Origin of the sequence: Rhodococcus sp. JVH1, from assembly GCF_000280725.2 — a bacterium.
Lineage (GTDB): Bacteria > Actinomycetota > Actinomycetes > Mycobacteriales > Mycobacteriaceae > Rhodococcus_F > Rhodococcus_F jostii_A.
In genome coordinates this window covers 6,801,501-6,916,530 of record NZ_CP166289.1, presented here as the reverse complement: position 1 = coordinate 6,916,530, position 115,030 = coordinate 6,801,501, and the positions used below count along the sequence as shown (strand labels likewise).

Annotated in this window: 109 protein-coding genes and 1 riboswitch (1 of these 110 running past the window's edge); of the genes, 45 read left to right on the top strand and 64 right to left on the bottom strand. The window is 68.4% G+C overall.

Features of this window, described 5'->3' with window-relative positions; genetic code table 11:
- Positions 1 to 101: 101 nt before the first annotated feature.
- The 23 genes from JVH1_RS32335 to JVH1_RS32225 all read right to left on the bottom strand — a co-directional run bounded on the left by JVH1_RS32335 (position 102) and on the right by JVH1_RS32225 (position 26,897).
- On the bottom strand, positions 102 to 1,436 hold the full coding sequence (locus JVH1_RS32335) for a DNA polymerase IV (protein ID WP_009473725.1): 1,335 nt from the start codon (positions 1,434 to 1,436) through the stop codon (positions 102 to 104).
- Between the two features lie 46 nt (positions 1,437 to 1,482).
- The gene (ileS, locus tag JVH1_RS32330) at positions 1,483 to 4,617 is read right to left on the bottom strand and encodes an isoleucine--tRNA ligase (protein WP_009473726.1); all 3,135 of its coding nucleotides are present in this window, start codon (positions 4,615 to 4,617) and stop codon (positions 1,483 to 1,485) included.
- Between the two features lie 262 nt (positions 4,618 to 4,879).
- A complete protein-coding gene (locus JVH1_RS32325; RefSeq protein WP_009473728.1) occupies positions 4,880 to 5,131 on the bottom strand; it encodes a hypothetical protein in 252 nt (83 codons plus the stop codon).
- A gap of 49 nt (positions 5,132 to 5,180) precedes the next feature.
- Entirely contained in the window at positions 5,181 to 6,026 is an 846-nt protein-coding gene (locus JVH1_RS32320; RefSeq protein ID WP_009473729.1) for a DivIVA domain-containing protein, read from the bottom strand.
- Between the two features lie 102 nt (positions 6,027 to 6,128).
- Entirely contained in the window at positions 6,129 to 6,431 is a 303-nt protein-coding gene (locus tag JVH1_RS32315; protein ID WP_005247609.1) for a YggT family protein, read from the bottom strand.
- Positions 6,432 to 6,564: 133 nt separating this feature from the next.
- The gene (locus tag JVH1_RS32310; RefSeq protein WP_009473731.1) at positions 6,565 to 7,242 is read right to left on the bottom strand and encodes a cell division protein SepF; all 678 of its coding nucleotides are present in this window, start codon (positions 7,240 to 7,242) and stop codon (positions 6,565 to 6,567) included.
- An 85-nt stretch (positions 7,243 to 7,327) separates the two neighbouring features.
- Positions 7,328 to 8,053 carry a YggS family pyridoxal phosphate-dependent enzyme gene (locus tag JVH1_RS32305; RefSeq protein WP_043778131.1) on the bottom strand — a complete coding sequence of 242 codons (726 nt, stop codon included), beginning with the start codon at positions 8,051 to 8,053 and terminating at the stop codon, positions 7,328 to 7,330.
- A 46-nt stretch (positions 8,054 to 8,099) separates the two neighbouring features.
- Positions 8,100 to 8,843: a peptidoglycan editing factor PgeF gene (gene pgeF, locus JVH1_RS32300; protein WP_009473733.1), complete on the bottom strand. Its 744-nt coding sequence runs from the start codon at positions 8,841 to 8,843 to the stop codon at positions 8,100 to 8,102.
- Positions 8,840 to 10,039 carry a cell division protein FtsZ gene (ftsZ, locus tag JVH1_RS32295; RefSeq protein ID WP_009473734.1) on the bottom strand — a complete coding sequence of 400 codons (1,200 nt, stop codon included), beginning with the start codon at positions 10,037 to 10,039 and terminating at the stop codon, positions 8,840 to 8,842. Before ftsZ ends, pgeF begins: the two co-directional genes overlap by 4 nt.
- 217 nt (positions 10,040 to 10,256) lie before the next feature.
- Entirely contained in the window at positions 10,257 to 11,144 is an 888-nt protein-coding gene (locus JVH1_RS32290) for a cell division protein FtsQ/DivIB (protein ID WP_009473735.1), read from the bottom strand.
- Positions 11,141 to 12,652, bottom strand: a complete 1,512-nt coding sequence (murC, locus tag JVH1_RS32285) for a UDP-N-acetylmuramate--L-alanine ligase (protein ID WP_009473736.1) — start codon at positions 12,650 to 12,652, stop codon at positions 11,141 to 11,143. Before murC ends, JVH1_RS32290 begins: the two co-directional genes overlap by 4 nt.
- Complete coding sequence (gene murG / locus JVH1_RS32280; RefSeq protein WP_009473737.1) at positions 12,649 to 13,797, bottom strand: undecaprenyldiphospho-muramoylpentapeptide beta-N-acetylglucosaminyltransferase; 1,149 nt, start codon at positions 13,795 to 13,797, stop codon at positions 12,649 to 12,651. Before murG ends, murC begins: the two co-directional genes overlap by 4 nt.
- Positions 13,794 to 15,329, bottom strand: a complete 1,536-nt coding sequence (ftsW, locus tag JVH1_RS32275; RefSeq protein WP_009473738.1) for a putative lipid II flippase FtsW — start codon at positions 15,327 to 15,329, stop codon at positions 13,794 to 13,796. The genes murG and ftsW overlap by 4 nt, the downstream gene beginning before the upstream one ends.
- Entirely contained in the window at positions 15,326 to 16,825 is a 1,500-nt protein-coding gene (gene murD / locus JVH1_RS32270) for a UDP-N-acetylmuramoyl-L-alanine--D-glutamate ligase (RefSeq protein WP_009473739.1), read from the bottom strand. Before murD ends, ftsW begins: the two co-directional genes overlap by 4 nt.
- A 4-nt stretch (positions 16,826 to 16,829) precedes the next feature.
- Positions 16,830 to 17,909: a phospho-N-acetylmuramoyl-pentapeptide-transferase gene (gene mraY / locus JVH1_RS32265; protein ID WP_005247625.1), complete on the bottom strand. Its 1,080-nt coding sequence runs from the start codon at positions 17,907 to 17,909 to the stop codon at positions 16,830 to 16,832.
- Entirely contained in the window at positions 17,906 to 19,420 is a 1,515-nt protein-coding gene (gene murF, locus JVH1_RS32260) for a UDP-N-acetylmuramoyl-tripeptide--D-alanyl-D-alanine ligase (protein ID WP_009473740.1), read from the bottom strand. The genes mraY and murF overlap by 4 nt, the downstream gene beginning before the upstream one ends.
- The gene (locus JVH1_RS32255) at positions 19,417 to 21,030 is read right to left on the bottom strand and encodes a UDP-N-acetylmuramoyl-L-alanyl-D-glutamate--2,6-diaminopimelate ligase (protein ID WP_009473741.1); all 1,614 of its coding nucleotides are present in this window, start codon (positions 21,028 to 21,030) and stop codon (positions 19,417 to 19,419) included. Before JVH1_RS32255 ends, murF begins: the two co-directional genes overlap by 4 nt.
- Positions 21,031 to 21,199: 169 nt before the next feature.
- A complete protein-coding gene (locus JVH1_RS32250) occupies positions 21,200 to 23,050 on the bottom strand; it encodes a penicillin-binding protein 2 (RefSeq protein ID WP_043778136.1) in 1,851 nt (616 codons plus the stop codon).
- The gene (locus JVH1_RS32245) at positions 23,047 to 23,724 is read right to left on the bottom strand and encodes a hypothetical protein (protein ID WP_009473743.1); all 678 of its coding nucleotides are present in this window, start codon (positions 23,722 to 23,724) and stop codon (positions 23,047 to 23,049) included. Before JVH1_RS32245 ends, JVH1_RS32250 begins: the two co-directional genes overlap by 4 nt.
- The gene (gene rsmH, locus JVH1_RS32240; protein WP_009473744.1) at positions 23,721 to 24,737 is read right to left on the bottom strand and encodes a 16S rRNA (cytosine(1402)-N(4))-methyltransferase RsmH; all 1,017 of its coding nucleotides are present in this window, start codon (positions 24,735 to 24,737) and stop codon (positions 23,721 to 23,723) included. Before rsmH ends, JVH1_RS32245 begins: the two co-directional genes overlap by 4 nt.
- A gap of 196 nt (positions 24,738 to 24,933) precedes the next feature.
- Positions 24,934 to 25,365, bottom strand: coding sequence for a division/cell wall cluster transcriptional repressor MraZ (mraZ, locus tag JVH1_RS32235; protein WP_005247637.1), 432 nt, complete (start codon positions 25,363 to 25,365; stop codon positions 24,934 to 24,936).
- Between the two features lie 490 nt (positions 25,366 to 25,855).
- Positions 25,856 to 26,284: a DUF3040 domain-containing protein gene (locus JVH1_RS32230; RefSeq protein WP_009473745.1), complete on the bottom strand. Its 429-nt coding sequence runs from the start codon at positions 26,282 to 26,284 to the stop codon at positions 25,856 to 25,858.
- A 232-nt stretch (positions 26,285 to 26,516) separates the two neighbouring features.
- Positions 26,517 to 26,897, bottom strand: a complete 381-nt coding sequence (locus tag JVH1_RS32225; protein WP_009473746.1) for an SAV_6107 family HEPN domain-containing protein — start codon at positions 26,895 to 26,897, stop codon at positions 26,517 to 26,519.
- A gap of 253 nt (positions 26,898 to 27,150) precedes the next feature.
- Between JVH1_RS32225 and JVH1_RS32220 the strand changes: the two genes are divergently transcribed.
- Genes JVH1_RS32220 through JVH1_RS32200 form a run of 5 tightly spaced genes read left to right on the top strand, consistent with a single transcriptional unit; the run spans position 27,151 to position 32,044 of the window.
- On the top strand, positions 27,151 to 27,762 hold the full coding sequence (locus tag JVH1_RS32220) for a GNAT family N-acetyltransferase (RefSeq protein ID WP_009473747.1): 612 nt from the start codon (positions 27,151 to 27,153) through the stop codon (positions 27,760 to 27,762).
- The gene (locus tag JVH1_RS32215; protein ID WP_009473748.1) at positions 27,759 to 29,333 is read left to right on the top strand and encodes an NAD(P)/FAD-dependent oxidoreductase; all 1,575 of its coding nucleotides are present in this window, start codon (positions 27,759 to 27,761) and stop codon (positions 29,331 to 29,333) included. Before JVH1_RS32220 ends, JVH1_RS32215 begins: the two co-directional genes overlap by 4 nt.
- Entirely contained in the window at positions 29,330 to 30,142 is an 813-nt protein-coding gene (locus JVH1_RS32210) for a carotenoid biosynthesis protein (RefSeq protein ID WP_009473749.1), read from the top strand. The genes JVH1_RS32215 and JVH1_RS32210 overlap by 4 nt, the downstream gene beginning before the upstream one ends.
- A 31-nt stretch (positions 30,143 to 30,173) precedes the next feature.
- Positions 30,174 to 30,887, top strand: a complete 714-nt coding sequence (locus tag JVH1_RS32205) for a hypothetical protein (protein WP_043778139.1) — start codon at positions 30,174 to 30,176, stop codon at positions 30,885 to 30,887.
- On the top strand, positions 30,884 to 32,044 hold the full coding sequence (locus JVH1_RS32200) for a glycosyltransferase family 2 protein (protein ID WP_009473751.1): 1,161 nt from the start codon (positions 30,884 to 30,886) through the stop codon (positions 32,042 to 32,044). The genes JVH1_RS32205 and JVH1_RS32200 overlap by 4 nt, the downstream gene beginning before the upstream one ends.
- Here JVH1_RS32200 and metF read toward each other — a convergent pair.
- Positions 32,037 to 33,044: a methylenetetrahydrofolate reductase [NAD(P)H] gene (gene metF, locus JVH1_RS32195; RefSeq protein ID WP_009473752.1), complete on the bottom strand. Its 1,008-nt coding sequence runs from the start codon at positions 33,042 to 33,044 to the stop codon at positions 32,037 to 32,039. The two genes, JVH1_RS32200 and metF, sit on opposite strands and share 8 nt — an antisense overlap.
- Positions 33,045 to 33,191: 147 nt before the next feature.
- Between metF and JVH1_RS32190 the strand changes: the two genes are divergently transcribed.
- The 4 genes from JVH1_RS32190 to JVH1_RS32175 all read left to right on the top strand — a co-directional run bounded on the left by JVH1_RS32190 (position 33,192) and on the right by JVH1_RS32175 (position 38,591).
- Positions 33,192 to 34,289: a polyprenyl synthetase family protein gene (locus JVH1_RS32190; RefSeq protein WP_237735112.1), complete on the top strand. Its 1,098-nt coding sequence runs from the start codon at positions 33,192 to 33,194 to the stop codon at positions 34,287 to 34,289.
- A gap of 10 nt (positions 34,290 to 34,299) precedes the next feature.
- Positions 34,300 to 35,925: a phytoene desaturase family protein gene (crtI, locus tag JVH1_RS32185; RefSeq protein WP_009473754.1), complete on the top strand. Its 1,626-nt coding sequence runs from the start codon at positions 34,300 to 34,302 to the stop codon at positions 35,923 to 35,925.
- 112 nt (positions 35,926 to 36,037) lie between these two features.
- Positions 36,038 to 37,642, top strand: a complete 1,605-nt coding sequence (locus JVH1_RS32180; RefSeq protein WP_009473755.1) for an alpha-(1->6)-mannopyranosyltransferase A — start codon at positions 36,038 to 36,040, stop codon at positions 37,640 to 37,642.
- A 7-nt stretch (positions 37,643 to 37,649) separates the two neighbouring features.
- Positions 37,650 to 38,591, top strand: a complete 942-nt coding sequence (locus tag JVH1_RS32175; RefSeq protein ID WP_009473756.1) for a phytoene/squalene synthase family protein — start codon at positions 37,650 to 37,652, stop codon at positions 38,589 to 38,591.
- 7 nt (positions 38,592 to 38,598) lie between these two features.
- Here the strand turns inward: JVH1_RS32175 and JVH1_RS32170 are convergent, their stop codons facing one another.
- Positions 38,599 to 38,967, bottom strand: a complete 369-nt coding sequence (locus tag JVH1_RS32170; RefSeq protein WP_043778143.1) for an Rv2175c family DNA-binding protein — start codon at positions 38,965 to 38,967, stop codon at positions 38,599 to 38,601.
- Positions 38,968 to 39,077: 110 nt separating this feature from the next.
- Here JVH1_RS32170 and pknB point away from each other — a divergent pair, with 110 nt between their 5' ends.
- Positions 39,078 to 41,081, top strand: a complete 2,004-nt coding sequence (pknB, locus tag JVH1_RS32165) for a Stk1 family PASTA domain-containing Ser/Thr kinase (RefSeq protein ID WP_009473758.1) — start codon at positions 39,078 to 39,080, stop codon at positions 41,079 to 41,081.
- 47 nt (positions 41,082 to 41,128) lie between these two features.
- On the opposite strand, the gene JVH1_RS32160 is transcribed toward pknB, so the two are convergent.
- Both JVH1_RS32160 and JVH1_RS32155 read right to left on the bottom strand, forming a co-directional pair.
- Complete coding sequence (locus JVH1_RS32160; RefSeq protein ID WP_005247669.1) at positions 41,129 to 42,514, bottom strand: class II 3-deoxy-7-phosphoheptulonate synthase; 1,386 nt, start codon at positions 42,512 to 42,514, stop codon at positions 41,129 to 41,131.
- Between the two features lie 42 nt (positions 42,515 to 42,556).
- Positions 42,557 to 43,048 (bottom strand): polyadenylate-specific 3'-exoribonuclease AS, encoded by a 492-nt coding sequence (locus tag JVH1_RS32155; protein WP_009473759.1) that lies wholly within the window; start codon positions 43,046 to 43,048, stop codon positions 42,557 to 42,559.
- A gap of 67 nt (positions 43,049 to 43,115) precedes the next feature.
- Between JVH1_RS32155 and JVH1_RS32150 the strand changes: the two genes are divergently transcribed.
- Positions 43,116 to 44,438: a glycosyltransferase 87 family protein gene (locus JVH1_RS32150; protein ID WP_009473760.1), complete on the top strand. Its 1,323-nt coding sequence runs from the start codon at positions 43,116 to 43,118 to the stop codon at positions 44,436 to 44,438.
- A 13-nt stretch (positions 44,439 to 44,451) separates the two neighbouring features.
- Here JVH1_RS32150 and JVH1_RS32145 read toward each other — a convergent pair whose 3' ends face one another.
- From JVH1_RS32145 to JVH1_RS32120, 6 genes are all read right to left on the bottom strand, one after another.
- A complete protein-coding gene (locus tag JVH1_RS32145) occupies positions 44,452 to 45,210 on the bottom strand; it encodes a 1-acyl-sn-glycerol-3-phosphate acyltransferase (protein WP_005260161.1) in 759 nt (252 codons plus the stop codon).
- Positions 45,211 to 45,340: 130 nt separating this feature from the next.
- Entirely contained in the window at positions 45,341 to 46,354 is a 1,014-nt protein-coding gene (locus JVH1_RS32140) for an ROK family protein (protein WP_009473761.1), read from the bottom strand.
- A 52-nt stretch (positions 46,355 to 46,406) separates the two neighbouring features.
- Positions 46,407 to 46,808 carry a hypothetical protein gene (locus JVH1_RS32135; protein ID WP_009473762.1) on the bottom strand — a complete coding sequence of 134 codons (402 nt, stop codon included), beginning with the start codon at positions 46,806 to 46,808 and terminating at the stop codon, positions 46,407 to 46,409.
- On the bottom strand, positions 46,805 to 48,046 hold the full coding sequence (locus JVH1_RS32130; protein WP_081437412.1) for an ArsA family ATPase: 1,242 nt from the start codon (positions 48,044 to 48,046) through the stop codon (positions 46,805 to 46,807). Before JVH1_RS32130 ends, JVH1_RS32135 begins: the two co-directional genes overlap by 4 nt.
- Positions 48,043 to 48,480 carry an SRPBCC family protein gene (locus JVH1_RS32125; RefSeq protein WP_009473765.1) on the bottom strand — a complete coding sequence of 146 codons (438 nt, stop codon included), beginning with the start codon at positions 48,478 to 48,480 and terminating at the stop codon, positions 48,043 to 48,045. The genes JVH1_RS32130 and JVH1_RS32125 overlap by 4 nt, the downstream gene beginning before the upstream one ends.
- A gap of 152 nt (positions 48,481 to 48,632) precedes the next feature.
- Positions 48,633 to 49,007: a hypothetical protein gene (locus tag JVH1_RS32120; RefSeq protein WP_005260151.1), complete on the bottom strand. Its 375-nt coding sequence runs from the start codon at positions 49,005 to 49,007 to the stop codon at positions 48,633 to 48,635.
- 167 nt (positions 49,008 to 49,174) lie between these two features.
- Between JVH1_RS32120 and JVH1_RS32115 the strand changes: the two genes are divergently transcribed.
- Entirely contained in the window at positions 49,175 to 50,986 is a 1,812-nt protein-coding gene (locus JVH1_RS32115) for a long-chain fatty acid--CoA ligase (RefSeq protein WP_009473766.1), read from the top strand.
- Between the two features lie 58 nt (positions 50,987 to 51,044).
- Here the strand turns inward: JVH1_RS32115 and JVH1_RS32110 are convergent, their stop codons facing one another.
- The 4 genes from JVH1_RS32110 to JVH1_RS32095 form a co-directional block, all read right to left on the bottom strand.
- Positions 51,045 to 52,172: a glycosyltransferase family 4 protein gene (locus tag JVH1_RS32110; RefSeq protein ID WP_009473767.1), complete on the bottom strand. Its 1,128-nt coding sequence runs from the start codon at positions 52,170 to 52,172 to the stop codon at positions 51,045 to 51,047.
- 43 nt (positions 52,173 to 52,215) lie between these two features.
- The gene (locus tag JVH1_RS32105) at positions 52,216 to 53,577 is read right to left on the bottom strand and encodes a hypothetical protein (protein ID WP_009473768.1); all 1,362 of its coding nucleotides are present in this window, start codon (positions 53,575 to 53,577) and stop codon (positions 52,216 to 52,218) included.
- A 49-nt stretch (positions 53,578 to 53,626) separates the two neighbouring features.
- Positions 53,627 to 54,679, bottom strand: a complete 1,053-nt coding sequence (locus JVH1_RS32100) for a C40 family peptidase (protein WP_009473769.1) — start codon at positions 54,677 to 54,679, stop codon at positions 53,627 to 53,629.
- 380 nt (positions 54,680 to 55,059) lie between these two features.
- Entirely contained in the window at positions 55,060 to 55,605 is a 546-nt protein-coding gene (locus JVH1_RS32095) for an NlpC/P60 family protein (RefSeq protein ID WP_043778150.1), read from the bottom strand.
- A 14-nt stretch (positions 55,606 to 55,619) separates the two neighbouring features.
- A riboswitch (cyclic di-AMP (ydaO/yuaA leader) is annotated at positions 55,620 to 55,784 on the bottom strand.
- 464 nt (positions 55,785 to 56,248) lie between these two features.
- Between JVH1_RS32095 and JVH1_RS32090 the strand changes: the two genes are divergently transcribed.
- Positions 56,249 to 58,015, top strand: a complete 1,767-nt coding sequence (locus JVH1_RS32090) for a DEDD exonuclease domain-containing protein (RefSeq protein WP_009473773.1) — start codon at positions 56,249 to 56,251, stop codon at positions 58,013 to 58,015.
- A complete protein-coding gene (locus JVH1_RS32085) occupies positions 58,012 to 58,287 on the top strand; it encodes an Lrp/AsnC family transcriptional regulator (protein WP_005247708.1) in 276 nt (91 codons plus the stop codon). Before JVH1_RS32090 ends, JVH1_RS32085 begins: the two co-directional genes overlap by 4 nt.
- Before the next feature lie 9 nt (positions 58,288 to 58,296).
- On the opposite strand, the gene trpD is transcribed toward JVH1_RS32085, so the two are convergent.
- Together trpD and JVH1_RS32075 are read right to left on the bottom strand one after the other, a co-directional pair.
- Positions 58,297 to 59,385, bottom strand: a complete 1,089-nt coding sequence (gene trpD / locus JVH1_RS32080) for an anthranilate phosphoribosyltransferase (protein ID WP_011594250.1) — start codon at positions 59,383 to 59,385, stop codon at positions 58,297 to 58,299.
- A gap of 43 nt (positions 59,386 to 59,428) precedes the next feature.
- The gene (locus JVH1_RS32075) at positions 59,429 to 59,899 is read right to left on the bottom strand and encodes a ribonuclease E inhibitor RraB (protein ID WP_011594251.1); all 471 of its coding nucleotides are present in this window, start codon (positions 59,897 to 59,899) and stop codon (positions 59,429 to 59,431) included.
- Positions 59,900 to 60,026: 127 nt separating this feature from the next.
- Here JVH1_RS32075 and JVH1_RS32070 point away from each other — a divergent pair, with 127 nt between their 5' ends.
- The 4 genes from JVH1_RS32070 to JVH1_RS32055 all read left to right on the top strand — a co-directional run bounded on the left by JVH1_RS32070 (position 60,027) and on the right by JVH1_RS32055 (position 64,372).
- The gene (locus JVH1_RS32070) at positions 60,027 to 60,638 is read left to right on the top strand and encodes a heme-copper oxidase subunit III (RefSeq protein WP_005260123.1); all 612 of its coding nucleotides are present in this window, start codon (positions 60,027 to 60,029) and stop codon (positions 60,636 to 60,638) included.
- Positions 60,639 to 60,702: 64 nt separating this feature from the next.
- Positions 60,703 to 61,554, top strand: a complete 852-nt coding sequence (locus JVH1_RS32065) for a cytochrome c (RefSeq protein WP_081437413.1) — start codon at positions 60,703 to 60,705, stop codon at positions 61,552 to 61,554.
- Positions 61,551 to 62,693 carry a ubiquinol-cytochrome c reductase iron-sulfur subunit gene (locus tag JVH1_RS32060; protein WP_009473777.1) on the top strand — a complete coding sequence of 381 codons (1,143 nt, stop codon included), beginning with the start codon at positions 61,551 to 61,553 and terminating at the stop codon, positions 62,691 to 62,693. The genes JVH1_RS32065 and JVH1_RS32060 overlap by 4 nt, the downstream gene beginning before the upstream one ends.
- Positions 62,694 to 62,722: 29 nt before the next feature.
- Entirely contained in the window at positions 62,723 to 64,372 is a 1,650-nt protein-coding gene (locus JVH1_RS32055) for a cytochrome bc complex cytochrome b subunit (protein WP_050787461.1), read from the top strand.
- Here JVH1_RS32055 and JVH1_RS32050 read toward each other — a convergent pair.
- On the bottom strand, positions 64,369 to 65,325 hold the full coding sequence (locus JVH1_RS32050; protein WP_009473779.1) for a DMT family transporter: 957 nt from the start codon (positions 65,323 to 65,325) through the stop codon (positions 64,369 to 64,371). The genes JVH1_RS32055 and JVH1_RS32050 overlap by 4 nt on opposite strands.
- Before the next feature lie 69 nt (positions 65,326 to 65,394).
- Here JVH1_RS32050 and JVH1_RS32045 point away from each other — a divergent pair, with 69 nt between their 5' ends.
- The gene (locus JVH1_RS32045) at positions 65,395 to 65,997 is read left to right on the top strand and encodes a TetR/AcrR family transcriptional regulator (RefSeq protein WP_011594254.1); all 603 of its coding nucleotides are present in this window, start codon (positions 65,395 to 65,397) and stop codon (positions 65,995 to 65,997) included.
- A gap of 68 nt (positions 65,998 to 66,065) precedes the next feature.
- On the opposite strand, the gene JVH1_RS32040 is transcribed toward JVH1_RS32045, so the two are convergent.
- A complete protein-coding gene (locus JVH1_RS32040; protein WP_009473781.1) occupies positions 66,066 to 66,482 on the bottom strand; it encodes a cytochrome c oxidase subunit 4 in 417 nt (138 codons plus the stop codon).
- 41 nt (positions 66,483 to 66,523) lie between these two features.
- Positions 66,524 to 67,591, bottom strand: a complete 1,068-nt coding sequence (locus tag JVH1_RS32035) for a cytochrome c oxidase subunit II (protein WP_016880030.1) — start codon at positions 67,589 to 67,591, stop codon at positions 66,524 to 66,526.
- Between the two features lie 261 nt (positions 67,592 to 67,852).
- Here JVH1_RS32035 and asnB point away from each other — a divergent pair, with 261 nt between their 5' ends.
- On the top strand, positions 67,853 to 69,778 hold the full coding sequence (asnB, locus tag JVH1_RS32030) for an asparagine synthase (glutamine-hydrolyzing) (protein WP_009473783.1): 1,926 nt from the start codon (positions 67,853 to 67,855) through the stop codon (positions 69,776 to 69,778).
- 71 nt (positions 69,779 to 69,849) lie between these two features.
- On the opposite strand, the gene JVH1_RS32025 is transcribed toward asnB, so the two are convergent.
- The 3 genes from JVH1_RS32025 to JVH1_RS32015 all read right to left on the bottom strand — a co-directional run bounded on the left by JVH1_RS32025 (position 69,850) and on the right by JVH1_RS32015 (position 72,569).
- Entirely contained in the window at positions 69,850 to 70,824 is a 975-nt protein-coding gene (locus JVH1_RS32025) for a carbohydrate kinase family protein (protein WP_009473784.1), read from the bottom strand.
- A gap of 179 nt (positions 70,825 to 71,003) precedes the next feature.
- Positions 71,004 to 71,354 carry an iron-sulfur cluster assembly accessory protein gene (locus tag JVH1_RS32020; RefSeq protein WP_005247725.1) on the bottom strand — a complete coding sequence of 117 codons (351 nt, stop codon included), beginning with the start codon at positions 71,352 to 71,354 and terminating at the stop codon, positions 71,004 to 71,006.
- A gap of 141 nt (positions 71,355 to 71,495) precedes the next feature.
- Positions 71,496 to 72,569, bottom strand: a complete 1,074-nt coding sequence (locus JVH1_RS32015; protein ID WP_043778154.1) for a glycerate kinase — start codon at positions 72,567 to 72,569, stop codon at positions 71,496 to 71,498.
- An 88-nt stretch (positions 72,570 to 72,657) separates the two neighbouring features.
- Between JVH1_RS32015 and JVH1_RS32010 the strand changes: the two genes are divergently transcribed.
- The gene (locus tag JVH1_RS32010; protein WP_009473786.1) at positions 72,658 to 73,314 is read left to right on the top strand and encodes a DUF3043 domain-containing protein; all 657 of its coding nucleotides are present in this window, start codon (positions 72,658 to 72,660) and stop codon (positions 73,312 to 73,314) included.
- A gap of 3 nt (positions 73,315 to 73,317) precedes the next feature.
- Here JVH1_RS32010 and JVH1_RS32005 read toward each other — a convergent pair whose 3' ends face one another.
- Positions 73,318 to 73,533, bottom strand: coding sequence for a hypothetical protein (locus JVH1_RS32005; RefSeq protein ID WP_009473787.1), 216 nt, complete (start codon positions 73,531 to 73,533; stop codon positions 73,318 to 73,320).
- 100 nt (positions 73,534 to 73,633) lie between these two features.
- On the opposite strand from JVH1_RS32005, the gene cobU reads away from it, so the two are divergent.
- The 3 genes from cobU to JVH1_RS31990 are packed head-to-tail and all read left to right on the top strand — an operon-like array spanning position 73,634 to position 76,130.
- Positions 73,634 to 74,272, top strand: coding sequence for a bifunctional adenosylcobinamide kinase/adenosylcobinamide-phosphate guanylyltransferase (gene cobU / locus JVH1_RS32000; RefSeq protein ID WP_009473788.1), 639 nt, complete (start codon positions 73,634 to 73,636; stop codon positions 74,270 to 74,272).
- Entirely contained in the window at positions 74,269 to 75,387 is a 1,119-nt protein-coding gene (cobT, locus tag JVH1_RS31995; RefSeq protein WP_009473789.1) for a nicotinate-nucleotide--dimethylbenzimidazole phosphoribosyltransferase, read from the top strand. The genes cobU and cobT overlap by 4 nt, the downstream gene beginning before the upstream one ends.
- Before the next feature lie 2 nt (positions 75,388 to 75,389).
- The gene (locus JVH1_RS31990; protein ID WP_043778157.1) at positions 75,390 to 76,130 is read left to right on the top strand and encodes an adenosylcobinamide-GDP ribazoletransferase; all 741 of its coding nucleotides are present in this window, start codon (positions 75,390 to 75,392) and stop codon (positions 76,128 to 76,130) included.
- A 19-nt stretch (positions 76,131 to 76,149) separates the two neighbouring features.
- Here JVH1_RS31990 and JVH1_RS31985 read toward each other — a convergent pair whose 3' ends face one another.
- Positions 76,150 to 77,253, bottom strand: coding sequence for a branched-chain amino acid aminotransferase (locus tag JVH1_RS31985; RefSeq protein ID WP_043778205.1), 1,104 nt, complete (start codon positions 77,251 to 77,253; stop codon positions 76,150 to 76,152).
- Positions 77,254 to 77,316: 63 nt separating this feature from the next.
- The gene (gene gcvT, locus JVH1_RS31980; protein ID WP_009473792.1) at positions 77,317 to 78,417 is read right to left on the bottom strand and encodes a glycine cleavage system aminomethyltransferase GcvT; all 1,101 of its coding nucleotides are present in this window, start codon (positions 78,415 to 78,417) and stop codon (positions 77,317 to 77,319) included.
- A 121-nt stretch (positions 78,418 to 78,538) separates the two neighbouring features.
- Here gcvT and JVH1_RS31975 point away from each other — a divergent pair, with 121 nt between their 5' ends.
- Positions 78,539 to 80,056: a leucyl aminopeptidase gene (locus JVH1_RS31975; RefSeq protein WP_009473793.1), complete on the top strand. Its 1,518-nt coding sequence runs from the start codon at positions 78,539 to 78,541 to the stop codon at positions 80,054 to 80,056.
- 66 nt (positions 80,057 to 80,122) lie between these two features.
- Here the strand turns inward: JVH1_RS31975 and JVH1_RS31970 are convergent, their stop codons facing one another.
- Entirely contained in the window at positions 80,123 to 80,461 is a 339-nt protein-coding gene (locus tag JVH1_RS31970; protein WP_009473794.1) for a hypothetical protein, read from the bottom strand.
- A 329-nt stretch (positions 80,462 to 80,790) separates the two neighbouring features.
- Between JVH1_RS31970 and sucB the strand changes: the two genes are divergently transcribed.
- From sucB to JVH1_RS31945, 5 genes are all read left to right on the top strand, one after another.
- Positions 80,791 to 82,524: a 2-oxoglutarate dehydrogenase, E2 component, dihydrolipoamide succinyltransferase gene (sucB, locus tag JVH1_RS31965; protein ID WP_043778206.1), complete on the top strand. Its 1,734-nt coding sequence runs from the start codon at positions 80,791 to 80,793 to the stop codon at positions 82,522 to 82,524.
- A gap of 92 nt (positions 82,525 to 82,616) precedes the next feature.
- Positions 82,617 to 83,507, top strand: coding sequence for a TIGR01777 family oxidoreductase (locus tag JVH1_RS31960; protein ID WP_009473796.1), 891 nt, complete (start codon positions 82,617 to 82,619; stop codon positions 83,505 to 83,507).
- 49 nt (positions 83,508 to 83,556) lie between these two features.
- On the top strand, positions 83,557 to 84,333 hold the full coding sequence (gene lipB, locus JVH1_RS31955; RefSeq protein ID WP_009473797.1) for a lipoyl(octanoyl) transferase LipB: 777 nt from the start codon (positions 83,557 to 83,559) through the stop codon (positions 84,331 to 84,333).
- A 52-nt stretch (positions 84,334 to 84,385) separates the two neighbouring features.
- Entirely contained in the window at positions 84,386 to 85,396 is a 1,011-nt protein-coding gene (gene lipA / locus JVH1_RS31950) for a lipoyl synthase (protein ID WP_005561159.1), read from the top strand.
- A 73-nt stretch (positions 85,397 to 85,469) separates the two neighbouring features.
- Complete coding sequence (locus JVH1_RS31945; RefSeq protein WP_005247752.1) at positions 85,470 to 86,228, top strand: DUF4191 domain-containing protein; 759 nt, start codon at positions 85,470 to 85,472, stop codon at positions 86,226 to 86,228.
- 65 nt (positions 86,229 to 86,293) lie between these two features.
- On the opposite strand, the gene JVH1_RS31940 is transcribed toward JVH1_RS31945, so the two are convergent.
- Positions 86,294 to 86,770 (bottom strand): RDD family protein, encoded by a 477-nt coding sequence (locus tag JVH1_RS31940; protein ID WP_009473799.1) that lies wholly within the window; start codon positions 86,768 to 86,770, stop codon positions 86,294 to 86,296.
- Positions 86,771 to 86,981: 211 nt separating this feature from the next.
- Between JVH1_RS31940 and glnA (JVH1_RS31935) the strand changes: the two genes are divergently transcribed.
- On the top strand, positions 86,982 to 88,418 hold the full coding sequence (glnA, locus tag JVH1_RS31935; RefSeq protein ID WP_009473800.1) for a type I glutamate--ammonia ligase: 1,437 nt from the start codon (positions 86,982 to 86,984) through the stop codon (positions 88,416 to 88,418).
- 115 nt (positions 88,419 to 88,533) lie between these two features.
- Here the strand turns inward: glnA (JVH1_RS31935) and JVH1_RS31930 are convergent, their stop codons facing one another.
- Positions 88,534 to 89,220 carry a DNA alkylation repair protein gene (locus JVH1_RS31930; protein ID WP_009473801.1) on the bottom strand — a complete coding sequence of 229 codons (687 nt, stop codon included), beginning with the start codon at positions 89,218 to 89,220 and terminating at the stop codon, positions 88,534 to 88,536.
- Between the two features lie 232 nt (positions 89,221 to 89,452).
- Here JVH1_RS31930 and JVH1_RS31925 point away from each other — a divergent pair, with 232 nt between their 5' ends.
- From JVH1_RS31925 to JVH1_RS31900, 6 genes are all read left to right on the top strand, one after another.
- The gene (locus JVH1_RS31925) at positions 89,453 to 90,706 is read left to right on the top strand and encodes a multidrug effflux MFS transporter (RefSeq protein WP_009473802.1); all 1,254 of its coding nucleotides are present in this window, start codon (positions 89,453 to 89,455) and stop codon (positions 90,704 to 90,706) included.
- A gap of 6 nt (positions 90,707 to 90,712) precedes the next feature.
- Entirely contained in the window at positions 90,713 to 91,693 is a 981-nt protein-coding gene (locus JVH1_RS31920; RefSeq protein WP_009473803.1) for an antibiotic biosynthesis monooxygenase, read from the top strand.
- A gap of 97 nt (positions 91,694 to 91,790) precedes the next feature.
- Positions 91,791 to 92,441: an ABC transporter permease gene (locus JVH1_RS31915; protein ID WP_029537312.1), complete on the top strand. Its 651-nt coding sequence runs from the start codon at positions 91,791 to 91,793 to the stop codon at positions 92,439 to 92,441.
- Positions 92,434 to 93,660, top strand: a complete 1,227-nt coding sequence (locus tag JVH1_RS31910) for an ABC transporter ATP-binding protein (protein WP_009473805.1) — start codon at positions 92,434 to 92,436, stop codon at positions 93,658 to 93,660. The genes JVH1_RS31915 and JVH1_RS31910 overlap by 8 nt, the downstream gene beginning before the upstream one ends.
- On the top strand, positions 93,657 to 94,430 hold the full coding sequence (locus JVH1_RS31905) for an ABC transporter permease (protein ID WP_043778163.1): 774 nt from the start codon (positions 93,657 to 93,659) through the stop codon (positions 94,428 to 94,430). Before JVH1_RS31910 ends, JVH1_RS31905 begins: the two co-directional genes overlap by 4 nt.
- On the top strand, positions 94,430 to 95,413 hold the full coding sequence (locus tag JVH1_RS31900) for a glycine betaine ABC transporter substrate-binding protein (RefSeq protein ID WP_009473807.1): 984 nt from the start codon (positions 94,430 to 94,432) through the stop codon (positions 95,411 to 95,413). Before JVH1_RS31905 ends, JVH1_RS31900 begins: the two co-directional genes overlap by 1 nt.
- A gap of 3 nt (positions 95,414 to 95,416) precedes the next feature.
- Here the strand turns inward: JVH1_RS31900 and JVH1_RS31895 are convergent, their stop codons facing one another.
- The 4 genes from JVH1_RS31895 to JVH1_RS31880 all read right to left on the bottom strand — a co-directional run bounded on the left by JVH1_RS31895 (position 95,417) and on the right by JVH1_RS31880 (position 102,427).
- Positions 95,417 to 96,382: an endonuclease/exonuclease/phosphatase family protein gene (locus tag JVH1_RS31895; protein WP_009473808.1), complete on the bottom strand. Its 966-nt coding sequence runs from the start codon at positions 96,380 to 96,382 to the stop codon at positions 95,417 to 95,419.
- Positions 96,379 to 99,393, bottom strand: a complete 3,015-nt coding sequence (locus tag JVH1_RS31890) for a bifunctional [glutamine synthetase] adenylyltransferase/[glutamine synthetase]-adenylyl-L-tyrosine phosphorylase (RefSeq protein WP_043778219.1) — start codon at positions 99,391 to 99,393, stop codon at positions 96,379 to 96,381. The genes JVH1_RS31895 and JVH1_RS31890 overlap by 4 nt, the downstream gene beginning before the upstream one ends.
- 8 nt (positions 99,394 to 99,401) lie before the next feature.
- Positions 99,402 to 100,742 carry a type I glutamate--ammonia ligase gene (gene glnA / locus JVH1_RS31885; protein ID WP_005247775.1) on the bottom strand — a complete coding sequence of 447 codons (1,341 nt, stop codon included), beginning with the start codon at positions 100,740 to 100,742 and terminating at the stop codon, positions 99,402 to 99,404.
- 116 nt (positions 100,743 to 100,858) lie between these two features.
- Positions 100,859 to 102,427, bottom strand: a complete 1,569-nt coding sequence (locus JVH1_RS31880) for an alpha/beta hydrolase (RefSeq protein WP_009473812.1) — start codon at positions 102,425 to 102,427, stop codon at positions 100,859 to 100,861.
- 183 nt (positions 102,428 to 102,610) lie between these two features.
- Between JVH1_RS31880 and panB the strand changes: the two genes are divergently transcribed.
- From panB to pip, 3 genes are read left to right on the top strand one after another with little or no spacing between them, the layout of a single operon-like run.
- Positions 102,611 to 103,480, top strand: coding sequence for a 3-methyl-2-oxobutanoate hydroxymethyltransferase (panB, locus tag JVH1_RS31875; RefSeq protein ID WP_009473813.1), 870 nt, complete (start codon positions 102,611 to 102,613; stop codon positions 103,478 to 103,480).
- A 39-nt stretch (positions 103,481 to 103,519) separates the two neighbouring features.
- The gene (locus JVH1_RS31870) at positions 103,520 to 103,981 is read left to right on the top strand and encodes a hypothetical protein (RefSeq protein WP_009473814.1); all 462 of its coding nucleotides are present in this window, start codon (positions 103,520 to 103,522) and stop codon (positions 103,979 to 103,981) included.
- 7 nt (positions 103,982 to 103,988) lie between these two features.
- Entirely contained in the window at positions 103,989 to 104,954 is a 966-nt protein-coding gene (gene pip / locus JVH1_RS31865) for a prolyl aminopeptidase (RefSeq protein ID WP_009473815.1), read from the top strand.
- Positions 104,955 to 104,958: 4 nt separating this feature from the next.
- On the opposite strand, the gene JVH1_RS31860 is transcribed toward pip, so the two are convergent.
- Both JVH1_RS31860 and JVH1_RS31855 read right to left on the bottom strand, forming a co-directional pair.
- Complete coding sequence (locus JVH1_RS31860; protein ID WP_043778222.1) at positions 104,959 to 106,359, bottom strand: RNB domain-containing ribonuclease; 1,401 nt, start codon at positions 106,357 to 106,359, stop codon at positions 104,959 to 104,961.
- Positions 106,360 to 106,389: 30 nt separating this feature from the next.
- Complete coding sequence (locus tag JVH1_RS31855) at positions 106,390 to 106,575, bottom strand: hypothetical protein (protein WP_009473817.1); 186 nt, start codon at positions 106,573 to 106,575, stop codon at positions 106,390 to 106,392.
- Positions 106,576 to 106,978: 403 nt separating this feature from the next.
- On the opposite strand from JVH1_RS31855, the gene JVH1_RS31850 reads away from it, so the two are divergent.
- From JVH1_RS31850 to JVH1_RS31840, 3 genes are read left to right on the top strand one after another with little or no spacing between them, the layout of a single operon-like run.
- Positions 106,979 to 107,425, top strand: coding sequence for a MaoC family dehydratase N-terminal domain-containing protein (locus JVH1_RS31850; protein ID WP_043778165.1), 447 nt, complete (start codon positions 106,979 to 106,981; stop codon positions 107,423 to 107,425).
- Positions 107,422 to 107,841, top strand: a complete 420-nt coding sequence (locus tag JVH1_RS31845; RefSeq protein WP_043778167.1) for a MaoC/PaaZ C-terminal domain-containing protein — start codon at positions 107,422 to 107,424, stop codon at positions 107,839 to 107,841. The genes JVH1_RS31850 and JVH1_RS31845 overlap by 4 nt, the downstream gene beginning before the upstream one ends.
- 22 nt (positions 107,842 to 107,863) lie before the next feature.
- Positions 107,864 to 108,487: a LysE family translocator gene (locus JVH1_RS31840; protein WP_009473821.1), complete on the top strand. Its 624-nt coding sequence runs from the start codon at positions 107,864 to 107,866 to the stop codon at positions 108,485 to 108,487.
- 8 nt (positions 108,488 to 108,495) lie between these two features.
- Here the strand turns inward: JVH1_RS31840 and JVH1_RS31835 are convergent, their stop codons facing one another.
- From JVH1_RS31835 to JVH1_RS31805, 7 genes are all read right to left on the bottom strand, one after another.
- Positions 108,496 to 109,299: an alpha/beta fold hydrolase gene (locus tag JVH1_RS31835; RefSeq protein ID WP_009473822.1), complete on the bottom strand. Its 804-nt coding sequence runs from the start codon at positions 109,297 to 109,299 to the stop codon at positions 108,496 to 108,498.
- A gap of 290 nt (positions 109,300 to 109,589) precedes the next feature.
- Entirely contained in the window at positions 109,590 to 110,756 is a 1,167-nt protein-coding gene (locus JVH1_RS31830; protein ID WP_043778169.1) for a site-specific integrase, read from the bottom strand.
- A 296-nt stretch (positions 110,757 to 111,052) separates the two neighbouring features.
- Positions 111,053 to 111,484 carry a hypothetical protein gene (locus JVH1_RS31825; protein WP_009473824.1) on the bottom strand — a complete coding sequence of 144 codons (432 nt, stop codon included), beginning with the start codon at positions 111,482 to 111,484 and terminating at the stop codon, positions 111,053 to 111,055.
- Positions 111,485 to 111,648: 164 nt separating this feature from the next.
- Positions 111,649 to 112,167 carry a hypothetical protein gene (locus tag JVH1_RS31820; protein WP_157173941.1) on the bottom strand — a complete coding sequence of 173 codons (519 nt, stop codon included), beginning with the start codon at positions 112,165 to 112,167 and terminating at the stop codon, positions 111,649 to 111,651.
- Complete coding sequence (locus JVH1_RS31815) at positions 112,167 to 112,721, bottom strand: helix-turn-helix transcriptional regulator (protein ID WP_051033655.1); 555 nt, start codon at positions 112,719 to 112,721, stop codon at positions 112,167 to 112,169. Before JVH1_RS31815 ends, JVH1_RS31820 begins: the two co-directional genes overlap by 1 nt.
- A gap of 26 nt (positions 112,722 to 112,747) precedes the next feature.
- Positions 112,748 to 113,281, bottom strand: a complete 534-nt coding sequence (locus JVH1_RS31810; protein ID WP_157173942.1) for a hypothetical protein — start codon at positions 113,279 to 113,281, stop codon at positions 112,748 to 112,750.
- On the bottom strand, positions 113,278 to 114,015 hold the full coding sequence (locus JVH1_RS31805) for a helix-turn-helix transcriptional regulator (RefSeq protein WP_043778173.1): 738 nt from the start codon (positions 114,013 to 114,015) through the stop codon (positions 113,278 to 113,280). The genes JVH1_RS31810 and JVH1_RS31805 overlap by 4 nt, the downstream gene beginning before the upstream one ends.
- Before the next feature lie 281 nt (positions 114,016 to 114,296).
- On the opposite strand from JVH1_RS31805, the gene JVH1_RS31800 reads away from it, so the two are divergent.
- Positions 114,297 to 114,563: a helix-turn-helix transcriptional regulator gene (locus JVH1_RS31800; RefSeq protein ID WP_009473827.1), complete on the top strand. Its 267-nt coding sequence runs from the start codon at positions 114,297 to 114,299 to the stop codon at positions 114,561 to 114,563.
- A 56-nt stretch (positions 114,564 to 114,619) separates the two neighbouring features.
- A protein-coding gene (locus JVH1_RS31795; protein ID WP_157173943.1) for a phage antirepressor KilAC domain-containing protein crosses the window boundary here: on the top strand, positions 114,620 to 115,030 show its 5' portion. It continues 345 nt past the right edge of the window; the window shows 411 of its 756 coding nt (coding positions 1–411); its start codon is at positions 114,620 to 114,622; the stop codon falls past the right edge of the window.

Sequence of the window (115,030 nt, the reverse complement as noted above, 5' to 3'; positions counted from 1 at the left end):
ATCGCTACCCGGGCCAACATTACCCAAGGGTAAGCATCAGCGCCCGAGGCTACCTTCTCGTGGAGCCGGTCTCCACTCCTTCGTCCGGGCGGTGGGTCCGGTCACTCGAGCGAGCCTTCCACATCGGCCCGTTCGAGTTGCGCGTCGTCCTCCTTGAAGGTCCGCGCCTTCCCCGGACCCGTTGTGCGCGTTTCGAATCGGACTGTCACGACACCGTGGCCCGCCCCCTGGACCCAGCCGTGACCGAAGTCCGGGTGCGTCACGTCGAGACCGGGATGCCACCGGGTGTCGATCGCCCGGGCGGGTGCCGGAACGGGCGCGGAGAGGCCGTCGTCGGCGCCCGCCACCGTGATCTTCGACTCCTGATAACCCGGGACGTCCAGGTCCAGTTCGGGGAACAGCGAGCCCTGGCGGACCGTCGACAGTCCGGCGAATCCCACCCCGACCAGACGCACCGGCCCGAGTTCCAGCGGATCGATCACCTGGCGCTGCGCCGCCGCGACGAGGATCTGACGGTCGAGGGTCGCGTAGGGCAGCGTCACCGAGCGCGTCACGACGCTCATGTCCGCCTTCTTCAGCTTCAGCACCACCGTCCGCGCCGCCCGGCCGTCCTTCTGCAGACGCCCGAACGCGGACGCCGCGCTCGACTCGACGGCACCGCGCAACTCCGCCATCGTGACGATGTCGGTGGCGAAAGTCGTCTCCGCACTGACCTGTTTGGACTCGGCGCGTTCGGCGACCGGCCGATTGTCGATGCCCTGCGCCAACCGGTGCAGGCCCGGTCCGACCGTGGTGCCCAGAATGGACGCCACCTCCGATTCCGGGGTCCGCGCGAAACCGCCGATGGTCTCGATGCCGAGCCGCTTCAGCTTCTCCTCCGCGACCGGGCCGATGCCCCACAGCTTCCGCACCGGAAGCTCGTCCAGCACCGCATGCTGCTCGTCCGGCGGAATCACCGTGATCCCGTTGGGTTTGGCCAGACCGGACGCGATCTTGGCCACCTGCTTGCCCGACCCGGCACCGATGGACGCGACCAGTCCCGTCTCCTCGAGCACCAACGCGCGCAGTCCCTCGCAATAGCGTTGCACCGTGCCCGCATCCGCCCCGGCCAGCTCGATGGGTTCGCCGAACGCCTCGTCCATCGACAGTTGCTCGAGCACCGGCATCGGGCCGCGGAGCGCGTCGAACACGGACTTGCTCAACATGCCGTAGAGGCGACCCCGCGGCGGCAGCACCACCGCACCGGGACCCACCAGCCTGCGGGCCTGATGCATCGGCATGGCCGAACGCGCGCCGAACACCCGCGCCTCGTAGCTGGCGCCGGCGACGACGCCGCGCCCGCCGAGCCCACCGACGAGAACCGGGCGGCCGCGGAGCGTCGGCCGGGTGAGCTGCTCGACCGACGCGAAGAACGCGTCCATGTCGAGGTGCAGCACCCACCGACGACTCACCTGGTGCAAAATACCCGCCCGGTACGACAGGTCACGCCTTCGCGATCGCCGCCCGCACACCCTCACCGAGCTCGACGGCGTCGCCCGGCGCCTCGGCCAGTTCCAGTTCGACGGCGAGGATCTCGCCCGCGATCAGCTCGCGGTGCGCGAGCGCCCAGTCCCGCCGCTCTTCGGGCACGTCGAGGACGACGGTGATCCGATCGGACACCTCGAGCCCGGCGGCGCGCCGCGCGTCCTGCAACTCGCGGATCCGGTCCTTCGCCCAGCCCTCGGCTTCCAGTTCCTCGGTAACCGCCGAGTCCAGGACGACCAGACCGGCCCCGTCGGGCAGGGCTGCCGTCGACTCCGGTTCGGCGGCCACGAGCCGCTGCGTGTATTCCTCCGGCAGCAACTCGATCCCCGCCGCGACGACGACGCCGTCCGAATTCTCCGACCAGTCACCGGCCTTCACGGCCTTGATGACGGTCTGCACGTCCTTGCCGAGGCGCGGTCCCGCGGCGCGCGCGTTGACGACGAGCTCGAACCGGCCGTGCACGTCCACGTCGGTGGTGAGGTCGACCTTCTTGACGTTGACCTCGTCGGCGATGAGACCCAGGTACGGGCGCAGGCGCTCCGCGTCGTCGGACGCGACCGTCACCTCGGGCAGCGGCAGCCGCACCCGGAGGTTCTGCGCCTTGCGCAGTCCCAGCACCGTCGAGCACACCGACCGCACCTCGTCCATCGCCGACACCAACTCCGCATCCGCCGGCAGCTGACCGTGGGCCGGCCAGTCCGCAAGATGCACGGACCGTCCGCCGGTCAGTCCCCGCCAGATGACCTCGCTGATCAGGGGCAGCAACGGAGCGGCGAGCCGGGTGACCACCTCGAGCACCGTGTGGAGGGTGTCGACGGCGTCCTTGTCCTCGTCCCAGAAGCGCGAACGCGACCGCCGCACATACCAGTTCGTCAGCGCGTCGCAGAACGTGCGCAGTTCGTCACACGCCCCGGCGATGTCGTTCGTCTCGAGCGCGCCGGTGATGGCGTCCCGGGTTCCGGCCAGCTTCGCGAGGATGTACCGGTCCAGGACGTTCGTCGAATCCGTGCGCCACTCACCGGACGTCGGCGCGTACAGCTGCAGGAAACTCCACGCGTTCCACAGCGGCAGCAGCGCCTGCCGGACACCCTCGCGGATGCCCTGTTCGGTGACGACGAGGTTCCCGCCGCGCAGGATCGGCGAGGACATGAGGAACCAGCGCATGGCGTCCGAGCCGTCCCGCTCGAACACCTCCTTCACGTCCGGGTAGTTGCCCTTGGACTTGCTCATCTTCAGTCCGTCTTCACCCAGGACGATGCCGTGAGCCGCAACGGTCTTGAAGGCGGGACGATCGAACAGCGCCGTCGCCAGCACGTGCAGCGTGTAGAACCAGCCGCGGGTCTGCCCGTTGTACTCGACGATGAAATCGCCCGGGAAGTGGCCGTCGAACCACTCACGGTTCTCGAACGGGTAGTGCACCTGCGCGTACGGCATCGAGCCGGACTCGAACCAGCAGTCGAGGACCTCGGGGACACGCCGCATCATCGACTTCCCGGTCGGGTCGTCCGGGTTCGGGCGCACCAGGTCGTCGATCATCGGCCGATGCAGATCCGTCGGCCGCACCCCGAAGTCGCGCTCGAGTTCGTCGAGCGAGCCGTACACGTCCGTGCGCGGGTACGCCGGGTCGTCGGACACCCACACCGGAATCGGGCTGCCCCAGTACCGGTTGCGGCTGATGTTCCAGTCGCGGGCGCCCTCGAGCCACTTGCCGAACTGTCCGTCGCGGATGTGCTCGGGCACCCACGTGATGTCCTGGTTCAGCTCGACCATGCGGTCGCGGAACTTGGTGACCGCGACGAACCACGACGGAACCGCCATGTAGATCAGCGGCTGCCCGCTGCGCCAGCTGTGCGGGTACGAGTGCTCGATCGTCTCGTGCCGCAGCAACTTTCCAGCAGCCTTGAGGTCCTTGATGATCACCGGGTTCGCGTCGAACACCTGGAGACCCTCGTACGGCGGCACCATCGCCGTGAACTTGCCGCCCGGATCGAGCGGCTGCACGATCTCGATCCCGTTCGCCGTGCAGTACTCCATGTCCTCTTCACCGAAAGCCGGTGCGAGGTGGACGATTCCGGTACCGGACTCGGTGGTGACGTAGTCGGCGGAGATGACGCGGTGCGCGTTCTCGTGACCGACGAAGAAGTCGAACGGCGGGTCGTAGCGGAGCCCGACGAGGTCCGCACCCTTGTGCTCGGACAGCACCTCGGGCGCCTCGCCGAGTTCGCGGGCATAGTGCCCCAGCCGATCCTTGGCGAGCACGTAGCGTTTGCCGTCGGCGCCCGTCACCTGGACGTAGTCGATGTCCGGGTGCACTGCGACCGCGAGGTTGGACGGCAGCGTCCACGGCGTGGTGGTCCAGATGATCGCGTTGGCGCCGTCGAGCGGGCCCTCGCCGTGCAGCGGCATGTCGACCGTGACGGCGGGGTCCTGGCGCATCTTGTACGCGTCGTCGAGCCGGGTCTCCTGGTTCGACAGCGGCGTCTGCTCGTACCAGCTGTACGGCAGCACACGGAAACCCTGGTAGATCAGGCCCTTGTCGAACAGTTCCTTGAACGCCCACATGACCGACTCCATGAAGTCGAGGTCCAGGGTCTTGTAGTCGTTGTCGAAGTCGACCCACCGCGCCTGACGGGTGACGTAGTCGCGCCACTCGTCCGTGTAGCGCAGCACGGAAGACTTGCAGTACTCGTTGAACTTCTCGAGACCCATGACGTCGATCTCGGACTTGTCCTTGATGCCGAGCTGCTTCTCCGCCTCGAGTTCGGCGGGCAGTCCGTGGCAGTCCCAGCCGAATCGGCGCTCGACCTTGTTGCCGCGCATGGTCTGGAACCGCGGGATCAGATCCTTGACGTACCCCGTCAGGAGGTGGCCGTAGTGCGGGAGACCGTTCGCGAACGGCGGACCGTCGTAGAACACGAATTCGGGGGCGTCGTCACGCTGGGCGACCGACGCCCGGAAGGTGTCGTCCTCGTCCCAGCCGGCCAGCACACGCTGCTCGATCTGAGGGAACCGGACACCCGCATCCTGCGAGACGCCGTAGTCGACCTTGGGGTAGGACTCGTTGCTGCTGGTCACGCTGCTGGTGTCGGTCACCGCGATCTCCTCGTGCCTGACGTACTCGGCACGGGGACGACGGAGACGCCTCCTGCGTCACCACCGCGGTACCACCCCGCTTGCACCCCGGAGGGCGCCTCTCGGTGCCGGGCTGTGACGGGCCCACCCGTTCGGTTCTACTGAGCCGGCGTGCCGGCCGTTCTTCCGAAAGGCTCCCCGGTGATGGCCGGATCGTCGCCCCGTAACTCGATTAATGAATTGTTCGCTGAATGCAGTCTAGCCGCCACCGGGATACGGCAGCTCAGTCGCCCTCGTCGGATCCGGGCTTCGTGTCCGCGTCCCGTGCGGGACCGCGGTCAGCGCGAACACCGCTCGCGGGTTGCCCCGGAACGGCCGCCGCCTTCTTGCCTGCGAGGGCGCTGACGAGCAGCAGGACCGCTCCGGCGACGCATACCACGATGCATCCCCAGGCCCACACGACCGAACCGGTCATGAGAGCCACCACCAGGAGAGCGAACCCCACCGCTGCAAGAGCGAGTGTCACGACCAGCACGGCTCAACCTCTATCCGGGCCGCTGGCTGGGCAACTACCGCGCGCTCAGTCAGCTATTGCCCTTGGCGTAGGACTGGCTGTAATTGGACTGCGATCCACCCTGCGCGAACGAATCCTGACCGCCGTCCACCGGAACCGCGGATCCCCGCTGCTCCAGCTCCTCGAGCTGCGACTCCAGGTACGACTTCAGGCGCACACGGTATTCGCGCTCGAACGTCTTGAGCTGCTCGATACGACCCTCGAGCACGGAACGCTGCTGGTTGATCGTCGCCATGATCTCGGTGTGCTTCTTCTCCGCGTCCGCCTGCAGCGCGTCGGCCTTCTCCTTGGCCTGTCGCAGCTGGGTCTCGGAACGGGTCTGAGCGTCCGTGATCAGTGCTTCCGACTTCTGGCGGGCGTCCGCGATCATCGTCTCGGAACGGGTCCGTGCATCGCTGACCAGCTGCTCCGAGTTGGTGCGCGCGTTGCCGAGCAGCTGCTCGGACTCCGTCTTCGCGTCACTCGTGAGACGGTCCGCCATCTCCTGGGCGAGACCCAGAACCTTGGCGGCCTGCATGTGAGCGTCGGCGCCCTGCGCGGGAGCGGCCGCGGCCGCAGCGGCGGGAGCCGGTGCCGGCGCGGGAGCCTTGGGCTGCTCGACGACACGAGCCGGCTCCGCCTTCGGAGCGGGAGCCGGTGCTGCGGACCCGGAGCGTGGAGCCTTCTTCGCATCGGCGAGCTCCTTGTCGAGCTCCCCTACTCGCTGCCGAAGGTCGGCGTTCTCCTCGATCAGGCGCGACAACTCTTGCTCGACGAGGTCGAGAAACGCATCGACTTCGTCTTCGTTGTAGCCCCGCTTACCGATCGGTGGCTTGCTGAACGCGACATTGTGCACATCAGCGGGAGTCAGCGGCATGGAAGGATCCCTTCACGCGTCATTTGGCGGTCTAGCAAGCATTCAGTTACAGCGCAGTCTACGTAACGGTGAATCAAGACTGGATCAATGGGGTCCATTCTGTCACACCAGACCCGTAGCACGCGCTTGTCCCTGAACGATCGACATCAGGATGAAGACGATGAACAGCAAGACCATGATGGATAGATCCAACCGCACCCCACCGAGATTGATCGGGGGGATCAACCGCCGTAGCAGTTTGACCGGTGGATCGGTGACCGTAAAAATCGCCTCGAGAATGACGACCACGACGCCGGTTGGTCGCCAGTCTCGTGCGAAGGTCCGTACGAACTCGACAATGATTCTGCCGATGAGTAGCAGCCAAAAGACAAACAGTATCAAGTAGATCACCGAGAACAAGGCCACACCTTCACTCTGCCTGAGAATGTCCGGCCGATCAAAACGAGCCGCGTGGCCAGGGCTTTCTCCGCCACAGCCGCCGCGGCCCGCGTCGTTACGGACGTTCGGATCCCGATGGTCGTTTCCCCCGCTCCCCGGTTTACTTCTGGCTGTAGAAGCCGGTTTCCGCGATGCGGCGACGCTCCTCGGCGGACACGTCGATGTCTGCGGGTGAGAGCAAGAACACCTTCGTGGCCACCTTGTCGAAGGACCCGCGCAGCGCGAAGGCCAGTCCGGCGGCGAAATCGACGAGGCGCTTGGCGTCGGCGTTGCTCATTTCGACGAGGTCCATGATGACGGGGGTGCCGTCACGGAACCGCTCGCCGATCGTGCGGGCCTCCCCGTAGTCGCGGGGGCGCAGCGTGGTGATCTTGGACAGCGGCCCACCTTCGTCGAAGAGGGGTCCGCGACGACTCTCCACCCGCTCGGACCGCGTGTCGACGGCCAGCGCGCCACGGGTGCTGCCGCGCACCGCACCGCTCGCGCTGGGACGGGCCGACCGGACGGCCACGGGTTCGACCCGGGACGAGTGCCGGGGGCCGTCGTACCGGTCGAAGTCGTCGTCGATGTCGTCCCGGCGGCCGGGAGCGTAGGCGGCCTTACTGAAGGCCGGCTCGGCGAAGTCACGGTCGTCGCGGTCGAGGTACGGATCACGTCCACTGTCGCGGGCCGGTCGAGCAGGCCTGCGCGCAGGTTCCGGCTCGTCCAGGTACTCGTCCTCGTAGTCGTCGAGGGGAACCATGCCGAAGTAAGCCTTGAACTTGTGCAGACTGCTCATTGATCGACCTTCCTTGGCGCGGCGGACAGGATCCAACTGCGACCGGTCGCAGCGGTGTGGACGGGTTGGCGATCACCTGGGCGATCTATTTCGAGGTTATAGGCCTCGAACCCAACAGCGCGGTTCCGACACGCACGCACGTCGACCCGTGTCGGACAGCGTGCTCGAGATCATTCGTCATGCCCGCTGAGAGGTCCGTCGCATCCGGATGGTCGCGCCTGAGCCGCGCGTGAATCTTCTGCAATTCCTCGAACGCGGCGTCCGGATCGGCATCGATCGGCGGAACCGCCATCAACCCGCGATATTCGAGTCCCGGCGACGACTGCACCTGCGCGGCAAGGCGTTCGAGGTCTGCGATCGCGGCACCGCCGCGCTGCGGATCGCCGTCCAGACTGACCTGCAGCAGCACCCGCAGCGGCTCGGGCCGCTCCCCCGCCTCGAGCGCCGTCGTGGCCGCGCGGCCGAGTGCGCCGACGAGCCGCTCGCTGTCCACCGAATGGATGGCGTACGCCCAGTGCGCGACGGCCTTCGCCTTGTTGCGCTGGAGGTGTCCGATCATGTGCCACCGCACCGACGAATCCGTCACCACGGTGCGGAACTCCGCAATCTTGGCCGTGGCCTCCTGCTCCCGCGACTCCCCGAATTCGCGGCACCCGAGGTCGTACAGGATCCGCGCGTCGGATTCCGGGAAGAACTTGGTGACGGGCAGCAGCGACACGTCCGCGGGGTCGCGACCGGCGACCCGGCACGCCGCGTCGAGCCGTGCGCGCACGGTGCCGAGCGCAGCCTCGATCTCCCCGACCCTGCTCATCGTTTCCACTCCCACACCGAATCCTCACCGCCGTCGGCGGTCGTCGTCACACGCTGTCTTGCCCAGTATCCATCCAGATGACCGCCGCGAGCCGACCGGTCGGGGCCTCCCGGCGATGACTGAACAGTGTCCGGTCCTCGATGGTGCAGCGCGGATCCTCCGCCACCCCCGCGACACCCGCATCGAGCAGTTGCTTCCGCAGGCCGGCCCGCAGGTCGAGGCCGGGGGTTCCCTTGACGGTGCGGGTGGCGCTGCCGGGAAGGAACTTCTCGACGTCGGCCTGCATCGCCGCGGGGACCTCGTACTGTCGGCCGCTCGCCGCCGGACCCAGGAATGCGCCGATCCGGCCGATCCGCGCACCCTGCTCGACCATGACGTCGAGCACCCGCGGAACGATGCCGATGCGGGCGCCGATCCGGCCGGCATGGACGGCGGCGATCACCCCGGCCTCGTCGTCGGACAGCAGCACCGGGACGCAGTCGGCGCTGAGGGTCGCGAGTGCGAGCCCCGGAACCGTCGTCACCAGTGCGTCCGTGGCGGGCACCGGCACGTCGGTGGGCCCGTCGACCACGGTCACGTTCCGACTGTGGATCTGCTCCATCCAGATCAGGTGGTCGAAGGCCACGCCGATGTTGTCTGCCAGTCGACGCCGGTTCGCCTCCACCGCGGCCGGATCGTCGCCGACGTGATCACCGAGGTTGAACGTGTCGTACGGCGCGACGGAGTGCCCTCCGGCACGGGTGGTGACGACCCGGCGAACCCTGAAATCGGGGGCGGACGGTGAACTCAACGACGCATGAAGGAGGGCACGTCGACTTCGTCTTCACCCTCCTCGTCGGACACCGGCACCGCGCGGGACTGACCGTTTCCCGGAAGCGGCGGCAGACTGCTCGGGCTCTGGTGGGAGCTGATCGTCTCGCGGGTCACCGACATCGGCTCGCTGTGCTGCTGGTCGGCCGACTGTCCGACCTCGCCCGCGCGCCCGGCACCGATGGCGCTGCGACCGGCAGCGCCCGACTCGACCGGCCGGCGCGCTGGGGCGCCGCCGTCGAACCCGGCGGCGATGACGGTGACCCGCACCTCGTCGCCGAGCGAATCGTCGATGACGGTGCCGAAGATGATGTTCGCGTCGATGTGGGCAGCCTCCTGCACCAGCGACGCCGCCTCGTTGATCTCGAACAGGCCGAGGTCGCTGCCGCCGGCGATCGAGAGCAGCACGCCGCGCGCACCCTCCATCGACGCCTCGAGCAGCGGAGAGTTGATCGCTGATTCCGCGGCCTTGATGGCCCGGCCCTCGCCGCGCGAGGATCCGATGCCCATCAGCGCGCTACCGGCGCCGGACATGACGCCCTTGACGTCGGCGAAGTCGACGTTGATCAGACCGGGGGTGGTGATGAGGTCGGTGATGCCCTGGACACCGTTGAGCAGCACCTCGTCGGCGCTGCGGAACGCGTCCATGAGGCTGACGGCGGCGTCGCCGAGCTGCAGGAGGCGGTCGTTCGGGATCACGATGAGGGTGTCGCACGATTCGCGCAGCGACTGGATGCCGGTGTCGGCCTGGCCGCCGCGGCGCTTGCCCTCGAAGGAGAAGGGCCGGGTGACGACACCGACCGTGAGGGCTCCGAGCTTGCGCGCGATACTCGCGACGACCGGTGCGCCACCGGTACCCGTGCCGCCGCCCTCGCCTGCGGTCACGAACACCATGTCGGCGCCCTTGAGGACTTCCTCGATCTCGTCCTTGTGGTCTTCTGCGGCCTTGCGGCCGACTTCGGGATCCGCGCCGGCGCCGAGCCCGCGGGTGAGTTCCCGGCCGACGTCCAGCTTGACGTCGGCGTCACTCATCAGCAGCGCTTGCGCGTCGGTGTTGACGGCAATGAACTCGACTCCCTTGAGTCCCTGCTCGATCATCCGGTTGACTGCGTTCACGCCGCCGCCGCCGATGCCGACGACCTTTATTACGGCGAGGTAGTTGTGCGGGGGCGTCATCGGCTCTCGCCTTCCATGAGTGTGTATCACGCTTTCGTACAGATCAGTCCAGCCTGAACCCTCAACCTCAACCATAGGGTTACGGTTATGTCAAGTGCTGCCCGACTAGAGCGAAACGCTATGCACCGGCATAGGGATACGCCATTAGGCGCGCCGAGACGCGCCGAGTTATTTGACGAACTCGCCCGCAACTCTTTCGCATCCGGGTCACGCCCCCTCACCGCACCGTCGGCAGGTCGGGGCTCGACACGTCGTACGTCTGCCCGGGCTGGGTGAGCAGCGGCAGGGTGACCGCAGCCTTGCGCTCGGACTTCTCCGTACCGCCCCACACCACGATCCGACCGTCGAGCAGCGTCACCGAGATATCCGAAATCGACTTCGCGGCAACCTGTCCCACCTGACCGCGCAACTGAGGCGGCATCGACTCCAGCACCTCGATCGCCGCCTCCGTCGACGGGTCGCCCCACCCCGGCGACCCAGTCACCAGACGCGGCACCCCGGGCGGCGGCGGTGCGATCTCGTAGTCCACGGCCTCCGCGTCGAGCAGATGGGTGCCGCCGGGGCTGTCGACGAACACGACGGGCACCCGCTCGGTTACCGTGACCCGGATGGTGGACGGGTACACCCGCTGGACGCGCGCGGACGCCACCTTCGGGATCGCGGCCACCCGCTGAGCCGCGCCCTCCGTGTCGACACGCAGCAACGGCTGCCCCTGCGGCACCGCCAGCACCTGGCGAATCTGCTCCTCGGAGATCGACGCCGCCCCCGCGACATCAGTCTTCCGCACCGACAGCAGCGGCGTGAACCAGGCGACGAGACCGAGCGCCACGACCACGACGACACCGACGGCGCCCATCACCGCCGGCCTCCGGTACCACGGCCGCCGCGGTGTCTCCGCCACCGCGGACTTCCGTGCCGCCGAAGCCGATTCGCGGGTGCGTCTCGTTCCGGGGTCGGTGACCGTCGAGGTGCGCCGACGCGAGGACGTCCGATCGCTCGCCGTCGCGCGGGCACCGGCCGCAGCCCCCGGCCGCGGACTGCGCTGGACGTCGCGGCGGACAGGGCGGTCCGGCCGCTCGGACCGGCCCCGACGCTCCCGCGTCATCGCGACGGGTGGTGGTGCGGAGCCGCACGCAGAGCGTCGAGGATCTGGTTGCCGAGCATCGTCACGTCACCGGCACCCATGGTGATCACCACGTCCCCGGGGGATGCGAGTGCCGCGACCTGCCGCGGTGCCTGCGACAGGTCGGGCTGGTAGTGCACCGGCTTCGACACCGACAGCGCGACCAGGGCGCCGCTGACGCCCGGGAGAGGTTCTTCCCGCGCGCCGTACACGTCGAGGACCACGACCTCGTCGGCGAGATCCAGGGCGTGCCCGAACTCTTCCGCGAATGTTGCTGTGCGGGAATACAGGTGGGGCTGGAACACCACGATGACCTTCCCGCTGCGCACCGAGTCCTCGGACTCGCGGCGGTCGGCCTCGTGGGGCTGGCGCACCAGATCGGCGGCGGCGCCGAGCACGGCACGCACCTCCGTCGGGTGATGCGCATAGTCGTCGAACACGCGGACCCCGTGCTCGCGGCCGGTGAACTGGAACCGGCGGTGCACTCCCCCGAATCCGGCGATGCCTTCGAGGATCTCGTCCACGTCGGCGCCTGCCTCCCGGGCGGCGAGGAGAGCGGCCAGCGCGTTGAGCGCCATGTGCCTGCCGGGCACACCCATGCGGACCGTCCTCGGCGACTGCTCCCCGGCCAGCTGGAATTGCAGTACTCCGCCGACGTCCCTGGCCTCGAAACTCAGCAGTCGCGCGCCGACCTCGACGCCGTCGACCGAAGCGAAGGCCCCGTCCGCGTCCTCGGCGCTGCCGTATCCCAGCACCCGCACACCGGGCAGCCCTCGCGCCGCCACCCGCTGCGCGAGCGCCGCGGACCCCGGATCGTCGAGACAGGCGACGAGCAGACCGCCAGGCGACAGACGGGCCGCGAAATCGTCGAACACCTGGATGTACGCCTCGGTGCTGCCGAAGTAGTCGAGGTGGTCGGCTTCGACGTTGGTGACGACGACGACGTCCGGTTCGTACTGGAGCAGCGAACCGTCGCTCTCGTCGGCCTCCGCGACGAACACGTCGCCGCTGCCGTGGTGCGCGTTGGTTCCGGCCTCGTTGAGTTCGCCGCCGACCGCGAACGACGGATCGAAACCGCAGTGTTGCAGCGCCACTACCAGCATCGACGTGGTCGACGTCTTGCCGTGGGTGCCGGACACCAGCAGGGTGCGGTGCCCCTGCATCAGCGATGCCAGCACCGCGGGTCGCAGGATCACTGGAATCCCGCGCCGGGCCGCCTCCACCAGTTCCGGGTTGTCCTTCGGGATGGCGGCGTGGGTGGTGACCACGACGGTCGGGCCGCCGGGCAGCAGGTCGAGCGCGCCGGCGTCGTGGCCGATGCGGACCTGCGCGCCGCGGGCACGCAGGGCGAGGACGCCGCGGCTCTCCTTGGCGTCCGATCCGGACACCTGCCCTCCCCTGGCCAGCAGGATCCGCGCAATTCCGGACATTCCGGCGCCGCCGATCCCGACCATGTGGACTCGTTCCAACTCCGCGGGCAGGTCGGTCATCGGGTTCCCCTTGTCAGCGCGGCCACGTCGAGCACGATGCGCGCAACCTCGGTGGCTGCGCTGCGGTGACCTGCGCCGGCCGCGCGTCGTCCCATGTCCTCCAGCTGTGCGGGGTCGCGCAGCAGAGGGATCACGGTCTCCGCGACGAATCCGGCGGACAGGTCTCCGTCGGCGACAATCATTCCACCTCCGGCGGCGACCACCGGTCGCGCGTTCAGTTCCTGCTCCCCGTTGCCGTGGGGCAGCGGCACGTATACCGCGGGAAGTCCCACCGCCGACACCTCCGCCACCGTCATCGCACCCGACCGGCAGATCACCGCGTCCGCAGCCGAATACGCGAGGTCCATCCGCGACAGGTAGGGAACGGCCACGTACGGCGGGCCGCCCGGTGTCGCGGGAACGTCGAGGGTGTTCTTCGGTCCGTGTGCGTGCAGAACGGCCACACCGGCCGCGGCGAGCGACTCCGCCGCGCCCGAGACGGCCTCGTTGAGCGACCGCGCCCCTTGCGAGCCGCCGAAGACGAGCAGCACCGGACCGTCGGCGGGGAGCCCGAAGTGTGCGCGCGCCTCCGCGCGCAGAGCCGCCCGGTCGAGAGCGGTGATCGACGCCCGGACCGGGATCCCGAGGATCTCCGCATCCGAGCGGCCGCGAGCGGAGACTCCGGAACCGGCGACCGCGGCCAGCACCCGGGCGGCGCGGCGGGCACCGATCTTGTTCGCGATCCCGGCGCTGGCGTTCGCCTCGTGCACCACGATCGGAATGCGGCGCCTGCGGCGGAGCAGTCCGGGCCCGGCCGCCAGATATGCGGGCAGCGCGACGTACCCGCCGAACCCGACGACGACGTCGGCGCCGGTCGCGTCGAGCACCTCGCGGGTGCGGCGCACCGACGCGCGCACCCGGCCGGGAAGCCACAGCAGGTCGAGGGTGGGTTTACGGGGCAGCGGCACCGGTGGAATGAGCTCGAGCGGGTAGCCCCGCTCGGGAACCAGGGTGGTTTCGAGGCCGCGCGCGGTGCCGAGAGCGGTCACCACCGCGGTGTCGTCGATCGCCTTGATCGCATCGGCCACTGCCAGAGCCGGTTCGATGTGCCCGGCGGTACCACCACCGGCCACGATCACCGACAGGGTGGACTTGTCGCCGTTCACCTACGAAATCCTCGCTCTCCTGCTCGGCCACCCGAGCTTCGCTGTTGACGTGCACCTCGTTCGGGGGTGCGGCCCTTGACGCGTTCGGGGCGGCCCTTCTCGTATGTGACGCTGCGGGTGCGCGGGGCCATCTCGCGACCGGCCCGTCGGCGGGCTTCGGCGCGGCGCACCGCCTCGGCGCGTGCCGCGTCGGCCCGCACCGGCGAATACGCCTCCGGCTTGCGGAGGCGCAGAAGGCGACCGAACGGGCCGTCCTGCCCGGAGTGCAGCGCCGCGACCGCCTCCGGTTCGTGCCGCGCCGCGTTGGCGACGAGGCCGAACATGAACAGTGTGGTGGCCGTCGACGTTCCGCCGGCCGATACCAGCGGCAACTGCAGGCCGGTGACGGGCAGCAGCCCGATCACGTACCCCACGTTGATGAATGCCTGTCCGGTGATCCACACCGTCGCCGTTCCGGTGAGCAGGCGCAGGAACGGGTCGGCGGATCGGGCCGCGATGCGCAGGCCCGTGTACACGAACAGTCCGAACAAACCGAGGACGGCGGCGCCGCCGAGGTATCCGAGCTCTTCGCCGATGATCGCGAAGATGAAGTCGTTGTGGGCGTTCGGCAGGTAGCTCCACTTCGCGCGGCTCTGCCCCAGCCCTCGCCCGAGGATCCCGCCGTCCGCGAGCGAATACATCGCCTGCCGCGACTGGTACCCGATGCCCTGCGGGTCGGAACCGGGATTGAGGAACTCGCGCACGCGAGCGGAGCGGTAGCCCGCGGTGAGCGCGAGGATCACGATTCCGCCGAAACCGGTGCCGAGGATGGCGACGAACAGTTTCAGCGGCAGGCCCGCGAACCACAGCAGCGCCATCAGGATGATGGCCAGCGAGACCGTCGTGCCGAGGTCGGGCTGCAGGATGATCAGGACGAACGCGACGAGCGCGGCCGGCACCAGCGGAACGAGCATGTCCCGGATACTGGAGATGTCGCTGCGCCGCGACGCCAGGATGTGCGCACCCCACACGGCCAGCGCGATCTTGGTGAGCTCGGCGGGCTGCAACGAGAATCCCGCGACGACGAACCAGCCGCGGGTGCCCTGGGACACGGTGCCGATACCCGGTATGAGGACCAGGACCAGCAGGATGATCGTGACCGCGAAGGCCGGGAACGACAGGGCGCGCATCACCCGGACCGGGATCTGCAGCGCCGCGTAGAACAGGCAAAGCCCGAGAGCCGCGAACAGCGCCTGCCGGGTGAAGAGGGTGTACGCCGAACCGTCGGAGGCGTAGGCCTCGACGCTCGAGGACGACAGCACCATCACCAGGCCGAGGACCGTCAGCAGAAACGCGATGGTGACCACGAGGTGGAACGACGCCAGAGGCCTCGACAGCCAGGCCCCGATCCGGGTGCGCGGGCCGCGCGGAGGCGCCGTGCGGGTACGGGGACCGGACGGTGCACGCTTCGCCACACCGGGGGCGGCCGCCGTGCGAGCCGGGGACCGCTGTCCCTCGGGGGCGCGTCGGGTGCGGGCTCCGGCGGAGGTCATCGCAGCGTCCTGGAGATGTCCGACGCGTCGAGCCTGCCTACGGCGTCCGTGAAGCTGTCCCCCCGGTGGCCGTAACTGGCGAACATGTCGAGCGACGCCGCCGCGGGCGCCAGGACGACGGAATCCCCTGCCGTTGCCAGCGCCGCCGCCTCACGCACGACGACACCCATCACGGCGTCGCTGTCGGTGTCCGCCGGCAGCACCACCCGGTGCGTCGCGGTCTGCGGGACTGCACTCACACCTGCATCGTCTCCCGTTTCGACAGTGACCACGGGAACCTCGGGGGCGTGTCGCGCAAGGGACTCTGCAATCTGCATCGCATCGCGGCCCAGCAGGACGGCGCCGGCGAGGCGACTAGCCACCTCCCGGACGAGGTCGTCGACCCGCGCCCCCTTCAGCAGACCACCGGCGATCCACACCACCCGCTCGTGGGCGAGGATCGACGGGCGGGCGGCGTGCGGATTGGTGGCCTTGGAGTCGTCGACGAACGTCACGCCCCCGACCTCGGCGACGAGTGCCGCGCGGTGCGGGCCCACGACGTGGGCGGCCAGACCTGCGGCGACGGCGTCCGGCGGAACTCCGATCGCCCGGGCCAGAGCCGCCGCGGCCAGGGCGTCCATCAGTCCGGCAGGCCCGGGCGGGGTGATCCCCTCGGCCGGGGCCAGCCGCTCGCCGTCCGCGAACGCGCGGTCGACGAGATACCCGTCCTCGACACCCAGTTCGCCCGGCGCCGGCACACCCAACCGGAAACCCAGGGTCCGGACTGCGGGGGACGAGGAGAACAGGGAGGACGCAACCTCGTCGTCGAGCCCCAGCACCGCGACCTCACCGGTCAGGGCGCGGGCCTTCGCATCGATGTACGGCTGCATCCCGCCGTGCCAGTCCAGATGATCTTCGGCGATGTTGAGGATCGCACCTGCGGTCGGCCGGACCGACGGCGCCCAGTGCAGCTGGAACGACGAGAGTTCGACCGCCAGCGCCTCCGCCCGTGGCTCGGTCTGCCGCAGGGCGTCGAGGACCGGAATCCCGATGTTGCCGCAGGCCAGACTCGGCAGCTCGGCCGCCTCGAGGATGGACTGCAGCATGGAGGTCGTCGTGGTCTTGCCGTTGGTGCCGGTGACCACCAGCCACCGCCGCGGCGGGCCGTAGAGCCCGGCCCGGTCCACGTGCCACGAGAACTCGATGTCACCCCAAATCGGTACCCCGTCCCCGGCGGCGAGCGAGAGCAGCGGCGCGTCCGGGCGGAACCCCGGGCTCGTCACGACCAGCGCGAACTCGGCGACCCGGTCCCGCTCGGCGAGCAGATCGTCGATCGGGACGGTCGCGGCGCCGAGCCGCGCGCACTCGGCGAGAGCGTCGACGTTCGCGTCGGTCACGGTGACGAGCGCACCGAGGTCACGAAGAGGTTCGATGGTGGCCCGGCCGGAGACACCCGCACCGGCGACGAGGACGCTGCGACCCCGCAACCAGTCGAGCCCGCCGTGTTCCTCTGCCACGTCGTCAGCCCCCGATCGCTGCCAGGTACTCGCTGTAGAACAGCGCGAGCCCGATCGCGGAGGCGATGGCGGCCAGCAACCAGAACCGGATGATCACCGTGGTTTCCGCCCACCCTGCAAGTTCGAAGTGGTGGTGGAACGGAGCCATCCGGAACACTCGTCTTCGGCTCGACCGGAACACGGCGACCTGGATCACGACCGATGCCGCCTCTGCGACGAACAGCGCGCCGATCACGACCATCAGCAGTTCGGTGCGCGTCGTGATCGACAGTCCGGCGAGCATGCCGCCGAGTGCCAGCGAACCGGTGTCACCCATGAAGATCTTGGCGGGCGCCGCGTTCCACCACAGGAATCCGATGCACGCACCCGCACCGGCCGCGCAGATCAGGGCCAGGTCGAGCGGATCGCGGACGTCGTAGCAGCCCTTGCCGGGGCTCGTCTCGCACGCGTTGCGGTACTGCCAGAACGTGATGATCACGTAAGCGCCGAGGACCAGGCTCATCGACCCGGCAGCGAGACCGTCGAGGCCGTCGGTCAGATTGACCGCGTTCGACCAAGCGCTCACCAGGAGGTAGCAGAACGCGACGAACACGACGGAGCCCATCGTGACCGTCGCGATGTCACGCACGTACGACAGGTGCTCGCTGCCCGGTGTGAGGTCGTTCGCGCCCCGGAACTGCAGCGCGAGAATGCCGAACGCCACTGCCGCGATGAGCTGTCCGACCAGCTTCGCCGTCTTGTTCAGTCCGAGGTTGCGCTGCTTGCGGATCTTGATGAAGTCGTCGAGGAAGCCGACCCCGCCGAGCGCCGTCGTGAGACCGAGAACCAGCAGTCCCGATGCCGACGGCCCGTCCGCGTTGTAGCCGATGCCGATCAGGTGCGAACCCCAGTAGCCGGCCCACAGTCCGGCGAGAATGGCGACGCCGCCCATCGTCGGGGTGCCGCGCTTCGACTGGTGACTCGCCGGACCTTCGACACGGATCTCCTGGCCGAACCCCTGACGGGAGAAAGCCTTGATGAGAACGGGGGTCAGCAGAATCGAGACGGCGAGCGCGATGCCCGCCGCGAAGAGGATCTGTCTCACCGCGTAGCCTCCGAACCCTTCTGTCCCGTGCTTCCCGCCAACACCGTGTCCGCGACCTCCCACAATCCGATGGACTGCGACGCCTTGACCAGCACCAGGTCACCCGGTGCCAGTTCCGCTTCGAGCAAGGCGACCGCACCGGCGATGTCGGGGACGAGGATCGACTCCTCACCCCACGAACCCTCCATGACCGCACCCTGATGCATGGCGCGGGCGGGCCTGCCGGTTCCCACGATGATCAGCCTGCTCACGTCCAGCCGGACCGCGAATCTGCCGATGGCGTCGTGTTCGACCACTGATTCTGGACCCAGCTCGGCCATTTCTCCGAGCACCGCCCAACTCCGGCGCGCCGCACCCCGGCCCGACCGGGCCATCGACACCAGCGCCTTCAGGGCCGCCCGCATCGAGTCGGGGTTGGCGTTGTACGAATCGTTGACGACGGTCACACCGTCCGGCCGGTCGCGGACGTCCATCCGGCGCGCCGAGACCGCGGCGGCACCGGAAAGGGCCTGCGCGATCTGCTCGAGGTCCGCCCCGCATTCGAGTGCCACCGCCGCGGCGGCGAGCGCGTTGCCGACCTGGTGTTCACCGTGCACGGCGAGCTCGACGGCGACACTCCCGGTCGGCGCCGTGAGAGTGAAACGCGCCCTTGCCTTCTCGTCGAGCACGATGTCGGTGGCCCGCACGTGCGCGGACTCCGACCGGCCGACGAGGACCACCCGGGCCGATGTGCGCGGCGCCATGGCTGCCACCAGCGGATCGTCGGCGTTGAGGATCGCGACACCACCCTCGTCCGCCGAGGGCAGCGACTCCGCGAGTTCGCCCTTGGCAGCGGCGATCGCGTCGCGGGAACCGAATTCGCCGAGGTGCGCCGTACCCACGTTGAGGACGACCCCGATCTTCGGGGGTGCGATGTTCGCGAGGGAGGCGATGTGCCCGCGGCCGCGGGCCGACATCTCCAGAACCAGGAATCCCGTGTCCGCGTCCGCACGTAGTGCGGTCCACGGGTGGCCGAGTTCGTTGTTGAACGATCCGGGTGGCGCGACGACAGGACCGAGGGGGCGCAGGACGGCGGCGAGCAGATCCTTGGTCGACGTCTTTCCCGCCGATCCGGTGACGCCGACGACGGTGAGCCCCTTCGCGGTGAGGCCGTCGACGGAGGCGCGCGCGAGCTTCGCGAGGGCTGCGAGCACGGCGGCGCCCGATCCGTCGGTGTCGTGTTCGAGTGCCATCGCCTTGCTCGGGACGTCGCTCGGCGTCGGGGTGACGACGATCGCGGGGACGCCGACCGGGCGCGCGGCCAGGACGGCGACCGCACCGGCCTCGACCGCCGAGGCCGCGTGATCGTGGCCGTCCACGTGGGCGCCGGGCAGGGCGAGGAACAGCCCGCCGGCGGTGACCTCCCGCGAGTCGAACTCGACCGTTCCCGTCACCTCGGCCGACGGATCGGCGACGTCGTGCAGTTCGCCGCCCACGATCTCGGCGATGCGAGCGAGTGTCATCGGGATCATCGCGTTCCTCCGACCTGTCGCTCGATCGCGTCGCCCAGTACGTCGCGGTCGTCAAATGGGTACTTCACCCCGTGTATCTCCTGACCGATCTCGTGTCCCTTGCCTGCGACCAGAACCACGTCGCCTGCCTGCGCCCAGCCGACGGCGTCGGCGATCGCCTTCGCTCGGTCCGCTACTTCCCACACCTGTCCCCGCTCGGATTCGGGCACTCCGAGAGCGCCCTCGCGGACCGCGGCCCTGATCTTCGCCGGGTCCTCGCTGCGGGGGTTGTCGTCCGTGATGATCAGCAGGTCGGCACCACGCGCGGCCGCGGCACCCATCAGCGGCCGCTTGCCTGCGTCGCGATCGCCGCCCGCACCCACGACAACGGCGACGCGACCGCGTACCTGCTCGCGCAGCGTCGCGATCACCGCCTCGACCGCTGCGGGTTTGTGGGCGTAGTCGACGACGGCGAGGAAGTCCTGTCCCCGGTCGATCCGCTGCACCCGGCCCGGCACGTCGACGCCGGCGATGCCCTCGACGGCGTCGCGCGGATCGACACCCAGCGCCGCGCACAGCGCGACGGCGAGCGAAGCGTTGGCGACGTTGTACTGCCCCGGCAGACGGAGCTCCACGTCGAGTGTCGTGCCCTCGGCCGTGGTGAGCGCGAAGGTCTGCGAGCCCGAGGGCGACACCGTCGCCGGGCCTGCCGTCCACACCGCGCCCTCGCTGTCCGGTGTGGTCGCGACTGTCGTCACGATCGAATGCGCACCGCGGGCGACGTCGGCCATCCGCTGTCCCCACACGTCGTCGATGCAGATGACGGCGTGCTGGGCGTGCACGGACGAATCGGCCGCGAAGAGCCGCGCCTTCGCGGCGAAGTAGTCCTCGAAGTCGCGGTGGAAGTCCAGGTGGTCCTGGGAGAGGTTCGTGAACGCGCCCACATCGAAGCGGACTCCGTCGACGCGGCCGAGCGACAGCGCGTGGCTGGACACCTCCATCACGACGGTGTCGATCCCCTGCTCGAGCATCACGGCGAACAGGGCGTGGAGCTGCGGCGCCTCGGGGGTCGTCAGTGCGCTCGGCACCCGGCGGCCACTCATCCGGGTCTCGATGGTGCCCACGAGACCGGTCGTCCGCCCCGCGGCGGTGAGCGCGGCTTCGACGAGATACGAGGTCGTCGTCTTACCCGATGTCCCGGTGATACCGATGACCTGCATCTTCTCGGAGGGCCGGCCGTAGATGGTTGCCGACAGCTCACCGAGGACGCCGCGTGGGTCGTCGTGGACGAGCACCGGCATGTCCGAGCCCAGTGCGGACACCAGCGCGAATCCGGCCTCGTCGGTGAGGATCGCGGTCGCGCCCCGTGCGAGAGCGTCGGCGGCGAATTCCGCGCCGTGCGCGCGGGCCCCGGGAAGGGCCGCGAACAGATCGCCCTCGACGATCCCCTGGGCGCGGAGATCCACCCCGGTGACGATGACGTGCTCGGCGGTTCCCGTGGGTGCCTCGACCCTCGCTCCGGCGAGCGCTGCCAGAGCGCTCACCGTGGTACGGACCGGCTGGGCGGGGCGAAGACTGTCTGTGACCTTCACCTCCACTGACGCCGACTGCGGGCGGGACGGAACAGGCACCGGGCTCCTCTCGGATGTCGACTCTCACTGACAACGGCTTAGTGCACGGATCAATACAGCGTGCTACCTCGGCAGTTCCCTGCGTCCACGGGAAAGTCCGTGTCCACTGAACGGCCGACGTGTCAGATTACCGCGAGTGCTCTCGGAACCCGATTCGGCCGACCTTCGCTCAATCGGCCTGCAGCACCAGCCTGCGTCCGGGGTCCGGGGACATCGGCACGCTGTCGCGCTGCAGCATCCAGGACGCGATGTTGTGGAACAGCGGCGCGGCGGACTGGCCGCCGGAACCGTCCGCGCTGCGTGTCGGCGCGTTGAGCATGATTCCGACGACGTACCTCGGGTTGTCGGCCGGGGCGATCCCGGCGAACGTGATCCAGTAGTTCGAGTTCGAGTAGCACTTGCAGGCGGGATCGACCTGCTGGGCGGTGCCCGTCTTACCGCTGATCTGATACCCGTCGACGGCGGCCTGCACCCCGGTACCCCGCTGGTTGCCCGTGTCGTTCTGGGTGACGGACCGGAACATGTCGCGGACGGTGGACGCGGTCTGCGGGCTGACCACCGTCACCTCGTCGGGCGCGTCGGTCTCAGTCCGGTTCCCGGCCGCGTCGACGGTCGCCTTGACGATGCGAGGCGGGATGCGAACGCCGTCGTTGGCGATCGCCTGGTACATGCCGGTCATCTGCAGCAGCGTCATCGACAGGCCCTGACCGATCGGCAGGTTCGCGAACGTGCCCCCCGACCACTGGTCGCGGCTGGGGACGCTGCCCGCGCTCTCACCGGGTAGTCCGACGTCGGTGCGCTGGCCGAGACCGAACCTGGACAGCATGTCCGCGTAGCGGTCCTCCCCCACCCGCTGGGCGAGCATCAGGGTGCCCACGTTCGACGACTTCCCGAACACGCCCGTGGCCGTGTACGGGGCGACCCCGTGGTCCCACGCGTCCTTCACCGACACACCCGACATCTGAATGTTGCCGGGAACCTCGAGAACTTCGTCCGGTGTGGTCAGGCCGTACTCGATCGCGGCAGCCGCGGTGACGATCTTGTTGACGGAGCCCGGTTCGAACGGCGTGCTCACCGACAGGTTGCCCATCTCCACGGTCCGTGGATTGTTGCCCACCCCGATCGCCGGGTTGAACGTGCTGTCGTTCGACATCGCGAGCACCTCACCGGTGTGGGAGTCGAGCACGACCGCCGACGCGTCCTTCGCACCGGACTTGTCCTTGGCCATCTGCACCTGCTGCTGAACGTAGTACTGCAGGTCGGAGTCGATGGTGAGCTCGACGCTCGACCCGTCCACCGCCGGCTGCTTGTCACGCCAGCTGCCGGGAATCACCGCGCCGTCGGAGCCCCGGTCGTAGGTCTGGGAGCCGTCGGTGCCTGCGAGGGTGGAGTCGAGGGAGTCCTCGAGACCGAGCAGTCCGTGACCGTCCCAGCCGGTGGCGCCGACGAGGTTGGCGGCTAGGGATCCGCCTGGGTACTCGCGGATGTCCTGGCGTTCGAGTCCGACCTCCGGGAACTTGTCGCTGATCTGCGCCGCGATGTTGGGGTCGACGCTGCGCGCGAGATAGACGAACGTGTCGTCGCCGTGCAGTTTCTCCTTCAGATCCTTCTCGGGTGCGGCGTCGCCGAGCCGGTCGTGGATCTCCTTCGCAATCGCGTCGAGACGGGAGTCGACGTCGGGGGCGGTGTCGCTCTTGGCCTTCGCCTCCTCGAGTTCCTTCCGCACCCGTGCGGGCTGGAACGTCAGGGCCTTCGCTTCCATCGTGAATGCGATGGGGTTGGAGTTGCGGTCGGTGATCGACCCGCGCAGCGCGGGATCCACCTCGGTGGTGGTGCGTTGGTTCGCCGCTTCCGCGGACAGTTGTGGTGCGTCGATGACCTGGATCCACAGAAGCTGCACTGCGGCGAGGCCGAGCGCCAAGAACATCACCAGGCGTCCGTACCGTTGCCTGAACGGAAAGGACGCCGAACCGGCGCCCTTGGGGCGCCGGGGACGACTTCTCGGTGCGCTTCGATTCACCGGCGACCGCCGGACGGTGGAGCAGTCGTCGGAGCGGTGGTCGAGGGGATCACAGGAACCAATTGTTCACCCTGAGCTTGGATCTCCGTGCCATTGCCGGGCTGCGGCGTGGCGCGCGGCGCCTGCGTCGTCGTCCCGCGGTTGGGGGCGGTCGCGACGGCGTTGCCCCGCTGGGTGGGCGGGACGGCGACGTCGAGCGGCGGCACGGGTGCACCCGACGCCGGGGCCGGCTTTCCGACGACCTCGACGCTGCCGTCGGGGTGGACGACGAGGCGAGCGGGATCATTGGCGGGCACCATGCCGAGCTTGGCCGCTTCCTCCGCCAGTTTCGGGGCAGAGTTGGCGGTCTCGACGTCACGCTGCAGCGCCGCCTTCTCCTCCGCGAGCGACTGGTTGTGAGCGCGGGCGGCGCTCAGCTGGTACGAGTCCTCGGCGGAGCGGGTGGTCAGCAGCAGTGTCATGGCCAGACCCATGGCGAGCAGAACGAGGATCGTCGCCACGAACGGGATGCGGGCGGTGAGCGTACCGGCGCGGTTCTTGCCGGAGACGGCGATCGCGGATCCACTGTGCACGGCCGCGCGCTGGGTGCGCTTCTTGTACGCCCGCTCAGCCGCGCCCGTCCGGTTGGCCCCCCGCGCGGGCCGCATTTCGGTGGAACTCACCTGAACCGTCATGCCGCCGACCTCCTGGCAATTCTTTCTGCAGCGCGCAAACGCACCGGGGCTGATCGTGGGTTCTCTTCGACTTCCTGTTCGGACGCCCGCTCCGCCCCTCGTGTGAGGATCCGGAACTCCGGTCCCATCCCCGGTAGTTCGACAGGAAGCCCCTCGGGGCTCTTCGACTTCGACCTGGGAGTGATTTCCTGCTTGACGACCCGGTCTTCGAGGGATTGGTACGACATGAACACGACGCGTCCCCCGACGGTCAACGCGTCGAGTGCAGCCGGGACCGCGGCGCGCAGTGAATCGAGCTCGCCGTTGACCTCCACTCGAAGGGCCTGGAACGTCCGCTTGGCGGGATGTCCCCCGGTACGGCGGGTCGCCGCAGGAATGGAGCGGTACAACAGTTCGACCAGTGCTGCGCTGGTGGTGAACGGCTCCTTCGCGCGCTGCCGGACGATCTCCGACGCGATCTTGCCCGCGAAGCGCTCCTCGCCGTACGTGCTGAGGATGCGAGCGAGATCTCCGTGGCTGTACGTGTTGAGGACCTCGGCCGCGGTGATGCCGGTGGTCGGGTCCATCCGCATGTCGAGGGGCGCGTCGATCGAATACGCGAACCCCCGATCCGATTCGTCGAGCTGCATCGAGGAGACGCCGAGGTCGAAGAGGATCCCGTGCACGGACTCCTGCGCGGGCAGCCCCGCTTGGTCGAGCGCGTCCTCGATGCCGTCGTAGCGGGTGTGCACGAACGTGATGCGATCGGCGAAGGGCGCGAGCCGGCCGCCGGCGATCTCGAGCGCGTGCGGATCACGGTCGAGGGCGATGAGCCTCAGCTGGGGGTAGGTCCGCAGGAAGTGCTCGGAGTGTCCGCCGAGACCGAGGGTCGCGTCGATCATGACGGCTCCCCCGCCCTGCGGGTCGTTCACGGTGAGGGCGGGGCCCAGCAGTTCGTCGGCGCGGTGAAGCAGAACCGGAATGTGACCGAAACCATCGGTGGGCGAGGAATCTTCCCCCTCGTGATCCACCATGATCCCTCCGGCTCCTGCTCTGTGGTGCGGGTGAAGTGCCCGATGCCGGGGTTCACTGCTCGAACTTCTCTTGTCGGCCAGTTGCCGTGGCGAATGCTTCGAGGTCCCTGCCCGAAATGAAAACCTGGCGCTGGGGAAGTGCGTCAGGGTTCCGTCGGACAGAGGCCTCGCGGCATTCGCGGGGACGCTGCCACGCTCAGACGATCTCGCCGAGCGCGACTCCTGTTGCCTGCGAGTAGTTCTCCTCGTTCGCCTCGACGTAGGTCTGCCAGGCTTGCGCATCCCAGATTTCGAGGAAATCGACCGAACCGATCACTACGCAGTCCTTGGAGAGACCCGCGTAACGACGGTGATCTGCCGAGAGGGTGATGCGCCCCTGGGCATCTGCGTGCTGCTCGTCGGTACCTGCCGCCAGCCCACGAACGAAGGCTCGCGCCTCCGGATCGCTTCTCGACGCGGCCGCGGCCTTGCGTGCGAGTGCCGTGAACTCTTCCCGGGGATACACCGCGAGGCTGTGATCCTGACCCTTGGTGACCATCAACCCTCCCGCCAGCGCATCCCGGAACTTTGCGGGCAACGTGAGCCGCCCCTTGTCGTCGAGCTTCGGCGTGTAGGTACCGAGAAACACTCGACACCTCCCACCGCGTTCATATCGAACGCCGTATGCCCGGGCGGTTCACCTTCGCTCCCCGCTGCGCACCACAGTACCCCACTTTCCCCCACTCACAAGGTGGATAACGGCGTGTTGTTCACAAATTTGCCCGATACTTGCTGGTCAACGCTCATTGCGGATGGTGGGGGAAAATTCCCGACGTGATCACCGACACGAGCAGAGCCGATCAGGCTCGGCCCCACAACGGCGCAGGATGGCGCAAAAGCCCAGGTGAAAGCGCACCGCGAGAGGGCGGCACCCCTGCCTCGCGGTTCATCGCGGAGCGGAGGGGGGAAAGTGGGGAAACAGGGTGGGTGAGGGTGGGGAATCGTGGGCGGGACGGTTCACTGGCCCCACCGGATCGACCCCCGCCTACGCACCCGGCGATCCTGGACCGAGCCCCGACACAGCAGTGGCGGCGTGGCATCACATGCCACGCCGCCACTGGGCTGCTGAGCGGGTAGTACTACTCCTGCTCGAATCTCTTCTTGAAGCGGTCTTCCATTCGCGACGAGAATCCGCCACTCTTGCGCCCGCTTCGGGGCTTACCGCGATCGGCACGGCCGGTCTCACCTTGCGTGGTCGAGCCACCACGTGAGGACTGTCCGGACTTGCTCTTACCTCCACCCCACAGGAGGAGGACTCCGGCGCCGAACATGACGATGAAGCCGATCAGGCTGATGACGGGAAAACCGCCAGGCTTGATCGGAAGGGCGACGCCGGCGATGAGCAGGACCAGCCCCAGAACGAACAGGGCCACCGCCTGCAATCGACGACGACTCGATGCCGCACGCATGCGACCGCCTCGCACAGTGGAGGCGAACTTGGGATCCTCGGCGTAGAGAGCGCTCTCGATCTGGTCGAGCATGCGCTGCTCGTGCTCGGAGAGTGGCACGGTACCTCCCCCGGCACTGGGTGTTGGCCACCGCCTCACGGTGCGAGACGGTGGGTAACCGACTTTGGCGGCTACCTAGATTTAATAATACGAGCAGTTCGATCCCCGTACCACCTACTCCACGTACGAGTTCCCCACCAACCTTACGGACTCCCACACCGAACCCCGTCCGGGGCACCGCAATGTCGCGGACGCCTCACCGTTTTCCCGCCGTTTCCGGGCCCGCCGCCGACTAGGACGCCCGCAGATCGAGACCTGCGCCACGTCCGATGTGATCTTCGACGGCCTGGAGAAAGCGTCCGACCTCGACGAAGAACTCGTCGGCCTCGAGATCGGTGAGGGTTCGCGACATTCCCGCCTCGATCGCGGCACGGGTGGCCGAGTGCCCGGCGAAGTAGTCGGCCCAGTTCACGAATTCGGGCGCCGCGTCGGCCATGAGAACCCAGGCGTTACGCGTTCGTGTCCGTCTGCGCCCCGCCGCAGGCCCCTCGACGGCGGCCAGCACTGCGCCCGCCCCGCGGAGCGCGGCCAGATACGCGCTGTGGAATCGATCCGCCGGCCCACCGGCACCCACCGATTGGGCGAGGAGCGCGTCGGCGCGATCGAGCAGCACCGAACCCCGCCTGGAGCCCGGGTGGCGTACGTCACCCGGTCGGCGTGAGTTCCCAGAGGTCGGTCCCGTGACCGGGTTCGTCATCACTTCGCCTCCAAAACCCCGGTGCAACCACCCCGCCGGGCGTAGTCAGGTCGTGAGTTCGGGGGCCGGCGATGCTCGCTTCCCTCGAGCATCGCCGGATCCCCGCTATCGAACATCTGTTCGACCTATTCAATATAGCTGGACCCACCGACACGTCGTCAAGAGAAAGGTGAGACCGGTCGACACGAACGCTGACCAGACTCCGCTCGTGGTCGAACTCTCGGCCACCGAGTTCCGCGACCGCCTGCACGAGGCGCTGTCGATCTACGTCGCCGCCATGGGCTATCCCCACGGCACCGAATACCACCGGGCGCCGATGTGGAACGAGCACCTGCAGCGATCGGGGTGGCGGGGCGTCGGCGCGCTCGTCCCGGCCGGTGACGGATCCACCGACAACGCGGCCGCCCGCCTCGTCGCCGTCGCCTACGGCTACCGCGGGGCGCCCGAACAGTGGTGGCACCAGCAGGTCCGTTCGGGTCTGCGCCACACGGGGTGGACCCGGGACCAGATCGACGTGATCCTCGGCAACTACTTCGAACTCACCGAACTCCACGTCCACCCGGACGCCCAGGGACACCGGCTCGGCGAGACCCTGCTCCTCCGCCTCCTCGAACGCAGGCCCGAACGCGGGGTGCTGCTCTCCACCCCCGAAGTGGCGGACGAGGACAACCGCGCCTGGCGGCTGTATCGCCGCCTCGGCTTCAGAGATGTCCTGCGCCACTTCCGATTCGCCGGGGACAACCGGCCGTTCGCGGTGCTGGGACGCGGGCTTCCCCTGTGATCGACGCGGTGGTGGTGGGGTCGGGACACAACGCCCTCGTGTCGGCGTGTTACCTCGCGCGATCCGGGTGGTCGGTCGAGGTGATCGAACGCGACACCGTGCTCGGCGGCGCGGTGTCCACGGTGGAACGCTTCCCCGGGTACAAGGTCGACCGCGGGTCGTCCGCGCACATCATGGTCCGTCACACGGGGATCGTCGAGGAACTCGATCTCGGCGCGCACGGACTGCGGTACCTCGACTGCGATCCGTGGGCGTTCGCCCCCGCCCCGGCGGGTTCGGATCGGCCGGGCATCGTGTTCCGCCGCAGCCTGGATGCGACGTGCCGGTCCATCGAGGAGTCGTGCGGCGCCGCGGATGCCGACGCGTACCGCCGGTTCGTGGCGGTGTGGGGTCCGCGCAGCGCACGGGTCATGCGCGCGTTCTCGAATCCGCCGACCGGGCCCGCGCTGCTCTCGTCGTTCTGGGGGCTCGACACGGGCGGCGGCGGTAGCGACCTCTCCCGGCAGTTCCTCGGTTCCGGCGACGCGCTGCTCGACGAGTACTTCGACGACGAGCGTCTCAAGGCGGCCCTCGCATGGTTCGGCGCCCAGTCCGGTCCGCCGATGTCGGAGCCGGGGACGGCGCCGATGGTCGGATTCGCGGCGTTGATGCACACCATTCCGCCCGGCCGTGCCGTCGGCGGCAGCGGAGCCCTGACCGCGGCCCTCGCCGCGAGGCTGCGGGCCGACTCCGGGACCGTCTCGCTCGGCGACGCGGCGGTCTCGTTGAGCCGCGACGGCGACTCCTGGACGACGCGGACGGCGTCCGGCCGGGAGATCCGCTCACGGGCGGTGATCGCGGGCTGTCACGTGCTGACCACGCTCGGCCTGCTCGAGCACGGCGGATACGACGCACAGACCCTCGACCGGTGGCGTCGCCGGATCCGCGTCGGCCCGGGGATCGGGATGGTGGTGCGGCTGGCCACCGACGCCCTCCCCGCCTATCCGAGTGCGCCCGACGCCTCGGTCACCCACGGGCTCCAGCTGCTGGTCTCGGATCGCGCGCACCTGCGGCTCGCGCACGGCGCGGCCCTCGCCGGGGAACTCCCGCCGCGGCCCGCGGTGCTGGGAATGAGCTTCAGTGGCCTCGACCCCACCATCGCACCCGAGGGCAGGCACCAGGTGACCTTGTGGTCGCAGTGGCAGCCGTACCGGCTGAGCGGCGGCCGGCGCTGGAGCGACCTCGCCGGACCGGAGGCCGATCGGATCGTCGCCGAGATCGACGCGCTGGCTCCCGGTTTCGGTGAGTCCGTCCTCGACCGGCACGTGCAGTCGCCGCAGGACCTCGAAGACGAGATGGGGTTGCTCGGCGGCAACGTCATGCACGTGGAGATGTCGCTGGACCAGATGATGATGTGGCGTCCCCTCCCCGAACTGTCCGGGCACCGGGTGCCGGGTGCCGACCGCCTGTACCTCACCGGCGCCTCCACCCACCCGGGCGGCGGGGTGTCCGGGGCGAGCGGTCGCAGCGCCGCACGCATCGCGCTCCACGACGACCGGCGGGGCCTGGGACGCCTGCGACGCCGGCGATGACCTCCCGCCTGCCCCTGATCCTCGCGTGCGCGGCGGTCGCGGCGCAGATCGTCTACCCGCTGGTGCACGGCGGGATCCGCGACGTGGTCACCGTGCTCGTCGTCGCGCTGCTGGCCGCGGCGTCCGTCACCCATGCGGCGGTGACCCGGGGTGCCCGCTGGACGGTGGGACTGGTGGTCGTCACCGCGGGGCTCGGTCTGTGCTCCGAGGTCGTGGGCACGGCCACCGGCTTCCCCTACGGCTGCTACGACTACAGCATCGACCGTCTCGGGCCGGCACTCGCGGGGGTGCCTCTGGTGGTGCCGTTCGCGTGGACGGCCGGGTTCTATCCGGTGTGGTGCGTGGCGTCCGTACTCGCGCGGGGTCCGCGTCGACGGCTGACGCGGATCGCGCTGACGACGATCGGTGTGGTCGGCTGGGACCTGTACCTCGACCCGCAGATGGTCGCGGACGGGCAGTGGCACTGGTGTGTCACCGATGCCGGCCTGCCCGGTATCGAGCACATTCCGTTGACCAACTACGCCGGGTGGTTCGTCGTCGCGGCCGTGATGGCCGTCGCCGTGGACCGCATCGACCGTCGACTGGACGCCGGGCACCGGCACCGTGACGGTGTCCCGATCGGGTTGTTCCTGTGGACGTGGCTCGGTTCGGCGCTGGCCCATTCGGTGTTCCTGGGTGCTCCCGAGTTGCGGTATTCGGCGATCTACGGGTGGTTGGCGATGGGAATCCTGGGAGTTCCGCTGCTCGTGTCGCTGCTTCGGCCGCGCGTCCGGCGACCCGGGACCCACGACACGCACCCTCACACCTGACACCGATCCACTCCCCTGGCACGATACGACTGTGCAGCCGCCCCCAGTTCCGACCTCGACCCGCTCGCGGAGGGCTTTGTCCCTCGCGGCCCTCGGCCTCCTCCTCGTGCCCCTCCTCGCGGGATGCCTGCGGGTTCAGGTGTCGATGGGGGTGTCCGCCGACGACCGGGTCTCCGGCCAGATCGTGGCCGCCGCCGTGCCGGCGAACGATCAGGACAAGGGCCCGCAACTCACTCCGCCCGACTCGCTGTCGGGCAAGGTGCGCGTCCAGGAGTACAAGAAGGACGGGTACGTCGGCAGCCAGGCGTTCTTCAGCGACCTGACGTTCGGCGACGTGCAGCAGCTCGGCACCATGTCGGAGCAGGCCAACGGAAGTTTCCAGATCTCGCTCCAGCGGACCGGCGACCTCGTGACCCTCGACGGGAAGGCCGATCTCAGTTCGGTCCCCGCGCAGGGCACGGACGTGCAGTTCACGATTGCCTTCCCGGCGCGCGTCGCCACCACCAACGGCACCCGTGAGGGCGACTCGATCGTGTCGTGGAAACTTCCCGCCGGCGACACCTCGACGATCCGCGCCGAGGTGCGTTACTCGGACCCGAGCACCCGTAGCTTCGCGGGCTGGGCGGGCATCATGGCCGGTGTGACGCTGGGCGTCGCCGTGATCGTCGGTGCGCTGGCCTGGTTGGCCCGCAACAGGGATCCGGTGATCGGCAGCGGTCGCGCACGGGACCACTCGGAGGTGTGACCTCTCGCCCGATCGAGCGGGTCGTCCGGGTCGGCTCCCTGATCTCGGTTCTCGGTCTCGCCACCAGCGTCGCCAACCTGGGCCGCGCCCCGCGGCTCCCGGCGGCGGCCCGCCCGGTCACCGAACCCGTCACCGTCTGCATTCCGGCCCGGGACGAGCGTGACCGGCTGCCGGACCTGATCGGCGACCTGCGCGAACAGCGAGGGGTCGACGATCTGCGGGTGTTCGTCTACGACGACGGCTCCACGGACGGGACCGCCGAGGTCGCGGACGCCGCGAGCGGCGCGGACCCCCGCTTCTCCGTGATGCGGGGAACCGCGGAACCGCCGCCGGGCTGGGTGGGCAAACCCGCGGCCTGCCACCGGGTGAGTGAGCACGCCTTCGCCCGGGGCCGCGGTGACGGGGGGATACTCGTGTTCCTCGACGCCGATGTGCGGTTGCGTCCGGGCGCCCTGAACGCCGCGTGCGCCGCGCTGCGCGAGTCCGGGGCCGCGCTGGTCTGCCCGTGGCCGTTCCAGCAGGCGGGGTCGGTGACCGAGGGGCTGGTGCAGCCGCTGCTCGCGTGGTCGTGGGCGGCGACGCTGCCGATCCGCGTGGCCGACCGGTCGCGGCGCCCGTCGACGGCGGTGGCCTGCGGGCAGTTCATGGTGTTCGATTCCGCCGCGTACCGCAGGGTCGGAGGTCACCGGGCCGTCGTGGACAGCGTGACGGAAGACCTCGACATCGCGCGACTGCTCCGCACTCGGGGTCACGCGACCACACTGGTCGTGGCCGGCCGGTCGGCGTCGTGCCGGATGTACGAGGAGGCGGGCGCGCTGCGCCGCGGTTACGACCGCTGGCTGTGGACGGCATTCGGCTCCCGCCTCGGCGCCGCGGCGGTCCTCGGTGCGGCGAATGTGGCGTTCGTCGCGCCGCCGGTCGCGTTCGCGGCCGGACGGGGACGCGTGCGCCGGTGGGGGGCAGTGGGGTATCTCGCGGCCACGACGTCCCGGCTGTGCGCCCGGGCACTCGAACGCGGTGACCGCCTCACCGCCGCCGACGTCGCAGGCGCGGTCGCGCACCCGCTGTCCGTCGCCGCGGTGACGGCACTGACGGTGTCGTCACATCGCAGTCACCGCCGCGGGCGCACCCGGTGGAAGGGGCGGAGCCTCAGCTGACCCGCGCCGGGGTGACCGGGGCGGGATCCGCCACACCCGAACCGACCTTGTCGCCGAGCCTGGCAAGCACCTCGCTCGTGGCGCGCGCGAAGTTGAGGGTGATGAAGTGCAGGCCGGGTGCCCCCTCCGCGATGAGGCGTTCGCTCATCTCGGTGGCGACGTCGATGCCGATCTCGCGCACGGCGGCGCGGTTCTCCTCGGGACCGTCCCCGGCGGCCGTGGCGAGACGCTTCTCGAGGTGCGCCGGGAGACGCGATCCCGACAGTTCGAGCACGCGGCGGACCGACCGCAGCGACGTGATCGGCATGATCTCGGGGATGATCGGCTTGGCGCCCTGTTCGGGGTCGTACGCCGACACCCGGTCGCGCAGTCGCAGGTAGTCGTCGACGTCGAAGAACATCTGGGTGATCGAGTACTCGGCACCTGCCCGCAACTTCGACACCAGGTACCGGGTGTCGTGCGCGAGATCGGGTGCCCGGTAGTGGCCTTCCGGGAACGAGGCGACGCCGACATGGAAGTCGCCGAGGTCGCGGACGAGCCGCACGAGGTCCTCGGCGTACTCGACGCCGTCCGGATGCTTCTCCCACTCGCCCAGCGGGTCACCGGGCGGGTCGCCGCGCAGGACCAGGATGTTGCTGATTCCGCGGTCGGCGTAGGCACCGACCATCGACCGCAGTTCGTCGACACTGTGCGACACGGCCGTGAGGTGCGCGACCGGCAGGAGGGTGGTCTCCTCGGCGAGCTGACCGGTGACGCGGACCGTGCGGTCGCGCGTCGACCCGCCCGCGCCGTAGGTCATGGACACGAAGGCCGGACCCATCCGCTCGAACTCCCGGACGGCACGCCACAGACGAGCCTCGGCGGCCTCGTCACGCGGCGGCGAGAACTCGACGGAAAAGGGGACCCGGCCGTCGCTGGACGACCGGATCCGGTCGACGATGGACGGAGTGCGGGTTACCCAACCTTCGCTGGCCCGCCCCCTGACGGAATCGAATGTCACCCGTCCAGCATAGGTAGTGCCCGGGGCATTGCACCCACTGCGTCTGCGCGGGCGGCGGGAGCCGGGAATCCGGCCACCCGGGAGGGCGCCCACTATGGTGGTGTCGACGCCTGTCGCCGGTCTCGGCGCGCACGCGAGAATTCGATCCTGGAGGCAACACTGTCCGTTGGAACGCGCCCCGTCGCCCTCGCGGCCGAGGTCGAAAATGCGCTTCGCGACTTCTTCACCAGCCGGCAGGACCTCGTCGACTCCGTGGGTGGTGGTTACCGCGAGGCCGTGACCACGCTCGAAGACTTCGTCCTGCGCGGAGGCAAGCGGGTCCGCCCGGCCTTCGCGTGGACCGGTTGGGTCGGGGCGGGTGGCGACGCTCGTGGCCCCGACGCCGGACCCGTGCTCCGCGCCTGCTCCGCGCTGGAACTGGTTCAGGCCTGCGCGCTGGTCCACGACGACATCATCGACGCGTCCACGACGCGTCGCGGGTTCCCGACCGTCCACGTCGAGTTCGCGGAACAGCACCGCGCCGGGGCGTGGAGCGGTGATTCCGCTCACTTCGGCGAGGGCGTCGCGATCCTCCTCGGCGATCTCGCGCTGGCCTGGGCCGACGACATGATCCGCGAATCCGGAATCACCCCGGACGCGTCGGCCCGCATCTCCCCCGTCTGGTCCGCGATGCGCACCGAGGTGCTCGGCGGGCAGTTCCTCGACATCAGCAACGAGGCCCGGGCGGACGAGTCGATCGTCGCCGCCATGAAGGTGAATCGGTACAAGACGGCCGCGTACACCATCGAGCGGCCCCTACACCTCGGTGCGGCGCTCGCAGGCGCCGACGACACCCTGGTCTCGGCGTACCGCCGATTCGGCACCGACATCGGTATCGCCTTCCAGCTCCGCGACGACCTGCTCGGCGTGTTCGGCGATCCGGCCGTGACCGGGAAGCCCTCCGGCGACGACCTGCGGGCGGGCAAGCGCACCGTCCTGTTCGCGATGTCGCTGCAGCGCGCCGACGCCGAAGACCCCGCGGCGGCCGCGCTCCTCCGCGAGGGCATCGGCACCGATCTGTCAGATTCGGACGTGGACACCCTCCGGACCACGATCACGTCCCTCGGCGCGGTCGCGGACGTGGAGAAGCAGATCGAGGAACTCGTCGGGAACGCGCTGTCGACGCTGGCGGCGAGCACCGCCACTACCGAGGCGAAGCAGCAGCTCACCGAGATGGCCGTCGCCGCGACGCGCCGCGACTACTGAGGGTCCGGGGATGGCCCGCGCGCTCCGGACGGTTCCCGGCCGCACCGATCACGTCGTGGTCGTCGGCGCGGGTCTAGCCGGTCTCTCGGCCGCTCTGCACCTCGCCGGATCGGGCAGGCGTGTCACCGTCCTCGAACGGGACTCGTCGCCGGGCGGCCGGGTCGGCACCTACCGTGGTCCCGGCTACGACATCGACAACGGTGCCACCGTCCTCACGATGCCCGAACTGGTCGGCGAGGCCCTCGCCGCCGTCGGCGCGGATTTCGCGTCCACCCGGCCGCCGCTTGTCCTGGAACGGCTGGCGCCGGCGTATCACGCACGGTTCGCCGACGGGTCCTCACTCGACGTGCACTCCGATCCCGACGCGATGGTCGCCGAGGTCAGCCGGGTGTGCGGGCCGGAGGAGTCGGCGAGGTATCTGCGGCTGCGGCGCTGGCTCGGCCGGATCTTCGACGCCGAGTACCACCGGTTCATGGATGCGAACTTCGACTCGCCGCTGGATCTCGTCTCATCCCCGGCGGCCGCGCGGGATCTGCTGACGCTCACCGCCCTGGGCGGGTTCGGCAGGCTCGGCGCCCGCGTCGACCGTACGATCACCGATCCGAGACTCCGCCGGATCTTCACGTTCCAGGCCCTGTACGCGGGGGTCGCGCCCGCCGACGCCCTCGCGGTGTACGGCGCGATCGCCCACATGGACACCTCGCTCGGCGTCTACTTCCCGCGCGGCGGGATGCGCTCGATCGCGCTCGCCCTCGCCGACGCCCTCTCCACAGCGGGCGGCGAGATCCGGTTCGACACCGAGGTCGCGGCACTCGAGCGAAGCGGCGACCGCGTCGGCACCGTCGTCACGGCGGCGGGTGACCGCGTCGACTGCGACGCGCTGGTCCTCACCCCGGACACCGCCGTCGTCGACGCACTGCTCCGCCCGGTGACACGCCGGACCCCCCGGCGGGTGCGGGTGTCGCCGTCCGCCGTGGTCCTGCACGGGACCGTCCCCACCGCGGTCGCCTCCCAGTGGGCCGCCCAACGACACCACACCATCGATTTCGGTCACGCGTGGAAGCGGACGTTCGCGGAGATCACCGCCCGCGCGGGGCGCGGACGGCTGATGACGGACCCGTCGCTGCTGATCACCCGGCCCGCCCTGTCGGATCCGGGCCTCGCCCTGGACCGCGCTGGGATTCCCTCGGAACCGCTGTCGGTGCTCGCGCCCTGCCCGAACCTGCACAGCGCACCGCTGGAGTGGTCGTCGCTGACCGGCCCGTACGTGAACGAACTGCTGCGCGAACTCGAGACGCGCGGGTACCGCGGGATCGCGGAGCATTTCACGATCGACCGCGTCGACACCCCCCTCACCTGGCTCGGCAAGGGCATGGCGGCGGGCAGCCCCTTCGCGGCGGCGCACGTGTTCCGGCAGACCGGGCCGTTCCGGCGCCCCAACCTGGTCAGGGGCCTGGACAACGTCGTGCTCGCCGGTTCCGGCACCGTCCCGGGTGTCGGAGTTCCGACCGTCCTGCTGTCGGGGAAGCTGGCGGCCGCCCGCATCACCGGGCCCACCGCAGCTCGAAGCGCGGAAAGACACACCGGAGCACGAAGTGCGGAAAGAGACACGGAAGCATCAAGTGCGGGAGGATAGGGCGAGGCGTGGCGGGAACTGGTACCGACAGCAATTAAACTGGGTCCTCGACCATGCGATGCGCACGCCGACGACCGCAACCGAACTCACCTCGGGGGAGGAATCTGCACTCATGACGTCCTCTGCCCGGCAGGCGACCGTCGCCGCTGCGACGACCACGCCGCAGCGGTCGTGGCCCCAGACCACGGCCGGCTTCCTCCGCAGCCCGGAGGGGCACGCCGCCATCCTCGGGTTCGCGGGCGCCGTGATGATCACGTTCGGTGGATTCGGTGCGGGCAGCGTCCGCCGCGAGGACCCACTCCTCGAGGCGATGCACCTGTCGTGGCTCCGGTTCGGTCACGGTCAGATCCTGTCGACGGTCATCGTCTGGGTGGGTGTGGTCGCGATGATCACGGCCTGGGTGCGGTTGGGTCGTGCCACGCTCGGCGGCGACGTCACCCTCCGGCAATTGCGGATGATCGTCCCGGTGTGGACGGCGCCGCTGCTCCTCGCAGTGCCGATGTTCAGCCGCGACGCCTACTCCTACCTGGCGCAGGGTGCGCTCCTGCGTGACGGGTTCGACCCGTACGCCGTCGGGCCGGTGGTCAACCCGGGAGTCCTCCTCGACAACGTCAGCAACGTGTGGACCACCACCACCGCGCCGTACGGTCCGCTATTCCTGCTCCTCAGTCAGGGGATCACGGCGCTGACCGGCGACAACGTGATCGCCGGGACGATGCTCCTGCGCGTGACGATGCTGCCCGGACTCGCGCTGATGGTGTGGGGGGTTCCGCGCCTCGCGCGGCACCTCGGCGGTAATCCGGCGATCGCCCTGTGGCTCGCCGTGCTCAATCCGCTGGTCCTGGTCCACCTCATCGGCGGGGTTCACAACGAGCTGTTGATGGTCGGCCTGATGATCGCCGGCATCGCGCTCGTCCTCGAACGTCGCCATCTCGCCGGGATCGCCCTCGTCGCGGTCGCGGTCGCGATCAAGGCGACCGCAGGCGCCGCGCTGCCCTTCATGGTGTGGATCTGGATGCTCCACGAGAAGGAGAAGGCCGAGGCGGAGGGGCGCACACCCGCGTCGCCGCTCGCGTCGTTCGCGAAGACCGCGGGCGCGGGGTTCGCCGTGTTCGTGGCCATCTTCGCGGCCGCGTCCGCCGTCGCCGGTGTCGGGCTCGGCTGGATGACCGCGCTGTCCGGTTCGAACAAGATCATCAACTGGTTGTCGCTGCCGACGATCCTCGCCCACATCGTGACCGTCGGAACGTCGTGGTTTGCGGAGCTGCGGCTGGGTGAGGTGCTGGCGATCACCCGCCCGATCTGCGCAGTGGCCCTGGTCGCGATCGTGCTGACGGCCTGGTGGCGCTACCGGACGACCGAGCGTGACGCGATTCTCGGAATCCTCATCGTCCTGGTCGCGATCGTGATCCTGTCGCCCGCGGCGCTGCCCTGGTACTACTCGTGGCCGATCGCCATCGCGGCCGGCTTCGCGTTGTCGACCCGGACCCTGATGATCCTCGTCGGGTTGTCCACCTGGTTGATGCTGGTCTTCCAGCCCGACGGCTCGATCGGCCTGTACACATTCCCGCACGTCGTGCTCGCGACGTTCGCTGCGGTCGTCGCGGCCGTGTCGCTCCGCACGGTCGACCCGCTGCGGCTGCGCACACCCCGGCCCGTCGAGGACGAGCGCACCGCCGACCTCGCAGGTGCTGCGACGGCGCCGCGCGTCGAATGACCGGTCGATGACCGACCTGGCCGGCAGTTACCGGTACTGCGGCGCGGTGACGGCGGAGCACGGACGCACCTATCATCTCGCGACCCGGCTCCTTCCCGAGCGCCGCCGGGCCGCCGTGCATTCCCTCTACGGGTTCGCGCGCACGGTCGACGACATCGTGGACGTCGATCCCGGCCGGACGGCCGGCGACTGCGCCGCCGAACTCGATCGGATCGACGCGGCTCTGCGACTCGGCTTCACCGACCGGACCGCGGTCGGTCCGGATGCGTGTTCACGGGAGATGCGGCGGGTCCTTCCCGCGTTCCTCGACACCGTCGCGTCGTTCGACATCCCCCACGACTACTTCTTCGCGTTCCTGCAGTCCATGCGGATGGATGTTCCGGGGACTGTCGAGCATCGGTCCGAGTACGGCACCATGACCGAGCTCCGGACATACATGTACGGATCGGCCGTCGTGATCGGGTTGCAGATGCTGCCCGTCCTCGGAACCATCGGGCCCGTCGCCGATGCGGAACCGCACGCTGCGGCTCTCGGTGAGGCGTTCCAGCTGACCAATTTCCTTCGCGACGTGGGCGAGGACCTGGATCGGGGCCGGGTCTATCTCCCGGCCGACGAATTGGCCGCGTTCGGTGTCGACACCGAACTTCTCGCGCACAGTCGCCGCAGCGGCACGACGGACCAGCGGATCGTGCGGGCCCTCGCCCACCTGATCTCGGTCACCCGGTCGGTGTACCGGGACGCGGAACCGGGCATCGCGATGCTGGACCGGCGGGTGCAACCGGGTATCAGGACCGCGTTCGTGCTGTATTCCCGCATCCTCGACGAGATCGAGCGAGGCGGTTACCGGGTGCTCGACCGGCGCGCCACCGTGTCCCGGAGAAACCGGTGGGCGACGGCGCTGCCTCAGTTCGCCCGGCTCGCGGTGCCTGCCCGTGGCCGAGTGCGGTGACCGGCGGTCAGAATCCCATCGCCTGAGCGCGGCGGATCACTTCGCGGGCGAGGTCGCCGTGCAGTGCCTGGACGGGCGTGCCGGGGAGGCTGTCGTCCTCGCGGAACAGCCACTGCAGGATCTCCTCGTCCTCGAATCCGCCGTCGTGGAGCACGGCGACGAGACCGGGCAGCCATTTGACGATCTCGCCGGTCTCGTCGAAGAAGAGTTCGGGAACACCGAGGACGCCGTCGCGTCGGACGGCGATCAACTGCTGATCGCGCAGAAGCTGCTGCACGCGGGTGACGGTCACACCGAGGTTCTTCGCGACGTCCACCAACTGGAGGAGCGAGACGGAAGGGTCCAGGACATCGTCACAGTAAGGGATGGCACTCACTTCCCTAACGTTATCTGGTCGCTTCCGGCGTGGCGCTACCGGTCGGTGTCGCTGGCTACGATTGAGGAGCGCGTGGCCGGGCTGCGCGCTCTGACGGGGGAACGGACACTGTGCACGATGGAGGTCAACGTTTGATCGGCGAGCTGCTCGACCGGCGCTATCGGGTGGATGCCACGATCGCGCGTGGCGGCATGTCCACCGTCTACAGGGGGCTCGACACGCGTCTCGACCGTCCGGTGGCCATCAAGGTGATGGATCCGCAGTTCGCGGCCGATCCGGCGTTCGTCACCCGGTTCGAGTTCGAGGCCCGCTCGGTCGCGCGACTCAAGCACCCCTCCTTGGTCGCGGTGTACGACCAGGGACACGACCGCGAGCACGCGTTCCTGGTGATGGAACTCGTCGACGGCGGGACGCTCCGCGAACTCCTGCGGGAACGCGGGCCGATGCCGCCGCACGCGGTGGCCGCGGTCGCGGGCCCGGTTCTCGACGCGCTCGCCGTCGCCCACCGGGCCGGTCTCGTACACCGCGACGTCAAACCCGAGAACATCCTGATCTCCGACGGCGGTGAGGTGAAGATCGCCGATTTCGGTCTGGTGCGGGCCGCCGCCGCCTCGACCACCACGTCGAACAGTGTGATTCTGGGCACGGCGGCGTACCTGTCGCCGGAGCAGGTGACATCCGGGATCGCGGACACTCGCAGCGACGTCTACTCCACCGGTGTCCTGCTGTTCGAACTTCTCACCGGGCGGACACCGTTCACCGGGGACACGTCGTTGTCCGTCGCGTATCAGCGGATCAATCAGGACGTTCCGCGGCCGGGTTCGTTCATCGCAGGTGTCCCGCCCGAGTTCGACGAACTCGTCGCGGAGGCCACCCATCGGGAGCCGTCGCACCGCTTCGCCAACGCCGAGCAGATGGGCTCGGCCCTGCGCAGCATCGCGGCGGCGCTCGACCTGCCCGCGTACCGGGTGCCCGCCCCGCGACGCTCGGCGCAGCACCTCAGCGCCGCGGCCGCCGCGAGCGCGCCGCCGGGACCCGTCGCACCACCCACGGTGCACCTTCCCCCCGCCCCGCCGTTGTCGCCGCCCAGCCCGCTGCCGGCGCAGCCCGGTGTCCAGCACACGCGGGTCGTCACCACGCAGACTCCGCGCCCGCCGATCGACGAACCGTCGTTCGCGGTGGAGGACGAACCCGACGACGGCTACCACTACCCCGACTTCGCCGCCGAACGGCAGCGGTCGCGCCGGACGACGATCGTGTGGCTGCTCGTGATCCTGATGCTCGCCCTCGCGGTGGGTTTCGGTGGCTGGTGGATGGGTTCGGGACGTTTCACCGCGGTCCCGACCACCGACGGTCTCGATCGCGGTGCGGCGGTGACGGCGATCGAAGCGGCCGGACTGTCGACGGAGATCCGCGGGCAGTACTCGGACACGGCTGCGCTCGACACGGTGCTGGGTACCGATCCCACCGGCGGCTCGCGGATCTCTCGCGACGGCACGGTGGCACTGCTCGTCTCCCTCGGGAGGCCGACGGTCCCGCCGCTGCCCGCGGGCGGTGAGCGCGCCGGAATCGAACAGGAACTGCGGAACCGCACATTCACCCCGGTCGACGGTGGTCAGGCGTTCAGCGCGAAGGTCCCGATCGGGGCGGTGGCCGCACTCGACCCGGCACCGGGTACCGAGCTCGCGACCGGGTCTACGGTCAAGCTGATCGTCAGCAAAGGTGCACCGCCGGTGGACGTTCCCGATGTGAAGGGCATGTCGGAGGCCGAGGCGCGCGCCTCACTCGAGGCGGTGGGGATCGTCGTGCAGGACGTGACCACCGACTTCGACCGGAACGTCGCCGCCGGAGACGCGATCGCCACCAGCCCGAAGGCGGGCGCCCGCGTCAATGCGGGCACCAGCGTCACGTTGAGTGTGTCGAACGCGGTGCGAATTCCGTCGATGCTGGGCCGGACGGTCGGATCCGCGCGGGACGAACTGAGCCGTCTCGGACTCGAGGTGAAGGTGCGTCAGGTGACCGACACGGACAGGTCGTTCGTCATCAGCCAGAACCCCGGCGGCGGCGATCTCGTGAAGCCCGGGAGCACTGTCACCCTGGTCTCACTGCCCTGACCCCGCAGGTGCAGGGCAGTGAGTCCCCCTGAATGTACGCCCTGCGGTCAGCCGCGGAGCATCTCCGCGACGAGGAACGCCAGTTCCAGCGACTGCTGGGTGTTGAGGCGGGGGTCGCACGCCGTCTCGTAGCGGCCGGACAGGTCGAGGTCGGAGATGTCCTGCGCGCCGCCGAGGCATTCGGTGACGTTCTCACCGGTGAGCTCGACGTGGATGCCGCCCGGGTAGGTGCCGAGCCCGTTGTGGACCTCGAAGAATCCCTGGACCTCGTCGACGATGCGGTCGAAGTGGCGGGTCTTGTATCCGGTGGACGCCTCGTGGGTGTTGCCGTGCATCGGGTCGCACTGCCAGATCACCTGGTGACCGGTGGCCTGGACCTTCTCGATGATGGGCGGCAGCAGGTCGCGGACCTTGTTGTTACCCATCCGCGAGATCAGGGTGAGGCGACCCGGCTTGTTGGTGGGGTCGAGCCGCTCGACGTATTCGACTGCCATCTCCGGTGTGGTGCTGGGCCCGATCTTCAGGCCGATCGGGTTCGACACGAGTTCGGCGAATGCGATGTGCGCCCCGTCGAGCTGGCGGGTGCGGTCGCCGATCCACAGGAAGTGGGCGGACAGGTCGTACAGCTTGGCGTGGTCGTCGTCGTTGTCGAGGCGCAGCATCGCGCGCTCGTAGTCGAGGACGAGCGCCTCGTGGCTGGCGAAGATCTGCGCGTGGTGCAGGCTGGGATCGGTGACGCCGCAGGCGTTCATGAACTGCAGACCGCGGTCGATCTCCGCGGCGAGTGCCTCGTACCGGGCCCCGGCCGGCGACGACGCCACGAACTCGCGGTTCCAGTCGTGCACCTTGTGCAGGTCGGCCATGCCCGCGCCGGTGAGCGCGCGGACCAGGTTCATCGCGGCGCTGGCGTTCGCGTACGCCCGCACGAGCCGCGACGGGTCGTGGGCGCGCACGGCCTCGTCGGCGACGAGGGAGTTGATCATGTCGCCGCGGTACGACTGCAGGCCCAGGGCGTCGACGTTCGACGACCGCGGCTTGGCGTACTGACCGGCGATACGGGCCACCTTGACGACGGGCAGGCTCGCTCCGTACGTCAGGACGACGGCCATCTGCAGCAGGGTGCGGATGTTGCCCTTGATGTGCGGCTCAGTGTTGTCGGCGAACGTCTCGGCGCAGTCACCGCCCTGGAGGAGGAACGCCTCGCCGCGCGCGACCTGAGCCAGCTTCTCCTGCAGGGCCACGACCTCGCTGGCCACCGTGATCGGGGGCACGCTCTCGAGGACGGTCCGCATCGCGGCGGCCTGCCCCTCGGGCCATTGCGGCTGCTGAGCAGCGGGCTTGGCCAGCGCTGCATCGAGACGCTCACGCATCTCGGTGGGCAGCGGCGGGAGTTCGGGCAAGCGGTCGATCGGCACGTCGACAGTCCAGTTCACCCATACAGGATATTCGCTCGACCGGAGCGATGGCGAGTCAGGTCACCGGAGCGAGCGCGCCGCCTGAACTGCCTCGAACTTCGCCAGGTTGTGCCGGGCGTCGGCGAGGGCGTCGTGCGCGTCACCCGGTGCAGGTGGGAGCGCCGGACTGCCGTGCTCCTCCCAGTACTGGCGGAGTTCCCGCGTGTACCGGGGCAGCGACTGCGGCAGCTCCGTCATGTCCCCCCACAGCTGGCAGAGGGCGACGTGGTCGTAGGCGGCCACCCACGCCCACAGTTCTGGGACGATGCCGCGGCGGGGAATCAGGAACGCGTAGAGGTCGTCGCGAATGCGGGCGCGGCTCTTCCAGAGGGGCGACGACGGCTGCGGCAGCTTCGGCAGCACGTTCCTGCGCACCCACTTGCCCGCACGGTCGGGATCGAACTCGGTGGACACCGCGTAGAATTCACGTCCGTCCTCTGCGACCACCCCGATCGACACCAGGTCGATCGTGCGACCATCCTCGATGAACTCGCAGTCGTAGAAGTAACGCACGCCCGCAAACTATGCCTCACCCGTTGGCGTCATCCGGATCCACCCCTACCTCGTGAAGGAGGCCTCGGTGCGCTCAACCTCCGACGGTCGACAGTCCGCCACCCCTGTCGCGGACCCGCTCGACTCCCCGCGGGTGCCTCCGCATCTCCGCGTCGGTGGTCTCGTCGTCCGGGTCCTCGTCCTCGCCGGGCTCGCGGTCGGATTCGCCTACAACCTGCTCGGACTGCCCGGCCTGCGGGACTTCGGCAGCTACTACCGGCTGGATCTCGACGTCTACCGCCTGGGCGGTTCGGTGTTCCTGCACGGCCCGACCCTGTACGGATCGATGCCTGCCACCCAGATGGGCAACTTCCTGCCGTTCACGTACCCGCCGCTCGCCGCCGTCGTCTTCAGTCCGCTGTCGACGGTGTCGCTGTCGACGGCCGGGACCGTCGTGACGGTGTTGTCGCTGATCGCACTGTTCGGCGTCCTCGTCGTCACGCTCGACTCGCTGGGCATCGCACCCCGCACCACGCTGGTGTGGACGGCCCTCGGCGCGCTCGCGGTGTCGATGGCCCTCGAACCCGTTTCCTCGACCCTGGACTACGGGCAGATCAACATCCTGCTGATGCTGCTGGTGGCGGCGGACTGCCTGCCGAAGAAGACGCCGTGGCCGCGCGGCGTGCTGATCGGCCTCGCGGCGGCGGTGAAGCTGACACCTGCCGTGTTCATCCTGTACTTCCTGGTGCGCAAGGACTTTCGCTCGGCCGTCGTGACCGCGGTCAGTTTCCTCGCCTTCAGCGCCGTGGGCGCGATCGCGACGTGGAACGACTCCGTCACCTACTGGACGCACACCCTCTTCGATTCCGATCGGATCGGCACCCCGGCATATCCCGCGAACCAGAGCATCACCGGTGTGCTGGCCCGGCTCGGCCTGAGCGACTCGGTGCGCACCCCGATCTGGCTGCTGCTGAGCGTCTTGGTGCTCGCACTCGTGATTCTCGCGATGGTGCGGGCGCTGCGGTCCGGCGAGACCGCGCTCGCGCTGGGACTCAACGCCGTCCTCGGACTGCTCGTCTCCCCCGTGTCCTGGTCGCACCACTGGGTGTGGTCGGTGCCGGTGATCCTCGTGCTCGGGGTCCTCGCCTACCGTCGCCGGAGTGTCACCCTGGCGGTCACGGCCGTGGTGGGCGTCGTCGTCGTGAGGCTCGCCGCGCACTGGAAACTCGGGGTGGGACGGTGGAGCGGAACCCACTGGAATCTGTGGGATCAGTTTCTGGCGTCGTCGTACGTGTGGTGGGGACTGGCCGTGGTGCTGGTCACGATGTTCGCGTTCCGCACCCGCCGCTCACAGTCCGACGAGGACGATCGTTCGGAGACCTCCGACGATCTCACCGTCCCCGTCGGCTGAGAGGTCGCGGCGGTCAGCTCGCCCGCGTGTCCGGCAGTCTCGTGACGGTGGTGGCGTCGCTCGCAGGCGCCACATCGGCCACCGAGGCGTCGGCGGCGGGCGCCTTCTTCTTCAGCGTTGCCGCGTAGATGTCGACGTACTCCTGACCCGACAGCTTCATCAGCTTGTACATGACCTCGTCGGTGACGGCGCGCTCGACGAACCGGTTGCCGCCCATGCCCTCGAAACGGGAGAAGTCGATGGGCTCACCGACACGGATGGTGACCTTCGAGGGACGCCACACCCGGGAGCCGATCGGGTTGACCTTCTCCGTACCGATCATCGCGACCGGGATGACCTTCACACCGGACTCCAGAGCCATGCGAGCCAGGCCCGTCTTGCCCTTGTAGAGGCGGCCGTCGGGCGACCGGGTGCCCTCCGGGTAGATCCCGAGCAGCTTGCCCTGCGAGAGGACGCGCAGCCCGGCGTTCAATGCATCCTGCGCGGCGTCGGCGCCCGTCCGGTCGATCGGCACCTGACCGACCACCGAGAAGAACCAGCGCTGGAAGGCGCCCTTGAGTCCCGTCCCGGTGAAATACTCGCTCTTGGCGAGAAAAGTGATCCTCCGCGGCACACGCAATGGCAGGAAGAACGAATCCAGCACGGCCTGATGGTTACTCGCCAAGATGGCCCCACCCTCCGCCGGAATGTTCTCCGTACCCTCCACGGTCGGCCTACCCAGCCCCCAGAGAACCGGCCCCAAAAACACGTACTTGAAGAGCCAGTACCACATGGCGTCCCTCCCGTTCACAACCCAAGCTTCGTTCGGGTCGACTCTACTTCGGGTGGGTGAGGGTCGCTACACACGGCCGGGAGGCCCGCACAGCATCACACTCTGCGGGTTTACAGCAGTAGGCCGGACGTCAACCCACCCGATCGGGCAGGACGGCCCGGGCGAGTTCCGCCGCTCCGATCATGCCCGCCGCCTCCCCCAGCTGAGTCGGCCGGATGCGGGCCAGCGGCCGGTGCCCGGCCCCCGTCGTCAGCGCCGCGTAGTGCCCACGGGCCTCGTCGATGAACAGCGGTGAGGAACTCGCGACGCCACCGGCGATCACGACGAGATCCGGGTCGTACACGTCCCCGATGAGTGCCAGGCCGACGCCGAGCCACCGGGCGAACTCCCGCATGGTCTCCAGTGCCAGCGGATCGCCGTCCTGTGCCGCGCCCGCGATCCGCCTGCCCGTCAGCGCACCCGGATCGACCGCCACGTCCCGCGCGAGGACCGTCGACGTCGCCGGATCCGCGGCCAGAAGTTCGATCGCCGTGTCGACGAGGGCCGTCCCGCTGCAGTACCGCTCCCAGCAGCCGTGCTTGCCGCACGCGCACGGCCGTCCGTCCGGGACCACCTGGATGTGGCCGAGTTCGGGTGCGACGCCGTGGCTGCCGCGGTACAGCCGACCGTCTGCGAGAAGCGCCGCCCCGATGCCCGTGCCGATGGCGAGCATCACCACGTTCCGGCCGCCTGCTGCCGCCCCGAACCGGTGCTCGGCCCACGCCGCCGCGTTCACGTCGTGCTCGAGGATCACCGGCAGACCGAGACGCTGCCCGAGGTCCCGGCCGACCGGTGCACCCACCCACGGCAGATGCGGCGCGAACCGCACCGTCGTGCGGTCGGGGGTGATGAACCCGGCGACCGCCAGCCCCACCGCGGCGACGTCGTGCCGTGCGGACAGCTCCCGGACCGCCCGGTCCAGGCCGTTCTCGAGTGCCTTCGCCGACGCCGGGGTCGGCGACTGGAGCGAGTCGAGCACCTCACCGGCCGAGTCGACCACCGACGCACGGATGCTCGTTCCACCCACGTCGATGCCGATGGTCAGCGCCGCGCTGCCGCCACGTTCGCTGCCCGTACCTGTGCTCATGGAGATGATTGTGCCCATGCCGGATCGCCGACGTGCACGAGTCCGGCGATCCGGCCCGCGCGGGGCACGCTCAATGTTTGATGGTGACCGTGATCGGTTCGAACGCCGAGCCGCCGTCCGCTTCGGACGTTCCGCCGCCGGGGCCGGGTTCCGGAGCGTCGGGACCGCCGGGCCCCGGGGTGTCGTGAACGGCGTGCTCGTCGAGGACCTGCCGCAGCACCGCGATCAGCACGGACGCCTGGCCCGCGAGCAGGGTCACGAGATCGTGCTGCTCGCCGCGGATCAGCGCCGCGAGCGCGCACACCGGGCACCACGTGCATCCCGACCACTGCCCGGTTCCGGGGATCGCGTCCTCGGCGCCGGCCTGGGCGTGCGGCGCCGCCGCGCGCTGGAGAAGCGGCTCGAGACGGTCCAGGGCGGTCTCGGCGAGTGCCCGCAGCTCAGCCACCAACTGTGCGTGGTCGTCGTTCATACCGGCCACACCTGCGGGTCGGGCGTGAAGCGCACGACCAGATCACTTCCGTCGAGTTCTGCCCCCGCGACGACGCACCGGCGCAGGACCGAGGCGAGGCGGACCCGGCGGCGCACCCCTTCAGCTCCCACGACCAAGTCGTCCTCCACTCGACCCAACGTGAGGGTCGACGGGTTCACGAGCGGCAGATACATCCGCATCGTGTACACAGAATCCACACCGGCCCCCGATTCCAGCCCCACCCGCACCGCAGGTGGGTTCTTCCCCAGCACCGCAACCGCGTCCGTGTCGTCGGCATACAACTCCCGGGCGATTCCGCCGAGATCGGCCCACCCTACCGGCTCCGTAACCGACCGGGTCACCGAGAGGATCACGGTGGCGCCCGCGGAGGCGGTCAGCTCGGCGAGGACCCGTTGCTGCAGGGCTCGCCGCCTGATCAACCATGCCACACCGGGATCGTCGTGTCCTGCCGGCGAATCGAAGTGCGGCAGAAGGTTGTTCACGAGGATGGCATCGACGCGCAGGCCGGACAGTGCGGCCACCGCCACGGTGCGCCGGGTCTCGGTCAGCACCACCCGCTCCGGTGTCGTCACCAGTCGCACAGTGGTTTTCGCCCGGTTCGCGAGCATCTCCCGGACCTCGCCGACCGTGGCGACGACCTGCTCGATCAGCGTCACCAGCATCACGAGGCGGGGATCGGAACCCAGGAGCGCGGCGATGCGGCGATGCTGCGGCCACACCCGCTCGATGTACTCGAGAGCCGTCGCGGGCGCGGCGAGCGTCCGCAGGCAGTCCGCGGTGGGCGGGCAGTCGACCACGACGGCGTCGTACTCGCCCTCGGTGGCGAACCGGACGACTTCACGCAGGCCGAGCACGTCCTGCACGCCGGGAAGCCCGGTCAGCTCCTCCGGCTCGAGCGCAGACAGCTGGGCACCGTGGTCGTGCGTTCCTGCGGCCGCGAGAACCGCTGTCAGACTCCGGAATCTGTCCTCGAGCAACGTGAGGGTGTCGAGTTCCAGGACATCGAGGGTGTCGGTCACGGGCACGAGGTCCCGGGCGGCGGCGATCCCGATGACGTCGGCGAGAGAGTGCGCCTGGTCGAGCGAGACGAGCAGAGTCCGGTGTCCGGCCTCTGCGGCCGCCTGTGCCGTCGCGGCCGCGAGCGTCGTCTTCCCGACGCCCCCCTTCCCGACGAAGAACTGGACCCGCGCAGGTCCGGCACGACCCTCGCTGCTCAGCCTTCCACCCGTTTCTTGAGTTCCTTGAGGGCGGTGTCGGTGATCGCCTTCTCCGCCTTGCGCTTGAACAGGCCGATCATCGGGATGGTGAGGTCGACGGTGAGCTCGTACGTGACGGTGGTGCCGCCGCCCGGTTCGTCCTCCAGAACGTACGAACCGAACTGCGACTTCTGGATCTCACCGGACTCGAGTTCCCAGCTGACCGATTTGCCGTCGGGCGCCCAGTCGTAGCGGAGTACGTACGTGTCCTTGACCATGCCGGCGTCGAGCACGAACCGCACCCGGTCGGCCCGGCCGCCCTTGCCGGGTTCCATGACCTCGACGGACTTCGCGGCGGTCACCCACGCCGGGTACGCGTCGAAGTCGGCGATCACATCCATCACCCGGGCGGGCGGCGCCTCGATACTGATCGACCTCTTGGTCCTCTCGGGCATGGAGTGAACGCTTCCTTTCGCCTGGCCGACCCGCTCGTCGATCGCGGGGCCACGCCGTTACCGGTTTCGTATGTCTGTGTTGTGCCCGACTATCACACACGATCTCGGCGCTCTGACACAATGCCGACCCTGCCGCGGCGGGCGGATCCGCCTCAGGACGGCGGTTCTCCCGCAGCGCGACCTGCCTCGAGTTCCTTCTTCACTTCGAAGGACATCACTTTTCCCTCGACGCGCCTGCGACGGTTCAGCGCGGCCAGATCGGGGGTGCCCTCGCTGCGGGCCGGTTCGGCGTGAAGGAAGTAGTGGACGATCGCTCCGTCCAGCACCGGCTCGAGCCACACTTCCATGGTTCCGGTGAGCGGTCCGGCCACCGTCCACCGGATGCCCTTCTCGGCCCGGTCCTCGCGGACGGCGAGGGTGAGATCGGGCCACCACCGGCGCCAGCGGGCTGGCGGCGCGATCGCCGCCGCGACCTGCTGCGGTGGGGCCGCGATGAACGTCTGGTCTGCGACCTGAATGCTGCTCACGGCGACTAGCTTCACATACCGCCGTGGGCGGTGGCCGCGGGGTCCGCGGCACCTCGCGGACAGGGCTCTGACCACCCTTCTTCGGCCAGGAAGCAGACCGGGCCGGGGAAGGTCTAAAGTTGGGACCGCAATCCTACTCGTCAGTATTTTCAGTGTCGGAGGTTTTCGTGCCCGAGTTCAGCGCGCCACAGTCGTTCACGATCGCGGAGGACGCGTCCGCGGTCGACTCGGTGTTCGCCCACGCCGCGGCCGACCCGACGCTGGTCGTGTACAAGCGCAAGATCGGCGGACGCTGGACCGACGTCACGGCCGCCGAATTCGCGGCTCAGGTCACCGCGGTCGCGAAGGGCCTCATCGCCCTCGGCGTCCAGCAGGGCGACCGGGTGGCACTGATGTCGGCCACCCGGTACGAGTGGCCCCTCGTCGACTTCGCGATCTGGGCGGCGGGCGGCGTCACCGTCCCGATCTACGAGACGTCCTCCGCCGAGCAGGTCCGGTGGATCCTCGAGGACTCCGCCGCGATCGATCTCGTCGTCGAGAACGCGACGCACGCGGCCACCGTGAAGGCCGTCGCCGCCGAGGCGACCGCGCTCCGCGGCGTCTACCAGATCGAGGCGTCCGACGGCGGCCGTGGCGTCGTCGAGGAACTGACCGAACTGGGCGCCGACGTTCCCGACGCCGAAGTCCGGGCCCGCGTCGCCGCGCTGAAGTCGAGCGATCCGGCCACCCTCATCTACACCTCCGGCACCACCGGCAGGCCCAAGGGCTGCCAGCTCACCCATTCCAACCTCATCGCCGAGTCCAAGGGCATCCTCGATTCCAGCCTCGGCACCCTGCTGAAGACGCCCGGCGTCAGTACCCTCATGTTCCTGCCGATGGCGCACGTGCTGGCGCGCGCCGTCAGCATCGCGTCGTTCGACGCCGGCGCCGCACTCGGACACACCAGCGACATCCCGAACCTCGTCCCCACGTTCGGCGAGTTCCGCCCCGACTTCATCCTGTCGGTGCCGCGGGTGTTCGAGAAGGTGTACAACAGCGCCCGCGCCAAGGCCCACGGCGAGGGCAAGGGCAAGATCTTCGACGCCGCCGCCGAAACCGCCATCGCCTGGAGCGAGGCTCAGGACAAGGGCGGGCCGGGACTGGTCCTCAAGGCCAAGCACGCACTGTTCGACAAGCTGGTGTTCTCGAAGCTGCGGGCCGCGCTCGGCGGCAAGTGCCAGCTGGCGATCTCGGGCGGCGCACCGCTCGGCGCCCGCCTCGGCCACTTCTTCCGCGGCATCGGCATCACGATCTACGAGGGCTACGGCCTCACCGAGACGTCCGCGGCGTTCGCGGTCAACACGATCGGCGAGCAGAAGGTCGGCTCGGTCGGCAAGCCGTTGGCGGGCAATTCCGTTCGCATCGCCGACGACGGCGAGATCCTGCTGTCGGGGCCGGTCGTCTTCAGCGGCTACTGGCGCAACGAGAGCGCGACCGCCGACGCGATCGAGCACGGCTGGTTCCACACCGGCGACCTCGGATCGGTCGACAAGGACGGGTACATCACGATCACCGGCCGCAAGAAGGAGATCATCGTCACAGCGGGCGGCAAGAACGTCTCCCCCGCCCAGCTCGAGGATCACCTGCGTGCGCACCCGCTGATCAGCCAGGCCATCGTCGTCGGAGATCAGCAGCCGTTCATCGGCGCGCTCATCACCATCGACGCCGACGCACTGCCCGCGTGGAACGAGCGCACCGGCAAGCCCGCAGGGACGACGGTCGCGGACCTGCTGACCGACGCCGACCTCACAGCCGAGATCGACGAGGCCGTCGCGGAGGCCAACAAGCTCGTGTCGCACGCGGAGGCCATCAAGAAGTTCCGGGTCCTGCCCGTCGACTTCACGGAGGAGACCGGCGAGCTCACGCCGACGATGAAGCTCAAGCGCAACGTGGTGCACGACAGCTTCGCCGACGACATCGCGGCCATCTACGCCAAGTAATGCCTTCGGCTCGTGAGTACTTGTCAACCGCCCGCGGTTGACAAGTACTCACGGGCGGTCACGCAAGTAATGCCTGCAGCTTGGCGGCGAGCACGTCCCATCGCCACTCCGCCTTGACCCATTCGCGGCCGGCCGCACCCATCGCGGCTGCGCGGTCGCGATCCGACAGCACCGAGATCACCGATCGCGCCACCTCGGCCACCGACGTGCCGTCCACGACCATCCCGGTTTCGTTCTGCCGCACCGTTTCCGGGGCGCCACCGGACTGTCCGGCGATGACCGGCACACCGGTCGCCGACGCCTCGAGGAAGACGATGCCGAGGCCCTCGACGTCGAGTCCCGCGCCTCTCGTGCGGCACGGCATCGCGAAGACGTCGGCGATCGTGTGGTGCGCCGCCAGCTCCGCGGACGGCACCGTGCCCGTGAACACGACGTGGTCCTCCACCCCGACCGAGCGCGCGAGCGAGCGCAGACGGTCCTCGTAGGGGCCGCCGCCGACGATCACGAGCACGGCGCCGTCGATGTGCTCGCGGATGCCCGGGAGCGCCTTGATGAGGATGTCCTGGCCCTTGCGCGGCACGAGACGGGACAGGCACAGGACCGTCGGCCGCTCCCCCAGCCCGTAGCGGGCCCGCAGTTCGGCCCGCGCCCCGCCGTCCGGGGTGAACAGGTCGGTGTCGACTCCGGGCGGCAGATGCTCGAGCGCGGCACTCGCGCCGAACGCGGACGCGAATCGTCCCCTCGTGTACCGGCTGACGTACGTGACGACGTCGGTCCGGTCGCCGATCCGTCCGAGAGCCTGGCGGGCGGCGGGGAGCATCGACCAGCCGACCTCGTGCCCGTGGGTGCTCGCGACCACCCGTTCCGCCCCGGCGCGGCGCAGCGTCGAACTCAGCAGCGCGAGCGGGGCCGCTGCGCCGAACCAGACGCCCGTGCAGTCGTGTTCGGCGAGCAACTTGGCGGCACGGCGGGCGACGAACGGCGTGGGCACCATCAAGGTGGTGGGGTGCCGGACGACCTGAAACGGTTGCCGCGCATCGAACTTGATGTGCGAGTCGCCGCGCCAGCGCGGAGCATAGACGACGAGGTCGTCTGCGGGCAGGTGCTTGGCGAAGGTGTGCAGGTACGACTGAATTCCACCGGGTCGCGGCGGAAAATCGTTCGTCACCAACAGGGTTCGGCGCATGTGATCACCGTAGGCGGTGGACCGTGCGTAGGCCGACGCAGGGTCACCCCAGGTGAGCGCCCACCCAGTCGGTCCAGCGGCCGCGGAATTGATCGGCGTCGACGCCGAGGACGTCGGACAGCCGTCCGTCGACCGCCTCCGGGTCTCCCTCCCCCACGGCCAGCGTCCGGTACAGCTCCGTGAGCCTCGATTCGCCGTACTGCTCCGCGACGAAGGCGTTGATCGACCACGCCGTCTCGTAGGCGACCGAGCCGCGTTCGCCGTATCCGGAGAAGTCGGTGTCCTCGGGGAACTCGGTCGGCGGACCCTCGGCGCCCACCTGCGCGGTCAGCGCCGGCGCGATCTGCCGTTCGGCTTCGCCGGTACCCCGGTATGCCGCGTACTCCGCGTAGCCCTCCAGCACCCACATCGGTGAGCGGTCCACCGTCTCGGCGCGCGCCGCCACGTGGATCAGCTCGTGCCGCAGGATCGCCCGCCGGGTGACCTCGGTCAGCCGGTCCGCGGATGCGGGGCTGAACACGATCCGCTGTCCGGTGACCGTGGCGGCATCGGGGTCGACGGCGTCCGAGATGGCGACGGCGGCGATGTCGCGTCCGTCGTGATTCGGGCCGACGAGCGCCGTGAACTCGTCCTGCGATCCCGCGACCCACACGAGCGCGCGGCCCGCCCAGTTCGAACCCCACAGCTGAGTGGCGTTGACGACGGCGGCGGGAAGTTCGTCCGCCAGCCGGTCGACCATGGTGGCGTTCTCGGGATGTCCGAGCACCACCGACGTCCGCCCGTCACCGGTGTCGACGCGGCGCGACACGACGGGTCCGAAATCCCACGGTCCACGCCAGGTCCGCCGGTCGCCGTCCACGGTGGCGCTGTCGCTGACCAGTGCCCAGCGCTCGCCGCGCCGGGCGACGACGAGAGCCACCGGCTTTCGGGTGGGACTCTCGTCCGCGATCGCGTAGCGGAGCTGCACGGCGGGGGCCCACACCTCGTCGGCCCCGAGCGCGTCGACGAGACTCGACGGCACCGCCGTCTCGGCGCCCTCGGCGATCTCGTAGCCCCAGTCCGAGAATTCCACCCCGGCAACGTTGCCCGCCCGCCGCGTCTCGGCGGCCAGGAATCCCGGTGCCGCCGCCTGATCCATCAGACCGGACAGCCGGGCCGCGTCGTTCGTCCGCACGGCCGACGCCCACGTGTCGAGGAGCGTCTGGACGGCTGCCGCACGCGCCTCGGCGTCGGCTTGCGCGGTGCCGACGGCCCCGTCGGCGTCCCGCTCGGTCCGGGAGAACCCCGTCAGTGCGAGTACGACGACGACGGCGAGGACGAGTCCGGCCAGTGCGGCCAGCTCCCACGGGCGCGCCTGACGGCGCGAGGTCGGATCCGTTACGGGAGACGGGTCTGAAGCGGGCACGCCGGTGAGTGTATGAGCACACCCGGCCGCCGCTGTCGGACGGTCGCCGTCAGTAGCGGCGCGCCCCGTAGAAGGGGAACTTCGCCATCGACTCGATCTTCACCGGAACACCGAACGTCGAGGCGTGGAGAATGTTGCCGTTGCCGGCATAGAGGCCGACGTGGGACGCGTCGTTGTAGAAGAGGACGACGTCGCCGGGCTGCAGGGCGTCGCGGGACACCGGGGTGCCGCCGCTGGCCTGCGCCTGACTAGACCTGGGCAGCGTCTTGCCGATCTGCTTGTACGCCCACACGACGAGTCCCGAGCAGTCGAATTCGTCCGGACCGGTGGCACCCCACACGTAGGGGTCGCCGATACGGGTCATGCCTGCCTGCAGCGCGCTCGTGCCCGAGCCGGGGGTGAGATGCGCGAGGATCGCGTTCGGGTCGAAGCCGGGCGGGAACGGCGTCCCCGCCAGCTGGTCGCGTTCGGCGCCGGTGAGATCCCCGAATGCCTTGATCACGTCGGCGATCTGCGCCTGCAGGTCGCTCTGCTTGCGTTGTAGATCGTCGCTCACCGCTTTCGCTTGCTCGGTCGCGGAGCGTGCGGCATCCGCGGACTTCTTCGACGCCTCGGCGGCCTTCGTGGCTTCCGATGTGGCGGACTGGAACTGCGCGACCTGATTGCGGGTGTCGTTGGAGATGGCGTCCAGAGCGGACATCTGGTCCAGGAGCTGCTGCGGCGAATCGCTCACCATTACGGCGAAGAGGCGATTGGTCCGTGCGCCCTGGTAGTTGGCGGTGGCGAGCTTGTTCACGACGGGCTGGAAGACGGCGACGCGCGCGTTGGCGGCGTCGAGCACACCCTGGTCCGCCGCGAGCTCGGCGTCGGCGTCGCGTTGCGCCGACTGCTTGGCCTCGAGATCGATCTGCGCGTTGTGGAGTGCCTCCGACGTCTGCTCGGACTGCCGGGACAGGTCACCGAGCTTTGTCAGCGCGTCGGTCGGGTTGGTGGTGACCGGGTCTGCACCCGCCTGGATCGCGGGCAGCGACACGAGCGCCACCGACAGCACGCCGGCGGTCAGCACGCTGCCCAGGGAGCGCTTCATCTTGTGTGAGGCCACGGAAATGCAGTTCTCCGATCGTCGCTCTCCACCAGCCGGGTCGGGTGTCCGATGCCGCGGCTCAGGGATTTCCTCGGCCGATGCGACCGTGGAGTGCCGAAGAGGTGGTGACCCGCGTTGCCGCCCGATTGGCGCGACAAGACTTCGCAAGGTCTCGGATAGGTTACGGAATGGCATACGTTTGTGTCCACCTGTGTCACGAACGGGGTGGCGGGGACCACCCGACGGGTGAACGACACGCTGTCTGCCTGGGGCGCAACGACATCGAGGGTGGGTTCGATCGTGATTCGAACCCACCCTCGGTGGTCGTGCGAGATCCTACGAAGCTACCCCGTGCATCCCCGCGCTCGACTCGGTGGATGCCTCGCGTCGCGTGTGGATCAGTAGCGGCGTGCGCCGTCGAAAGGCATGGACGCGATGGGCGCCAGCTTGACGGGCTGCCCCTCGGTGGAGGCGTGGATCACGTTGCCGTTGCCGGCGTAGATGCCCGAGTGCGATCCGCCGTAGAAGGAGACCACGTCGCCGGGGCGGAGATCGGACTGCGACACGGGAGTGCCTGCCGCCGCCTGCGCGTAGCTGGTGCGCGGCAGGTTCAGTCCGGCCTGCTTGAACGCCCACTGCACCAGACCGGAGCAGTCGAACGAGTTGGGGCCGGCGGCGCCGTAGACGTACGGCGAGCCGAGCTTGGTCTGTGCGGCCTGAACGGCCTTGTCACCTGCGCTGCTGGCCGGCGCCGGGGGCGCGGGCAGGTTCGGGACACCGGGGATCTGCGGGATGACGACACCCGGGATCTCGAAGGTTCCGACTCCGGGGATGGTGACGGGATCTGCGGCCGCGGGGGCCGCGGTAGCGGTGAGCGCTCCGACTGCGAGCGCGCCGGCGACGACTGCCCGTCGCACATTCCGCTTGGAAACTTGTGACGCCACGAAAGGGGTACTCCGTTTCTTCCATTCATCCGCCGACCGAGTTAGCTGACGGGTTCGGGCTGGGAAGATCAGCCCTACCCACCGGTGCGTGAGGACGTCCCGGCGGGATTCACCCCAGTAGAAACTTGGGTTCCCGGTACGGCCGCTCTCGCGAGTGACCGATTAGGCGGTGACTAGCGATGCTGCCCCGGTGTTGGGGCTGCGAGACTCCGCTAGGTCTCAGGAAGGTTACGAAATGGAATACCCGATGTCGACCGGGACACGCGGAAAGTGTCCGTTTGGGCCGATTCGGGCTTCGCGGGCGCGCGATACCCACATTCGGTAACGACTGGATAACAGGCGGTTGGTTTCCGGTCCCTTTTCGATAGCGGGAGTGTGCATTTCGCGGAGCCTGACGAACTCCCCGATTTCTTCTCGACCAGCGTTCCTGCTGTTCAGCGGGGTGCCGCGGACCGCACCCGCCGCACGCGCCGGACCTGCCGGCACCGGTCCCCGCCCCGTCCGGACCCCTCCTTCGCGGTCGCGCGCCCGACCCTCGCACCGCCCGCGACCGTCACCCGAGGCGGGCAGTGTGATCCTCGTCTCTCCGGGCTCTTCGGGCCGCCGGGCGGTTCTGTCGGTGCCCGTCCATACGCTCTGAGCCGTGAGCGTCCCCGGTGTACCCGAACAGCTGAGATTCGACGAGCTCGACACCCCACTGCGGGACACCACGTTCGTGGTGGTCGATCTCGAGACCACCGGAGCGCGGCCGGGCGAGGACGCCATCACCGAGATCGGCGCCGTGAAGATCCGCGGTGGCGAGGTGATCGCCGAAATGGCCACCCTCGTCGACCCGGGACGGTCCATTCCCCCGCACATCGTGGAGATCACCGGCATCACCACCGCCATGGTGATCGACGCCCCGCGGATCGAGCGAGTGCTGCCGGCGTTCCTGGAGTTCGCACGCGGGGCGGTGCTCGTCGCGCACAACGCCCCGTTCGACACAGGCTTCCTCAAGGCCGCCGCGTCCGCGACCGACACCCCCTGGCCCAAGTTCACCGTGCTCTGCACCGTCAAACTGGCCCGGCGCGTCCTCAGCCGCGACGAAGCGCCGTCGGTCAAGCTGTCGTCGCTGGCCCGGCTGTTCGACGTCGGGACCACTCCGACCCACCGCGCACTCGACGACGCCCGTGCCACCGTCGACGTCCTGCACGCCCTCATCGCGAGGGTCGGCAATCAGGGAGTGCACAGTCTCACCGAGCTCGTCGACTACCTTCCCGACGTCTCCTCGCACCAGCGGGCGAAACGCTCGCTCGCCGGCCATCTCCCCCATGCCCCCGGCGTCTACCTCTTCCGCGGACCGTCCGACGAGGTCCTGTACGTCGGCACAGCCACCGATCTGCGCCGGCGGGTGCGCAACTACTTCACCGGCTCCGAGACGCGCGGCCGGATGAAGGAGATGGTGGCGCTGACCACCCGGATCGACCACGTCGAGTGCGCGCACGCACTCGAGGCCGGTGTGCGCGAGCTCCGGCTGCTGGCAGCGCACACGCCTCCGTACAACCGGAGATCCAAGTACCCGAAACGCGGCTGGTGGATCACGCTCACCGTGGAGGCCTTCCCCCGGTTGTCGGTGGTGCGTACCCCGACCGCCGACTCGCTCGGTCCGTTCCGGTCGCGCTCGACCGCCGTCGACGTCGCCGACGTCCTCGCCGAGTACTGCATTCTCCGCACCTGCACGAGCCGCATCCCGAAGGGAAGGGAGCACGGTCCGCAGTGCCCACCCCGCGAGCTCGCAGGCTGCCCGGCGTCCGTCCACGACCGTGCCACGGAGGACGCCTACCGTCCCGGACCGGAACTCTTCCGGCAGTTCCTGCGCGGCCTGGACGACGCGCCGCTGCACCGCATGCGCGCACGGGTGGAGGAGCTGGCCGCAGGCGAGTTGTTCGAGAACGCCGCACGCCTGCGTGATCGCACCGCCGAGGTCGTGCTCGCGTTGCGGAGGATGCAGCGCCTGGCCGCCCTCACCGCGCTCGATCAGCTCGTGGCCGCTCGCCCGGCCGCGACCGGCGGCTGGGAGTTCGCGGTGATCCGTTCCGGGCGGCTCGCGTCCGCGGGCTGCGCGCGGCGCGGAATCCACCCGATGCCGGTGGTCGATGCGCTCGTCCTCACCGCCGAAACCGTCGTTCCCGACGTAACTCCGCTCCGCGGCGCGTCCCCCGAGGAGGCCGGACTGCTGGCGCGCTGGCTCGACCAGGAGGACACCCGCATCGTCAGCGCCTCCGCGGGCTGGTGCGAGCCCGCACGGGGCGCCGGATCCTGGTCCGAGTGGTGCGCACTCGCGCGAGCGGGGAGCGCGTCGACACGGGACGCCGAGAGCCGACCACCCGCACCGGGTTCCGCCGACCACCGCTTAGGCTGGCGATCATGATCAACGCCATCGTCCTGATCCACGCCGAAGCCCACCGCATCCCGGAGACCGCTCAGGCCGTCGCCGACATCGAGGGCGTCGACAAGGTCTATTCCTGCGCAGGCGACGTCGACCTGATCGCGATCGTGCGGGTCCGGGACCACGCGAAGATCGCGGAGGTCGTCACCGAGGGAATCAACAAGGTGGACGGCGTCTCCCGGACGGCGACGCACATCGCGTTCCAGTCCTACTCCAGCGCCGACGTGGAAGCGGGCTTCTCGATCGGCGAGTAGCTCCGCCGGCTATTTGCTGGTGGCCAGTCCCGACGTGAGTTCGGCCCACCGCGCGAGCAGCGTCGCGGCCGCTCCGCTGTCGATCGACTGCGCCGCCGTCGAGAGTCCGTCCGACAGCGCGTCTTCGAGCGTGCGGCCGCCGAGTCCCCGGAACGCGGCGATCGCCGCCGCGGCGTTGAGGAGGACCGCGTCGCGTACGGGTCCGGTCTCACCGGCGAAAAGTCGCCGCGCCACCGCCGCGTTCACCTCGGCATCGCCGCCGCGCAGTTCGTCGAGCGACACCCGCGCGATCCCGATGTCCCTGGGGTCGAGCTGACGGGTGGTCACCGCCCCGTCCGCCACGATGTGCACGGTCGACGTGGTCGACGTCGTCAACTCGTCCAGGCCGTCGTCACCGCGCACCACGAGCGCCGAGTTGCCGCGCTGCGCGAGCACACCGGCCACCACCGAGATCAGGCCCGGGAACGCGCAGCCGATGAGGCCGGCCCGCGGACGCGCCGGATTGGTGAGCGGTCCGAGCACGTTGAAGACGGTCGGGATGCCGATCTCCTTGCGCGGCGCGCCCGCGAACCGCAGGGCGGGATGGAACACCGGCGCGAAGCAGAAACCGATGCCGACCTCCCGGACGCAGCGGGCCACCTCGTCGGGGCCGAGATTGATCTTCACCCCGAGTGCCTCGAGAACGTCCGCCCCGCCGCTCTTGGACGACGCCGCCCGGTTTCCGTGCTTGACGACGCGAATGCCGGACGCCGCGACCACGAGTGACGCCATCGTGGAGATGTTCACGGTGTTGGATCGGTCACCACCGGTGCCGACGATGTCGACGACGTCGTCGTCGACGGGGACCTTGCGCGCGTGCCCGAGCATCGAGTCCGCCAGTCCGCGCAACTCCTCCGGTGTCTCGCCCTTCATCTTCAGGGCCACACCGAACGCCGCGATCTGCGCGGACGTGGCGTTGTCGGACATGATCTCGTCCATCGCCCATTTCGCCTCGTCCACCGACAGGTCACGTCCGTCGGTGAGCGTGCCGAGGACCGACGGCCACGTGCGTGCCGGCCGCACACCGTCGTTCGTCCCCTGAGCAGTCGGGCTCTGCATCGTCGTGTCCCCTTGCACTAGTGGCGGATCCGGTCCTGGCAGCCTAGTCACCGGGCGGATCGGACTCGCGCGCCGGTTGCGTCGCGTCCCAGCCGTCGACCGAGCCACCGAGCCGCTGCGCCAGCCCGGCCATTCTCGACCGTTCCTGAGAACAGTGCAGCGCATCGAGGATCTGGACTCGCTGCAGCACGAGTCCGACCGTCGCACCGTCCTCGGCCGGGGATGCCGGACCGTCCGCATCCTGCGGTCGGTAACCGTCCTGCGCGGCGATCGACACGGCGTCGGCGACGGACGACGCGGGCAGCCGCAGATGGTGCCGCAGCACCGCTTCCGCGTCGGCGTCCCACCGCGGATCCTCGGCGGCGGCGCGGTCGAGCGCGGTCGAGCACGCCTCCACGTCGTCGAAGCTCGAGGCGACGACCACGAGGTCGGGTCGATCCTGATCGAGAGGGGCCGGTTGCCGACTGCCGAACAGCCTCCGCAGCCACCCCGTACTGTTGTCACGAGAGCGCATGGCTCCACCCTTTCACGGTCCGCCACCAGGGCTGTCAGCAGGGAGAATCGGACAAGCGGGGCGCGTTGACGCGCCGAGGGTGGACCCGGGTAGTCGTCTCTTACGACGAAGCGTCATACTTCTGTCTGTGACGAGCGCAGTAGGGACTTCAGGATCAGCAATCACCCAACGCGTGCACTCGCTGAACCGACCTAACATGGTCAGCGTTGGCACCATCGTGTGGTTGTCAAGTGAGCTCATGTTCTTCGCAGGGCTCTTCGCCATGTATTTCGTGGCGCGAGCACAGGCGAATGGGAACTGGCCGCCGGAGCCGACCGAGCTGAATCTGTTCCTCGCCGTACCGGTGACGCTGGTGCTGATCGCCTCGTCGTTCACCTGCCAGATGGGTGTGTTCGCGGCCGAGCGCGGCGACGTCTTCGGCCTCCGCCGGTGGTACCTCCTGACGCTGGCGATGGGCACCTTCTTCGTCCTCGGCCAGGCGTACGAGTACATCCACCTCGTCGAGCACGGCACCTCGATCTCCAGCAGCGTGTACGGCTCGGTGTTCTACATGACCACCGGCTTCCACGGCATGCACGTGATCGGCGGCCTCATCGCGTTCGTCTTCCTGATCGCACGTACCAAGGTCAGCAAGTTCACGCCCGCCCAGGCCACCGCCGCCATCGTCGTCTCGTACTACTGGCACTTCGTCGACATCGTGTGGATCGGCCTGTTCGCCACGATCTATTTCATCCGTTGATCAGCTGAACGCCCCAGGCAGCCCCCTGACGTCCAGTCCGTCCCGACATACCAAAGGGATACAGATGAGTTCATCCCCCCCTCCCGCATCCGATACCACAGCGTCTGCCTCGAAGGCACGCCGCCAGCGGAAGCTCCGCAGGCGCGTCACGGGCGCCCTGGTCCTGATGATGGGACTGGTCAGCGCCGGTTTCCTCGCGTCCGCGTTGACGCCGACCCCGCAGGTGGCCACCGCCACCGACGATCAGGCAGCACTGATCCGCGAGGGCAAGCAGTTGTACGACACCTCGTGCATCACATGCCACGGCGCGAACCTGCAGGGTGTGCAGGATCGCGGACCGAGCCTGATCGGTGTCGGCGAGGCAGCCGTGTACTTCCAGGTGTCGTCGGGACGCATGCCGGCCTCGCGTAACGAGGCCCAGGTCGAGCGCAAGCCCGTCAAGTTCGACGCCGAGCAGACGGACGCCATCGGCGCGTACGTCCAGGCCAACGGCGGCGGCCCCACGGTCATTCGTGACGAGAACGGCGAGGTCGCCCAGTCGTCGCTGCGCGGCGGCGACATCGGACGCGGCAGCGAACTGTTCCGCCTCAACTGCGCGTCCTGCCACAACTTCACCGGGCGCGGCGGTGCGCTCTCGTCCGGTAAGTACGCGCCGGTCCTCGACCCGGCCAGCGAGCAGCAGATCTACACCGCGATGGTTACCGGCCCGCAGAACATGCCCAAGTTCTCGGACCGTCAGCTGACCCTCGAGGAGAAGAAGGACATCATCGCCTACATCAAGTCTTCAGGCGAGACGAAGCAGCCCGGCGGCTACGGACTCGGCGGCATCGGTCCCGCCTCCGAGGGCTTGGCCATGTGGGTCATCGGAATCATCGCTGTCGTCGGTGCAGCACTGTGGATCGGAGCAAGGTCATGAGCGACGCTGGCCAGCCGGGCGGCGCCACGCCAAAGAAGTACACGGATGCAGAACTCGAGAACCTGAGCCGCGACGAACTGGTCGAGCTCGGCACCAACCTCGACCACGTCGACGTCGCGTTCCGCCGCAACCGCTGGGCGGTTCCGGGGACGAAGGCCGAGAAGCGCGCAGAGCGGTCGGTCGCCTTCTGGTTCGCTCTCTCCGGCATCTCGGCGATCGCGTTCATCGCGATCTACCTTTTCTGGCCCTGGGAATACGCAGGCGCCGGCGAGGAGCACTACTCGGCCTACAGCCTGTACACGCCGCTGATCGGCCTCACCATGGGTCTCGCCATCCTCGGCCTCGGTGTCGGAGCGGTGCAGTTCACCAAGAAGTTCATCCCCGAAGAGGTGTCCATCCAGGACCGCCACGACGGTGGATCGTCCGAGGTCGACCGCAAGACGATCGTCGCGGAACTCGGCGACTCGTTCGACACGTCGACGCTGGGACGCCGCAAGCTCCTCAAGCGCACCCTCATCTTCGGCGGCGGTGCCCTCGGCATCATGTCCGTAATGCCCCTCGGTGGTCTGATCAAGAACCCGTGGGCCAAGCGCGACGACTCCCCGCTGTGGGTCTCGGGATGGACCCCCCGCTACGAAGGCGAAACCATCTACCTGCGCCGCGACACCGGTCGCCCCGAGGACGTCGTCCTCGTCCGCCCGGAAGACCTGGACGCCGGCGCGATGGAAACGGTGTTCCCGTTCCGCGAGTCCGACCGCGGCGACCACGACGCACTGCTCGAGGCGCTGCGCGGCATCCGCAACGCGACCATGCTCATCCGCCTCCGCACGGAGGACACGGCGCGGGTCACCAAGCGCAAGGGCCAGGAGAGCTTCAACTACGGCGACTACTTCGCCTTCTCGAAGATCTGCACCCACCTCGGCTGCCCCACCTCCCTGTACGAACAGCAGACCAACCGAATCCTCTGCCCGTGCCACCAGTCGCAGTTCGATGCGCTGACCTACGGAAAGCCGATTTTCGGTCCGGCCGCTCGTGCACTTCCGCAGTTGCCTATTACAGTGAACGAAGAGGGTTTCCTAGTCACAACGGGTGACTACATCGAAGCTCTCGGCCCGGCATTTTGGGAGCGTCGACCGTGACCGACAACAAACCGTCCAAACTGAGCGCGATGGCCACCGGCCAGGCCGAAGCGATGGACTCGCGCTACCACCTCGCAGCGGGAATGCGGCGGCAGATCAACAAGGTCTTCCCCACCCACTGGTCGTTCCTGCTCGGCGAGATCGCGCTGTACAGCTTCGTCATCCTGCTGATCTCCGGTGTCTACCTGACCCTGTTCTTCGATCCGTCGATGGCGCACGTCGTCTACAACGGTGCGTACGAGCCGCTGCGCGGCGTCACGATGTCCCGCGCGTACGAGACCACGCTGAACATCTCGTTCGAGGTCCGCGGCGGTCTGTTCGTCCGTCAGATCCACCACTGGGCCGCGCTGATGTTCGCGGCGTCGATCGTCGTGCACCTGATGCGCATCTTCTTCACCGGCGCCTTCCGGCGTCCGCGTGAGGCCAACTGGGTCATCGGCTGCCTGCTGCTGATCCTGGCGATGTTCGAGGGATTCTTCGGCTACACGATCCCCGACGACCTGCTGTCCGGCACGGGCCTGCGCGCCGCGTTCTCCGGCATCACGCTGAGCATCCCGATCGCAGGCACCTGGATGCACTGGCTGATCTTCGGCGGCGACTTCCCCGGCGACCTGATCATCCCCCGCCTGTACGTCGCGCACGTCCTGCTGTTCCCGGGCATCATCCTCGCCCTGATCGCCGGTCACCTCGCGCTCGTCTGGTACCAGAAGCACACGCAGTTCCCCGGCCCCGGCCGCACGGAGAACAACGTCGTGGGTGTGCGCATCCTCCCGGTGTTCGCCGTCAAGTCGGGTGCGTTCTTCGCGATCACGTTCGGTGTGCTCGCCGTGATGGGTGGCGTGCTGCAGATCAACCCGGTCTGGACCATCGGCCCCTACAACCCGTCGCAGGTGTCGGCAGGTTCGCAGCCCGACATCTACATGATGTGGACGGACGGCCTGGCCCGCCTGTGGCCGGCGTGGGACATTTACCTGTTCGACCGCTACACCATTCCGTCGGTGTTCGCCGTCGCGTTGATCATGGGTCTGGTGTTCACGGTGCTGATCGCCTACCCGTGGATCGAGAAGCGTCTGACCAAGGACGACGCTCACCACAACCTGCTGCAGCGTCCGCGTGACGTTCCGGTGCGTACCGCGATCGGTGCGATGGCGATTGCGTTCTACGCCGTCCTGACGATCTCCTGCATCAACGACATCATCGCGTACCACCTGAGCATCTCGCTGAACGCGATGACGTGGATCGGCCGCATCGGCATGGTGTTGCTGCCTCCGATCGCCTTCTTCGTGGCCTACCGGTTCTGCCTGGGTCTCCAGCGCAGCGACCGTGAGGTTCTCGAGCACGGCATCGAGACCGGCATCATCAAGCGGATGCCGAACGGTCAGTACATCGAGATCCACCAGCCGCTCGGCCCGGTCGACGACCACGGTCACCCGATCCCGCTCGAGTACCAGGGTGCGACCGTCCCGAAGAAGATGAACAAGCTCGGTTCCGCCGGCAAGCCCGGTTCCGGCAGCCTCGTCACGGCCGACCCGGTCGAGGAGAGCCTGGCGCTCGAGCACGCCCTGCACCACGGCGAGCACGAGCAGCTCACGATGCTGCGGGAGTACCAGGACCGCGCCCACGGCAACGGTTCGTCGGCATCCGGCAACGGATCGTCCGGCAACGGCGAGGCCCACTAGCCTCGCCTCCGCACTCGAGCAGAGCCCCGAACCACTTCCGGTTCGGGGCTCTGCTCGTCTGTGGGCGTCGTGCCCGGTCCCCTCCCCCGCGGTTGCGCGCGGAACACGAGCGCGACCGCCCCGAGTCCCAGGAGAAGACCGAGCGCGGTGAGGATCCCGAACGGCTCGCCGAACATCACGGCCCCCCAGATCGCCGTCACCGGTGCCATCAGGAACATCAGGGCATTGACCCGGGTGACGCCGCTCCGTCGCAGCACGAGCCAGAACAGGCCGTAGCCGCCGAACGTGGACAGGGCGATCAGCCAGGCCACCGACCACCAGAACGCCGCCGTCGGCGGCGGCGACACCTGTCCGGCGCACGCGGCGAGGGCGGTGAAGAGCACGGCGCTGGTCGCGCAGTGCACGGTCATGGACACGACGGGGTCGCTGTCGGTCGGTGAGCGACTCTCCAGGAAGGTCGCGGCCACCAGCGACAGCATCCCGGCGAAGGGCACGAGGTACGCCCACCAGGACACGCCGGACGCAGCGGTGGCGTCGCCTGCGGTGACGATCACGACCCCCGCCAGTCCGAGCAGCAGCCCCCACCATTGCTTGGGCGCGACGTACTGACCCAGCAGCGGGCCGGCCAGCACGGCGACGACCAGGGGCTGGGTGCCGTCGATCAGTGCCGTGGTGCCGGTCGAGACGCCGAGCCCGATCGCCTGGTAGACGGTCAGCAGATATCCGGTCTGCGACAGCGCGCCGACCGTCACCTGACGACCGAGTGCACGGGACCCGAGTCCCCGCCACCGTGCTCGTCCGAACAGCGCGGCCGCCAGGGCGAGTGCGATGGCGAGTGGCAGGAACCGCCAGGTCAGTACGGTCAGAGGGGCCGCGTCCCCGGCACCGAGTTTGGCCCCGATGAAGCCGGAGCTCCAGCACAGGACGAACATCACGGCGAGAAGCGCATTCACGTCTGACCACCACCTAAGTAAACAGATCGGTATACCTCCCTAACCTATACCGATCTGTATACTTTTGTCATGGAATCTGTGCCGTCACCGCGACGCGTCGTGCTCACACCGGGAGCGAGGCGGGCGCTGGACGCGGCCGGCCGCCTCTTCTACGAGCGGGGAATCCACGCGGTCGGCGTGGATCTCATCGCCGCCGAGGCCGGTGTCACTAAGAAGACGCTCTACGACCGTTTCGGTTCGAAGGAACAGATCGTGGTCGAGTACCTCGCCGACCGGGACGAGCGGTGGCGGGCGTTTCTCGCCGGCCACCTCGACACCGCCGGTGACTCCCCCGGACGGCGCCTGACCGCGATCTTCGACGCATCCCGGGAGTGGACCGCGGAGAACAGCGCGAAGGGGTGCAGCATGGTCAACGCGCACGCGGAGATCAGCGACCCGGCACATCCGGCGTACGCGGTCATCGTCGGCCAGAAGCGGTGGATGCTCGACCTGTTCACCGGCGTGTGCCGGGACGCGTCGGTGCGCGACCCGGAGACACTCGCACGCACTGTCATGCTGCTCCACGAAGGGGCACTGGTCTCACATGGGTTGCAGGTGTTCCCCGAGGCGGTGCGACTCGCATCCGATCAGGCGTCGGCACTCCTCGCCGCGGCGGCCGGCCCGGCCCGTTAGGGACGACAAAGCGGAGGCGCCGAATCCCGGTGGGATTCGGCGCCTCCGCTGTTCGAATATGGGTGGAACTAGTGCTTCTCGGGCCCGACGTAGTACTCGAAGACGAGACCCGCTGCGGCCGCGAGCACGGCAACCACGGCGACCACGATCATCCACGGCTGGAAGAACGCCATCGCGACTGCGACGAAGGCAGCAGAAGCGGCAAGCAGGATCGGCCAGTAGCTACCGGGGCTGAAGAAGCCCAGGTCGCCTGCACCATCGGCGATCTCCGCGTCCTCGTAGTCCTCGGGACGGGTGTCGAGGCGACGGGCGACGAACCGGAAGTACGTTCCGATGATCAGCGTCAGTCCCGCCGACAGGCAGATGCCCGTCAGACCCGCCCACTCGATACCGGTTCGTGAAACGGCGGTGAAGACGCCGTAGACGATCGCGACGAGAATGAAGAATACCGTCAGGATCTCGAAGAGCTTGGCTTCGATCTTCATATCAGCACTTGTCCTTGGTCAGTGAGGTATCAGCAGCAGGTTCAGTTACCTTCGACACCGCTCGCCTGCTTGTAGCCGCGATCGGTGGTGAAGGGAGACGTCGACGTCGCAACCGGGGACTCGCCGATGGCCTGCAGAGCCTCCGCCGTGGTCAGATCCCGGCCGCCTTCGCTCGCCGGCTTGCGCAGCTCGATGTACTGCGCGAACTTGTCGGGGCTCACGGCGCGAACCTCGAAGTTCATCATCGCGTGGAACGTGCCGCACATCTCGGCGCAGCGCCCGACGAAGGCACCTTCCTTCTCGATCTCACTGATCTGGAAGACGTTGTCGGAGTGGTTCTCCTTCGGGTTCGGGTTCACGTCGCGCTTGAACAGGAACTCCGGCACCCAGAAGGCGTGGATGACGTCGGCCGAGGCCAGTTCGAACTGGATCCGCTTGCCGGTCGGCAGAACGAGGATCGGGATCTCGTTGCTCGAGCCGATCGTCTCGATCTTGTCGTAGTGCAGGTAGGACAGGTCCTGGGGGGTCTTGCCGTGGATCGGACCGGGCTGGGCGTGCTCACCCTCGGCCTCCGCCTCGGACGCCGGTGCGGACTCGACCGCAGCCTGCGCTTCCTGATCGACGCCGTCATACTTGCCGCCACCCTCGCCGAGGTCGATGGAGCGGTAGCCGAACTTCCAGTTCCACTGGTACGCAGTGACATCCACCACCACGTTGGGGTTGTCCTCCTTCTCGAGGACATGGTTCTGCACGATCACCGTGAAGTAGAACAGCACGGCGATGATGACGAACGGAACCGCGGTGTACGCCAGCTCGAGCGGCACGTTGTATGCCGTCTGCCGCGGGAACTCGGGTGAGTCCTTCTTCTTACGGTGGAAGATCACCGCCCAGAAGGTGAGTCCCCACACCAGCACACCCATGACGAGGGCGGCGATGACCGACCAGGTCCACAGTTCACGCATGCGGTGCGCCTGCGGGGTTACGCCCGAAGGCCACCCGAAACGAAGCACCTCGTTGTCGATTGAACAACCCGACAGCAGCAAGGCAGCAATGCCCAAAGATACTGCCAACCCTGCCCGCCGAAGGATCCGACCTTGCGCCACGTTCACGCCTTCCTGATCGCCGCAAATTCCACTAGGGCACACCCGATGGGAAGGCCCAATTACTACGCAGCGTAGACCAAAGGCGGCGGCTCTCCATCCTCGGGTCGGGCGACGTGTCGCTGCCGGTGCCGCTGTTCGAGCCGGGGCACCGTCACCGGCGGCCCGAACCGGCCGCTCCGGGAATCTACGGCATACTTTCCGGCAGAGATCCCTGACCACTCCACCTCGTGGAGCCTTCCAAGATTCTGAATTGAGGTACCGGACGCTGTGTGCGGACTGCTCGGGCTACTGACCTCTGGAGAAACCAGCGACAACGCCGTCTCACAGGTCGACCAGGCGATGCACTGCCTGCGGCACCGTGGGCCGGACGAGCACGGGACCTGGCACGACGACCATCTGGTCTTCGGGTTCAATCGGCTGTCGATCATCGACATCGAACACTCCCACCAGCCGTTGCGGTGGGGTCCGGCGGAGAATCCGGAACGCTACGCGCTCACCTTCAACGGCGAGATCTACAACTACCTCGAGGTTCGCGCCGAACTCGCCGAGCAGTTCGGTGCGCAGTTCGTCACAGAGGGCGACAGCGAGTCCATCGTCGGCGCGTTCCACTACTGGGGCGAAGACGCCGTCCGTCGTCTGCGCGGCATGTTCGCGTTTGCGATCTGGGACACGGAGACGCGGGAGCTGTTCATCGCGCGCGATCCGTTCGGGATAAAGCCGCTCTTCCTGGCCACGGGCACCGGCGGCACCGCGTTCGGTAGCGAGAAGAAGAGCCTGCTGGAGCTGGCGAGCCTGATCGGTATCGGCACCGAACTCGATCCGCGGGCCGTCGAGCACTACACCGTCCTGCAGTACGTGCCGGAGCCGGAAACCCTCCACAAGCAGATCCGCCGCCTCGAGTCCGGTTGCTTCGCCCGCGTGCGCCCGGGCGAAGAACCCGTGATCACCCGCTATTTCGCGCCCACCTTCCCGGTGCGTCCGTTCGCCGCGGGCACCGACCAGGCCCGATACCGCGAGATCGCCGAGGCACTCGAGGATTCGGTCGCCAAGCACATGCGCGCCGACGTCACGGTCGGGTCCTTCCTGTCGGGTGGCATCGACTCGACGGCCATCGCGGCGCTCGCGATGCGCCACAACCCGAACCTGATCACGTTCACCACCGGTTTCGAGCGCGAGGGCTACTCCGAGGTCGACGTCGCAGCCGAATCCGCCGAAGCGATCGGCGCGCGCCACGTGGTGAAGGTGGTGAGCCCGTCCGAGTTCGCCGCCGCCATCCCCGAGATCGTGTGGTACCTCGACGACCCGGTCGCCGATCCCGCGCTGGTTCCGCTGTGGTTCGTGGCCAAGGAAGCGCGCAAGCACGTCAAGGTCGTGCTGTCCGGTGAGGGCGCCGACGAGCTGTTCGGCGGGTACACCATCTACCGCGAGCCGATTTCGCTGAAGCCGTTCGAGTACCTGCCCAAGGGACTGCGGCGGGCCGCAGGGAAGCTGTCCGAGCGCATCCCCGAGGGCACGCGGGGAAAGAGCCTGCTCAACCGCGGTTCACTGACCCTGGAAGAGCGGTACTACGGCAACGCGCGCAGCTTCAACGACGCACAGCTGCGCGCCGTCCTGCGCGACTTCCGGCCGGAGTGGACGCACCGCGACGTCACCGACCCGATCTACGCGCAGTCGCAGGGGTGGGATCCGGTGGCCCGGATGCAGCACCTGGACCTGTTCACGTGGTTGCGCGGCGACATCCTCGTCAAGGCCGACAAGATGACGATGGCGAACTCGCTCGAACTGCGGGTGCCGTTCCTCGATCCCGAGGTCTTCAAGGTGGCGTCGCAGGTGCCGTTGGATCAGAAGATCACCAAGAGCACCACCAAGTACGCGCTGCGTCAGGCGCTGGAGGGCATCGTCCCGGGGCACGTGCTCCATCGGGCGAAGCTGGGCTTCCCGGTGCCGCTGCGGCACTGGCTGCGCGGCACGGAATTGTTCGATTGGGCACACGAGCAGATCGCGGCGTCGGGCACCGATCACCTGCTCGACAAGGCCGCGATCACGAAGATGCTGAACGACCACCGGGACGGGGTGTCCGACCACAGCCGTCGCCTGTGGACCGTGCTGATCTTCATGGTCTGGCACGGCATCTTCGTCGAGAACCGCATCGTTCCGGAGATCGCCGAGCCGGCGTACCCGGTCTCGCTGTAGGCGCTTCGCGCCCGTGAGTGGTTGAGGAGTCCAGGGACTCGTCAACCACTCACGGGCGGCGGAGCCGCCTGTTACGGCAGGAGGGCAGCGATCTCGTCGGCCGCGGTGGAGCCGTAGGCGTCCGCGAGGCGCTTGACGGCCTCGTCGCGGTCGAACGTCCATTCCTGGGTTCCGACGGTCTCCAGCACGAGCACGGCCACCAGCGACCCCAGCTGTGCGGAGCGCTCGAAACTCAGGCCCGCGCTGTGCGCGAGGAGGAATCCGGCCCGGAATCCGTCACCGACACCGGTCGGGTCGACCTTCGCCTTCTCGGGGACGACGGCGACCCGGGTCCAGTTGCCCTCGGAGTCGACGATCTCGACGCCCTTGGAACCGAGCGTCGTGACGCGGACGCCGACCTGAGCGCGGATCTCCTCCTCGGACAGTCCGGTCTTCTGCTGTAGCAGTCCCCATTCGTACTCGTTCGTGAACAGGTACTTCGCGCCGCGGATCAGCGCCGACGCCTCCTCGCCGTTCAATCGGGCGAGTTGCTGCGACGGGTCGGCGGCGAACGGGATGCCCTGCCGGCGGCATTCCTCGGTGTGGCGGATCATCGCCTCGGGGTCGTTGGCGCCGATGAGGACCAGTTCGAGCGGTTCGGCGTCCTGCCCGATCCCCGACAGCTGGATCTCGCGGGCCTCACTCATCGCACCGGGGTAGAACGACGCGATCTGCGCCATGTCCTCGTCGGTGGTGCACACGAAACGCGCGGTGTGCGCGGTGGTCGAGATCCGGACGGCGGTGCAGTCGACACCGTTGCTCTCGAGCCACCGGCGGTAGTCCGCGAAGTCGGCTCCGACAGCCCCGACCAGCAGCGGAGATCCACCGAGCACGCCCATGGCGTAGGCGATGTTGCCGCCCACTCCCCCGCGCCGGACTACGAGGTCGTCGACCAGGAAGCTCAACGAGATGTGGCTGAGCTGATCGGCGAGCAGTTGCTCGGCGAACCGGCCCGGAAACCGCATCAGGTGGTCGGTGGCGATGGAACCGGTTACCGCAATTGTCACGGGCGGATGCCTTTCGATGAGTTCGGACGGGATTTCTCACCGTACCCCGGAGTACCACCATGATCGGTCGGCAGCACGGGACCCGGGTACGTGGAGATCGGGCACGAAAAAAAGTCTGACGCGGCAGCCGGTCGGCGCCGCGTCAGACTTGTCGATTCAGTTGTACTTCGGCCCGGGACTCAGTTGAAGGAGTCGCCGCAGGCGCACGAACCGGTCGCGTTGGGGTTGTCGATGGTGAAACCCTGCTTCTCGATGGTGTCGACGAAGTCGATCGAGGCACCCTCGACGTACGGCGCGCTCATCCGGTCCACCGCGAGGGCGACGCCGCCGAAGTCCACGATCAGGTCGCCGTCCAGGTTCCGGTCGTCGAAGAACAGCTGGTAACGCAGTCCTGCGCAGCCGCCGGGTTGCACGGCGATACGCAGTGCGAGGTCGTCACGACCTTCCTGATCGAGCAGCGCCTTCGCCTTGGCGGACGCGGCTTCGGTCATCTTGACGCCGTGGACGGCGGTCTCGTTCTGCACAGTCATGGGCTCTCCCTGTAGTTCGTAACAAACCCGTGAACGCTTCAACGGTACTCCGCGCCCGACTTATTCCCGGGTTCCATTCCCTGCGGCAGCCTCCGCAGATCGATCCACGTCCATGGTATCCGACGCCACGGATTCGGGTTACTACCCTGCGGCCACACCTTCCCAACCCCGGGCCGCGGCCGCGGCGAGGTCTCTCAGCTGCGCGTATGCGTCCGACATCGCGAGTTCGACCGATCCCGCGTGATCGACCAGGGACAGTGCGTCGTCGATGCCCGCGCTGTCGAGGTCCGCGGCGTCGAGGAGTACCTGCCCGGCCAGGACGAGCGTCGCAATCGACCGCCGGCGGGCGGCAGCGGCGAGCGCGATCACGAGTTTCCCGCGCAGCGACTGCTGGTCGAGGCGGCCTTCCCCGGTGATCACGAGCTGGGCGGAGGCGAGTTGGCGGTCCTGCCGGGTGCGCTGAGCGACCACGTGAGCACCGGATTCGCGGGTCGCGCCGAGGGCGAGCAGCGCGGCGCCGATGCCACCGGCGGCGCCGGCTCCGGCCTCGGCGGCGACCTCCCGGGCCGTCACCCGCTGCAGTTGCCCCGCCCACGCGGCGTTCCTGTCCTCCAGGAAGGCGACGGTGTCGGGGTCGGCACCCTTCTGCGGTCCGAACACGCGGGCGGCGCCGTGCTCGCCGAGCAGCGGGTGCTCGACGTCGGACGCGGCGACCAGTTCCACCGAACGTAGGCGGGCGACGGCGGCGTCCGCGCTCCCGAAGCCCTGCGCGAGGGCTTCGACGACGCCACGGCCGCCGTCGGTGCAGCTGCTGCCGCCGAGGCCGACGACGATTCTGCGCGCTCCGGCGCCGAGGGCCGCCACGACGAGTTGGCCGACGCCTCGGCTGTGCGCGTCGCGGGCGGTGCGGGGCGTCGGCGGTCCGCCCAGCAGTCCGAGTCCGCAGGCCTGGGCGGATTCGAGGTAGGCGTCGGTGCCGTCGAGGAGCCAGCGGGCGGTGACGTCGGCGCCGAGCGGCCCTTCCACGACCGCGGTCCGGACGGTGCCGCCTGCTGCGGCGATCACGTCCACGAATCCGGGGCCGCCGTCGGACTGCGGCGCCTCGATCAGCTGGTCGTCCGGGCGCACGGCCGACCATCCCGCCGCGATCGCAGCGGTCGCCTCGACGGCGGTCAGCGTTTCACCGAAGGAGTCCGGTGCGATCATCACTCGCATCGGCGAAGTGTATGGCGACGGGCGCGACCCGGCATTTCGATGTGAGGGCGGTTTTCCTCCCGGTGGCGTCTTCCCATACTCTGGAAGGGTGAAATTGCTACGCCGCGGTGATTCGGACAATTCAGACAAGCGGGACGTCGAGGTCGCCGAGTCGTCCACGGCCCCGGAGGCGGAGTCCGCCGAACAGGCAGGCAAGGGCCGCCCTACCCCCAAGCGACGCGACGCCGAGGCGAGGCGTCGCGGACCGGTCGCGCCCGCACCCCTGACGGCGAAAGAGGCACGCGCCCGTAAGAAGGCCACCCGCGGCAGCAAGGAAGAGCGCAAGGTCGCCGCGGCGGAGCGACGCGCCACCGCCGCCGAGCGACGCGCCCGCATGCTCGCCGGCGAGGACAAGTACCTCCTCCCCCGCGACAAGGGCCCGGTCCGCGCGTACGTCCGCGACATCGTGGACGCCCGGCGCAACCTGGTCGGCCTGTTCATGCCGCTGGCCCTGGTTCTCATCATGGCCATGTTCGTCAGCCCGGCGCTGCAGGCCATCGTGACGCTCGCCATGCTCATCATGATGATGTTCATGGCCATCGAGGGCGTCTGGCTGGGCCGCAAGATCAACAATCAGGTGCGGGAGCGTTTCCCGGACACCCCCGACGGCGGTTTCAAGCTCGGGTGGTACGCGTTCGTGCGTGCGTCGCAGATCCGCAAGCTGCGGGCCCCCAAGCCACGGGTGCGCCCCGGCGACGCCATCTGACGGTCAGTTGTGCGGCGCGCGGTGCGTCTCGGCGAGCAGCCGCCCCAGTTCGGCGTCGCGGTCGTACGACAGGTCGGTCATGGGATCGGCCGGTCGGAAGAAGTTGTCGCGGTAGCTTTTCCGCAGTCGCGGCGGGAGTGATCCCAGGTGCCGACCTGCATACGTCACGGCCGCATGCAGCACGAGGAGAAGTGCAACGAGGACGAGGAATTCGGTCATGGCTGAAATTTTCCGCCCATTCACTTCCCGCCAACAGTGGCGGAATTGACGTTCTTCGTCAAAATACTGCCACTCCGGTCGGTTGGTAGCGTTTCCCACCGTGCCCACCGCCGATTCCCCGGACCATCCGAACCCGACGTCGCGAACACTGGTGCTCGGCGGTGCACGCTCCGGAAAATCCGCTCACGCCGAGGAACTGACCCAGGCCCTGGCCGGTGCGGGCCGGGTGCGCTACGTCGCCACCAGCCACCGCGACCCCTACGACCACGACTGGGAACACCGCATCGCTCAGCACCGCGATCGGCGCCCCGCCAGCTGGCTCACCGTGGAAACCGCGCACCGGCTCGACCTCGCCGGCCAGCTGCGTTCCCCCACCGAGGCTTCGGCCACCCTCGTCGACGATCTCGGCACCTGGCTCACCGTCGAACTCGACGGCGCCGCAGCCTGGGACTCGCCGCGGGGCACCATCACCCCACGCACCGACGAACTCGTCGCGAGCGTCCGCGACTACCGCGGCGCACTCGTGCTGGTGACTCCCGAGGTGGGTCTCGGGGTCATCCCCGAGACCCGGTCCGGTCGCCTGTTCCGCGACGAGATCGGCGCCCTCAACGCGCGACTCGCCCAGGTCTGCGATCGTGTCGTCCTCGTCGTCGCCGGGCTGACCATGATCTTGAAAGATGATCCCGCACGCGAGTCGTGCGGGGCAGAAGTGTCCACTCGAACGAGAGGCCAAGCGTGACCAGCGAGTCCGTGAGCACCGACCCCGGTCGGTTCGAACCCGTCACCCCACCCGACGAAGGGGTGCGCGCACAGGCCGAAGCCCGTCAGTTGCAGCTCACCAAACCGGCCGGCTCGCTCGGACGCCTCGAGACGCTCGCGTGCTGGGCAGCGGCCTGCCAGGGAGTCTGCCCGCCCGTCCCCTTCGCGCGGGCGCGGGTGGTGGTGTTCGCCGGTGACCACGGGGTGGCCCGGACCGGCGTCTCGGCGTATCCGCCCGAGGTGACGGCCCAGATGGTCGCCAACTTCGTCGGCGGCGGGGCAGCCGTCAACGCCCTCGCGAACCGGGCGGGCGCAAGCGTGCGCGTCGTCGACCTGTCCGTGGACGGCGACACGGATCCGTCGGTGTCCGCGTTCAAGATTCGCCGCTCGTCGGGGGCGATCGACCGCGAGGACGCGCTCACCCACGAGCAGACACTGCAGGCCATCGAGGCCGGACGTTCCATCGCCGACTCCGAAATCGATTCCGGTGCAGACCTGTTGATCGCCGGCGACATGGGAATCGGCAACACCACACCGGCCACCGTTCTCATCGCCGCGCTGACGGACACCGAACCGGTGGCGGCGGTCGGCCGGGGCACCGGTGTCGACGACGCCGGCTGGATCCGGAAGACCGCAGCGATTCGCGACGCGATGCGCCGCGCCCGGCCGGTGGTCCGGGACACGGTGGCGCTCCTGCGGACGGTGTCGGGCGCCGACCTCGCCGCGATGGCCGGCTTCCTCGCCCAGGCCTCCGCCCGCAAGACCCCGGCGATTCTCGACGGCGTCGTCGTGACCGCGGCCGCCATGGTCGCGGAGGAACTCGCGCACGGCGCCCGCGCGTGGTGGCTTGCCGGTCACCGTTCCACGGAACCGGCGCACACGATCGCGCTGAAGCATCTGCAACTCGACCCCCTCCTCGAACTGGACATGCGGCTCGGTGAGGGGTCCGGCGCCGTCGCCGCGCTGCCGATCCTGCAGGGCGCCGTCGCGACGCTCGCGGAGATGGCGACGTTCGCGGAGGCCGGCGTCAGCACCCGCGGCGCCGAGGACGGCGACGGCACCGAGACCGGCTCCGCCGCCGATACCGCGGGCTGACCGTGTCGGGGGTGCTGCTCGCGTTCTCCTGGCTGACGGTCCTCCCCCTGCGCGGACCGGATTCAGTGGACCGCGTGTCGGGTCGCCGCGCGATCCGGGCGGCGCCGGTGACGGGGATCGCGCTGGGAGTCCTGGCCGCGGGGCTGCTGTGGGCACTCGTGTCCGCCGGTCTCGACCCCGCCCTCGCCGGCCTGATGACGGTGGGTGCCCACGCCCTCGCCACCCGGGGCATGCACATCGACGGTCTGTCCGACACCGTCGACGGGCTCGGCTGTTACGGGCCTCCGGAGCGGGCGCGGGCCGTGATGCACAGCGGCGGCGCGGGCCCGTTCGGGGTGTGCGCCCTGGTGATCTGCCTGGGCGCTCAGGGACTGGCGTTCGGATCTCTCGCCGCCGCAGGACAATTCGCGTGCGCCGCCGTCGCCGTGGCGGCCGGGCGGGTGGCGGTCGTCCTCGCCTGCCGGCGCGGAATTCCCGCGTCGTCGACGGAAGGCTTCGGCGCACTGGTCGCCGAAACCCAGTCCCCGTGGACCGGTATCGCCTGGACCGTTCCGCTCCTCGCGGCGGCCGCGTGGTGCACCTTGCCGTGGTGGCAGGGACCGGTCGTCGTAGTGGTCGCGCTGACGCTCACCGCGTTGCTGGTGGCCCACTGCGTCCGGCGATTCGCCGGCCTGAACGGCGACGTACTCGGCGCCGCGCTCGAGATCACCGTCACCGTCGCGGCGATCGGTCTCACCTTCTGAGCGACCGCCGGAACCGAGCTCAGCGCAGTTTGGTCATCCACCCGTGTGTGTCGGCGAACGTTCCCCGCTGAATGCCGGTCAAAGTGTCGCGCAGGGCCATGGTGACCTCGCCGGGCTCGCCGTCGGCGATCGTGAACTCACCCTCGGCCGACTTGACCCGGCCGACGGGCGTGATGACCGCCGCCGTACCGCACGCGAACACCTCGGTGATCTCGCCCGACTTGGTCTTGGTGCGCCATTCGTCGGTGCTGATCCGACGCTCCTCCACCGCGAAACCGGCGTCGGTCGCGAGGGTCAGCAGCGAGTTGCGGGTGATACCCGGCAGCAGCGAACCGGACAGGGACGGCGTCACGAGCCGGGCGTCGGAACCGGAGCCGAACACGAAGAAGAGGTTCATGCCGCCCATCTCCTCCACGTACGACCGCTCGATCGCGTCGAGCCACACCACCTGGTCGCAACCCTCGTCGGCGGCCTGCGCCTGCGCGAGAAGCGACGCCGCGTAGTTGCCCGCGAACTTGGCGGCGCCGGTGCCACCGGGCGCGGCGCGCACGTACTCCGTCGACAGCCACACGCTGACCGGCTTCACTCCACGCGGGAAGTAGGCGCCGGCGGGCGAGGCGATCAGCAGGTAGCGGTACTCGTCTGCCGGACGCACCCCGAGACCGGCCTCGGTGGAGAACATGAACGGGCGGAGGTACAGCGCGTCCTCGCCGCCGGCGGCGGGCACCCATTCGTGGTCCAGCTCGAGCAGTTCGGTGATCGACTTGACGAACAACTCCTCCGGCAGCTCCGGCATCGCGAGACGGCGAGCCGACGTCGCGAGTCGTTCGGCGTTCGCCTCGAGGCGGAACGTCGAGATACCGCCGTCGGGCTGCCGGTACGCCTTCAGCCCCTCGAAGATGGCCTGCCCGTAGTGCAGCACCATCGCGGCGGGGTCGAGCTGGAGCGGTCCGTACGGTTCCACCTTGGCGTCGTGCCAGCCGAGCTCCGTGGAGTACGTGATCGACACCATGTGGTCCGTGAAGTACCGGCCGAATCCGGGCGCCGCCAGTATCTCTCGCCGTACCTCGTCGGAGGTGAGGTCGGGATGCGGGACGCGAACGAACTCGGTGACACCTGTCATGCCCGTGATCTTATCGAACGCCTTCCGCCGCCCCACGGCCGACAGGTCCTCCGCGACAGGCGCTTACTTGGTGTTGATCTCCACGAACGGCGGAGACACCACCTCGGCGCGCAGCGAGCGTCCCCGGACGTCCACGGCGATCTCGTCTCCCGCCGACACGCCGGCCCCGGAGTCGAGCAGCGCCAATGCGATCCCGACCTTCAGCGTGGGCGAGAACGTGCCCGACGTGGTCTCGCCGATCGACTCGCCGTCGCGCAGCACGGTCTGACCGGCGCGGAGAACCCCGCGGTCCAGTGCCTTGATGCCCCACAGCTTGCGCGCCGGGCCGGACTCCTTCTCGTCGGTGAGCGTCTCCTTGCCCCAGAACTTCGGCTTCTTCCACCCGATCGCCCAGCCGCATCGCGCCTCGAGCGGGGAGATCTCCAGCGACAGTTCGTGCCCGTGCAACGGATATCCCATCTCGGTGCGCAGCGTGTCCCGCGCCCCGAGACCGGCGACCTGGCCGCCGTGCGCGCGGACCAGCTCGACCGCGGCCCGGAACAGCTTCTCGCTGTCCTCCCAGCGCGGCAGCAGCTCGAATCCGACCTCTCCGGTGTACCCGCTGCGGCAGACGCGGACGGGAACCCCGTCCCAGGTGGCGTCGGCGAAGGCCATGTACTCGATGTCCGTCGGCAGGCCGAGCGCGGTGAGCACCTCGGCCGACTTCGGGCCCTGGACGGCGATCACACCGAAGTCCCGGTGCTGGTTCTCCACCGTGACACCCTCGGGCGCCGTGGCGGCCAGTGCCGCGACCACGTCCGCGGTGTTGGCCGCGTTGGGGACGAGGAATACCTCGTCGGGGCTGACGAAGTAGGCGATCAGGTCGTCGATCACGCCGCCCGACGGCGTGCAGCACAGCGTGTACTGCGCCTTGCCTGGCCCGATCTTGTCGAGATCGTTGGTCAGAGCCGAGTTGACGAAGGCGGCGGCGCCGCTGCCCCGCACGAGGGCCTTGCCGAGGTGGCTGACGTCGAACACCCCCACCGATTCACGCACCGCGGTGTGCTCGGCGACGACACCGGCGTACGAGACGGGCATCTCCCAGCCGCCGAAGGGAGCGAACGTGGCCCCGAGTTCGACGTGAACGGCGTGGACGGGGCCCTGCGACAACTGCTCCTCGGTCATGGGCCTCAACTTATCCGACCCCCGGGCGCACCGGGTAGGCGACGGCGGACGAGCACTACCATCGGGACGGACGTCGGCCATCCGACACCACCCGATCCCGAACCGCTGCAGGAGAGACACCGTGAGCACTCACACAGCCCGACCCCTCGGACCACAACTCGCCCTCGCCGGCACCGTCGGCAAGCGGGTGGACGTGCTGGTGATCGGGCTGACGTCGGCCTCGGACGGCCCCGAAATCGCGCTCGGCGACGGCATCGTCGACGAATCGGTGCTGACCGGTCTGCTCGACACACTCGTCGCGGTGGGGGCCTCCGGCAAGGCGGAGGAGACGACCCGCATCCCTGCACCCGACACGCTTCCGGTCGACAGCGTGCTCGCCGTCGGGCTCGGTTCGGCCGAAAAGCTCGACGCCGAGCAGATCCGTAAGTCCGCGGGCGCCGCGGCGCGGTCGCTCAGTGGTGTGGGCACCGTCGCGACCACCCTGTCCGTACTCGATCTCGGTGCGGCAGCCGAAGGTTTCGCCCTCGGCGCGTACCGGTTCAACGAATTCAAGTCCGCGAAATCCGCCCCCGGCCTCGACGCACAGCCCGTTTCGCGGGTGGAGCTGCTGGTCTCGTCGCCGCGCGCGAAGGAGTCGAAGGAGACCCTGGCGCGGTCCGCGGCGATCGCCGAAGCCGTCGCCACCGCCCGCGAATTCGTCAACACTCCCCCGAGCCACCTCTTCCCCGCAGAATTCGCCGACCGCGCAAAGGCTCTCGGCACCGATGCCGGACTGAAGGTCGAGGTCCTCGACGAGAAGGCGCTCGAAAAGAACGGGTACGGCGGCATCCTCGGGGTGGGCAAGGGCTCGTCCCGGCTGCCGCGACTCGTTCGGCTGAGCTATTCCGCCAAGAAGCGGAACGCCCCCAAGGTCGCGCTCGTCGGCAAGGGCATCACGTTCGACACCGGCGGCATCTCCATCAAGCCCGCCGCAGGCATGGAGAACATGACGTCCGACATGGGCGGCGCCGCAGCCGTTGTCGCCACCGTGGTCCTCGCCGCCAAGCTCGGTCTGCCCGTCGACGTCACCGCCACCGTCCCGATGGCGGAGAACATGCCGTCGTCCACCGCGCAGCGTCCCGGCGACGTCCTCACCCAATACGGCGGAACCACGGTAGAGGTCATCAACACCGACGCGGAGGGACGCCTCGTCCTCGCCGACGCCATCGTCCGCGCGTGCGAGGACGACCCCGACTACCTCATCGACACCGCAACCCTCACCGGCGCGCAGATGGTGGCGCTGGGGAACCGGACGCCCGGTGTCATGGGCACCGACGAGTTCCGCGACCGCGTCGCCGCCATCTCCCAGGAGATCGGCGAGAACGCATGGGCCATGCCGATGCCCGCCGAACTGCGCTCGGACCTCGATTCGAAGGTCGCCGACCTCGCCAACGTCACCAACCACCGCTGGGGCGGCATGCTCGCGGCGGCCCTGTACCTGAAGGAGTTCGTCGCCGACGGCGTCCAGTGGGCGCACATCGACGTCGCCGGACCGGCCTACAACTCGTCGGGACCGTGGGGATACACCGGCCGCGGCGGCACCGGCGTGCCCGTGCGCACCATGATCTCGGTGATCGAGGACATCGCCGCCAACGGATAGGCGCTCCGCGCCCGTGCGCCTTTCTCGTTGTTGCAGCTACCAGAAAGGCGCACGGGCCCGAAGGGCCTACAGGTCGCGCTCGCGTTCCCGTTTGCGCTCGATGCGGCGCCGCGCGTCGTGGTCACGCATCCGCTGCGGGTAGCCGGTCTTGCGGACGTCGTACACGGGGATGCGGAGATCCTCGCCGAGTTTGCGGGCGCCGCGTTCACCGCCCACCCGGCGCCGGGTCCACTCGCCGTCCGCCGCGACGAGCACGACAGTGACTTCCGTCACTGTCGTCCGAGGCTCCACGTAGGCCTCCACACCGAGGTGCGTGCGAGTCCAGTTCGCGAGATACGCGGCGTCCTCCGGGGACGCCTGAGATCGGCCGGACCGAGGCCGCGAGAATCGGTCGAACAACCCCACGTCGAGCCTCCTCGAGTGCGTGCGTCCGGCGATGCCGGCGACTGTCCTCCAAGTTTGCCAGCGAACGCCCGGTTTCCGCGGCACACGAAAACTACTGGCCGGTAGCGATTACGTCGCGACACACCGGAGTCCCCGACGGGTGCCCCTCGGCGGACACGCCCGCCGGATCAATGGAAAGATGTGGAGCGCCGACACAGCGAGTGGGTGACGACGAATCGGAATTACCTGCAAGTAGACGCAAGACACGTGCATCTCGAAGCACAATGGTTCACGACCACAAGTCGACAAAATTCAACAACCCGAACACAACTGTCGAGGAGTCAAAAGACATGGCCTTCTCCGTCCAGATGCCAGCGCTTGGTGAGAGTGTCACCGAGGGAACTGTCACGCGGTGGCTCAAGCAGGAAGGAGACACGGTCGAAGTTGACGAACCCTTGCTCGAAGTCTCCACGGACAAGGTGGACACGGAAATCCCGTCTCCCGTGGCCGGCGTTCTCAGCAAGATCGTTGCTCAGGAAGACGACACCGTGGAAATCGGTGGCGAGCTTGCCGTGATCGGCGACGCCGGTGAGGCTCCTGCCTCCGACTCCGCTCCCGCACCCGCCGCCGAAGAGCCCGCCGCCGAACCGGCTCCCGCCGCGGAGGCGCCGGCCGCGGAGGCGCCGGCCGCCGAGCCTGCGCCCGCAGCATCCGGCAACGGTTCCGCCGAGGGCACCGCCGTGAAGATGCCCGAACTGGGCGAGTCCGTCACCGAGGGCACCGTCACCCGCTGGCTCAAGGCCGTCGGCGACGAGGTTGCCGTGGACGAGCCGCTCGTCGAGGTATCCACCGACAAGGTCGACACGGAGATCCCGTCCCCCGTCGCCGGTACTCTCCTCGAGATCAGCGCCGAGGAAGACGACACCGTCTCCGTCGGCGGTCAGCTCGCCGTCATCGGTTCGGGTGCACCCGCCGCCAAGCCGGCCGCGGAACCGAAGCCCGAGCCGACCCCCGAGCCCGCTCCGGCCCCCGAGCCCGCGAAGCCCGAACCCGCGAAGAGTGCCCCGGCACCGGCCGCATCCGCGCCGGCTCCCGCAGCCGCCGCGCCCGCTCCCGCGGCCACGTCCGGAGACAGCACCCCGTACGTCACTCCGCTGGTGCGCAAGCTCGCTGCGGACAACAGCGTCGATCTGTCCTCGGTGACGGGCACCGGAGTCGGTGGCCGTATCCGTAAGCAGGATGTCCTCGCCGCCGCCGAGGCCAAGAAGGCACCGGCCGCCGCTGCCGCGCCTGCTGCCGCACCGGCCGCCGCCGCTGCTCCCGCAGCCGCCTCCGCCGGGGTCCGCCCCGAACTTGCCCACCTGCGCGGAACCACGCAGAAGGCCAACCGCATTCGCCAGATCACCGCCACGAAGACGCGGGAGTCGCTGCAGTCCACGGCGCAGCTCACCCAGACCTTCGAGGTCGACGTCACCAAGATCGCGGCTCTGCGCGCGCAGGCCAAGAACACCTTCGTCGAGCGCGAGGGCGTCAAGCTCACGTTCCTCCCGTTCTTCGCGAAGGCCGTCGTCGAGGCGCTGAAGTCGCACCCGAACATCAACGCCAGCTACGACGAGGCGAACAAGCAGATCACGTACTACGACGCCGAGCACCTCGGCATCGCGGTCGACACCGACCAGGGCCTGCTGTCCCCCGTGATCCACAACGCCGGCGACCTGTCGCTGGCCGGACTGGCCCGCGCTATCGCGGACATCGCCAAGCGCGCCCGCTCCGGTGGGCTCAAGCCGGACGAGCTGTCCGGTGGCACGTTCACGATCACGAACATCGGCAGCCAGGGCGCCCTGTTCGACACCCCGATCCTCGTGCCCCCGCAGGCCGCGATGCTCGGAACCGGTGCGATCGTCAAGCGTCCCGTGGTCGTGACCGACGAGTCCGGCAGTGAAAGCATCGGTGTCCGCTCGATGTGCTACCTGCCGCTCACCTACGATCACCGCCTCGTCGACGGTGCCGACGCCGGCCGCTTCTTGACCACGATCAAGCAGCGTCTGGAGCAGGGAGCGTTCGAGGCCGACCTCGGGCTCTGATCCGACACCGGACTTCGAGCCGTACGTAGTTTCGCAGGGGCACCATTTCCAGCAGGGATGGTGCCCCTGCGCTGTGAAGGAGGCTGTTGCACATGCGAGTGGTCATCGCCGGTTCCTCCGGGCTGATTGGCACCGCTCTCGTCTCGTCTCTCCGCGGCGACGGTCACGACGTCGTCCGCCTCGTCCGCCGGTCGTCCGCGGGTCCCGACGAGTCGCGCTGGGATCCGCAGAAGGACAGGATCGACACGGGGATCCTCGCGGATGCCGACGCGGTCGTGAATCTGTGCGGCGTCGGGGTCGGCGACAAACGCTGGACCGGGGCGTACAAACAACTGATCCGGGACAGCCGCATCGCCGCCACCGACGTCCTGGCCGAGGGTGTCGCCGAGGCCGCAGTGCCCGTGTTCGTGAATGCGAGCGCGGTCGGCTACTACGGCGACACCGGCGACCGGGTCGTCGACGAGACCTCGCCCTCCGGGACGGGTTTCCTCGCGGACACCTGCCGCGACTGGGAGGCCGCGACCGCCCCCGCCGACACCTCGAAGGTCCGGACGGTTCTGCTGCGGAGCGGCATCGTCCTCTCCCCTCACGGCGGCCTGCTCGGCAGGCTGAAGACACTGTATTCGTTCGGGCTCGGCGGCCGGCTCGGCAACGGCCGCCAGTACCTCTCGTGGATCTCGTTGGAGGACGAGGTCGATGCGATCAAGTTCGTCCTCGCCCGCGACGACGTCGCCGGTCCCGTGAATGTCACCGGTCCGGCGCCCGTCACCAACGCCCAGTTCAACGGCGCGGTCGCGCGGACGCTGCATCGCCCCGCGCCGTGGATCGTTCCCGGGTTCGCCCTCAGTGCGTTGGTCGGAGAGTTCGCGCAGGAAGGCATTCTGGCCGGACAGCGCGCGATACCCACGGTGCTCGAGAATGCGGGATTCCGGTTCCGGCACAACACCATCGGGGAAGCGCTCGACGCCGCTCTCGTGCGGTGAACCCAGGTCGTGGCGGTGCCTCGGCTGCCCCCGGCGTAACCTCTAGCGCATGAGCAGCGCGACACAATCCGCCCGTTTCAGCCCCTCCCCGATTTCCGTCGAACACCTCGGCACGATCGGGTACGTCGACGCCTGGGATCGACAGCGCGAGCTGGCGGCCGAACGCGCCGAGAACGTGGGCACCGACACGCTGCTCCTGCTCGAACACCCGGCCGTCTACACCGCGGGGCGCCGGACCGAACCCGAGGACCGTCCGACCGACGGCACTCCCGTCATCGACGTCGACCGCGGCGGGAAGATCACCTGGCACGGTCCGGGACAGCTGGTGGGCTACCCGATCGTCAAGCTGGCCGAACCGGTCGACGTCGTGCGGTACGTGCGCCGGCTCGAGCAGGCGCTGATCACCGTGTGCACCGACCTCGGCATCGTGTGCGGCCGGGTGGACGGCCGCTCCGGTGTGTGGCTGCCTGCGTCCTTCGACAACGGGCAGTGGCTGCCCGAGCGCAAGGTGGCGGCCATCGGGGTGCGGGTACAGCGTGGTGTGGCACTGCACGGCTTCTCGCTCAACTGCAATTCCGTTCTCACGGGTTTCGACGCGATCATCCCGTGCGGTATCCGCGACGCCGGGGTCACGTCGCTGTCGCGGGAACTGGGCCGCGACGTCACAGTCGAGGAGGTCACGCCTGCCGTGACTGCGGCTGTCGTCGCCGCCCTCGACGGCGAACTTCCGGTGACCGAACACGACATCGAGCGGGTGACGTTCGACTCCGCCGCCGCCGGGACGACGTCCTCCGCTCCCACCTTCACTACTGTTCAGTACGGTTGACGACCGCTCCCCGGCCCGCCGGGTGCGACGGGCCGGGCGTACCATCGACCGCGTGACTGTGGCCCCAGAAGGACGCAAATTGCTCCGCCTCGAGATCCGAAATGCGGAGACTCCGATCGAACGCAAACCGAACTGGATCAAGACGAGAGCGAAGATGGGCCCGGAATACTCCGAGCTCAAGAGCCTCGTCAAGCGCGAGGGTTTGCACACCGTCTGCGAAGAAGCCGGCTGCCCCAACATCTACGAATGCTGGGAAGACCGCGAGGCGACCTTCCTCATCGGCGGTGAACAATGCACCCGCCGCTGCGACTTCTGCCAGATCGACACCGGCAAACCCGACGACCTCGACCGCGACGAACCCCGCCGCGTCGCCGAATCCGTCCAGGCGATGGGACTGCGCTACTCCACCATCACCGGCGTCGCCCGCGACGACCTCCCCGACGGCGGCGCCTGGCTCTACGCCGAAACCGTCCGCCTGATCCACCAGCTCAATCCCGGCACCGGCGTCGAACTGCTCATCCCCGACTTCAACGCCAAGCCCGATCAGCTCGCCGAGGTGTTCTCCACCCGCCCCGAGGTGCTCGCCCACAACGTCGAAACCGTCCCCCGCATCTTCAAGCGGATCCGGCCCGCGTTCCGCTACCAGCGCAGCCTCGACGTGATCACCGCCGCCCGCGAAGACAACCTCGTCACCAAGTCCAACCTCATCCTCGGGATGGGCGAAACCCCCGACGAGGTCACCCAGGCGTTGCACGACCTGCACGACGCCGGCTGCGACATCATCACCATCACCCAGTACCTGCGCCCCTCCCCCCGCCACCACCCGGTCGAGCGGTGGGTCAAGCCCGAAGAGTTCGTCGAGCACTCCAAGACCGCCGAGGAAATCGGATTCGCCGGCGTCATGGCCGGACCCCTCGTCCGCTCCTCCTACCGCGCCGGCCGCCTCTACGCGCAGGCGATGGCCCACCACGGCCGCGAATTGCCTGCAGGACAGGCACATCTCACCGAAAGCGGCGATGCGTCGCAGGAGGCGAGTTCCCTCATGGCGCGGCTCGCCCGCTGACCTCCACGCGTGCGCGGTGGTCGACACCGGACGGGTCATCACCGCGCACGGCCAGGGACGTATCCTGAAGAGCATGGCGAACGGCAGTAAATCCGGTAAAGCGGGCAAACCCAGCAAAGAAGCAAAGGCAGCCGCCAAGGCAGCCCGCAGGCAGGCGTCGAAGGAACGCAGAACTCAGCTCTGGCAGGCGTTCCAGATGCAGCGCAAGGAAGACAAGCTGCTGTTGCCGCTCATGCTCGGCACGCTCATCGGACTCGCGGTGGTGTTCTTCCTCGTCGGTCTGATCTGGGGCCTCCAGTGGTTCCTTCTCCCGATCGGTCTCCTCCTCGGCGTGCTCGGAGCGTTCATCATCTTCGGCCGGCGCGTCCAGAAGACGGTGTACGGCAAGGCCGAGGGCCAGGCAGGCGCGGCCGCCTGGGCACTCGACAACATGCAGGGCTCCTGGCGCGTGACCAGCGCGGTCGCCGGCACCACGCAGCTCGACGCCGTTCACCGCGTGATCGGGCGACCCGGCGTCATCCTCGTCGCCGAGGGGTCGCCGCAACGCGTGAAGTCGCTCCTGGCCCAGGAAAAGAAGAAGACGGCGCGCCTCGTCGGCGACACCCCGATCTACGACATCGTCATCGGCAACGACGAGGGCCAGGTCCCGCTGTCGCAGCTGCAGAAGCACCTGAACAAGCTCCCGAAGAACATTGACACCAAGCGGATGGACGCCATCGAGTCGCGGCTCGCCGCGCTCAGCAGCCGCGGTGGCGGCGCCGCACTGCCCAAGGGTCCGATGCCCGGCGGCGCGAAGATGCGTGGCGTGCAGCGCACCATCCGTCGTCGCTAGAAGCCTGTCGCCCCACTACTCCGCCCGATGTCGATCCGACATCGGGCGGAAGACGTTCCGAGGGGTCAGCGCGTGCGGATCAGGGCGGTGCCGGTGGCCCGGTCCTGCATGCCACGACCGTCGATGTCCGTGATGGTTCCGGGCACGACGAACACGAGCAGCGCCTGACGCACCAGGGCCCGGACGAAGCCGACACGGGCGGGTCCGTCCACCCGCGCCACCTGCATGCCGAGGAACAGCTGCCCCGGTGTGAACGAGAACAGCGACACCGTGGCGACCCCGACGACGAACCACACGAGCAGAGTGACGGTCGAGAACGGACCCTCGAAGAAGTTGTCGCCGATGATCAGTGCCGCGACGCCCGCCGACGACACCCAGTCGATCATCAGAGCGGCGAGACGGCGTCCCGTGCTCGCGAGTGAACCGGGACCTTCCGCCTGCAATCCGAGGCGCTCGCCCCGGAAGGACTGCGTCGTCTCGTCCGCGCCGTTCGGCAGTGCGGCCGAAGGTCCGGAAAGCCAGGAACCGGTGATACGTGCCATGCTGTCCAGGATAGGCGTCGCCTCTCCGAGGACCTCACACCGGACGTTTGGGCTGTGTGCGCAGTCACAGCCGGTGTAAAAGCCCAGGAAGATTCGACGCGTAACACGGGCGAAACAAAAGGTTGACCAGCGGGCAACACCAAGTCCTTACCGTCTGGCTCGACGAATTCGCCAATATCCACTTGGCTGAAGCGACTTAAGGAGCACAAGCGTGGCGTTCACCACGGCCGAAGAGGTCATCAAGTTCATCAAGGACGAGAACGTCGAATATGTCGACATCCGGTTCAGCGACCTGCCGGGCGTGCAGCAGCACTTCTCGATCCCGGCGTCCGCGTTCAACCAGGACGTCTTCGAGGACGGCCTCGCGTTCGACGGTTCGTCCGTCCGCGGCTTCCAGTCGATCCACGAGTCGGACATGATGCTCCTCCCCGACGTCGCCACCGCCCAGCTCGACCCGTTCCGCGCGGCCAAGACGCTGAACATCAACTTCTTCGTGCACGACCCGTTCACGCGTGAGTCCTACAGCCGCGACCCGCGTAACGTCGCGCGCAAGGCCGAGGAATACCTGAAGTCGACCGGCATCGCCGACACCGCCTTCTTCGGCGCCGAGGCCGAGTTCTACATCTTCGACTCGGTCCGCTACGACTCCGGCATCAACGGGGCGTTCTACGAGCTCGACTCCATCTCGGGTTCCTGGAACACGGGCAACGACGTGAACGCCGACGGCAGCCCCAACCTGGGCTACAAGGTCCGCCCCAAGGGTGGATACTTCCCCGTCGCTCCGTACGACCACTACGTCGACCTGCGCGACGAGATCTCCACCAACCTGCAGAACGCAGGCTTCGAGCTCGAGCGCGGCCACCACGAGGTGGGCACCGGCGGCCAGCAGGAGATCAACTACAAGTTCAACACGCTGCTCGCGGCCGCAGACGACCTGCAGCTGTTCAAGTACATCGTGAAGAACACCGCCTGGCAGCACGGCAAGTCGGCCACCTTCATGCCGAAGCCGCTGTTCGGCGACAATGGCTCGGGCATGCACGTCCACCAGTCGCTGTGGAAGGACGGCAAGCCGCTGTTCCACGACGAGGCCGGCTACGCGGGTCTGTCCGACATGGCGCGTCACTACATCGGCGGCATCCTGCACCACGCACCGTCGCTGCTGGCTTTCACCAACCCGACGATCAACTCGTACCACCGTCTGGTGCCGGGCTACGAAGCCCCCATCAACCTCGTGTACAGCCAGCGCAACCGCTCGGCGGCCGTGCGTATCCCGATCACCGGCAACAACCCGAAGGCCAAGCGCCTCGAGTTCCGCGCCCCCGACTCCTCGGGTAACCCCTACCTGAACTTCGCGGCGCAGATGATGGCCGGCCTGGACGGCATCAAGAACAAGATCGAGCCGCAGGCTCCCGTCGACAAGGACCTCTACGAGCTCCCGCCGGAGGAGGCCCGCAACATCCCGCAGGCTCCCACCAGCCTGTCGGCCGTCATCGATCGCCTCGAGGCCGATCACGACTACCTCACCGAGGGTGGCGTGTTCACGTCCGACCTGATCGAGACGTGGATCTCGCTGAAGCGTGAGCAGGAGATCGCTCCGGTCAACCTGCGTCCGCACCCCTACGAGTTCCAGCTGTACTACGACGTGTGAGTCGGTAGCTTCAGTCGAGCCCACTCGCGCCGCGATCACGACACCGATCGCGGCGCGGGTGGGCTCTTCTGCGTCCGGTCCGCAGGTGGCCGCCGCGGTCGTCGGGTCGAACCGTCTATTCGCCGCCCTGTCGGCGCACCATCTCGGTGATCCAGATGGGCGCGAACGGGGACGTGCAGCCCGGGGAGGTCGGGTAGTCCTTCAGCACCTCGAGGCGCTCACCGATGTCGAGTGCGCGGGCGCGGTATTCGGCGTGTTCGATCCCTACTTGGGCCAGGCAGTGGTTCATCGCCCACTGCAGGCGATCCGGGGCGTCCTTCATCTCCGCCTCGATGACGTCGAGCAGTCCCGCGAGGTCGAGGCCCTCGGGCTTCTTCGCCACGCGTTCGGTGGTCAGCGCCCAGCCGGCACCGGCGACCGCTGGATCCGGATCGACGGACCACGCCCGGCGCAGGTCCTCGGCGTGCGGGTTCTTCTTCACCACGTAGTTCACGAGCCAGTCGTGCACCTTGGGTGCGCGCGCCTCGCGCAGCATGGCGTCCAACTCGTCACGCTCGAACGCCTTCGGGCGGCAGATCAGGATCGCCAGCAGTCGTGCCGCGGTGTCACCCGTCTCCCACAGCCGGTACGCGAGTTCCTGCTGCGTCTTCAGCCTCTTCGCGAGCGCGCGCAGCTTGCCGAGGTTCACCCCGTGATCGTCACCGTGCTTCTCGTTCACCTCGCGTGCCCTCGGGTCCTCGAGCTCGGCCAGCTCGGCCATCACCTGGGCAACCGTGGTCTCCGTCAGCGCCGTCTCGGCCACCTGAGTCTCCTGTCCGTCACATGGGGGATTCAGCCTACGACGGACGCCGGCCCCCGCCGTGTGGTGTCTCGGCCCCCTGCCGGGCGGTCCGGAACCCGCCCGGGCGCCGCGGGCCGCGTCGTATGATCCAGGGAACCGACCACGCGGACCGTTGCGAAACGTGCGGTCGGAGCCTTACGGGATACTTGCTCCGTTCTCCAGCCCCCTCGGGTCGAGAAGCAGGTGATGCGGGATGTCAGTGCCCACGACGTCGTCCGGTGTTCCGGTTCCGCGCCGTGTGGTGGTCATTCTGCTGCTGGTGATTCCGCTCAGCCAGATCCCGCTCGACATCTACACTCCGGCGTTGCCGCAGATGGTGCTCGATCTGGACGCGTCCGCCGCCGTCGTGCAGAACACGGTGACCGCCTACATGCTGGGCATGAGTCTGGCGTTCATTCCGGTCGGCCTGATCGCGGATGCGGTGGGCCGCAAACGAACTCTGGTGACCTGCCTGGCGATCCTCGTCGTCACCAGCGTGGGATGCGCACTCGTGCAGAACATCACACTGCTGCTCGGTCTGAGATTCGTGCAGGGTATCGGCGGGTGCGCGTGCCTCGTCCTCGCTTACGCGATCGCCGCCGACTGCTACCGCGGCGCCCGGCTCACATCCGTGTCCGGTCTCCTCGGGGCCGCGTGGGGGCTGGCACCCGTTCTCGCACCCGCGGTGGGCGGGGTACTGGTGCAGTTCATCTCGTGGCGTCTGGTGTTCGGGCTGATCGCGCTTCTCGCGGCGCTCGCCGTTCCCCTCGTCGTCGCGGGACTGCCGGAGACCCTTCCGCCGGATCTGCGGGCACCGGTCGACGTCGGCGCCGCGGCGCGGGTGCTGGGTGCGGCCCTGCGTCACCGCATCTTCGTGGGGTTCGTGCTCGTGTTCGGTCTGATGGCGTCCGCTCAGATGGTCTTCGGTGTCGTCGCTCCCTTCCTGTACCAGCAGATCCTCGGCTTCTCCCCTGCCGCCTACGGTGCGGTGGCGCTGGTCGTGGGCGGCGCGAACCTCCTCGGCGAACTCGCCTGCAGTGCGCTGGCTGTTCGGGTCGGAACCCGCCGGCTCGCGTTCGGCGCGTGGTGGGTGTTCGTGTCGGGCGCACTCGTACTCACCGTCACGGCCGGGTTGTCCGTCGTCACCGCACCGGCCATCACGATCGGCGCCTGCCTCGCGCTCGCCGGATGCGGAGTGCTCTGCCCGCAGATGTACGGGCTGGCCCTCGGACTGTTCACCCGCAACCTCGGACTGATCGGCGGTGTCGTCACCGCGGCCTGCTATCTCGTCGTCAGTGCGGCGATGGCCGTCGCCGGAGTGCTGCCGGAGAACAGCCAGGCACCGCTGGGCTGGCTGTACCTGACCCTGGGCGCGGGAGCCGGGATCCTGCTGCTCCTCACCACGTCCACCCGGCGGTCCCAGGGTTCTCCCTCCGCCGCACCCGCACCACGACCAGAACGGAGGTGACCTCACGTGCCGCATTCACACCCGCGCAGCCCTGCCGCGTCCCCGGTGTCGGTGATCTTCCAACGCCGGATCGACGACGCGAGTTACGCCGACTACGCACGGTGGCAGAAACACGCGGCGGAGGCCCTCGCGACGGTTCCGGGTTTCATCGATCAGGACATCGTGCCGCCGTCGCCGCCCGTGCAGGACGACTGGGTGGACGTACTGCGGTTCGCCACCATCGAGGACGCCCGCGCGTGGCTCGACAGCGACCGCCGGACGGAACTCGTGGCCGAGATCAAGCATGCCTTCATCGGCAACGAGGACGTCCACCTGCTCACCGGCGAGCAGACCCGGGAGCAGTCGGCGACGTCGGTGGTCATCTCCTGTCACGTCGACCCCGAGGACGAGTCGGCGTTCATGGACTGGCAGCGCAAGATCTCCGCCGCCGAGGCGGGGTTCCGGGGTTTCCGGGGGCACAAGGTCGAGAGACCGGTGCAGGGGATCACCGAGGACTGGACGATCGTGCTGAGCTTCGACACCGAGGACAACCTGGCGGCGTGGATGGATTCACCCGAGCGGGCCGCCCTCCTGAAGGAGGGTGAGAAGTTCAACAAGAATCTCCGAATCCGCAAAGCGAGCTACGGTTTCGACTTCTGGTTCCGCGGCGCGGGCGGAGACGAGCCGCCCCCGGTGCCCGTCGCCCGAAGCAATCTCCTGGCCCTGCTGGTGCTGTATCCGCTGGTGGTGATCTGGGGCCATTTCGTCAGCGCACCGTTCATCGAGGCGCACGGGGTTCCGATCGCCGTCGCCCTGTTCGTCGGGAACCTCGTCACCACCCAGATCCTCGGCTGGTGGGCGGTTCCGGCGGCGTTCAAGGTGTTCGGGTGGTGGATGGACCCGGCGATCTCACCCCGCCGGCGCAACCTCGGTTACGCCGTGATGATCGCGCTGTTCGGGATTTCGATCGCCGTGTGCACCCTGCTGTTCATGATCCCGACCACGTAACAGAGTTTCCGATTCACCTGCGCGATCTTCGGGTACAGAGCACTGTGAAGGACCGAGGTCTGTTTTCACATCTGGAGAAAGGTGTTCACGGTTGGACATGCAGCAACTGTGGGACTTCGTCTCCGCCCGGAAGCAGCAACTGCTCACCGACTCCTTCCTGCACGTCAGCGCCGTCGTGCAGTCGGTGGTGATCGCCACGATCGTCGCGGTGGCGATCGGGATCCTCGTGTACCGCAGTCCGGCCGGCTCCGCGATCGCCACCGCACTCGCGAGCACGATCCTCACCATCCCGTCGTTCGCCCTGCTCGGCCTGCTGATCCCGATCCTCGGACTCGGCGTCGCCCCCACCGTCACCGCTCTCGTGCTGTACGCACTGCTCCCGATCATCCGGAACACCATCCTCGGACTCGCCTCCGTCGACCCCGCGATCACCGACGCCGCCCGGGGTGTGGGAATGAGCCGCACGACGGTGCTGAGCAGGATCGAAATCCCGCTCGCCTGGCCGTCGATCCTGACGGGCATGCGGGTGAGCACCCAGATGCTGATGGGCATCCTCGCGATCGCCGCCTACGCCAAGGGGCCCGGGCTCGGCAACCTCATCTTCTCGGGACTGTCCCGCGTCGGCAGCCCGACAGCGATACCGCAGGCCCTCACAGGGACCGTTCTCATCGTGATCCTCGCCCTCGTACTCGACGGCGTCCTCGCCGTCATCGGCCGACTCACCACCTCCAGGGGGATCCGTGACTGACCTCGATACACCGCACACCAACGGAAGCACCGTCTCGGGAGTGGACATCGTCCTCGAAGACGTCGTCAAGAGCTACCCGGGCCAGGAGAAGGCGGCCGTCGACAACGTGTCGATGCGTATCCCCGCCGGGGAGATCGTGGTCCTCGTCGGCCCGTCCGGCTGCGGCAAGACCACCACCATGCGCATGATCAACCGGCTCATCGAACCGACGTCGGGGAAGATCACGATCGGCGGCAAGGACGCCCTGTCCATCGACCCGGACAAGCTGCGGCGCGGCATCGGCTACTCGATTCAGCAGGCCGGACTGTTCCCGCATCTCACGATCGCGAAGAACGTGGGCACGGTCCCCGGTCTGATCGGCTGGGACAAGAAGAAGATCGCCGACCGCACCGACGAGATGCTCGACCTCGTCGGACTCGAACCCGACCTCTACCGCGAGCGCTACCCCCGGCAGTTGTCGGGCGGTCAGCAGCAGCGCGTCGGGGTGGCGCGGGCGCTGGCCGCCGATCCCCCGGTGCTGCTCATGGACGAGCCGTTCGGCGCGGTCGACCCGATCACGCGCGGACTGCTGCAGGACGAATTGATGCGACTGCAGTCCGATCTCGGCAAGACGATCGTCTTCGTGACGCACGATTTCAACGAGGCGGTCAAGCTGGGCGATCGGATCGCGGTGCTGGGCAACCAGTCGCACATCATGCAGTACGACACCCCGGAGGCGATCCTCGCCCATCCGGCGAACGACATGGTGGCCGGATTCGTCGGCGCGGACGCCTCCCTGAAGCAGCTGACGCTCACCCGGGTGGCGGAGGTCGAACTCCTCGACTGCCCCACCGCGTACGAGGACGGGTCGGTGGACGATCTGCGGGCGGCGATCGCACCCCGCAAGGATAAGTGGGGAGTCCTGTTGGACGCGCGGGACCGCCCGACCCGCTGGGTGTCGTTGCGGCATCTGGCCAACGCCACGTCGCTGCGCGACATCGGCGACCCGATCGAGGAGGTGGTGTCGACCCAGTCGACGCTGCAGGACGCCCTCGAGGCGCTCCTCGCGGAGAGCAGTGCGTCGACGATCGTCACCGGCCGGCGGGGCGAGTACCGCGGCCTGATCACGATCGACACACTGGTGACGCACCTGTCCGCGATGCGTGAGGAACACGCGCACGACGACGAGGACGGCGAGCCGCAGCAGGACGGGGCGCGCGAGGGCGGCACACCGTCATGACGGCCGCCGTCGCCACGAAGCCCACCGCGCCTGCCGCCCGGCGGTCGGAGCGGGCCCGCTTGCTGGTCCAGCCGATCATCGTCGTGATCCTGGTGGTGGGTGTGCTCGCCTGGGCCTTCAACCGCGAACTCACCGCCACGCAGAAGGGCAGCCTCAACGCCGCCAACATCGCGACCCTGACGTGGCAGCACGTGCTGATCACGGCCGCGGTGGTCGCGATCGTCGTCGTCGTCGCCGTCCCGCTGGGGATCCTGCTGACGCGGCCCGGGTTCACCAAGCTGGCACCGATCTTCCTCGGAATCGCCAACATCGGACAGGCCGCGCCGGCCATCGGACTGCTGGTGCTGCTCTTCCTCGCGACGGGGACCACCGGATTCTGGATCGGGGTGCTCCCCATCGCGTTCTACTCTCTCCTGCCCGTTCTCCGGAACACGATCCTGGGTTTGCAGGAGGTCGATCCCGCCGTCATCGACGCCGGGCGCGGACAGGGCATGACCGCCGGCCTCGTCCTGCGGAAGGTCGAGTTCCCACTTGCCGTCCCGTACATCCTCGCGGGACTGCGCACCACGCTCGTGCTCGCCGTGGGCACCGCGACGCTCAGTTTCCTCGTCAGCGCCGGCGGTCTGGGAATCCTCATCGACACCGGATACAAGTTGCGCGACAACGTGACCCTGGTGGTCGGAGCCGTGCTCGCGGTCGCGCTCGCGCTGCTCGTCGACTGGTGCGGCGCCCTGGCCGAGGAGTTCCTCGGCCCGAAGGGGCTGCGCTGATGAACCATCTCCGGAAGGCGATTGCCGCGACGGCCGTCACACTCTGCGGAGTCCTCGCAGCGTCCTGCGGCCTCGAATCCGGTGGCGCCCTGCCGCTGTCGGTGGAACCGGGCAGCATCCAGCCCGTCCCCGAACTCGAAGGTGTCAAGATCACCGTCGGTTCCAAGGACTTCACCGAGCAGGTCACCCTCGGGTACATCATCGAGTTCGCGCTCAGTGCCGCCGGTGCCGAGGTGCGCGACCTCACCAACATCCAGGGGTCCAACAGCACACGGGACGCCCAGCTGGACGGGCAGATCGACGTCACCTACGAGTACACCGGGACCGGGTGGATCAACTACCTCGGCAACGAGATTCCGATCCCCGACCCGACCGCGCAGTTCGAGGCGGTCCGCGACGAGGACCTCGACAGCAACGGCATGGTGTGGGTCGATCCGGCCCCGATGAACAACACGTACGCACTCGCGATGAGCAGGCAGACCGCGGAGGAAACCGGGATCACCACCCTGTCGGAGTACGCGGATCTGGTCAACCGCGACCCCGCTGCCGCGACGACCTGCGTCGAAACCGAATTCAACGTCCGCCAGGACGGGTTCCCGGGTATGGCCGCCAAATACGGCTTCGACCCCGCCCGCGCGAACCGCCAGATTCTCCAGACCGGCATCATCTATCAGGCCACCGCCGACGGAACGCAGTGCAAGTTCGGTGAGGTGTTCACGACGGACGGCCGCATCATCGCGCTCGATCTGGTGCTGCTGGACGACGATCGACAGTTCTTTCCGAAGTACAACCCGGCGATCACCATGCGCAAGGATTTCGCCGAGGCACATCCGCAGGTCGCGGAGGTGATGGCCCCGATCTCCGCGGCGCTGACCAACGAGGAGATCACCGAACTGAACCGCCGGGTCGACGTCGAGGGCGAGGAACCGGCGGACGTGGCCCGGGACTGGCTGGTGCAGAAGGGTTTCGTCACGCTGCCGTGACGGTCAGCTGCCGAGGTCGATCTTCGCGATCAGGCCGCGATGATCCGAACCCGTCAGCACCACCGATTCCACGGACTGCGCCTGTGCGCCGCTCGTGACGATGTGATCGATCGCGATCATCGGCGGCAACGGCTGCCGGTCGGCGGGATACGTGTTCTGGATTCCGGCACCCACCTGGTCGGCGGCATCGCGGTAGCGTCCGGTCACGAGGTTGCGGTACTTCACGTGGTCGCGGGTGGAGTTGAAGTCGCCGCTGACGATCACGGGTCCCGAGTCGGCGGGGACGGCGTCGAGAATGGCTTTGATGCGGTCCATCTCGCGCGACCACAGCGACGGATCCGACGGCCACGGCGGAACCGGGTGGAACGCGTACAGTGCCGTGCTCGCACCGTCCGGGAGTTCCACCCGGGCCGACAGCGCGGACAGGACGAATTCCGAGTGGTGGACCTTGTCGGTCTGCGGGTACCGGCTCCAGATCCCGGTTCCCTCGCCGCCGCTGCCGGGCATGAGGAACGAGAACGGCAGGGTCGATTCGATTCCCGCTGCCACCAACCGGTCGACGGCCTCCGGTGTCAGTTCGTTGACGGTGAGCACGTCGACGCCGCGGTCCCGGATCTGCCGGACGAGGGAGTCGGCGTCCGCGTTGCCGAGCCAGATGTTGGCCTGCATCACCGTCAGTTCCGGCCCGGACGCCGTCACCGAACTGTTCGCGACGTACAGCGGGCCCTGCGACAGGGTGGCCACCGCGGCCACTGTCAACGCGACGCCGAAACCGATCCAGTGCCGGGTGATTCCGAGCAACAGCACCCCGACCGCGGCGACGGCCATCAGGTACGGCGCCGCAGACGCCAGCACGAGCAGGCGCTGGTTCTGGACGTCGAGGAATCTCAGCACGACGCCGAACACGCCGACGAGCACCGCGAGCCATCCGAGGGCCGTCAGTGCCCGCACCCCCCAGGTGGCGATCACTCCCCGAAGACTCTCTCCACCACAGCCTTGGCCCGCCGGGTCACCCGCAGGTAGTGGTCGAGGAACTCGCCCGCATCGCCGCCACCCCAGCCGGCGATCTGCGCGACCGCGGACAGCACCCGGCCCGAACCGGGCAGCTGATCGGTGGCCTTGCCGCGGACGAGCACCAGGCAGTTGCGCGCCTTCGTCGCGGTGATCCACGCGTCACGGAGCAATTCGACGTCGGACTCGCTGAGCAACTCGGCCGCGCCGATCGCGTCGAGCGTCTCGAGCGTCGACGTGTTGTGCAGCGACTCGATCTCGTGGGCGTGCCGAAGCTGGATCAGCTGCACGGTCCATTCGATGTCGGCGAGGCCGCCGCGCCCGAGCTTGGTGTGCGTCGCGGGGTCGGCGCCGCGCGGCAACCGCTCGGAGTCGACGCGCGCCTTGATGCGCCGGATCTCGCGCACCGCCTGCTCCGACACCCCGCCCTCCGGGTAGCGGGTCTTGTCGATCATGTGCAGGAAGCGCAGCCCCAGATCGGCGTCGCCCGCGACGTGATGCGCGCGCAGCAGCGCCTGGATCTCCCAGGCCTGCGCCCACTGCGCGTAGTAGGCCTCGTAGGACGCCAGGGTGCGCACCATCGGGCCGCTGCGACCCTCCGGGCGCAGGCCCGTGTCGACCTCGAGCGGCGGATCGGTGCTGGGCGCGCCGAGCAGGGCCCGCACCTTGTCGCCGATGCTGTTGGCCCACTTGACGGCGACGGTCTCGTCGATCCCCTCGCGCGGCTCGCAGACGAACAGCACGTCCGCGTCGGAGCCGTAGCCGAGCTCACCGCCACCGAGCCGGCCCATGCCGATCACCGTGAATGTCGCGGGAGCGGGCGTGCCGAGTTCCTTCTCGCTCGCCTTGATCACCGCCGCCAGGGCAGCATTGAGCACCGCCGCCCACACCGACGACAGCGCCTTGCACACGCCCTGCACGTCGAGCATGCCGAGGATGTCCGCGGACGCGATACGCGCCAGCTCGTAGCGGCGCAGCGACCGCGCCGCAGCGATCGCGCGGGCCGGGTCGTCGTGGCGTGCCGACGCCGTCAGGATGCCGCGCGCGACGTCCTCCGGCTTCGACTCCAGCAGTCGTGGTCCGGCCGGCGAATCCGCGAACAGGCGCACCACGTCCGGCGCCTTGATCAGCAGGTCGGGAACGTAGGCGGAGGATCCCAGCACCGTCATCAGCCGCTCGGCGACCGACGCCTCGTCACGCAGCAGCCGGAGGAACCAGGTCTGATCGGTCATCGCGTCCGACAGCCGCCGGTACGCGAGCAGACCCGCATCGGGATCCGGTGTGTCGGCGAGCGATTCGAGCAGGGTCGGCAGCAGCAGCGCCTGGATGCGGCCCTTACGGGACGCGCCGCTGGTCAGAGCGGTGAGGTGGCCGAGCGCGTTCTCCGGGGCGGTGTAACCCAGCGCCGCCAGCTGGCGGATGGCCGCGTCCGGGCTCAGCCGCAGCGCCTCCTTGTCGATGCGCGCCACCGATTCGAGTAGCGGCCGGTAGAACAGCTTGGCATGCAGGCGCCGCACGCGGTGCGAGTTGCGCTTGATCTCCGCGTTGAGAACGCCGAGCGCGTCCTTGCTGCCGTCCGGCCGCATGTGCGCCGCCCGGGCCAGCCAGCGCAGCGCCTCCTCGTCGTCGGCGGGCGGGAGGGTGTGTGTGCGCCGCAGCTTCTGCAACTGCAGCCGGTGCTCGAGCAACCGCAGGAACTCGTAGGACGCAGCGAGATTCGCGGCGTCGTCGCGACCCACGTAGCCGCGGGCGGCGAGAGCGGTCAGCGCGTCGATGGTGCTCTGGACGTGCAGAGCCTCGTCCGCGCGCCCGTGCACGAGTTGCAGGAGCTGGACGGCGAACTCGACGTCGCGCAGACTTCCGCGTCCCAGTTTCAGCTCGCGTTCGCGCAGTTCCGGCGGAACCATCTCCTCGACCCGGCGGCGCATCGCCTGCACCTCGGGAACGAAGTCCTCACGCTCCGACGCGGTCCACACCATCGGGCTGAGGGCGTCGACGTACTGCTGTCCGAGCGCGGCGTCGCCGATCATCGGGCGGGCCTTGAGCAGCGCCTGGAACTCCCAGGTCTTGGCCCAGCGTTTGTAGTACGCGACGTGGGATTCGAGGGTGCGGACGAGTTCCCCGCGTTTGCCCTCCGGCCGCAGCGCGGCGTCCACGTCGAAGAACGCCGAGGAGCCGATGCGCATCATCTCGCCCGCGATCCGGCTGGCGGTCGCGTCGGCGGGTTCGGCGACGAAGACCACGTCCACGTCGCTGACGTAATTGAGTTCGCGGGCACCGCACTTGCCCATGGCGATGACCGCCAGCCGCACGGGGCAGGGGGCGTCCGGGCACACGGCTGCGACGGCCACCGCGAGGGCGGCGTTCAGCGCGGCGTCCGCCAGATCGGACAGCTGATGCCCGACCGTCTGGTACGGAAGTACCGGTTCGTTCTCGACAGTCGCCGCGAGGTCGACGGCGGCGAGCAGCATCAGCTCGTCGCGGTACGTCTTGCGCAGCGCCGCGATGGCATCGGGTCCGGTGACCTTCGCCCGGTAGAGGTTGGCGTCCGGGTGGGCGCCTTCCTCGGGTTCGGCCCCGACCGAGGCCATCATCGTGGCGGTCGCCTCGTCCTTCGACGGGAGGCGGACGTCGCCGGCGAGGATCTTCCAGGACGCGGGATCCGCGACCAGATGGTCACCGAACGCGCTGGACGCACCGAACAGACCGAACAGCCGGCCACGAAGGCCCTTGTCGGTGCGGAGCGCCGCATCGAGTTCGGCCCAGTCCTCGCCGAGGCCGTCCTTCAGGCGCACCAGGGTGCGGAGGGCGAGGTCGGCGTTCGCGGCCCGCGACAACGACCAGAGCAGTTCGATGCTGTCTTCACCGACCCAGCCCAGATCGCGGAGTTCGGACGGAGCGGTCGGCTCGACGAGACCCAGGCGACCCGGGCCGGGAACGGCAGAACGCGCTGCCGGAGGCTTCACCATGCTCTTGCTCACAACCCCAGATACGTCTTGAGTTCGAACGGCGTCACGTGGCTCCGGTACTCCTCCCACTCGCGACGCTTGTTGCGCAGGAAGAAGTCGAACACGTGCTCGCCGAGTGCTTCGGCCACCAACTCCGACTTCTCCATCTCGCGCAGCGCGCCGTCGAGGTTGCCGGGCAGTTCCCGGTAGCCCATGGCGCGGCGCTCGGCCGACGTCAACGCCCACACGTCGTCCTCGGCCTCCGGCGGAAGTTCGTAGCCCTTCTCGATTCCGCGCAGACCCGCGGCGAGGAGCACCGCGAACGTCAGGTACGGGTTGCAGGCCGAATCGGGGCTGCGGATCTCGACGCGGCGCGACGACGCCTTGTTCGGCGTGTACATCGGGACGCGGACCAGCGCCGACCGGTTGGACGGACCCCAGGACGCGGCGGTCGGGGCCTCGCCACCGTGGATCAGCCGCTTGTAGGAGTTGACCCACTGGTTGGTGACGGCGCTGATCTCGTTGGCGTGCTCGAGGATGCCGGCGATGAACGCCTTACCGGTCTCCGACAGCTGCATCGGATCGTCCGGGTTGTGGAAGGCGTTGGTGTCGCCCTCGAACAGGCTCATGTGGGTGTGCATCGCCGAACCGGCCTGATCGCTGAACGGCTTCGGCATGAACGTGGCGCGCACACCTTCGGCGATCGCGACCTCCTTGACGACGTAGCGGAACGTCATCACGTTGTCGGCCATCGAGAGGGCGTCCGCGTACCGCAGGTCGATCTCCTGCTGGCCGGGGGCCGCTTCGTGGTGGCTGAACTCGACGGAGATGCCCATCGACTCGAGTGCGTCGATGGCGTGCCGGCGGAAGTTGGGGGCGGAGTCGTGGACGGCCTGGTCGAAGTAGCCGCCGGAGTCGGCGGGCTTCGGTGGCGTGCCGTCGATCGGCCCGTTCTCCAAGAGGAAGAACTCGATCTCGGGGTGCACGTAGCAGCTGAAGCCCAGATCGCTCGCCTTGTTCAGCTGACGGCGCAGCACGTGCCGCGAATCCGCCCAGGAGGGCGAACCGTCGGGCATGGCGATGTCGCAGAACATGCGGGCGGAGTGCTGGTGCCCCTTGCTCGAACTCCACGGCAGCACCTGGAACGTGGAGGCGTCCGGCTTCGCGACCGTGTCCGCCTCGGACACCCGGGAGAAGCCCTCGATCGCGGATCCGTCGAAGCCGATGCCCTCCTCGAAGGCGCCTTCCAGTTCCGCGGGGGCGATCGCCACCGATTTCAGGTATCCGAGAACGTCCGTGAACCACAATCGGACGAACCGAATGTCGCGCTCTTCGAGGGTGCGAAGCACGAATTCCTTTTGGCGATCCATGTCCGCGAGAGTAAGCAAAGTTCGTTAAATCTGTGTTACTTCGTTGATTCGACTCTGCCGGATTCCGCATCGTGCCAGCGTGCGGGCACCTCGGCCGATCCCGTCACAGGCATGGGTCAGCACGCCAGATCCGCAGCCGGCGCCGCGAGGTCGACCAGATAGTCCGAAACAGCGTCGTCGACGCACGCCTCGCCGTCGAGAACGACGGTGTGCTGAGTGCCCCGGTACGTGACGAGCGAGCCGTTCATCTGCTTCGCCAGATCCACACCCGCCTGGTACGGCGTCGCCGGATCCTCGGTCGTCGACACGACGACGACCGGCGGGATCCCGGGCGCCGACACCGTGTGCGGCGCGCCCGTGTTCGGCGCGGGCCAGAACGCGCACACGTCCAGCGGCGCGCTGCCGGTGCCGCGACCGTCGTCGAGGAACGGCGCCGCCTGGCGGTACCGCAAGTCCGCCTCCCCGACGACCGCGCGGTCGGTGACCGGCGGATCGTCCATGCAGCGGATCGAATTGAACGCGTCGTTGAGATTCGAGTACGTGCCGTCGTCGGCGCGCCCCTCGTACAGATCGGCCAGCATGAGCAGCGAATCACCGGTCCCCGTCTGCAGGCTCTCCAGACCGCCGCGGAGCGGGCCCCACAGATTCGGCGAGTACAGGGCCTGCTGGACGCCGGTGATCGCATCGGTGTAGCTGAGTCCGCGCGGGTCGGTGGTCGCGGCCGGCTTGTCGATCAGCGGGTCGACGAGCGCCCGGAACCTCGCGTTCGCCTGTGCCGGGTCGGTGCCCAGCGGACAGTCCGGCTGCTGCATGCAGTCCGCGGCGAACGCGTCGAACGCGGACTGGAATCCGGCCGCCTGCAGGATCACTTCCTCCGTCGGGTCCTGCTCGGGATCGAGGGCACCGTCGAGGACCATCGCGCGCACGTTGCCCGGGAACGTCTCCGCGTACGTCGAGCCGAGCCGGGTGCCGTACGAGTAGCCGAGGTAGTTGAGCTTCTCGTCACCGAGCACCGCCCGGATGACGTCCATGTCGCGCACCACGTCGTACGTGCCGACGTGCGCGAGGACGTCGACACCGGTCCGGTCCGCGCACTTGTCCGCGTACTCGCGGTTCTCGGCCTCCGTCCGCGCGATTCCGGCGGGACTCATGTCGACGTCGTCGTCCTTGCGTCTGGCGTCCACCTCCGGCGGGGTCAGGCAGGTCACCTGCGGGGTGGACGCGCCGACGCCGCGCGGATCGAAACCGATGACGTCGAACCGCTCCGCGATCTCGGTGCCGTCGGCCACGGACGCCAGCCCGATACCGGACGCCCCCGGGCCGCCGGGGTTCACGAGCAGCGATCCGACCTTGTCGCCGGTCGCCTTCGACCGGGAGACGGCGATCTGAGCGGTGGCGCCCCCGGGATTCGCGTAGTCGTTCGGCACGGTCACCTTCGCGCAGTCGAGAGTGTCGCCGAGCGGAGACCCGTCCGTGCTGTATCCCTCGCACGAGGCCCACTGCACCTGCTGCGTGTAGTACTCCTCGAGCCCGGCGGGGATCGGCCCGGCCGGAGCCGCCTCGGCCGCCGACGGTTCGGCGACTGCCTCACCGGCGTCCCGTCCGCCTCCCGCACAGCCTGCGACGACAAGGAGGACGGCGATGCACCCGGCGAACGCGGCCGGTACTCGAGCACTCTTCGACATAGGACGATCGTGCCAGGGGTTCTGCGCCGACAGGCCTTCCCGCAGGTCAGAGGACAGGCAGCGGGTGTGACCTATCGCACCCGCGCGAGCCCTTCGCTCCCCCGCGGGCCGGTGGCAGACTGTAGGCGTCATCACCCGCACCCGGGGACCCGTCAAGGGCCTCGAGGCCAGAAAGGGACAACGATGTCCGATAGCAAGTCGTCCGCGAGCACGTCAGAAGATCGGCTCTACGGATCAGCACCATCGCACGACGTTCCCAAGCGCAAGACCCGAACCCACCACCTGCAGGCCATGAAGGCCGAGGGTGAACGCTGGGCGATGCTCACCGCCTACGACTACTCCAGCGCCCGCATCTTCGAGGAAGCTGGGATTCCCGTTCTCCTCGTCGGCGATTCGGCCGCCAACGTCGTCTACGGATACGAGACCACCGTCCCGGTCACGATCGACGAACTCCTCCCCCTCGTTCGCGGCGTCGTCCGCGGTGCGCCGCACGCTCTCGTGGTGGCGGACCTCCCCTTCGGCAGCTACGAAAGCTCCCCCGAACAGGCCCTCGCGTCCGCGACCCGGTTCATGAAGGAGGGGCTGGCCCACGCGGTCAAGCTCGAGGGCGGCGAGCGCGTCGCGCCGCAGATCGCCGCCATCACCGCGGCAGGCATCCCCGTCATGGCACACGTCGGGTTCACCCCGCAGAGCGTGAACTCGCTCGGCGGTTTCCGCGTGCAGGGCCGCGGCGACGCCGCCGAGCAGTTGGTCGCCGACGCGATCGCCGTGCAGGAGGCCGGCGCGTTCTCCGTCGTCATGGAGATGGTGCCCGCCGAGATCGCAGGCCAGGTCACCCGCAAGCTCACCATCCCCACCGTGGGCATCGGAGCGGGCGTCGAGTGTGACGCCCAGGTCCTCGTGTGGCAGGACATGGCCGGCTACACCAGCGGCAAGACGGCGAAGTTCGTCAAGCGCTTCGGTAACGTCGGTGACGAGCTGCGCAGCGCGGCCGCCGCATACGCGACCGAGGTACGCGCCGGAACGTTCCCGGCGGAAGAGCACAGCTTCTAGGCCGTCCTCGACTCACCGGGCCGGCACACACTCGAGGGGATGTTCATGGGACAGCGACACGTGCACGGCACCGGACGGCGTCACCGCCTGGCCGTGATGGCGGCCGGGACGGTGGCGGCCGCGGCGGTCGTCACGGGGTGCGCCGGCCCCGGCCCCGCACCCGCGCCCGGCACCACCGCACCCCCGGCGCCGGCCACCACCGCGGTACCCGGCACCGCCCTCGTGCCGGGTGGCGTCACCGAGGCGCAGGCCGCCCAGCTGTGCACCGACCTCGAAGGTCAGTTGCAGAGCTGGCGCACCTACACCCCGACCATCGGCAAGACCGGGTTGAACGGTCTCGTCGGCACATGGATCACGCAGAACAACCTCAACGCGCTCGATTTCCTGCAGGACCGGGGCCGGATCGACGTGATCACGACGGCGGCCTGCCCCGGCATCCGGCAGGAGGCGGTGACCGCGCTGGAGATCCCCGATCTGGCGTCCGGCCTGATCGGGTTCTGAGGCCGACGTGACCCAGCTGCGCACCCTGTACCCGCCGCTCGAGCCGTACCAGTTCGGGCATCTGGACGTCGGCGACGGACAGCAGATGTACTGGGAGCAGAGCGGCAACCCCGACGGGAAGCCGGCGGTGTTCCTCCACGGCGGGCCCGGGGGCGGCACCGATCCTGCGCAACGACAGTTCTTCGACCCGCAGGTGTACCGGATCGTGCTCCTCGACCAGCGCGGATGCGGACGTTCCACACCCCACGTCGCCGACGGGGCGGATCTGTCGGTCAACACCACCGGCCGTCTCCTCGGCGATGTGGAGTTGCTGCGCGCCCATCTCGGCATCGACCGGTGGCAGGTCTTCGGCGGGTCGTGGGGCTCCACACTGGCTCTCGCCTACGCCCAGAAGCATCCGGACCGGGTCACCGAACTGGTGCTGCGGGGGATCTTCCTGCTGCGCCGCAGCGAGATCGACTGGTACTACAACGGCGGCGCCGGACACCTGTTCCCCGAACTGTGGGAGGAGTTCCTGGCTCCGGTCCCGGAACCGGAGCGGGGTGGCGACCTCGTCGAGGCCTACCACCGGCTCCTGCAGTCCGACGATCCCGACGTCGCGACGCGGGCCGCGGTCGCGTGGTCCACGTGGGAGGGCGCGACGAGTTCGCTGCTCCCCAAACCGGAACGGGTGGTGGAGACGTCCCAGCCGAGGTTCGCGCTGGCCTTCGCCCGCATCGAGAACCACTACTTCCACAACCGCGGCTTCCTGGACGAGGGTCAGCTTCTCCGGGACGCCGCCGCACTGGACGGCATTCCGGGCGTGATCGTGCAGGGACGCTACGACGTGGTGTGCCCGGCGACCAGTGCGTGGGCGCTTCACCGGGCCTGGCCGGATTCGCGGCTCGAGATCGTCGACGACGCCGGACACTCCGCGATGGAGCCGGGCATCGTGCATCACCTCGTCGAGGCAACGGACCGGTTCCGCGACTGACCCGCTATGCGGGGTAACCGAACTCGACGGTCCGCTTCGCGACGTCGGCAGAGACGAGCCTGATCTTCACCTGTTCGCCCTCGGCCGGGTCGCCCACGCATTTCGCCATCACGGACACGGACGGGACGAACACGTCCGCGGTGCGCTTGCCGTTCCGTGACCGCAGCACGGTCGCGTCGAACGTCTCCCCCACCCGGTCGGCGAGCACGGTCGCTTCGGTGAGGTCGATGCAGGCACGGTCGATCTTGCTCGCGAGAGAATCCGAGCCAACCATGATCTCGGGCATCGAGCCCAGCGCTTCTCGCGCCCAGGACGGCACCGGTGTTCCCGCGGTGACGGCGAGGCACACCTCCGTGGAATACCGGTCCGAGAGCCGGCGCAACGGCGCGGTCACGTGGGCGTACGGGGCGCCGATGGCGGCGTGCGTCGTCAATTCGGGCAGGGCGCCGTCGAACGCCGCGTAGTCAGCGCCCCGCAGCAGTGACGGCGCCTCGGTCATCAGCACCAGCGTCGACGCCGAATTCGGATCGAGCCGCGCCAGGAGTTCACCTACCCCGACGCTCTGCGGCCAGTCGATCCCCAACGCCGACGCCGTGCGTCGCAGCGCCTCGACCGCGTCCGGCCCGGCGGGCGGCAGGGTGCGGAGCAACCCGACCTTCGCGTCGAGCATCATGGCCGCGGCGCACATTCCGGTGAGGAGCGAGACCTCGGCGTTCCAGTCGTCGGCCTCGGTGCGGGGCGCGAGGTCGACGCGCCAGCCGTCCCCGTCCGGCACCACTTCCTGCTCGGGGAGCCGGAGTTCGATCGCGCCGCGCGCCACCGCCGCCGCGGTGCGGAGCCGGCCGAACTCCGGCAGCGACGCGATCGACGGATGCAGTCGTCCCGCCTCCGCATCGGCCTGCACACCGGCGTAGTCCAGCCGTGCCACGGAACGGACCGTGGCACGGGACACCGTGCAGGATACCGGTTCGGCCGACTCGTCGAGTTCGATCCGCCACACCACCGCTGGGCGATCCTCGTCCGGAAGGAGACTCGCGGATCCTTCGGAGAGCTCCTTCGGGTGCAGCGGCACCTTGCCGTCGGGCAGGTAGAACGTCTGCCCGCGTTTGCGGGTCTCCACATCGAGCACCCCACCGGGCTCCACGACCGCGCCGACGTCCGCGATCGCGTAGTGCAGGACGAATCCGCCGTGTGTCCGCTCCAGATGCAGCGCCTGATCGAGATCCATGGAATCGGGCGGATCGATGGTGACGAACGCCAGATCGGTGCGGTCCTCCCGCTCGGACGCGTACCGGTCGGATGCCGCCCGCGCCTGCGCGACCGCCGCGGGCGGATACCCCTCCGGCAGGTGGAATTCGGTGCGCACGGTGCCGAAATCGATTCCGCGCGCAACGAAACGACTCATCGGCACCTCACACACACCCTTTCCGCAACGCTAGTTGTTCCACTCCTCGTCTGCCCGGTCCGCCGCCTTGTTCCGCTCCGCGGCGATCTGCAGCGCCTTCTCGGCGGACGCGCGGTCGGGGTACGGCCCCATCCGGGACATCGACGATGCCGCCTTCCCCTGCGTGACCGTGCCGTCGTCGACGTTGTAGTACCAGAGATGATCTTCGTCAGTCATTCCCTCAGTGTGGCACCGGTGGGACGTGTGGGGTTGTGGATCACGCTCAGACTGTTACCCTCGGAGACCTGTCCGGTGATACGGTCCCCGGCGCCGGTCAGTGCGGTGCCGATGGCTCGCCTTTCCGGCGCAGTGCCCGAACAGAGAATGGAGCGAGCATGTCAACGATCATTTTTGATCAGCTACTTCCCTACCTCGGTGCCGAAGGCGCCACCTACTGGGCCCAACTGCTGATGGTCGATCCCGTCTGACGGCTATCGATCAGTCGATACCTCGAAGCCCCCGCCGGACACGTCCGGCGGGGGCTTCGCTGTGAAGGGGCAGGCACGCCCGCGACACATTCGTGACGTTGGTCCGAACGCTTCGCCCTGCCCCGGGGACTGCACGTCTCTAGGCTGATCTGATGGCAGTGAATCCAGCGATCGAGGGTCGTGTCTACCCACCGACCGAGCCCTACCTCGTCGGCCGCGAGAAGATCAGGGAATTCGCCCGCGCCGTCTTCGCCACCAACCCGACGTCGTTCGACCTCGACAGTGCCCGCGCCGCCGGTCACGCCGATCTCGTTGCCCCGCCCACGTTTCCCGTCATCGTGCAGGAACGTGCACTGGCGCAGCTCGTCGCGGATCCGACGTCGGGAATCGAGCCCGTCAACCTGGTGCACAGCACCGAGCACGCTACGTCCGTCCGCCCGGTCGTGGCGGGCGACGAACTCTCCGCGATACTTACCGTCACGAACGTGACGTCGCGCGGCCCGCACACACTGCTCGTCGCCGACATCGAGATCCTCGACGCCACAGGCGATCACGTGAGCACCATGACGTCGACCCTGTTCGTCAGGGGGGAGGAATGACGTCCCCGGGGCGAATCATGCTCGGCGACACCGTCGCCAAGTCCCGATATCACGTGACCCGCGAATCCCTGGTCCGCTATGCCGGGGCGTCCGGCGACTTCAACTCCATTCACTACCGGGACGACGTCGCGGACGCCGTGGGCCTGCCGGGCGTGCTGGCGCACGGCATGCTGACGCTGGGACTGGCGACGCAGTGCGTCGTCGACTGGCTCGGCGACCCGGCACGCGTCACCGGATACCGCGCCCGCTTCACCAAGCCGGTGATCGTCGCCCCGGACGAGGGCGCGGTCGTCGAGGTCGTCGCGAAGGCCGCGCAGGTCGACGAGGCCGCGGGCACCGCCCGGATCGACCTGACGGTGACCTTCGACGGACACGCGGTGCTCGGCAAGTCGCAGGTGTGGATTTCACTGCGCTGAGCGCGCCCGACATACTGACCCCATGATCGGTGTCGTGGTGACCGCGTTCGCGGTGCTCGGGCTCCTGACCGTCATTCCCGGCCCGGACATGGCGGTGGTGACGCGCGCGGGCCTGTCCGGTGGATGCGGCGCCGCGCTGCGGGCGACATTCGGTGTGGTCGCCGGGTTGACGGTGTGGGGCGCGCTGACCGTCGTCGGGCTCGGAGCGGTGCTCGCCGCCTCCGCGGAGGCGTACACCGTCGTGAAGATCGTCGGCGGGATGTACCTGGTGTATCTGGGGCTCTCCACCCTCTGGCGCAGCCGGTCGCGACGACGCACCGCCGCGGTCGAACCGGCACCTGTTCCGTCGCCGGGATCGAGTTGGCGGGCCGGGTTCCTGACGAACCTCCTGAACCCCAAGATCGCGGTGTTCTACACCGGCCTGCTCCCGCAACTCGTTCCGCCCGGGTGGCCGACCGCCCCGACCCTGGCGTTGCTCGTGCTCGTTCACGGGCTCCTCGGGATCGTCTGGCTCGGCGCGTACAGCCTCCTGCTGACCCGGGCGCGCACCACGCTGGAGAAGCCGTCGGTGCGACGGGTCCTGGATCGGATCACCGGAACGGTCCTGTTCGGTTTCGGTGCCGGCGTCGTCGCCGAGGCGCGGTAGGACCGAGGTCAGTTCCGGGAGTCGCCGGCACTCGCCGAACTGCCGCCGAGCAGAATCGTGCTGATCAGATTCGGGTCGTCGGTCATCGGGACGTGCCCGATGCCGGGCAGGACCAGTATCTGCGCCTGCGGGAAGAATCGGCGCACGCGTCGTGCCTGATACACCGGCAGAATCAGGTCGCGCCGCCCCCACGCCACGGTGACGGGAACCGTCGCGTCGACGACCGGCGGGAGATCGAACTTTGCTGTCATCCCCTTGTCGACCAGGGCATTCGTAGTGAGCGAGTGCGTGTCGATCACGGCGTCCTCGTACGGCACCCGGCTGGGCCGGGCAAAGAAGGCGGCGAGCGAGGGATAGCGGACGGCCTTGTATCGCAAAGCCTTCGGAGCGTTCGGACCCATCGCCCGGGCGAGTCCGCGCAGGGCGCGGAACGTGTAGATGGTCCGTGCTTGATCGGCATTGTTGACGAAGAAGCCGGCCGGTGAGAGCGCCGTGGCCGAGGCGACCTCGCCCCGGGCCGCCAGAGCGAGGGACAGCCAGCCTCCGAGCGAGTTCCCCGCGACGTGCGGCCGTTCCCCGGCCGGCGTCACCGAGCGGACGAACCCGCTCAGTTCCTCGAGGAGTTGATCCATCATGTCCGGGCCGTCGTCGAGTGCGGCCGATTCTCCGTGCCCCGGAAGGTCGACGGTGACCACCCGGCGGTAGGGCGTCAACTGGTCCAGGAGGGCGTTCCAGGCCTGCCGGCGATGCACCACCCCGTGCACGAGTACGAGGGTGGGGCCGGAGCCGGCGATGTCGTGGGGCAAGTCCATGGACAGATGTTACCGCTATCACGAGTAACATCTACTGCCGCCGATAGTGGGGCCCGTCGCCCACGGTTGTGAGCGACGGGCCCCGACATCGACCCCGATTCGGGTCGGTCGGGCCGATGCGGGAAAGATGGTAACCGGTCTGTTTGTTATTCGCCAGTCGGGGCCGTGACCTCGCCGATTGGTACAAGGGTGAGGCGGACGAGTTGGCGTGTAAGCCGGACACACACCGATCCAGCGGAACCTAGCTGGTGACAGAGTTTTCGCCGCGGCCCGGTCCCGTCGCGGTCCCGTCACTCGGCGGAACCTGCACCTTGGGCAGTACCCCTACGGGGTATGCCGGACCTCAACGCAGCGTCGACGATCGTGCGGGTCGTCTCCTCGCGGTCCGGCCAAAGCCTGGAGTACCGCCGGATAGTTTCCTCTGCACTAGCGTGCCCCATCCTGTCCATTACCTCGCGCACCGACGCGCCACCGGAGATCAGTGTCGAGGCGTAGAAGTGGCGCAGCTCGTGCCAGCGGAGCGAGTCCCGGATGCCGGCCTTCTCCTTCGCGCCTCCCCACGCCGCGGCGAACGTGGTTCGCCGCCATCTTCGCCCCGCCTTTGTCCGGAACACAGCCTGATCGGACTCGGCCGGCCATTGCTCGAGGTGTCGCGCGAACGCCAGGCATACCTCGTCGCCGACTGGGATCCGGCGCCGCGCCCGCGGTGTCTTAGGTGGCACGTATACCGGTTCGCCGGGCCCGTCGGTACGGACCTGTTCGACGACCTCCAGTTCCCTGCGGAGGATACGGGCGTTGCGGGAGCGAAGGCCGAGCAGTTCGCCCTGGCGTAGGCCGGAACCTGCGGCCACGATGATCGCCTCACAGAGAACCGGCGGCGCTGCTTCGTACAGCGACCAGATTTCGCCGGGCGTTGGCAGCAGATCGGGGTCGACGGGCTCAATCTCAACGTCGCGTTGCGGTGGTCGCACCCCGATCATGGGGGACCGCGGCAGCAGCCCTTCCTCGAACGCTGATTTCAGGATCGATCCGAAGATCATCCGCCTGGTCGTCGCGGTCGACGACGCCATCGGCTTCAGGCCTGGCGCCCACGGACGTGCGCCGGTCAGCTGCGCCACCCATGTTCGGAGCTGTGACGGCGTCAGCGCGCGGAGTGGCATGTCACCGAATGCCGGCAGAACGTCGAGGTCGAGGATCGTGCGGTACTGCAGGAGTGTTGCCGGGGCGATGCCTGTCCGGCCCGAGTACCATTCCTCACACCACTCGCGGACAGTGATCTTCGCCCGCTTCGGATCGATCCACTCCCCCGTTCGAACCCGGCTTTCCTTCTCGTTCAGCCAGTCGGCAGCGTCGCCCTTCCTGTCGAAGGTTTTCGTATGCTCGTTGCCGTCGAGACCGACATAGCGAGCGACATATCGCTTCTTCCCGCCGCGCTCCCGGGTCTGCACATGCCCCATCAGCGTGCCGTCGCGCGCGAGGTATTGGCAGGTCGTCGGTGATCCAACATTGGTACCCTCCTTCTTGAAACTGCCACTGGTTTCGCCTCGCCCCCGCGCTCACCTCCTATGAGCGCGGGGGTGCTTCTCTTTTACTGGCGTTGATCATGCACCCCATTCATGACCTTCGGGGTCCCGCGCTTCTACCTCAGCGTCCCACTGAGAGTTGCGGCTCCGGCCTTCGGTCAGCCCGAATCGAACAAGGGCTTGGGTTCCATCCTCCAACGTCACCAGTTGGCAACGGGGTTCGTCGCGTTTCACCACGGTTGCCTTCTCTGCAGTTCCTTCGCCACAAGTGCGCGCTCATCGGCTGTCAGCGTGCGAACCCTCACGCCGAGCATGTGGGCGTTACACCACACCTCGTCTGCCGCCTCCACGCCGGCCCGGGACCCGGTCCACAGCAGCGCATCAACCAGCCGGTCTGTCGTGATCAACCGACGCGCGGCGATCTCATCGACGGCCTGCTCTTCGCGCGTGTACCGGTCGGGTGCGCATACGGTGCCGCGCTCTCGGTGAACCAGCTCGTGGGCGAGGGTGCACCGCCTGCCCGCCTGCCCGAGATTGCGGTCGATGTAGATCCAGTCTCGCGACAGTGCACCTTGCAAAAGGGCGGGCAACGCCTGGTGCGTCGTTACTGTTACGTGCGGGAACATATTTCGGAGTTGCCGCCACGGGTTGTAGATGGGCATGACGGCACCATACGAAGCCGACCGAGTGGTTCGCTAGGAATTTGCGAACAAATGTTCGATGATGTGGATCACAATCGAGCGACCACCCCTCCCACCAAGGCGTCGCAGCAGGGGTCGACCACGGCCTGCGGACGTCGGTGGCCACTCGCGAACTTCGTATCCAGCTACATCTTCTTCAGGCTTCCAACAGGCAGCAACGCGGGCGCGCCGTCGAGGAAAAGTGGCTCAGGGCTAATACGGTGGGTAATGCTAAAAACAGCTTCGCGCATGAATGGAGCAATATCGACGATGGCCTGGTTTGCGATGTTCGTCGCTGCGTCTTGCCCCACGGTAGTTAGAAATGACATCGTATCGTCAACTCTCGCCCCATCACCGTCTGCGATGTCGTAGAAAGCCACCTGTTCGACAAGGACAGCGACGTTTCCCTCGCCCCGTGATTGAAACTCGATGGCTACGGCGACTTGACTATCCGATTCGGGCGAAACGCTGATGTTTCCAAATCCCGACTCGCCACTGAACCAGTCGGGTGCATCCTCGTGATCGCGCCAACGGTCGGCAATTACCCGCCATGTCTCGATCCGATCAAGCCGGATCGAAACAGCAGGCCTGCGGACTGACTTTCTCTGATTGCCAGCTGTCGCCCGGTGAGTCTTCGATTGAGCTCGCACCTTAGACTTCGGCACTACGAAACCCCAGCCGCATGCGCGCTTTGCGACCTCGGCTTTGACTGAATCCGAATTTTGACTCCTTCAACCTTTTGCCAGCTACTTTTTGGTGTGCCGGCGCCAATGGGAACAAAGGCGCCGGAGCCGAGCGACAGAAGTTCTCCCGACTTGACCACCAATGACGCAATCGCATCACGTTGCCAACGACTGGTTGGTTCCGACGGTCGCAGCTCACTCTCAACGTGTTCCGTAAAGTTTGTGCCATCGCATGTGTGCTCCAGGCCGTCGACCGGCTCGACGATATGCCGGACCCGAGCGCCAACTGCTGCCGCATACCTGCGAATCGTCGACATATGAGGATCGGCACCGAGGCGCTCGAAGTTCGATACCGAAGACTTATGTCGACCGATGGCGTCAGCGATGTCCTGTTGTTTCAGCCCGCGGCGGTGACGTAACGCGACCAAGTCCTCCAACAGATTGTCGTCGGCCTCTGCAAGGTCGCGCGCCAGCTGCTCCTCGGGATCGTCAAGATCGATCCCAAGGTCACGAGCGAGATCCTCGAAGTCAGTCATGAGTTGAGGTTAACCGCAACTGACTTCTATGGGAAGCGTCGGGCCGCCCATTCGGTGCGCCAGCGAGCCATCCGGTCCTTGGCCGAAGCTATGTGGCCGTTCTGAACAACGAACCAGTTTGGGTCGTACTTGCTTGATTGCTTTCGCCCCGGTAGCAGCCACACAAGCACATCAGTGTCTTCGGAGGGTGCACCGAAGTAGATCCGGTACTGCCAGGTACCGATGTGCTTCTCCTTATCTGTGGGATGCCGCAGTTCGCCGATCGGATCCCGGTCGATGGAAACCGGGTACTCGTACTCATCGAGGTCCCCATTTTGCCCTCGTCGAACTGACCCTTTGTGTGCGCGCGACATCAAGGCAACAAGGTCGGCGCGAATCGTCTTCGCTACCCGTACTGCACTTGCGTTTCCGGGAGTGCAGGCACCAACTGTTATTTCAGCCAGTTCAGCCCCGAATTCCGGAACAAAATCAGGCTTCGGACGATGCCCAACCGTGGCGATCCAGTCCTGGTTTTCGACCTCAGTCGTGGGTTCACTGGAAGGTTCGACCTCTGCGCTCATGCTCCGAACTCCGGGCCATCCTGGTCTGGCTCCACCTCAACCTCTGGCGGGTACACGCCTGCCATTTCGTCGGGGATCCGGTGTGCCGCGAGCATCTTGGATTCGTCGAACGGAGGCACGCCGTGACGGTCAACGACCTGACCTTGATCGTTCAGGGTCCACTCTGTGGGCTTGACTCGGTCCTTCCAATCCTTCTGTACGCGGGCCAGTTCCGCGAGCTGCTCAGGCGTCGGCTCCGGCTTCGACGCCGAGGAGAGATGCCGGGATTCCACCGCGAGCTTCATGGGGGCTCCTGAGCTTTCCGCGCCGCGGCCTGAGCTGCCGAGCTCCTGGCCGCTCGCTTCCGTCCCCGGTTTCTGGTTCGTGTCATTGGCGACTCCTGCCGTCCGACGTGGCGCCATGGCTCGCACTACTGCAAGCACAGCGTCTCGCTGCTCTTCGTTCAGTTCGTCGGCGCCCGGCGGCAACATCGCCGCAAGAGAAGAGTCCTGGGTGCGTACCGCAAAGCCGATGCTTCGCGCCACGCTCAACACCACCAGGGTCACGTCGACTTCAAGTGCATCGGCGATGGCCTGAATGGTCGTGGGTTCCGGGAACTCTTTGATCCGAACGCCAGTGCCCAGCTGTTGCCAGCGCTGCCTCGAGACCACATCGTTTGCCCGTCCGGCGAGCTGCTGGTACGACCAGCCGCGCTCCGACTTTCGGGCACTGATGAGATCGGCGAGTGTGGGCACCGCTGAAGCTTGCGTTGGATCGCCCGATCCCTGCAACAGATCCTCCGAACTACCCTCCTACCAGCTTTGGGCCGGTCGGTGGCGGTTGTATGCCTACCAATTGACGGTGCCTACTTTGCCCCATTCCCCCTGGCTGCGGAAACGCCACGCCGGTACCACTTGACAGCTGCCTACTGGTAGGCGCTACATTGATGCTTGTTAGTTGACAGATAGGCGCCTACAAAGCAGACTGGAGAAGCACGATGACGACCCCGTACCGACGCTGGCCGAAAGGAACTTGGATGAAGCTCAAGAGTCCAGGCATCCTGCGCGCGTTCGTTGGCCCCGAGGACGACAAGAAGATGTCGGCGCGAAAGCTCGCCCGATATGTCGACGTTCACCCCAGCTTTATCGATCACCTACTTGCTGATCGGCGCCGAAGCTGTGAACCCAAGACCGCCAACCGCATAGCGGAGGCGCTCGGTGTACCTGTCGAGATCCTTTTTGACGTCCAGGTGACAATTACTGCGCAGCGATGTGGCAAATCAAAGACTGTTTCACTCGTATGAAAAAGGCCCTCGCCTGCGGACACAGGACGAGGGCCAAGACACAGATTGGAGATCAGATGTCTGCGATTCAGACTACGGCACGCTCGCCATTTGACGAACTGATGCTCCCCGGCAACAGATGGTCCGCCCGTCAGTTGCAGGCGGCGACGGCGTACTCGCGCTGGGAAGACTTCGCGAAGATCGTCGAGCGTGCTATCGCCTCGGCACGGAACAGCGGCCACGATGTTGCCGCGAGTTTTTCGGCGATCACCGAAAAACCATTGGGGGGCGGACGCCCGCGACAGGACTACTCGCTGTCGCGGTTCGGCGCCTACCTGACCGTCATGAACGGCGACCCAAGCATGCCGGAGATCGCGGCCGCGCAGGCGTACTTCGCGACCAAGACCCGCGAGGCGGAGACCGCGACTGCTCCCGCGCTGTCGGGCGCCGAACTCCTGGCGCACGCAGTTCTCGAGGCACAGTCGATG

Bases quoted from the DNA above. Each gene is read 5' to 3' on its own strand.
- JVH1_RS32320 (WP_009473729.1), bottom strand. From the start codon at position 6,026: ATGCCGCTGACTCCCGCTGATGTGCACAATGTCGCGTTCAGCAAGCCA.
- JVH1_RS32310 (WP_009473731.1), bottom strand. From the start codon at position 7,242: ATGAGCAGTCTGCACAAGTTCAAGGCTTACTTCGGCATGGTTCCCCTC.
- JVH1_RS32305 (WP_043778131.1), bottom strand. From the start codon at position 8,053: ATGAGCAGGGTCGGGGAGATCGAGGCTGCGCTCGGCACCGTGCGCGCA.
- ftsZ (WP_009473734.1), bottom strand. From the start codon at position 10,039: ATGACGCCCCCGCACAACTACCTCGCCGTAATAAAGGTCGTCGGCATC.
- JVH1_RS32290 (WP_009473735.1), bottom strand. From the start codon at position 11,144: ATGACGCGGGAGCGTCGGGGCCGGTCCGAGCGGCCGGACCGCCCTGTC.
- murC (WP_009473736.1), bottom strand. From the start codon at position 12,652: ATGACCGACCTGCCCGCGGAGTTGGAACGAGTCCACATGGTCGGGATC.
- ftsW (WP_009473738.1), bottom strand. From the start codon at position 15,329: ATGACCTCCGCCGGAGCCCGCACCCGACGCGCCCCCGAGGGACAGCGG.
- murF (WP_009473740.1), bottom strand. From the start codon at position 19,420: ATGATCCCGATGACACTCGCTCGCATCGCCGAGATCGTGGGCGGCGAA.
- JVH1_RS32245 (WP_009473743.1), bottom strand. From the start codon at position 23,724: ATGACGGTTCAGGTGAGTTCCACCGAAATGCGGCCCGCGCGGGGGGCC.
- rsmH (WP_009473744.1), bottom strand. From the start codon at position 24,737: ATGGTGGATCACGAGGGGGAAGATTCCTCGCCCACCGATGGTTTCGGT.
- JVH1_RS32210 (WP_009473749.1), top strand. From the start codon at position 29,330: ATGACCTCCCGCCTGCCCCTGATCCTCGCGTGCGCGGCGGTCGCGGCG.
- crtI (WP_009473754.1), top strand. From the start codon at position 34,300: ATGGCCCGCGCGCTCCGGACGGTTCCCGGCCGCACCGATCACGTCGTG.
- JVH1_RS32180 (WP_009473755.1), top strand. From the start codon at position 36,038: ATGACGTCCTCTGCCCGGCAGGCGACCGTCGCCGCTGCGACGACCACG.
- JVH1_RS32175 (WP_009473756.1), top strand. From the start codon at position 37,650: ATGACCGACCTGGCCGGCAGTTACCGGTACTGCGGCGCGGTGACGGCG.
- JVH1_RS32145 (WP_005260161.1), bottom strand. From the start codon at position 45,210: ATGTGGTACTGGCTCTTCAAGTACGTGTTTTTGGGGCCGGTTCTCTGG.
- JVH1_RS32140 (WP_009473761.1), bottom strand. From the start codon at position 46,354: ATGGGCACAATCATCTCCATGAGCACAGGTACGGGCAGCGAACGTGGC.
- JVH1_RS32135 (WP_009473762.1), bottom strand. From the start codon at position 46,808: ATGAACGACGACCACGCACAGTTGGTGGCTGAGCTGCGGGCACTCGCC.
- JVH1_RS32125 (WP_009473765.1), bottom strand. From the start codon at position 48,480: ATGCCCGAGAGGACCAAGAGGTCGATCAGTATCGAGGCGCCGCCCGCC.
- JVH1_RS32110 (WP_009473767.1), bottom strand. From the start codon at position 52,172: ATGCGCCGAACCCTGTTGGTGACGAACGATTTTCCGCCGCGACCCGGT.
- JVH1_RS32085 (WP_005247708.1), top strand. From the start codon at position 58,012: ATGATCAACGCCATCGTCCTGATCCACGCCGAAGCCCACCGCATCCCG.
- trpD (WP_011594250.1), bottom strand. From the start codon at position 59,385: ATGCAGAGCCCGACTGCTCAGGGGACGAACGACGGTGTGCGGCCGGCA.
- JVH1_RS32075 (WP_011594251.1), bottom strand. From the start codon at position 59,899: ATGCGCTCTCGTGACAACAGTACGGGGTGGCTGCGGAGGCTGTTCGGC.
- JVH1_RS32065 (WP_081437413.1), top strand. From the start codon at position 60,703: ATGAGTTCATCCCCCCCTCCCGCATCCGATACCACAGCGTCTGCCTCG.
- JVH1_RS32060 (WP_009473777.1), top strand. From the start codon at position 61,551: ATGAGCGACGCTGGCCAGCCGGGCGGCGCCACGCCAAAGAAGTACACG.
- JVH1_RS32055 (WP_050787461.1), top strand. From the start codon at position 62,723: ATGGCCACCGGCCAGGCCGAAGCGATGGACTCGCGCTACCACCTCGCA.
- JVH1_RS32045 (WP_011594254.1), top strand. From the start codon at position 65,395: ATGGAATCTGTGCCGTCACCGCGACGCGTCGTGCTCACACCGGGAGCG.
- JVH1_RS32040 (WP_009473781.1), bottom strand. From the start codon at position 66,482: ATGAAGATCGAAGCCAAGCTCTTCGAGATCCTGACGGTATTCTTCATT.
- JVH1_RS32020 (WP_005247725.1), bottom strand. From the start codon at position 71,354: ATGACTGTGCAGAACGAGACCGCCGTCCACGGCGTCAAGATGACCGAA.
- JVH1_RS32015 (WP_043778154.1), bottom strand. From the start codon at position 72,569: ATGCGAGTGATGATCGCACCGGACTCCTTCGGTGAAACGCTGACCGCC.
- JVH1_RS32005 (WP_009473787.1), bottom strand. From the start codon at position 73,533: ATGACCGAATTCCTCGTCCTCGTTGCACTTCTCCTCGTGCTGCATGCG.
- JVH1_RS31985 (WP_043778205.1), bottom strand. From the start codon at position 77,253: ATGACAGGTGTCACCGAGTTCGTTCGCGTCCCGCATCCCGACCTCACC.
- gcvT (WP_009473792.1), bottom strand. From the start codon at position 78,417: ATGACCGAGGAGCAGTTGTCGCAGGGCCCCGTCCACGCCGTTCACGTC.
- sucB (WP_043778206.1), top strand. From the start codon at position 80,791: ATGGCCTTCTCCGTCCAGATGCCAGCGCTTGGTGAGAGTGTCACCGAG.
- JVH1_RS31960 (WP_009473796.1), top strand. From the start codon at position 82,617: ATGCGAGTGGTCATCGCCGGTTCCTCCGGGCTGATTGGCACCGCTCTC.
- lipB (WP_009473797.1), top strand. From the start codon at position 83,557: ATGAGCAGCGCGACACAATCCGCCCGTTTCAGCCCCTCCCCGATTTCC.
- JVH1_RS31945 (WP_005247752.1), top strand. From the start codon at position 85,470: ATGGCGAACGGCAGTAAATCCGGTAAAGCGGGCAAACCCAGCAAAGAA.
- JVH1_RS31940 (WP_009473799.1), bottom strand. From the start codon at position 86,770: ATGGCACGTATCACCGGTTCCTGGCTTTCCGGACCTTCGGCCGCACTG.
- JVH1_RS31925 (WP_009473802.1), top strand. From the start codon at position 89,453: ATGTCAGTGCCCACGACGTCGTCCGGTGTTCCGGTTCCGCGCCGTGTG.
- JVH1_RS31915 (WP_029537312.1), top strand. From the start codon at position 91,791: ATGCAGCAACTGTGGGACTTCGTCTCCGCCCGGAAGCAGCAACTGCTC.
- JVH1_RS31905 (WP_043778163.1), top strand. From the start codon at position 93,657: ATGACGGCCGCCGTCGCCACGAAGCCCACCGCGCCTGCCGCCCGGCGG.
- JVH1_RS31900 (WP_009473807.1), top strand. From the start codon at position 94,430: ATGAACCATCTCCGGAAGGCGATTGCCGCGACGGCCGTCACACTCTGC.
- JVH1_RS31890 (WP_043778219.1), bottom strand. From the start codon at position 99,393: ATGGTGAAGCCTCCGGCAGCGCGTTCTGCCGTTCCCGGCCCGGGTCGC.
- glnA (WP_005247775.1), bottom strand. From the start codon at position 100,742: ATGGATCGCCAAAAGGAATTCGTGCTTCGCACCCTCGAAGAGCGCGAC.
- JVH1_RS31880 (WP_009473812.1), bottom strand. From the start codon at position 102,427: ATGTCGAAGAGTGCTCGAGTACCGGCCGCGTTCGCCGGGTGCATCGCC.
- panB (WP_009473813.1), top strand. From the start codon at position 102,611: ATGTCCGATAGCAAGTCGTCCGCGAGCACGTCAGAAGATCGGCTCTAC.
- JVH1_RS31870 (WP_009473814.1), top strand. From the start codon at position 103,520: ATGTTCATGGGACAGCGACACGTGCACGGCACCGGACGGCGTCACCGC.
- JVH1_RS31860 (WP_043778222.1), bottom strand. From the start codon at position 106,359: ATGAGTCGTTTCGTTGCGCGCGGAATCGATTTCGGCACCGTGCGCACC.
- JVH1_RS31855 (WP_009473817.1), bottom strand. From the start codon at position 106,575: ATGACTGACGAAGATCATCTCTGGTACTACAACGTCGACGACGGCACG.
- JVH1_RS31850 (WP_043778165.1), top strand. From the start codon at position 106,979: ATGGCAGTGAATCCAGCGATCGAGGGTCGTGTCTACCCACCGACCGAG.
- JVH1_RS31845 (WP_043778167.1), top strand. From the start codon at position 107,422: ATGACGTCCCCGGGGCGAATCATGCTCGGCGACACCGTCGCCAAGTCC.
- JVH1_RS31840 (WP_009473821.1), top strand. From the start codon at position 107,864: ATGATCGGTGTCGTGGTGACCGCGTTCGCGGTGCTCGGGCTCCTGACC.
- JVH1_RS31835 (WP_009473822.1), bottom strand. From the start codon at position 109,299: ATGGACTTGCCCCACGACATCGCCGGCTCCGGCCCCACCCTCGTACTC.
- JVH1_RS31830 (WP_043778169.1), bottom strand. From the start codon at position 110,756: ATGGGGCATGTGCAGACCCGGGAGCGCGGCGGGAAGAAGCGATATGTC.
- JVH1_RS31825 (WP_009473824.1), bottom strand. From the start codon at position 111,484: ATGCCCATCTACAACCCGTGGCGGCAACTCCGAAATATGTTCCCGCAC.
- JVH1_RS31815 (WP_051033655.1), bottom strand. From the start codon at position 112,721: ATGACTGACTTCGAGGATCTCGCTCGTGACCTTGGGATCGATCTTGAC.
- JVH1_RS31810 (WP_157173942.1), bottom strand. From the start codon at position 113,281: ATGAGCGCAGAGGTCGAACCTTCCAGTGAACCCACGACTGAGGTCGAA.
- JVH1_RS31800 (WP_009473827.1), top strand. From the start codon at position 114,297: ATGAAGCTCAAGAGTCCAGGCATCCTGCGCGCGTTCGTTGGCCCCGAG.